The following is a 115,343-nucleotide window of genomic DNA, read 5'->3' as shown; positions in this document are numbered from 1 at the left end:
AAACTGCTTTTAGTATCCATAGTTGCTTTCATACCAGCATGTAGATAACCGTTTGGGTGAGTGTGATTGTGTACGAGTTGTTGATATCGTTTGATGAGCCTCGTATCTAGCTCCATTTTATCTATGCCATACTGGAAGATTCTATCATTCTTTTTTGCTCTTTTTAAGTTGTGTAGATACCTATGCCTTTAGCTTGTAGCAGAAGTACCACTTTGCGTGGGTTAGGCGCCATACGAGTTAAGTATAATTTTTTCATTTCAAACTCCTTTTGATTTAGTTTTATTTTTAGTAGCTATAATTTTAGTTATCCCTACTTCGTCTTTTATCATATCAAACTGAAGCAATAACACCATATCATTATTTGTTAATGGATTGTTCTTAGCACGATAAGTCCATATTAAACAAGCCAATAAAAAAGCCCCCACAACTAGAGTTATGAGAGCTTTTATAGCTTACTAAGTTTCTGGTTTAAACCTTAAACTCAAAAACCCAGCTTATTTATTTGGCTGAGGTGTGGTACGTAGGTAAGGTTTAATTTCAGTGAAGCCTTTTGGATAGTCTTTTTCTGAAATATCTTCGGTTTTGATGCTTGGTGGAATAATAACGTCATCACCATCTTTCCAATCAACTGGAGTAGCTACGTTATACTCATCTGTTAATTGTAACGCATCAATAGCACGTAGGATTTCATCAAAGTTACGGCCAACACTTGCTGGATAAGTTAAAATTAAACGTACTTTCTTTTTTGGATCGATAATAAATACGCTACGTACTGTGTGAGTAGTTGCCGCATTAGGGTGAATCATGTCATATAATTCGGCTACTTTTTTATTTTCATCGCCAATGATTGGGAAGTTTAACTCAGTACCTTGAGTTTCACCGATATCACTCGCCCATGCTTTGTGGTCTTCTACATCATCTACAGAGATACAAATTGGCTTAACACCACGCTTTTGAAACTCACCATTTAGAGCGGCAGCACGACCTAATTCAGTGGTACATACTGGAGTAAAGTCAGCTGGGTGTGAGAAGAATACTACCCAGTTGTCACCTGCCCAATCATAAAAATTAATATCACCCTCAGTAGTTGGGGCGTCAAAGTTTGGAGCATCATCACCTAAACGTAAATGTGCCATAATAAAATCCTTATTTATAATTAATTTATTTAACTTAACCACTATCATGCACAGTAGTGCTGTGCAATTGATAATATACTATCAAAATAAATATATTAAAACTATGCCATATTGTAAAGGCGTTATACCGTTTTAGCGTTTGCCTGTAACTTTTTATTTTATTAATCTGCGCTTTTATCTTATTAATCAAGTCAAAAAAAACCCGCCAGCAACCTGACGGGTTTCAGAAACAATATTAATAGACTTTATCGTCTATTTATTAATCAAGTATTTATTAATCAAGAATGCAGGGTCAAAACAGGGCTTATTTTTGAATCCACTGACGAATTTTTTCACGCTCATCAGGAGTTGCTTGTAACCAAAGCTGCATAAAGTTATCTAAAGTATCAGCTTTAGCACTATTACTAGTAGCTTCTAATGGAGCAATAGCTGTAGTTGAGCTGGTTGATGAGGAGCTGTTGACCGCAGCAATTGCTTTTTGGTTTTCTACCTGAGCATCATTACTACCAAATAAAGAAGACAATCCTGAGAACAAACCCCCTTCTTCAACAGCGCCGCTGGCCTGTGCAATAACAGTTGAGCCTTGCATAACTGCTAATGTTGGAGATTTGGCATATTTTTGGGCTTCATGATATCTCTCTGGTTGACCTGGCATCGCTAAACGATAGGTTTGATTGTCTTTCAAATCAGCAGTTACCGTCACATTACCAGAACGCAAGTAATCATGGTTATCCCCAGGCAGATCATCATACAAACGATCATATTTAGCAGTAATTACGTGCTTACCTGGCTGTAAGACAAAAGTCTGTTGTAAAGGTTGAAATAAGCTAGTGTTGTACTGCTTACCGTTTAAAACCGTTACCTTGATATTGTCATCTACTTTTAAAGTCACATCAGCATGTGCCAATGATACTGAGAATAAGCCAATACCTGCGAAAGTTAGTAGTTTGTTTAGCAAGGGCTTGTGGATTGTATCAGTCATGAGCTAGCCTTAAAGAGTATTGGAATTAAATGAGTATTAATTTTAATAAAAAAAATAAAAATATGCCGTAGCATAACCGGAAAAAATGACAATTTAAAGATTATCTGATGTTTTTTTAAAAATTCAAAGTCATATTATCGCGGTAAGGATTGCTCTCTTCTGATTTAGATAAGAAATCTTCGTGAGCTTCTTGATGAATATCCTCAAGCTCCGCCATAAGTGTCTGCTCATCAATCATAGTAATGGCCTGATTGATCACAGCCTTCGATACATGAGAGCGATTTAGGTTAGAGAATAATGGCTGTATAACATTTAAGATATCAAGCATACCGCCAATACGGTGTGGCCCTTCATTTAGCAGATGCTCGGTGATACGAGGATCAAACTGCCAACCGCGTCGACGCATTACCGACTCAAGCATGGCTTTTCTGTCTGCAATATCATGCCCCTCTGGCACTCTAAACGCTGGAGACTGAATTAATCGGGTTAATAAGTCAGGAAGCTCAAAAGGTAGCTCTGTGGCCGGTGTTTTGGCTGCAAAGATTAATTGGCCCTGACCTTCACGGCTGCGGTTGATTAAATGGAAGATGGCTTCCTGCCACACACGACTTTTACTAATGGCTTCCAAATCATCAATCGCCACCAAGTCAAAGCTTTCAAGCGAAGCCAACACCCCTACGTCTGTGTTTACAAGCTCTTTTAAAGACAGACAGATAGCAGACTTATCCATCTCTATATAAGATTCGCAAATAGCTGAAAGTAAGTGAGTCTTCCCAGTAGCAGCACTGCCATAGATATACATCTGTCCAATTAAGCCAACATGCAGTTGACGAACAGCATCGATTAAAGTCGACCAGCCCGGTCCCGAAAAATCGCTCAGGCTAGCATCTCTCCTTACTTCTAGATTTAAACTTAATTGATTTGTCATCAGGCTAGTATCTCGGCTCGACATAACTTTGTATATTTATATCACAATTTTATGAACAATAATATGACATTACCTTGCAATAAGCCAGTAAACCCTAACAAACACTCTGTTATCTGCTTACTGACTATTAGTCAACCTATACTTAATCAAACAACTTATACTGCTTTCTACCTTTATACCAATCTGTCTTTTGATAAGCAGCGTAAGCATGACGGAATAAAACATTAATAATGGCCGAAACCGGTAACGCAATCAACATGCCTACGAAGCCCATTAAGCTGGCACCCGCTAGTACAGCAAAGATAACCCACAATGGAGACAGTCCAATTTTATCACCCAATAGTAGTGGCTGTAACACATAACCCTCTACTGCTTGTCCTACCATAAAGGCACCTACGATAAGGCCTAGCTGTAACCAGTCCATACCGAATTGGAAGATACCAGCGATGATAGCGGCAATAAAACCAATCCCGAAGCCAAGATAAGGCACAAAACTGGCTATGCCTGCCACCATCCCGATAATCAGTCCAAGCTCTAATCCAATCAATTGTAACTGTACGGCATAGACCACACCCAATAAAATCATGACTAGCAGCTGACCTTTAATAAAAGCCATTAATGCTTTATCACAGTCGCGCGCAATTTCAATAATTTTGCTGGCGCTGGCAGCCGGTAAGGCTTGTTTCCAAGTTTCTAAACGCTTATCCCAGTTAAATAAGAAGTAGAAAGTTAAAATAGGTACTAGCACTACCAGACCGGTATTATTAATAACGGCAAGTCCTGAGTTCATGATATAAACTAAAAATGACTGAGCATCTGCCACATTATAGTTTTTATTAAAATAATCCATCAGGGTTTCTGAGACAATTTGTGACTCTAATGGGGGTAGATTAAAGCGACTATTGTCATTGACCCATATGCGAATATCATTGTTGTACCACTCAACTAATTTGGGTAAATATTCCCAAGCCGATTCAATTTGAATCCATAATGTAGGCAACAACCACCATAATAAAGCACCAATTCCCAAAATAATGGCGGTATAAACAATCAATATTGAAAGCCACCTAGGCATAATACGAGCCAATCGAGCAACAATAGGATTAAGAAGATAAGCCAGTATAAATGCACTTAAAAAAGGCAAAATAACAGGAATTAGCAAATATATAAGCCATAAACCAATTCCTATGGCAATAACGGCAAATAAACGCTTAAAAAAAGGGTCAATTCTTGCAACTTGCATAGACAGTATTCTCTATAATTTAAAAGCTTTAGGTAGGAAATGAGGTTATTTTTTTGAGATAAGTAATAACTTAACTGTGAAAAACAAAATAATAAATCAAAATTAACTCTATAATAATCTACAACAGCGTGATGATTAACTGAATTTTAGTCATTTTTTGTTTTTATCATCAATTAATACACGTTAAATTTTGCGAGCCTTGTGTTTTTGCGTATAATGCCACCAGAGAACTGATGTTTGCTATTCGATAGTAATCTAACTTGAGTAACCCAACTTAGCTTACTCTACCAATTTGAGCACTCAGTTTTATCTTAATCTTCTATTATTTTATTCTCACATTCGCTTATTAAGGTCTGCTGCTACCATGAGCCATCCAAATTCTAATGCATCTGCTAACTCGTCCACTCAAGACAAGCCAACTTCGCTAAGCTATAAAGACGCTGGTGTAGATATTGATGCAGGTGATGCCCTAGTTCAACGCATTAAATCTATTGCTAAATCAACCACTCGTCCTGAAGTTGTTGGTGGTCTTGGTGGATTTGGCGCCTTATGCCGTATCCCTACAGGCTATAAATCACCTCTATTAGTCTCAGGAACAGATGGCGTGGGCACCAAGCTTAAGCTAGCCCTTCAATTAGACCGTCATGATACGATCGGTATTGACTTAGTGGCTATGTGTGTTAACGATCTATTGGTATGTGGTGCTGAGCCGCTGTTCTTCTTAGATTACTATGCTACTGGCAAGTTAGATGTAGATACTGCAGCCTCAGTTGTGGCTGGTATCGGTGAAGGCTGTAAGCAGTCTAACTGTGCTTTAATCGGTGGTGAGACCGCTGAAATGCCAGGTATGTACCAAGATGAGGATTATGACTTGGCTGGCTTCTGTGTGGGCGTGGTTGAGGAGTCTGAAGTTATTACTGGTGAGAATGTCGCTGAAGGCGATGTCCTAATTGGTATCGCTTCAAGTGGTGCTCACTCAAATGGTTATTCTCTAATCCGTAAAGTGATCGAAATTAGCGGCGTAGATATTGCCAACTCTGATGAGACATTAGACGGTCAGCCTATTGCTGATGCGCTAATGGCCCCTACTAAAATCTATGTAAAATCTATCCAAGCCTTACAAAAAGCACTGGGCAATAACAAACTACATGCGATGTCACACATCACTGGGGGCGGCTTTACCGAAAACTTACCTCGCGTATTGCCAGAGAATTTAGCAGCTAAAATTGATACCCAAAGCTGGGAGATGCCTGAGTTATTCAACTGGCTGCAAAAGCACGGTAACATTGAGCAGTCTGAAATGTACCGTACTTTCAACTGCGGTGTAGGTTTCGTGGTTGTGGTTCCAGCTGAAGTAGCTGACCAAGCCGTTAGTCTCTTAAATGATGCCGGTGAGAAAGCTTTCATCTTCGGTGAAATTATCGCTCGTACTGATGATGCGGTGGTGTACTCGTAACATGACTGATTCACAAAAATTGTCGCAAAAACCGTTAAAGGTTGCTGTCTTAGTTTCAGGAAGTGGTAGCAACCTTCAAGTACTTATTGATGCCATGAACTCAGGTAGCTTGCCTATCGAGATTGTTGGTGTCATTAGTAATGTCAAAGAAGCTTATGCGGTGACTCGAGCACAGCAAGCCGGCATAGCCACAGCAGTATTTTCTCATATCACTGAAGGTGAAAATGCTGGTAAGCGTATGGGAATCAAAACCTTCGAGCGTCATGCCAGCGCTCAGCTGAATGAGTGGCAACCTGATTTGGTGGTGTTGGCAGGCTTTATGCGAGTACTTAGTGATGAATTTATTAGCGGCTCGCCTGCGCCAATGATTAATCTACACCCCTCACTGCTACCTAAGTATAAAGGGTTAGATACCCATCAGCGTGTCCTAGAATCTAGCGATATCCATCATGGCTGTAGCGTACATATCGTAACCGCTGAGCTGGATACCGGCCAAGTATTGACTCAGGCTATGCTTACTGTCGATCACAGCGAGTCTGCTGAACAGCTACAAGCCCGCGTCCAAAAGCTTGAACATCAGGTACTGCCTTGGACCGTCTTACTAATTGCTCAAGGTGTATTAAATCTTGATGCCATCAACAAGCAGAAAGCAGCAACGCTTTATCTACCACAGCTACCACTAAAGCTTTGGTTAGATAACTAATAGATAGGCTTTTAGCTAGCAGTCAGCTGCTTTAACAGTCAAAGCTCATAATGGTTAATTTAAATAATAAAAAGCCCAAGTCTTAAACTTGGGCTTTTTTATGTTATACAGTTTATAAAATAAAAATGACTTTCAAAGCAATTAAAGACTTGCAAGCTCTTCAAGTTACTCTTGGATCGCTTTTAGAATCTGTTTTTTTAAAATCAAATATTGTCGACTCTCCATGAATCCTTCGTCTTTAGGTATTTCAAATTGCTCAGTAAACTGTGCGGGAGAACCTTTTAATACATATAAGTGATTAGATAAATAAATCGCCTCATCAATGTCATGAGTAATAATTAGGCAGGTTAACTCTAAGCGTTTTTGCAGTTGACTAAACCAGTGGTACATCTCATCTTTGGTCACAAAGTCTAAAGCAGAAAAAGGCTCATCGAGTAGCATAATAGGATTATCACTCAAATAAGTGCGCAGTAAAGCTGCTCGCTGCCGTTGACCACCAGACAAGGTCTGTGGATACTGCTGTTCCAAGCCCTGAAGACCAAAGTGGGGCAACTGTGGCCTCACAATCTCTTCAATTTTTGCCTTACTATAACCCTTTAACGTTAAAGGCAGGGCAATGTTATCAAACACACTCTTGAAAGGTAATAGCAGGTCTTTTTGAAGCATATAGCCTACTGTACCCGCCTGCCCTGTGGTCTCAACCCCCTTTATCCAAACTTGCCCTGAAGTTGGCATCAATAGACCGGCTGCGATATTAAACAGAGTGGTCTTACCGACACCACTGGCGCCAACGATGCTCACCACATCATTTTTTGCCACGGCCATATTTAAATTTTCAAATATAGGCTTTTGGTCAAAGGCATGGGTAATTTCTTTTAAAACCAGTATCTTATCCATTATTGAGACAACTCACTTTTTCGGGCATTGGTCAGGACAGCGGCTATAAGCAACTCAAACACAAGTAATAGCAACTAGCTTATTAAAGATAGTCATTAGTGACACCAGCTTGAGGAGGAAGTGGTTTTTCTAACAGACCATTTTTATAGACCCAATCATAGAATCTATCCCAGCGGTCATAATCAAACTTACCCCAGTCGCCCTCTTCATCTAGATACTGAGTAGAAATGTATTTTTGGCTCGCCAACGCCAGCTCTTTATTGGTTTCAGGAGCATGCTTTATCAAGATCTCCGCACTTTCTTCAGGATTTTTTGCCGCATAAATATAACCCTGCTTCATCGCTGCTAAAGTCTTCTTTACCAACTCAGGCTTAGTTTCCAACAATTTATTATTGGTGATAATTACTGGCGCATAATAATCAAAGATTGGCTCATAGTCTCTTAAAAAAAAGAAATTGGTATCCACGTTTTTTAACTGGGCGTGAATGCCATCCCAACCATAGTAGGCAAGAATATAGTCAAACTGATTCATTCTTAACGCGGCCGTGGCGTCTGTGGCTTCGCCTGGGATTTTTACTAAGTCACCGCCCACGATATGCGCTACAGTAGCATCGTCAATAGGGTCTTCCCAAGTAGAATAACGCTTTCCACTTAAGTCTTTTGGCGACTTTGCCCCCAATGATTTTAAGCTTAATAACCCCGCTGGATTGTGCTGTAAAATGGCAGCTACAGCAGTAATGGGCACCTCTTTTGCCAATCTTGAGGTCATATTCGGCTGAAAATAAACCCCAAAATCTGCTCTATCGTTGGCCACTAGGGTTGAGGCACTGTCTTCACTTGGTTGGACGATTTTGACCGCCAAGCCTTGGTCCTTAAAGTATCCTTTTTCTTGCGCTACATAGAGACCAGTATGATTGGTATTAGGCACCCAGTCTAACGAGATAACCACTTCAGTAAGAGCCTCGTCTCCTTGCTTGGCACTATCTGCTTTTGGCTGGCAAGCGGCTAAGCTTATCACCATAATCGCCAATAACGACAGCAGCACGATGGAGTAAACAGCGCTGGTCTTAATTCGACTTGAGCTTAGAATTTCCACTATAAATCCTCTTTAAAATTGTTTTATAAAAGTTGTTTGATTAAAGGTTACTTTATAAATAGTTATGACGTAGCACTCGTCTCTCTAGCCACTTCACCAATCCGATGAGCAAAATAGTTAGGAAACTAATCAAAAAAATTACCGCAAACATGCTGTCTAAATCATAAGACTTGCGGACCCGTGTCATATATACCCCTAGCCCGTGATATCCTCCTAGCCATTCAGCAATGACTGCTGAGATGAGGGCATAGGATAAAGCCACTTTCAGACCAGTAAAAAACGACCCCATAGCTGAAGGAATCTTCAAATGGCGATACAGCTGATACTTTGAAGCTTTCATCGATTTAAAAAGGTTCAAATGCTCTCGACTTACAGACTGATAGCCATCTACCAAAGCAATGGTTATTGGAAAAAATACTGCTAAAACCACCAAAACTACTTTCGGGGTGATTCCATACCCCAACCAGATAATTAATAAAGGAGCAATGGCAATGGTGGGGATGGTTTGGTTTAATAAAATGACAGGATAAATCAGCTCTTTCATAGTCTTCGATAAATCCATAATTATCGATAACACAAAACTGATGATAAGACCTATCGCTGTTCCAATAAAAGCAGTCGCTAAAGTGTATTTAGCATGCTCCATTAGTAAGGGAAAATCTTCAATAAAGGCTTCAACAATCTGCAGGGGTGATGGTAATAAATAATCAGGAATAAACCCTAATGACACACACAGCTGCCAGAACACCAGTATTAAAATGACTAAGATATAACTTTTTATTAGACTAATAATCTGTCTACTAACTTGCGGTCGCTTTTGAACAGGGGTCATTATTGGGAGTCTCAGTAAAGCTAACAAAAAGAAAATGACTATGCATTAAACAACAATTATTAATTAAACAACAACTATTTATTAAACAATAACTATTAACTAAAGAACAACTATCAATTAAAGACAGTAACTAGTCGACTAAAGATAATCATTAGGATTCTAACAAAATAATTTGGCGATTGGCGGATTTTAAAAAGCTTTTAGCCTTTTCACTACTCATTAGATAACACTAGCGGATTACCATGAATAAAAAAGCCCTCAGCAGTTGGGTGCTGAGGGCCTTTTGATTTACTGAAAATTATAGCTATTGAGAATTAAGCAGGAGCTTTTCCTACCACGTGCAACGCTTTAACGTTAACAAACTCTTTCACGCCAAAGCCACCGTGTTCACGACCAAAGCCAGAGTTTTTCACACCACCAAATGGCAGACCGGGTTGTACTAAGCTATAACCATTGATATATACCATACCCGTATCGAAGTATTTCGTTGCTAAACGGATGGCTTTGTCTTCATCTTTTGAGAACACACCACCGCCTAAACCATAGCGGCTATCATTGGCGATACGGAAGGCATCCTCTTCATCTTTGGCACGAATTAAAGAGGCCACCGGGCCAAATAACTCATCTTTATAAGCAGGCTGGTCCTCAGTAATGTTCTCTAAAATAACTAAGGGGTGGAAAGCGCCTTGTTCAGACAAGCTTGAATCCAACTCGCTGCTATAGGCTATCTTCGCCCCTTTATCAATACTCTCTTGCATTTGCTTCTGTAGAGTATCCCGCTGCTTAGTGCTAGACATAGGGCCAACATTAGTAGATTTCTGCATTGGGTCACCTACCGTATATTCCTTAAACTTATCAATGAGTAGCTCTCGGAATTTATCGTACACAGAGTCTACAACCACAAAGCGTTTGGCGGCCACACAAGTTTCGCCATTATTATACAGTCTTGCATGAGCACAAGTTGCTGCGGCTAATTCTAAATCGGCATCCTCAAGAACGATAAAGGCATCGTTTGAACCCAGCTCCATTACGGTCTTCTTCAGAACCTTAGCTGCTTGCTGCGCCACAACAGCACCTGCTTTATCGCTGCCTGTTAAAGTAACTCCACGGACTTTATCATTTTCAATAACTTGCTCAGACTGATCATGGCTAATGATTAGCGCTCTAAATAGATCTTTTGGCAAGCCTGCCTCATGCAGAATCTTTTCAATAAGTAAGCCTGAGCCGGTCACATTAGACGCATGCTTTAATAAGATGCTGTTACCAGCCATTAAGTTAGCAATTGTATAGCGGATAACCTGATAGGCAGGATAGTTCCATGGCTGAATACCATAGATAATACCAATCGGTTGATAAGTTACGATACCCTTCTTAATCCCTTCAATCTCACGAACATCATCTGTTAAAGCCTCAATGCCGTTATCAGCGGTAAAGTCACATATACTTTTACAAAGGTCTACTTCCTGCAAACTATGCTTGTAGGTCTTACCCCGCTCTTGGGTCATTAAGCGTGCTAATTCTTCTTTATATTCGACCAACTTTTCGCCGATTGAACGAATGACTTTGGCCCTACTCTCTGGAGTCTCTTCTCTCCATTTCAAAAATGCTTGGTGAGACGCATCAATAATGCTATTAACTTCCGAATCACTCATATAGCTATATGAAGTAATTTTCTCTCCAGTGGTGGGGTTTATAGTAGTAATGTCTGACATATTGCTATCCTTAATTATTATGCTAGTTGTGTTGTATTGCGAGTGATTTTAAGATTGTGACACTTTATATTATGTGAGCTTATCTCTTATGAGTATTCACATTAATTTTTACTATTAATATTCACATTAATTTTTAGTATTAACTAGTCACTTTATTTATTCACTCTGTTTTTAATCAACAGCTCCTAGCATAACAATTAATAGGAACTTTAACTTTGTAAGGATGTAAACAACTGTCCACTATCTGTTAAAACAAGTTAACCTAACTGCCTGATATATTTAAAATAAATGGCTTATTTTATGCACCTCATCATCACTGGCTTCTTCATCAGCCACTACTTGACGCGCGACATGCATAATTAACTGACGCAGCCATCTGTGTGCCGGATGATGCTGTAATAAAGGAGACCAAGCCATAGTCAACTCAAACTCTGGGATAAAGAAAGGGGGCTCTTTTAATATAATTTTGTCATTATTGGCTTGCATCCGTGCCACTCGGGTCGGCAAAGTCGCAATCAAATCTTTGTTTGCAGCAAGCATCGCTGGCATCTGGTAGTGACGAGTGAACACACTAATCTGACGTTTTTGGCCCAGACGTTGCAGCGCCTGATCGATAGATCCTAGACCACCTGACTTATCTGGATTCACCCCAAAACCAACTCCCATGCCTGTTTTTGAGACCCAAACATGTTGTGCTTTTAAATAATTTTTTAGATTGAAGCGATTGGCATAAGGGCTTTCAGCTGACAATAAACAACTGAAAGTATCTCGCCATACCAACACTTGGTGGAAGCTTTGTGGTATCTCATTAAAGCGGTTGATGGCCAAATCCACTCTGCCCTGCTCCATATCTCTATAAGAGACATCTGATGGCGTTAAGAAGTCTAAAATAACATTGGGAGCCTCCGAACGCAGAGCCTTAACTAGTCGAGGTACTAAGGTCGCTTCGGCATAATCAGAGGTCATGATTCTAAACACACGAGAGGTGGTATAGGGTCTAAATTCTGTACGTGGCTCTAACAATTGCGAAAGCTCAGCAAGTATTTCACGCACTCGAGGCTGAAGCTCTAATGCCCGTTCTGTGGGAGTCATGCCTTCTGAGGAGCGCACCAATAACGGATCATTAAATAATTTACGTAAACGACGTAGGATGTTACTCATTGCAGGCTGAGTTATGCCCAATTGCTCGGCTGCACGAGTAACGTTTTTTTCTCGCAATAGTACATCTAAATTAACCAATAAGTTTAAATCAACCCTTTGTAAATTCATAACACTCTCTGTGATGGGTACTCCTAAGAACGCCATCTAAAAATCAATTATATTTGCAGGGTTTGCGATTAACCTCTAATAGTATTTTTTAGATTTATTATTAGAGCTGATAACCAATCAAACATAAGCAAACATAAAATAATGACTTTTATTTAGACACTTAGTAAGTAACTTTAGTGACATAAAAAGTTAGTATATTAAAAAAAGGAGTATTGAACTAAGGTGGAAAAATCGCTAATTTCTTTCTAATTAGCTGCAACCAACCTCATTCAAATACTCCATTGTTTAAGGTCTATATAGTAATTAAAAAAGGGTGGAAAACCCCCTTTAAACCTATATATTCATTATACTATAATTTAAATAAATACCCAAGATAACCTTCATAAACTAGATAAATTCAACCAATGTGGTTATAGTGTTTATCAAGTGTTAAGGGCAAGTGTTATTACACTACAATTTAAGTCAATCTCAATAAGCTTCATGGAAGATTATAAAGAAGACTTAAGAAACAAACATTTACAAAATACTCAAATTTATGCTGGAGTTATTGCTACAGTAGCTATCGCCTAGCATTTAAAAGTGAGTTAAATAAAGACTTCTTTAGTAGTTTTAGTAAAAAAACAAATAGTAGAAGTGTTTATTTCACCTAACCCATCCCAATCAAGGAGACAATTGATGTCAACTTATAAGTCAGCTATTGACCATATCCGTGAAATCAAAGCAAAACATGGCAACTGGCAGAACATCAGTGAATCTGATGCTGCACGTATGATGGTTCAAAACCGTTTCAAAACTGGTCTTGATATCGCCAAATACACTGCTGCTATCATGCGTAAAGACATGGCCGAATACGACGCTGATCATTCACAGTACACTCAGTCTCTAGGTGCATGGCATGGTTTTGTTGCTCAACAAACTATGTACGCTAAGAAAAAATACTTTGGTACTACTTCAAAAACTTACATCTACCTATCAGGTTGGATGGTTGCAGCACTTCGTTCAGAGCTAGGTCCTTTACCTGACCAATCAATGCACGAAAAAACTACAGTTCCTGCTCTTATTGAAGAAATCTACACTTTCTTACGTCAAGCAGACGCTAAAGTATTAAACGATTACTTCCGTGAGCTAAACGCTGCTAAAGAAGCTGGTCAAGATACTACTGAAATCGAAGAAAAAATCAACAACTTTGATTCACACGTTGTGCCAATCATTGCTGACATCGACGCAGGTTTCGGTAACGAAGAAGCAACTTACCTACTAACTAAAGCGATGATCGAAGCTGGTGCTTGTGCTATCCAGATCGAAAACCAAGTATCAGACGCTAAGCAGTGTGGTCACCAAGCTGGTAAAGTAACTGTACCACATGAAGACTTCATCTCTAAACTAAACGCTATCCGTTATGCGTTCTTAGAGCTTGGTGTTGACGACGGTGTTATCGTTGCTCGTACTGACTCAGAAGGTGCTTCACTAACTCAGAAAATCCCAGTATCTGAGCAACCAGGTGACTTAGCTTCTAAATACATCGACTTCATCGACGTTGAAGAAATCGACATCGCTGACGCTAAAGAAAACGATGTACTATTAAAGCGTGATGGTAAACTAGTTCGTCCAGTTCGTCTACCAAACGGTTTATACCAGTTCCGTGAAGAAACTAACATCGACCGCGTTGTACTTGACTGTGTAACTGCTCTAGAAAACGGTGCTGACCTTCTATGGATCGAAACACCTACTCCAGACGTTGAGCACATCAAAATGATGGTTGACCGTATTAAAGAGCAACGCCCAGAAGCGAAGCTTGTATACAACAACAGCCCATCGTTCAACTGGACTCTAAACTTCCGTAAGCAAGTTATCGCTAAGTGGGAAGAAGAAGGTAAAGACGTATCAGCATACGACAAGAACAACTTGATGAGTGCTGAGTATGATGGTACTGAATTAGACGCTGCTGCTGACCAAGCTGCGAAGAACTTCCAGAAAGATGCGTCACGTGAAGCGGGTGTATTCCACCACTTAATCACTCTACCTACTTACCACACTACTGCTCTTAGCGTTCACGAACTTGCTAAAGGCTACTTCGGTGAAGACGGTATGCTTGCTTATGCAGCTGGCGTACAACGTAAAGAAATCCGTGAAGGTATCTCTTGCGTTAAGCACCAAGCAATGGCCGGTTCAGACTTAGGTGATGATCACAAAGAGATCTTCTCTGGTGAAAACGCACTTAAAGCTGGCGGTGAGAAAAACACAATGAACCAGTTCTAAGACTTCTTTATAGAAGATTCTTAGCACCTCATTAAAAAAAATCGCTCTAACTTCGGTTAGGGCGATTTTTTTTAGTAGTGTTATCCTAAGTTTGCAAGTACCATGCTCAATCAAATTGAAGAACGACGTATCTCTTCCCCCTACCTATGTCATCAATCTGTCACGTTAATCCGCTTGTTATTATTCTTAACATATCCTAGGATATTCAATACCTATTATATAGCTTATATATAATCTTTCAGATTAAAAAATATTAATCACAATAAGTACTTACATCCCCCTTCTATGAGTTAAAGCTCGAGGACAGATCATGCAAGAAATTGAACTTAAGTTTTTGGTACCCGAATATAAAGTTGACTCACTTATGCGTCAGGCCAAGATAAAGTCATCAAATACTACCCAATTAGCTGCACATTACTATGATACCGCTGACAATATCCTAGCTCAGTCTGGTATGGCTCTAAGAATTCGTAAAGAAGGCGATACCTGGGTTCAAACTTTAAAGTCTAATGGAGATGGCATGGCTTCTCGCGGGGAGCAAAACAATATCCTTGACGAAAATCAAGTTAATGAAGCTATCCAAGCCGATGCTTTATATCCTGATCTCTCTGTTTATGAAGATCTAGGTATTGAAAAGATGATATTAAGTTCGAGCCAAGAACAGGTTTCTGATAAATTAAACCGCCTTTATATTACTGATATTGAACGCACCACTCGGCTTATCAGAAGTGAAACAGGGCTGGTTGAAATGGCTTATGATGAAGGCTTTGTCATTCATGGTGAAGACCCACAAATTATTAAGCCTATCTTAGAGCTAGAGTTTGAGCTTATTGAAGGCGACGTCTCATTCTTATTTGAAGTGGCTAAAACATGGGCGAAGCGTTATAACCTATGTTTATCAACGGTCACTAAAGCAGAACGAGGTGGCTTAATGCTAGCAGGTAAAGAACATGCTGACGCTACTAAAGCTGATTTGAAGAAATTAGATTTAGATAAAAAAATGAGCCAGCCTCAGTTTATACGTGCAGTCATTCATAACTGCATGCTGCAAATCCTACCTAATGTTAGCGCCATAGCTGCAGGTAGTACTGATGGTAGCCACGTGCATCAGTTGCGGGTAGGCATTAGAAGACTGCGCACTGCTTTAAAATTCTTTAACGATTTTTCCTCACAGCTAAACCCTGAATGGGGACCTATCTTAAAACAGACCTTTGGCTTATTGGGTGAATACCGCGACCATGAGCTACTCCAAGTAAGAACTCAGCCTATGTTAGAGAGCAAAGGGGCTCCTTATGTCGATTGGTCATCAGAACGTGAGTCTATTAAAATCAAACCTATTGATGCCCTTAGAGCCCCTGATTTTCAAATAACATTGCTTGAATTAATAGAATTCACAATGAGTCCTGCTAAAAAGGATAAGCCACTAAACAAAGGCAGCGCTAAAGATCAGACTATCAAAATTCTAGAATCGTTATATAAAAAGATTAGCAAAGCCAGTGAGAATTTTGCCTCATTAAACATCGAAGCACAGCACGATGTGAGAAAACGCCTAAAAAGTCTGCGTTATATCAGTGAGTATGTTAGCCCTATGTTTAAAAAGAAAAAGACCAAAGCTTTCTTAAAATACCTAGAGCCGGCTCAAGAGATCTTAGGTGAATATAATGATGATATCGTCGGTCAATATTTTTATAGATTAAAGACAGAATCTGACCCTGCAGCTTGGTTTGCTGTAGGTTATTTTACTGCCCAAGAACGTCATGCCGCTTTAGAATGTGCAGAGAGCCTAAAACTAGTAAAAGATGCTCCTAAGTTTTGGTAAAGGGCTGATTTGTTAATAAATAGACAAAAGCTTGCTGTTAGTTATTGCTAACAGCAAGCTTTTTTTTGGCAATCCTCTTTTATTAAATGCTAAAAAGTACCTTATCCGCTGTTGTCAATTAACCTGCAATAATCTCAACTGGTGTTCCCTCCTCTACCTGCTCAAATAACCACATCAACTCATCATTGCGCATCCGCACACAACCATGTGACAACGGTGTTCCCATAGGCTCTGTATCGGGAGTTCCATGAATATAAATATAACGTTGATAGGTGTCACAGCAGCCTTGGTCATTTTCTCCTTTATTGAGTCCCTCTTCACAGCCGCTTAACCAAAGAATACGACTTAAGATCCAATCTCGATTGGGGTACTGCTTATCTAGGTCCTCATCATATATCTCACCAGTCGGCACTCTACCCACAAAGACACTATTGATGGGAGTATTTGCTCCTATTTTTTCAGCAATAAAATGCTTTCCTAACGGAGTACAGCCACTGCCTTCTTGACTGCCAATCCCATTTTTTGCAGTTGAAATGGTAAATTCATGGCTGTCAAAATCCCCTTGCTCATTAGGTAGGGTTAAAGTCAGCGTCTGCTTGGCAATATTGACAACAATCTTAGGAGTCAGCTTCTCAAATATTTTTAAATTTGGCATAGCTCGGGCCTTATTATCAGATTATTAAAGATTACATTCAGAAGTATTTAGGCAACTTATGTGCAATAGACGGTTGTAACTGAAGTAAATCGCCCTTATGATAACTACAAATAATTCATAGTAGTAGGTCTTATGACAGCTCTTTTACCCACCCGCGTGTCACTTTATGATTTCCTATTTGAAGATACCTTACCAATCGATTCTATCTTTGCGGATATAGCGGGCATTTCAATACCTCAAGCTCGAGTGCTTATTGAAAATGGCATTCAAGCTATTATTAGCGGGCTTATGGCTTACAACCAACAACATGGTGGGGACGCTGTACTAAAAAAGTTATTGAGACGCAGCCAAATAAAAGAGCTGCGTAAATATAATGCTTTTAATCTAAAAAGCATGAACGCCGCCTATCAAAATGGCCATGCTATAAATGACATTCTATTTGACTCCACTGAAATACAAAAGCTGGTGTGCCAAAAGCTGGCTGATCAAACTCAAATATCAAGCGGTCAACTGCGTCTTTTATTAGGAGCTTTGAGCTTACTTTGCTTACGAGAGATTGCTATATTAGCAGATTATGCACAATTAGATGCGCAAGAGATAGATTGCTGGTTTGGATTGCAGCCCCAGTTCTTTCAGCTAGACCGTACTAATGCTAATGAGATAAATCATAGCAATAATCCTGTGCTAGATACCCACCAATTGCCTAACTTTGATAATAGTTGGCATCAAATAACTGGCTATCAGCAACCTACTGTATCCACCTCTACTCCCACAGAACAAATACCTCATTATGCCAAAGTTATTGGGCGTACCCATCAAGCTAGCTTAATTAATAATGTCTCCGCTAACAATGGTCAGATTATTGTCGATAATTTGAACAATAGCGAGGTATTAACCTTTGCCACGATACCCAACATTTGTTTGCCTTATCAGCGCTGGTTATTACAACTGGCCAAAATTTCAGACATTTATCTAAGTCGTAAACGATTAAAAGTGTCACCAGAGCCAGTACAACCGCCTTCAAGACCGTTTGTTAACTTTGGTTTTTTGGATAAAGATAGCAAGAAAAATAAGCAAAGCGTTGCTAATAAGCTAGAATCTGCTGCAGGCAATACTCCTTTTTGGAAAAATCCTGTGCTAATTCTATTGGTATTGGTTATTGGAGGATTAACCTTAATGGCCATTGGTAAATACCAATATAAAAAATCTCAAGTGATAGATACCCCAGTTCAAACCCATAAAATAAAAGCCTAACTAAGCATTAGCAACTTTTAAAGACAATAAAAAAAGCGCAAGCTATTAAGCTTGCACTCCACGTTACTTTTAGGATTAGGTTGCTAAGATAGAGGGATCACAGTTGATCAATGGCCATTTGAGTCAACACACGGCCGCGTGCGGTTCTTAGTACATAACCTTGCTGGATTAAGTAAGGCTCAATTACATCCTCTAAGGTGCCTCTGTCCTCTGCCATTGCAGCAGCAATTGCTTCTACCCCAGCAGGGCCTCCATCAAAGCGGGCATGAACCATTTCGATATAGCGTCTATCTAAATGGTCTAAACCTCGCCTATCTACCGCCAGCATATCTAAGGCACTGTCAGCGATATCACCGGTGACCATCCCATTAGACTTCACTTCAGCATAATCCCGAACTCGGCGTAACAAACGGTTGGCGATACGCGGCGTACCGCGAGAACGTCTAGCCACTTCAACCGCACCCTCAGCTGTCATTTCAACATTCATCAAGCGTGCTGAGCGACTGACGATAGTCGTCAAATCCTCAATATTATAAAACTCTAAGCGCTGAACAATACCAAATCTATCACGTAATGGAGAGGTCAATAGCCCCGCCCGTGTCGTCGCAGCCACTAAAGTAAAGGGCGGCAAATCCAGCTTAATAGAGCGCGCAGCCGGTCCTTCACCAATCATGATATCCAGTTGAAAGTCCTCCATTGCCGGATATAGGATCTCTTCAATAACTGGGCTTAAGCGATGAATCTCATCAATAAATAACACATCCCCTTCTTCGAGGTTGGTCAACATAGCGGCTAAGTCGCCAGCTCGCTCCAGTACTGGGCCTGAGGTCGAACGTAAGTTACCCCCCATTTCACGAGCAATGATATTGGCTAATGTGGTCTTTCCTAAACCAGGAGGACCAAAGATTAGAGTATGGTCCAAAGCCTCTTTTCTCCGTCGCGCCGCTTCGATGAAAACTTCCATTTGCTCACGTACAACTGGCTGACCAATATACTCTGCCAGTGTTCCTGGGCGAATATTACTATCCACCACATCATCTTGACGCTCTAAAGGATTAATTAGTCTATTTTCCATAATCTATTATAAACAACCTCATAAAATAACTAGCAGATAGCGCATCTAAATTTATCTTAAGTTTAGATTTATCAAAAACATAGGGACAAAAAAATACGCTGAAGTAGTGTTTCAAGATATCAATTATATATCATTAACACTACTTTAGCGTAAGCCTTAAAGTTAGAAAATATTTTAAGGTTTTAAATAGGCTGCAGCATGGAAGTGCTTTTTCAGAACTTCAAGGCAACGCGTAATTTTTGCAGGTTGTTGTTCACGATCTAAGGTGACCGCATATAAAACAAAGTGCGGTAATGAATACTCAGGAATTACTTCTACTAATTCGCCAGAAGCCAATTCTTTTTGAACATCAAGAGACATGACGCGTACTAAGCCATGACCTTCTTTGGCTAGAGTAGTTGCTAAGAATACGTTATTGGTCTGAATTCTAGAAGGAATTTTGACTCGATTCTTCTTACCAGTCTCAATGCTACTGAAGTCTAAGGTACTTGGATCTTTCATTAAATCAATACTGATAAGCTGATGATTAACCAAGTCTTTTGGCTTAGTAATCTTCTCATGCTGTCTTAAGTAGTGTGGTGAAGCTACTAGCATTTGCTTAACTTCAGCTAAAGGATAAGTGGCTACAGAGCTGTCTTTAATCTGTGGACTCATGCGAATAGCAATATCAGCACGCTCATCAATCATATCAATATAATGGTTATCTGCTAGGAAATGAATGCTTAAATCATCATGAGCAGACATCCAAGTAGATAAGGCTGGAAGGATAAGATTAACCCCCAATTCAGGAGTGGTTGCGATTCTCAAGCTACCAGCTAATTCATCACGTAACTGGTTAACTTTAATACGCCCTTGATCTGCGGCTGCGACCACATCTTTAGCGGACTCATAGAAGCTAGCACCCGCTTCCGTCAAACTAAGCTTTCGAGTAGATCTATGTAGCAATACTACACCTAAATCTTTCTCAAGCGATCTGATTTGTTGGCTTACAGCACTGGTGGTGATACCCAACTGCCTAGCTGCCCCACTAAACGAACCATGGCCGACAACACTGGCGAAAACCGCCATGCCTCTTAAATTGTCTAACATCATTCTTAACACCTAACATATAAAGTAAGTAGCATAGTATAACGCATTTAAACGGACAAATGTTGAGAAATTACAGACAAATGTTAAGTATTCCCATTTTTTAAGTTTACTTTTTGTGAAAACTGACTGTAGGAACATTACAGCAGTTATAAGTAAGATATAAATGACTACTCAGCGTCGGTTAAAAGCTTCAAATTGACTATCTCCCCTTTAAAATCACGGATTAGCCTTTGCATAACCGGACTTTGAGTAAGGAGCTGTTTGGCATAGTCTTTGGCTTGTACTTCCCGTACCTTCTGTCTGTTTTGTGGAAGTAGACCTTGATTATCCGAGTTAAGAGAAGTGTCGACAGCTATCGATACTTGCGCCCCGAATTGCTGACTTAAATGATTGGCTAAATGTTTGAAAATACTTTGCATATTTTTAGTATCAAAGGCAACTTTAAAGACACTTTCACCAGAGATTTCACCTGTCATAACCCCTTGTCTTGCCATAGCAAGCTGGTCATAAGCCAATGCACCAGACTCCCTAGCAGTCTGTAACCAGTAATCCCACTTCTCAGGTGTCCACTGTCCTACCAACTCTATTGGAACACACTTTAATAGTGAACGTGGATCTTCTGCTGCAAGCTGTGAATGGATTTCGCTATTCGCAGGCTGGTCAGTTGGGGGCTGATAAGAAGACTGATTTTGATTAGAATGGGTTTCACTTGTCTCTAAAAAAGTTTGTCGTTCAACCGCTATACCGTCCGATTCCGCATCTACTGACTGCATAGAGTCAGCGTTATTATACGAAACGGAAGATTGTAAATCACTTTCGCCTGTAAATAAAGCATTTAATTGATAATCAGACTCAAACTCAATATTATCAGTATTATTTTGAGTAGAATTGTCTAAATTCTGGACATTACTCTCTACCTCTATTGTTTCAGAACCAAACTTACTTAAGTCGTCTAAGCTGCTTGCGCTAGTTAAATTATTGGGGTTATCTAAGCCGCCATTGTAATCATCAGCTTGCTGCAGGCTGTTCGCATTCAAGCTATCGGTCGTTGACGGTTCAATGACTGTATCAGTAGCAACTTTAGTTTCTAGCTCGGCTTCAACGGTTGAATACGGTTCATCAGGTTCTGGGTCAACAGTACCAGTACTCATCTCATGCTCTCGGGTATCTTGTGCGGGTACTGCAGCTTGCGCCTGCTGTGGTACAGTAGCTTCATTTGTTGATGCTACGGCGGGTCGCGAATCAGAAACCGTGGGCGTAGGGACCTCATTTATAGCCAATGGCCTAAAGGCTAACAACCGCAATAAGCACATCTCTAAGGCTTGTAGCGGGGTATTGGCCAGCTTAATTTGCTCACGCCCTTGGACAACAATCTGATAGTAAAGCTGCAACACATCAGCAGTGATAATGCTGGCTAACTGCTTAATTTGCTCAGCTTGCTTATCATTGACATTTAATGCCACATTTGGCAATAGCTGTACCATAGCTATTTGATGCAATAGCTCTGCTAACCCATCAAACATACTGCCAGCATCGACCATTTGCGCCCGCATTTGTTCAATATGGGCGGAGACCGACTCTGTATCGCCTTGATAAATATCAAGCAATAGCTGCACCAAGTCTGCATTATCAATTAGCCCCAACATATCATTAACCGTTTCATCGGTTAACGACCCTTGACCGAAGGCAATGGCTTGGTCCGTCAAAGACAGAGCATCACGCACCGAACCTTTGGCAGCATTGGCCAACTGCCACAGTGCTGGCTGAGTAAATGCTATACCTTCTTGAGTCAATAAGTGGGCAATATGATCACTTAGCGCCTGCTGTGGTAAAGGACGCAGCACAAACTGCAAACAGCGACTGATAATAGTGATCGGTAACTTTTGCGGATCTGTTGTGGCTAACAAGAATTTTACGTGCGAAGGAGGCTCCTCCAGCGTTTTTAACAACGCATTAAAGCTGTGCGTAGACAGCATGTGCACTTCGTCAATTAAGTAAACTTTATAACGACCTTGGGTAGGAGCATAAGGCACATTATCAATAAGCTCTCGAGTATCCTCAACTTTGGTACGTGAAGCCGCGTCAATCTCAATAAGATCAATGAAGCGACCCTGATCAATCGCCACGCAGCTACTGCACACACCACACGGAGTACTAGTGACTCCAGTTTCACAGTTTAAGCATTTAGATAAAATACGGGCAATAGTGGTTTTACCTACCCCGCGAGTCCCGGTAAATAAGTAAGCATGGTGTAGCCTATTATGATCTATGGCGTTAATAAGTGCTTTAGACACATGGGTCTGCCCTACCAACTCATGGAAGTTTTTTGGGCGATATTTACGTGCTAAAACTTGATATTGCTGCGACATAATGGACAACCAGACCTATAATATGTAATGTAATTTAAAAACTTAAAAAAGCAAACAAATGTTTGCCAAAACAAGGGACTAAGGTTTGAGCTTATTTATGGATTCCTACTAAATATTACTACTAACTATGTATTTTATTAATACTAACTATTAGCACTAAAACACTTTTTTATTCTCAAATACTATCAGACAATACTGAGCCTGACTGATGATAAACATCCATTAGGACGGTCACATTACCCTTACCATCATCGTTAGACATATCAAATCCTAAAATAAAGTATTCTTTCATGGCTGGGTCTTGAAGTTGTGCATTAATATCAGACAGTAAGTCTTGATAATTGTGCTGTAGCCACTGCTTTGAATACTGCGCTTGTTGATCTAAACCATAGACAACGATGACATAATGATTACCAAAGTCATTATAAGAATGCTGATGGCAAATATAGCCATTGAAGCACTCTTCTCTGGATCTATTTTCGTAATCCATCATCTCTTCAATAATATTCAATCGAGTGTACATAGACTCAGCAACTAAAATCTTCACCTCTTCAAGAGGGATAATCTCTCCTGCTTCATGACGACGTTTGGTAGCTCCATTCAGCAGCTTTTGGAAAATAGTAGCATGAGACTGCAGCTTCTGAGTCAACCCTTTTAGCTGTTGAGATAACTGCGGGCTGTCATGATTAATAATGTTTGTTAACCGAGTTTCAACCTTCTCTAGCAATCCTATTTCAACCAACTTTTGTTGTACAGCTACTGCTCTTTGATAGAAATCAGGGCTATTTAAGAACTGTTTCGCCAGCTCTAGCCCCCCTTGAAAGTCATTGCGATTGACTAAATGAGCCAAGTGATAATCAAAATAACTCAATAAATCATTTGGGGTTTGCAGCAGCTGAACCAGTTGATAGAAGCTATTTAGACTAAATAACTGTAAAACCTTAGTTTTATTTTCTAAATCAACAGCAGTCTCTTCTTGAAAGAAGTCACTGCCATAGTCATGCTCTAGCTGATAGCCTGTATCTTGGTGCACTAATGTTAGCGAGGTAAGCCCAATATAATAAATATTTTGTATCTCTTGAACGTCATCTACTTCAGGCAGTTCCACACCACTCACTAGCTGCTGAAAGCGCTTATTAATATCAGTGGCGGCCTGCTGTCTTATTTCAGCAAGCATAGACTTTTCAATATTAGGACTATCAACCGTCACCATCTGTTCATGAGTCAGCACATATAATAGCTGTTTGCCTACTTTGAAAGCATAGTCAAACTTATCTTGACCGACTAAAGGATCATTGTTATTTAAATAAATTGATAAAAAGGTGTGATGGAACATAGCGTTCCAGTCAAAATTCGGTACTTGTTCTACATGTGATTTATTATTTGGCATAGACTTCGGGTAAACTCCAGTTTTTTATACAGAGCTAATAAGAGACCTAGGATTCTCTTGAGTTGGATTTGAGTGCTTAGCCGAACTGTATTTTTATAAATATGAACTGTATTTTTATAAATATGAACTGTATTTTTATAAATATGAACTGTATTTTTATAAATAATAGTATTTTAATGGTTATTACTATACCGTTTTTTTGGTTCCGATGCACATATGTTGGTGTCATTTAAAAAAATATAGGACTGCTCTCTCGGCAGTCCTATATCCTTACTTTATTGCATAAAACTTAGTATAAAGTTAAGTATTCACTTAGTGCTTCATACGCATGTGTGGGAATAAAATTACATCACGAATACTGGCCGCATCGGTAAATAACATAACTAGGCGGTCAATACCAATACCCTCACCCGCTGTTGGTGGCAATCCATAAGATAAGGCTTCAATATAATCGGCATCAAAATGCATGGCCTCATCATCGCCGGCTTCTTTTTCTGCCACTTGATTATGGAAACGTTCTGCCTGATCCGCTGGGTCATTAAGCTCACTAAAGCCATTCGCAATTTCACGACCACCAATGAACAGCTCAAAACGATCAGTGATTTCTGGGTTTTCATCATTACGGCGAGCTAGTGGCGACGTTTCAGCTGGATACTCAGTAATGAAGGTTGGTTGACGTAATTTATGCTCAGCGGTTTCTTCAAAGATAATGGTTTGTAACTTACCCACACCAAAGCCTTCTTTAACCTGCTGTTTCAAAACATTCTGTGCATAATCGGCTAAATAGTCTCTGTCGTCAATTTTACTCATATCAAAGTCTTCAGCGTACTGAGCAATCGCATCTTTCATACTTAAACGAGCAAAAGGGGCTTTAAAGCTAATGGTTTCGCCTTGATAGGTAAGCTCTGTCGTACCCAAAATATCCATCGCTAATTCATTAAACAAGCGTTCAGTTAAGTCCATCAAGTCTTTATAATCTGCATAGGCTTGATAGAACTCAATCATAGTAAATTCAGGGTTATGACGTGTTGATACCCCTTCATTACGGAAGCTACGGTTAATCTCGAACACGCGCTCAAAGCCGCCCACAACCAGACGTTTTAAATATAATTCTGGGGCAATACGCAAATACAATGGCATATCCAAAGCGTTATGATGCGTCACAAACGGACGGGCTACTGCCCCACCTGGGATAGGATGCATCATTGGCGTTTCAACTTCCATAAAACGCTCGTTTAGCATAAATTTACGGATACCGCTAACAACCTGACTACGGATCATAAAGGTGTTACGGCTATCTTCATTAGTCATTAAATCTAAATGACGGTTACGATAACGGGCTTCAGTATCCGCTAAGCCATGGAACTTGTTAGGCATAGGACGTAGAGATTTAGTTAATAAGGTAATCTCTTCGATGTGAACGTATAAGTCGCCTTTGCCCGAACGACCGATGAAACCAGATACACCAACAATATCACCCAAATCTAGTGATTTAATTAAATCAAGAGTTTCTTTATCCAACTCTTTACGAGCTACATATAACTGAATGCGGCCTGTCATGTCTTGGATAACAATAAAGGCACCACGGTTCAGCATAATGCGTCCCGCAACGTTTACTTGAGTTTTGTCGCCCTTAGCTGCTTTTTCTTCAATTTCTTCTTTAGAGATATCTTCAAACTGCTTTTGTAAATCCTCAGCATAATCAGTACGTTTGAACTGGTTGGGATAAGCCACTTTACCCGAGGCAGTAATCTCATCAAGCTTAGCTTGGCGCTGAGCGATAAGGTCATTGGTTTCATCGATTGATGGGGCTTGATCTTGATTGTTTTGATTAGACATAAGACTCTCAAATTATTTATGACAATGATTTTTATAAAACAGCTAAAGAAGATATTGCTCTAAACTTTTTAGATTTAGACCGTTACTCGCCGCTCACACTGGCCATCAAGTCGGCTTGGTGCTCACGGGTTAGAGCATCTAACAGCTCGTCTAAATCTCCCTCCATAATTGCGTCTAACTTGTATAAAGTTAGGTTAATACGGTGATCAGTTATGCGACCTTGAGGGAAGTTGTAAGTACGGATGCGCTCACTGCGATCCCCACTACCTACTAAGTTGCGACGTAAAGCATCGGCGCTATCTACTTGCTCTTGCACTTTGGCTTGCTGAATACGAGCAATTAGCATCTGCATCGCTTTGGCACGGTTTTTATGTTGGCTTCGTTCTTGTTGACACTCGGCAACCACACCCGTTGGAATGTGAGTTAGACGTACCGCAGAGTCGGTAGTGTTAACGTGCTGACCACCCGCCCCACTTGAGCGGAAAGTATCCATACGGATATCTGCAGGATTCAATTCAACCGTATCATCAATCTTAACCTCTGGCATTACAGCTACTGTACAGGCAGAAGTGTGAACACGGCCCTGGCTTTCTGTTTCAGGGACACGTTGTACTCGGTGTGCACCAGACTCAAACTTTAAGCGGCCATAAACATCATTACCCGAAACACGAGTAATGATTTCTTTGTAGCCGCCATGCTCCCCTTCGTTGGCAGACAATACTTCAATGGTCCAGCCCTGAGACGAAGCATAACGCTCATACATACGGAATAGATCGCCTGAGAATATCGCAGCTTCGTCACCGCCTGTCCCTGCACGAATCTCTAAGAAGGCAGGTACCTTATCGTTAGGATCTTTTGGTAGCATCATAACGTTAAGCTCTTCTTCCATCTTTTCGATATCAGCAGCAGCCGTTTCGATTTCTTCTTGCATCATCGCCTTCATATCAGGGTCAGCGGCTTCATTTAGCATCTCTTCGGCATCTTTTTTGTCAGTTTCAGCCTGCAAGTAACGCTGCCAAAGAGTCGTGATTTCGGTCAGATCACTGTGCTCCATAGACAGCTCGCGAAACTTGTTGTTATCACTAATGACATCGGGGTCAGAAAGCAGGGCAGTCACTTCTTCATAGCGATCTACCATCTGATCTAAGCGTTCTCTTAACGACTCTTTCATAAGTTATCTTTTCTTGAATTTGGTTATAAATGATATTAACTATTGAATGAATAGTTAATAACTAAAAATGGGAACTAATTTTTTGGTAAATTTTTGATATAAAAATAAGGTGGCTAATTATAGCAAATTTTAAGCACAATACCGAGACTAGTCTCGTCAAATATATGCCTAACCCATCAAGCAGGCTTCCCTTCAGATCATTTGCAAACCTTCACTCTGTCTAAAGGTCAAGCTGTCACTATAAGAAGCTCTGCTCAATTTATTTAAGATTAATCAGCTTAGCCCAAGAGTGGGATTAAACCTTTCTGAGCAAGACAGAGCCAATTGAGTAACCTGCGCCAAAGGAACACATCACACCCAGGTCGCCTGATTGTAGTTGGTCTTTGAAGCGATGGAATACTATAACAGGACTGGCTGAACTGGTATTGCCAAACTCATCAATCACGGTTGGCGTGATGGCTGGATCCGCGTCTTTACCAACCACACTTCGCAAGATCAAATTAATCATATTGATATTCGCTTGGTGCAACCACATCATCTTGACTTCACTGGCAGGCAAGTTATTTTCTGCTAGATGCTCACTGATAAGCTCCGAGACTTTTGGGCACACTTCGCGGAATACTTTACGACCATTTTGCAAAAATAGCTTATCAGAAGTCGGCTCTTGTAAATCTCCATACAGCTCAGCTTCAGCAGCCAAATATTCACCTTTATCCAAGAAGCCGTATTCGTTTTTGATATTGGTTGAAAACTGGGTAAATAGCTTACTGTCTATAATCTCATAGCCTTTTGGGGTGTCAGAGGCTTCAATAATAGAGGCTGTGGCAACATCCCCAAAGATAAAGTGGCTGTCACGGTTGCGCCAGTTAAGATGGGCTGTGGTAATCTCAACGTTAACCACGGCAATCTTAGTACCTAGCCCGCCTTTAATAGACCCTACTGCTTGAGCGATACCAAAAGTTGCTGCACTACACGCCACGTTCATATCATAAGCAAAGCCGCCTTCCATGCCAATGGCGTGTTGTATCTCAATAGCCAGCGCTGGATAAGGGCGTGGCAAGTTTGAGCAAGCAACGATAATGCCGTCCAGCTCTGTAGCCTCAATACCCGCTTCAGTTAAGGCTTGCTGCAAGGCATCGACACCCATTTCAGCCATCACTGACAGCTCTTCACCCAATTTACGAGCAGGAATAAGTGGGGTCATGATATTGGGATCTAAAATACCTGACTTCTCCATCACATAACGTGATTTGATACCAGAAACCTTTTCGATAAACTCAGCTGATGAAGGCTGTAATGCTTCTCGAGTACCTGCTTCGATTTCACTGGCATATTGACTATTGTAGTTGTCAACATACTGATTAAACGATTCAACAAGCTCTTCATTACTGATGCTATATGGCGGAATATATAGACCTGTCCCTGTAATATATGTTTTCATGTTGCTTCCTATTTCTCTTAGCAAATAAGGTGTTTAAAGCGGTGTAACTTTGATAGCTTTAATAATTAAATAAATAGTTAGGTTACCTCTACAGACTGTGCAACACGCACATTCTATAAACTAATACGTCTAACTCAATATGTTGCATCAATATCTTGCATAATGGTGCACAGAGTCATAATTATTTATGAATTAAATAACCCAAGTTATAAATTAAAAAACTCAAGCTATATATTATGCCTGTTTTAGCGAATTATTCCTAATTTTGAGTGTTATAAATTCTTTACCCCTACTTTCCTACAATTTTTTGCGTCTAATATTTGCGTCTGAAATAACCAACTAAACAGCATTAACTAAAATAGCCCACCAGTATTGCTGGTAGGCTATAAAATCTATCACTTGCTAAGCGAATTATCGCTAATTTTCGTTATCGAGAAGATTAAAGCGTCACTTTGTCTAAAACAAAGTCAATATCCTTATCTCCGCGACCCGATAAATTCACTAAAATGGCCTCATTCTCAGGCATATCTTTGGCAATCTTCATCGCATAGGCCACAGCATGAGAAGATTCTAAGGCTGGAATAATGCCTTCTAATCGCGACAATGCCATAAACGCATCTAGACACTCTTTGTCAGTCACGGCCTCATAAGTGGCTAAATTACTGTCACGCAAATGCGAGTGCTGAGGGCCTACTCCAGGATAGTCTAGGCCAGATGCAATCGAGTGAACTTGGGCAGGCTCGCCTTTTTCATCTAGTAGAACATAACACTTGAAACCCTGAATTTCACCTTTCACCCCTTTACTCATAGTCGCCGCATGGTTTGGGGTATCTAGGCCCTCACCTGCTGGCTCTACGCCAATCTTTTCAACGTCAGCATCAGTCATAAAGCCACTGAACATACCCATCGCATTTGAGCCACCGCCAACACAAGCCACTACTTTATTTGGTAATTTACCCGTTGCTTTTAAAAATTGCTCCCGTGCTTCATGACCAATGACCGACTGAAAATAACCCACCATCTCAGGATAAGGCGCTGGACCTACCACAGAGCCAATAGCAAACATACTATTTTCAATATCATTTAAGTAGGCATCAAAAGCACTGTCAACGGCTTCTTTTAGCGTGCCTGCCCCTTGTGATACAGGAACCAGTTTCGCACCCAAGATTTTCATGCGACTGACATTAGGGTGTTCTTTTTTTATATCTACAACCCCCATATGTATTTCACATTCTAAGCCCATTAAAGCCGCTGCTGTCGCTAGTGCTACCCCGTGCTGTCCTGCCCCAGTTTCTGCAATAACCTTTTTCTTACCTAGTTTTTTTGCCAGAAGCACTTCGCCCAAGCAGTGATTTATTTTATGTGCCCCAGTATGGTTTAAGTCTTCACGTTTAAGATAAATCTGAGCACCGCCGCAATGCTCTGACAGACGCTTAGCATGATAAATAGGACTGGGTCGACCGACATAGGTCTCGCGCAGTCGTTTCATTTCAGCAATAAAATCATCTTCTTTGATAATTTCGTGAAAACCCGCTTCAAGCTCATCCAAAGCTTTGGCCAATTCGGGATGAGTAATTTTTCCGCCAAACTCACCAAATAAGCCCTCTTTGTTAGGTAGAGTTGAGGCATGTAACCCGTAACTATTTTTAATTTCAATCATTAGCTGCACCCTGTCTTCAATAGATTTGTTTTTGCGTTCTAGTACAATGATACAGATTCTAAAATAACTTTTTTATACGGTCAAGCACTTAAGTTATAAACAAGCTCATTTATTAAATCGACCTAACCTCTTGAAAACCAACTTAATGTAACTTTGCTTATAACCAATAGGAATAACTAGTTGAGGATTAACTGTTAGACCTTTTAGCAAAAATCAGGATAATAGTACGTTTTCTTTCTGCGCGGAGTTTCTCATGCTATTACTATTGCTAGTAGTCATATTTATAGCTTTGCTATACGGATTATGGCGATATCACCGTCAGAGCGATTCACTGAGTCGTAGTGTATTTTTGGGGCTATTATTGGGGGTGGTCTACGGGCTTATCTTATCTGCCTTAAATGTCGATACTGAAAGCTTCTTACCTTGGGTGAATATCGTTGGCAATGGCTATGTAAATCTATTAAAAATGATTGCTATGCCACTAGTATTCATATCGATACTGGCAGCTATTGCCCGCCTTGAGAAAGCTTCCATGATTGGCTCAATGAGCTTTTGGATTATCAGCACCCTACTTATCACAACCGGTATTGCGGCTTTAGATGGCGCTATTATTGCCAATCTATTTCATCTAGATGCCAGCTCAATTGTCGCTGGTGAAATGGAAATTGCGCGTGGTCAAAATATTATTGAGCGTAGTGGTGATGTCGCTGACCTCACTATTCCAGGTCTGATATTAAGCTTTATTCCAACCAGTATGGGGGGCACTTTTGCTGAGCTTGCCAGTACCTCCATGATTTCGGCTGTAGTAGTCGCCAGCTTGATGGGAATTTCAGCTCTGGCTGTTAATAAAAATGACCCAGAAAAAGGGGCTATTATTATTCGTGCTATTGATGTGCTACAAACTTGGATTATGGCTTTAGTGCGCTTCATTATTCGCTTAACCCCATACGGTATCTTGGCGTTAATGATTAAAGTTATCGTCACCACAGATGCAGATGCTATTTGGCAGTTGGCGAAGTTCTTAGTGGCGTCCTATGTGGCCTTATTTATCATGCTAATTGTCCACGCCTTTATTATTATGCTAACTGGCAGATCGCCTATTGAGCACTTTAAGAAGATTGCTCCAGTATTAACTTTTGCCTTTACTTCACGCAGTTCAGCAGCGACCATTCCATTAAGTATCGATGCTCAGGTAAATAAATTAGGTATTGCCAAACCTATCGCTAACTTCTCAGCCTCATTTGGTTCAACCATTGGACAAAATGGCTGTGCAGGCGTCTACCCTGCTATGTTAGCGATGATGATTGCCCCAACTATGGGTATCGACCCGTGGTCTATCGGCTTTATCGCCTCAGTAGTTGGGGTGGCTATGATTGCTTCATTTGGGGTGGCAGGCGTTGGTGGTGGGGCAACTTTTGCCGCGATTATCGTATTATCCACCTTAGGCATGCCGTTAGAGCTGGCAGGGTTATTAATCTCTATCGAGCCTCTAATTGATATGATGCGCACGTTAGTTAACGTAAGTGGTTCTATTACCTCTGGTGTGGTGGGTAATAAAATCTTAGGGGATAAAGTTCCTCCCGAAAGCTTTGATAATACTTCGACCCAGCTTAACTAATTCAATCCATCAAAACCAAACCCTAGTAATGAAAAAGCCCTTTAAGTTATGACTTATGGGGCTTTTTATTACTTAGTAAGTTTTGTCGTTAACTCTGGCTCAAATCAATCCTAACTCTTAATCCTCTTTTTATCTATTACATTTCACAATAACAGCCAATAATTTAAAGCTCTATAATAAAACTTGATGCTAACCCTTTATTTATTTTGAAACTTAATACAGAGCATAAGATGGACCTTAATAGACTTATATTAAGTGGCTTATTGTTGGTAAGTATAACTAACCTAGCTGAGGCTGCTGCTTTTGGCAATCCTGATGGCTCTGGCGGTACAGTATATGCCCTAGGCTCCGATATTATTATTGCCTCAGATAGCAACGACTTTAAAGAACTCTACATCCCCGAATATACCAATAGTGACTGGCGTGCCAAATACCCCTCTATCCTAAAGAGTAACTCTAGTCCAAATATCCAGACTAGAAGATATTATGAGATAAAAGAAAAAAAGTGGCTACAGGCTAAGTTTTATATTTTTGAAGCAAGCTATGAGTTTGGCCCTAAGATTGAGGTACAGGTAAGCTATGACGATGGCAAACGCTCATGGCAACAGGCTTTTTTAGTAGGTTCTATCTATGCTGAACAATTGGGATATATACCCCCTGATCTGAGAAAAGCCACTCATACGATAACCATTCATAATTACTATAATGGCCTAATGGGCGGAAATAATAATATCATTATCTTTGAGAAACGAGGCGCTGAACACATAGAGAAAGGTTCGATTGAAGAGGCATTATTCCATGAAGCGACTCACAACTACTTTAATACTATGCTGTTTAAAAAAGAAAACCCTTTTTATGGACTTTGGAAACAAGCGCAATCTAAAGATAATGACTATATTTCTTACTACGCCAAGACCAATGATTTTGAAGACATTGCCGAAAGCTTTATTGCCTATTACGCAGTAAAATACAAAAAAGAACGGGCAGGTAAACTTAAAGACAAGGTGCTAACTGCCATACCCAATCGAATACTTTTCTTTGAGGGGATAAATCTGAATCTAACCCACCTACCCACTCCTCTTAATTCGATTCACAAACCTTCTCAAGCCTATCAAATCATCAGTTCTGCGGATCAAAGAGCTGTTGATATTACCAACAATGGTCTTTTAACTTTGAAACCTGCATCCACAGACAATAGTCAGCTTTGGCAATTGATTCCAAAAGCGGATAGTCAGTATGGAAGTTCCAATAGATACCACATAAGAAGTATGCAATCCAATGACTATGACTATAAATGTATAGACGTTATCAACGGTGGTAGAGATGATCAAAGTCTACATTTAACAAAATGTGGCAACTATTCTGGCCAACTTTTCTCTTTAAAACCTGTAGGTTCTCAACAATACCAGCTCATGCCCTTATGGCAAAAAAACCTAACCAAAAGCGCTGCACACCATTCACCCACTTTGAACTGTATGTCTGTTATCGATAATAAGGGTTTACAAAGACTTATTATCACCCCGTGCAACGACTCATTGGAACAATTTTTTGTACTGCGTCCCTATTGAGCAATCGTGTTATATGACAATCAAACACATCCCTGATAAAAAAAGCCAAATTATCACTAGTTGGGGCCTTCCCTCTTCTACATATGATACTTTTAATGTTGAATATAACGATCAGGGGACTTTTGCCAGTGACATATCGCCGCTTCCAATTCTTGATAACCCACATTGAGATAATCTGCTAGACCAATGGCATGATCATCGAGCTTAGCATCGTCTAACATACCAAATAACAGCTTAGCACCACGCTTAGGTCCGCTAGCTTCAGCAATGTAGCAGCTGTCGGGCTCTACATCTGCTAACCCCATTTTTCCTAACAAGCATAAATACTCAAAAGTAGACAAGCGTCCAAAGCGATAAACATTTTTGCGGATTAAAGCATATAAAGTCTGAAAATACGTTGTCTTATCTATGGTTGGCGGCTCAGGGCAAAACAATGCTTGGTGGCCACCCTGCTTATTAATAAAATCAATGTAACTGCTAAACGTTATGGGCAAATGGCTTAACGATTCATAAGCACGATGATGACCAAATTTTGGTTTCGGATCACTAAGCGCTAAACTCGAGGACAGTTGCTCTAATAGCGCCGTACGCTGATCAAAAGATTTATTGACTTGTTGCCAAGTCAATGCTGTGTTTAAGTTTAAACCTACTCCCCCATATAGCTTTCGCATAAATGCCCAATCAGTTTGTTCACTATCATTGGTATATATCAATAAAAAACTTAGCCAACAAGCCTCATCATAATCTTTATCTTTAAGATAAATAATGGCTTTTATTGGATTAAATTCTTCTGACTTAGGATCACAACACTGCTCCCTTATATTACTTTCTAGAAGGGCTTTAATGGCAGCTTCCTGTTCAATACTATCAATAAGCTGTAACGCAAGTACTTCATAGGTAATAGCGGGTAAATTATCATTCAGGTTGTTTGACTGTAGATAACGGCGTATATCATCGGCAGTTTGGATTGAAGGATCACTAGTACTTGTAGATTCCATATGAGGTAAGTCTCAGCTTTTATATTGTATTAAGTTTTAGATATAGTTCATTGTTGTGTTTAACAACCGGCAACTTATATAAACCATTGATAATTTTTCTTTTATTAAATAAACACTAAGAAAAACCACTAAAAACGAAATGTCATAAAGCTTAGATTATACTGACACTAATATTGATAGAATGGCATGTGCAAGCCAACCCTATATTGATGAATGATTAACCAGTTTGAAGAATGTTATTAATAATGAACTTAATCTAGATAAATATCTTTATAGGATTGCAAAGTCAATGGCAACTGTGGCTATGATGCATTTCGGTAGTAGTCAGGCTAATTTTCCTCACCTATGGTGTCATATTCCTGCTTGTCTTTATTTGGGTAGTGGTAAGGATGATACATCGGTCATTTTAGAGATGGTTGGAGAATGTCTGGTTGATAGTTTTAATCATTAAACTACAAAGTATCTCCATGTATATAGTGGCTGATATTTAAAATATCAGAGTCAATTTGCTGAATTACTTTAAGTCTTGCATTTTTCGTCTCTTTATAAATTTTTGAATATTCTTTTGCTTCATATATTTCTAAATTTCGTATGTCCTTTTGATCAGATGCAAATTCACTATTAACTTTTATTTCATCTTCTAAATCGTATATTTTATTTACTATTTCAGATTTAAAACTATTAACTTCTTGAAGAAGGCTTGGTGTTATGTATAAAGCATTATTATCTATGTGAGATATAATTTTTTGAAATTTTTTGAAAATTAGAAAGTCCCTGTTATCAACCCCTTTGAAATCGATTTGATAAATATCATAAGCTACTGGGGTTTCATAATCTAACTTAAGACCAATAAGCTCTTTGTAAGTCTTAACTTTCATCTCAAACAATCGTTGGTAGGTTTCCTGCGAAATTCGATGAAAATGTTCATTCTTAGCTAATAGCTTTTCATGATCTTGCTCTAGAAGTTTAATGCGCTTTTCAAGTTCAGTTGTATGTTCACGTGCTTGAGTGTCTATGGAAGCTTGGTCTTTACGGGCAATACGTTCAATATAAACTTTACCGATAAAACCTGCTAATCCAATTAATAATGTATTGCCTGCAAGCGTACCTAAAAGCTGTTGCCAGAAATCACTCATAATCTATCCCTTCTATAATATGTTTTATTATAAACGAAGGCGCTTAAACTTGCGATTTAAGCGCCTTTGATGTGTAGATGCGGTAATGGTAGTGATGTATCGTTGAAAGTGTTTATAAAAGTTTATAAATGGGTTTAATCCCCTTCTAAGAGCCTTGTCTTCGGTTCTCCTTCATCTAAATAAAACTCATATACATCATTTGAAGAAGTATCCGCATATGAATAGTTAACTATGAATATTGCCCATTCAAGTTTTTTAATAATTAGTTGCTTGTATTCGGCTGGGCTTTTCTTTTTGTCACTGAGGTCTATCAACTTAAAAGTTATATATATTCTGTTTTTTCATTCACTTTTTTCACGAATGAATCTGTATAAGTACCACCTCTAAGTTCAAGTTTAGGATAAGTATTGATAGAAAGGTCTGAATCAGATTGTAAAACTTGAACGGATTTAACAATACAGTCCGCCTTGTGGTTTGCCAAGATGACACGGAAAAAGTCAGGTAGCTCTTTTGTAGTCAGATATTGATCTTTTATAGGGTCATAGCGGCCCTCTTCCTTAATAAAGAGTTGATAGTCTATAACCTCAAATAGTGGCTGTTTAGCCCCTTTTTCTTCTAAGTAATATTGAAACTGCTTAGCTGTTATGTCTAACTGCTTTTTTAAGGCTTCAGACTGTTCTTTTAGTGCTACCTCCGACCCTTGCTGAGCTTGTACGGAATGTTTTAATTCTTCAACTTGAGTTTCTAGTGCCTGACGTTGGAGGGTAAGTTCCTTGCGCTGTAACTTTAACTCGCTACTTTGAATAGCATAACTGGCTAAAAACCAGACCCAAGCTATGGGTGCAAAGATACCTGATAAAAAAGCGCCTATATCGGCCATACCATTGACTTCTGAATAATGTAGGTGTGCATAGAAGGCACCCATAATTAACATTATAATTGTAAATAAGCCTGCAAAAAATACGACTAAATTGTTTTTTATAAATTTCATCCTCGCCGTCCGTTTATCTCTATCTATTTGATTGAGGTTTGTAACACCAAAACACCCCTTGATTCAGTTAATAATATGACACCTGCTGAATACAAACAGGTGGCTTAATTAATCCACGATGATTTTGTGTTAAAAATTGGGTGTTTACAGGTTTTCCATCATTAAAAGCTTGGTCGTATGGCGTTACCCTCCACTCAACATACTTTTTGGATAATAGCTACTCATTTTGCCATTGAACCTCATGCAACAATAAATGGCCGGCGTTTTAGTTTGTATTAAGTCTAAAGGCTTGTATTACTACCATAATTTAAGATTTTAATTTAATGCTATAAGTTTCTAACTCTCAATACCGCCCCACCCTGCATCAGGATAACGCTCGCCTGCAATATTTTGTGGATCAAAAAGACTATCCAATGTTTTAATTTGTTTCGTTGTCAGTTTAACATCGGTAGCTTTAGCGTTTTCGATAAGATATTTTTCACGCCGAGTTCCAGCAATAGGAATTATATGAGGATACTTATTTAACATCCAGGCAAGACAAAGCTGAGCATTGCTATAGCCCCACGCTTGGGCCAACTGACTGAATTGATCAACTATTTTTTGATTTTGGATAATAGCTTCACCCTGCAATCTGGGTAATGCCTGACGAAAGTCGCCTTCCTCTAAGTTTGCAGTATTTAAATTCCCTGTAAGAAACGAACGTCCAAGAGGACTATAGGCCACAAAGTTAATGCCTAGCTCTAAGCAAGTTTCAAGCAGACCTTCTTCAGGTTCACGTGACCATAACGAATATTCACTCTGTACTGCAGTGATAGGGTGAATGGCATGTGCTTGACGCAAAGTTTCACTATTAACTTCAGATAGCCCTATTCCCCGAACTTTACCTTTAGCGACCAAATCACTCAAACTATGCATCATATCCTCAATAGGGGTTCCATGATCACGGCGATGACAATAATACAGATCAATATATTCAGTACCTAATCGCTTTAGTGAGTCATTACAAGCCTGCTGAATGTATTCAGGACTATTATCTAGTCGACGCTCGTACTCTCCTTTATTACGGACAATACCAAACTTAGTCGCTATCACTATCTTTTGGCGATTGGATTTATGACTGGCTAAAAATTGCCCTAGTAATGTTTCATTATGACCTAAGCCATAGGTATCCGCTGTGTCAAAAAAATTAACACCTATTTCAAATGCTTTATCTAACAGCAGTAAAGATTGACTGTCGTCACTCGCTCCATAAAATTCACTCATACCCATACAGCCAAGCCCAATCGCTGAAACTGGCAGATTGATTTGTTGCAGTAGTCGCTGTTGCATAATAGTCCCATTTTTTCATGGCAATTTTAATTTAGTTAGATAATTTAGTTAGATTGGGGCTTATTCCTTTATAACTTCTCTATAACTACTTAATGCATTCATACAGGCTGGCACGCCTGCGTATACCGCCATTTGAATAACTATCTCTAGCAACTCTGACGGGGTTACACCCACGTTTAATGCAGCACGCATATGTAATTTGAGCTGTGGTTGTGCATGACCTAAGGTAATCAGGGAAGCGACAGTAATCATTTCACGAGATTTTAAGTCCAGTCCGGGTCGTCCAATTACCGATCCAAATGCATAATCAGTAATTAAAGCAGGTAAATCAGGATCTAGCTCTGCTAGACTGTTAGTCACCCTATCGGCCATACCCTCTTGTAACTGGTTCATAATATATTTGCCATGTTCAGTTATCGCACTGTTTGTCATAACTTCCTACCTTATTAATATTGTCTTAACAACTTACAGCAGTTTATTGCATGCATCATGGACATAACAGACGACAAAAAAGTAGTTACTGTGCAATAATGCACAATAACTTTGATAGTTAGTAATACTAGGCCTTTCGACCTATAAAATTGCTCATTATTAGAGATTAATAAAAAGAAGACAGAAAAAAGGAAAATTGAACAATGGACTGGGATGATTTGTCATATTTTATTTTGTTGGTACAACAACAAACTTTAACCGCTTGTGCTGAAAAATTAGACGTTCAACACAGTACGGTATCTCGGAGAATTGCGCGTCTTGAAAAATCACTATCCTTGAAGCTATTTAATCGTTTGGGTAAACGCTATAGCTTGACGCAAGAGGGAGAGCAGCTTTATGTTCAAGCTATAGAAATACAAAAAGAGATGTTAACCTTCGAACGCATGGCAATTAATCAGAACACCATGCAAGGTAAAGTGGTGGTATCAGCACCGCCGGTATTAGCAAATGAACTATTAATCAAAGCATTACCTGCCTTTCGTCAGCAGTATCCTGATATTGTGATACATCTTCGAGGCGATCTACATATCAGGACTTGCATAGGAAAGAAGCTGATATTGCCCTACGCTTGCAACGCCCTACTGAAGAAGACTTATTGATTCGGACACTAGCACATATACGTTATGGCTTTTTTGCCCATAAAGAATATTTTGAGAGTACACCTACCAATCTATGGCAATTGATTGAGTTTCAAGCCAATCAAAGGATAATGAACTGGACAAATAGACTGGTAAATGAGCATGACTATCATATAGTGCTAAGTAGCAATGACTTTTATGTGACTTATAGCAGTGTGTGTGAAAAGTTGGGTATTGCTGTACTCCCCTTTTTCTTAGCTAATAAAGACTCAGACTTGTTACCGGTTAACCCTATAACCAAAACTATAATGACTGCAAACGATATTGAGAATGCAGAAAAGGATTATCTAACCGACAATAACTTTATTAATGATGATTTATTCAGTAAAGATAAAGGGGTTGAGAAAGCTATTCCTTTAATTCATTCAAAGCCCTTATATTTGGTAATGCACCCAGACATTCGCCGTTCAGCAAGAGTCAGAGTGGTGGCTGAATGGTTGGGGGCTATATTTTAAGCTCTACCATATAATGTATTCAAAATTTTATTAAACTTGCTCACATACAACCTAAATCAAACAGCAAATAAAGTTAAAGGTAGACTAACTTTCATTAGCCTACCCTTCAAAAATATTATTTGTCTGCTTATCTATCGCCGTGCATTCACCTTCTCCCACATGTTATTAAGGCGCTTCTGCGACACCGCTTGACGGGTCTTCATCGGCTGAGCAAACAGCTGAATACGAAACTCCTCAACCAGCCAGCGATAGTCACTGATGGTCTCGTCATCGGCTCGTCCTGCCAAGCGCTCCATATGCACATCAAGCTCGTATACTGCATCAAGGTCACCGTCAAGGTTGTGTTCCAGACGCTCAAGACGAATCTCTAACGCTTCAAGATAGCGAGGATACTGCTGCCAGTGCTCATAATCCATGCGATAAACGAAGTCTGATAAATGCAGATCGTCAAGCTGATCCTCAATATCATCAATAGACTCGCCAAATATTTCACGATCCAACATCAACATGCTACGGCGAATACGTTGCCAACGCGTATAAACCTCTTTTAGCAACTTAAGGACAGTCTGACCTTCGAGCAAGAACTGACCGAGCACAGCTTTTGAGGTTTGTTCAAACTCAGTATCATCTAACGGTAACTGCTTGACGAGCCTATAGGCGACATCATCAGCATTATCTGACAACTCTTCATTGTGGTCTTTAAACTTCGGTGCATGGACTTCTAATGAGGCATCAAGAGTCGCATCTACAATGATGGTTTTCAGCTTCTCCATATCACCCAGTGGGGCAAAAGCAAGCTTGAAAGCTTTGTCTATTTGACTGGTAAGCTGTTTTTGCTTGGCACCCAATTGCAGCTTAATAAGAGTCAACACCCCTTTACGGTGCGCTTTAAGTGCTGCAGTGACATCGGTAAACTGGTGAATGGTAACTGCCTCACCTGCTTCATCCGCGACCAAAGCAGAGAACTCCTTCATCACAATACCCGCACTGTGACGATTTTTGCTAAATCTAAAATGCTCAGGGAAGTGTGTATGCACCCCTTGCGAATCACTGCCTGTCGAGACTGCTTGACTGGTCTCACTGGCGTGGCGCTGTTGTAAAGCCTTTAAATCACGCCCTTTTTCGATAACCCGCTTTTTGTCATCAACCACACAGATTTGTGGCTGTAGATAGCGATCAATCGCTGCAGGATTAAAGTCACTAGGCTCAACCCCAGTCACACCACGGCGATGTAAGGACTGACACAGCTGTTTTAGCAGGCCAACTTGATGGTTTTTTTGTAGCTCATCATAAAGGCTATCGGCAGTATCTGGAATGGGCACAATCTTACGACGAATGTCTTTTGGTAATGACTTTAATAGCTGTAATACCAACTCATAACGCCACCCAGGTACGCCCCATAATAGCTCAACAGAGTCTAACTGCGGTAAAGCCGCTAGTGGTACACGGATAGTCACTCCATCATCTTCACTGGCAGGGTCAAAGACATACTTAAGTGGCAGCTTTAAGTCGCCTAGCTGCCATACTTCAGGGAACTCGCCTGTGGTTGGTGCCGCTTCTTTCAGTACATCTTCATCGGTGAAGAACAAGAACTTAGGGTCTTCTTTTTCAACTTCCGCTCGCCAGTCTTCAAAGGCTTTACGACTGGCAATATGCTCAGGGATTTTACGCTCATAAAACTGATACAGGTCTTCTTCATCGACCAACAAATCCCGGCGACGCAGCTTGTCTTCAATACGCTCTACGTCAGCGATTTTCTCCATGTTGTGCTGTAAAAATGGTGCTTGGCGACCTAGATTACCAGTGACCAGACCATCACGGAGAAATATTTCACGTGACTCTTCTAAGTTAATCTGCTCATAGTTAGTCAGCTGCTTAGCAACGACAATTAGCCCAAATAAACTGATTTGAGCATAGGCACGGACGCGCCCTGTCTTCTTCGACCAATGTGGCTCGAAGTAGTGATATTTCAGTAAATCACCACCTGCAGACACAATCCACTCTGGCTCAATCTTAGCCACAGTACGCATAAATACTTGCGACGTCTCTACTATCTCAAATGCCATCACCCAAGGTGGTGACTGTTTAAAGACCGTACTGGCTGGGAAAATCTTCGCTTTTTGCTGACGAGCAGCTAAGTACTCCCCGCGTTGATCGGTCTTATGAGCAATAACCGATAACAGCCCGGTCAACAAGGCACGGTGAAGATTGGCATACTTAACCGCACGCTGCTCCTGATCAATTTCGCCATTATCTTTATCAACAATTAGATCACTGGCAACACTTTTAGCCACTTTAACGGCTTGATTGGCTTTACCTTTATTTTTGCCGTTTTGTGATTCAGGTTTGTTTTTACGCTCGGTACCAGAGTCGGTCAATAACTTAAGATCAGTGACCATCTGCTCAAGCTGACGGTAGGTCTTCTCCCACTCACGTAAGCGAGGGAAGCTCAAGTAATGTTTTTTAGCAAATGACTTGCGCTGACTGTTACTCAGTTTATTGCTACCACCACCATATAAGGCGTTCCACAAACTTAAATAAAATAAAAAATCCGAGTCTTCTTGGCGGAAGATGGCGTGTTTTTGGTCCGCTTGAGCCCGCTTTTCTGCAGGACGCTCACGGGGATCTTGCACGGCCAAAGCTGCAACGATAATCAGCATCTCTAGCATACAATCAAAGTCGCTACCGGCCACCAACATACGTGCCAGCCTTGGGTCAATCGGCATACGTGCCATTTTTTGACCAATACGGGTCAGTTTAACTTCGTTTAAAGTTTGTTTCGATAGTGGCTTATTACTGTCCGGGTTTTTGGGTGTAATTGCCCCTAGCTCATCAAGTAATTTACGCCCATCTTTCACCAAACGGCTATCTGGCGGCTCAATAAAGTCAAAGTTCTCAACCGTGCCCAGGCGGAGGCTCGCCATTTGCAAGATAACAGACGCTAAGTTAGTACGTAGAATCTCAGGCTCAGTGTATTCTGGACGACTTTCAAAATCTTCTTCTGAATATAGTCGAATACAAACACCAGGAGCAACACGACCACAACGGCCTTTACGTTGGTTGGCCGCCGCTTGCGAAATGGCTTCAATGGGTAAACGCTGCACCCGTGAGCGGTAGGAATAGCGTGAAATACGGGCAAAACCTAGGTCAATTACATAGCGGATACCAGGAACGGTTAGCGCCGTCTCTGCAACGTTAGTGGCAATAACAATACGTCTGCCACGACCTGAGGGCTGAAAAATTCGCTGCTGTTCAGCATAAGTCTGACGCGCAAACAGAGGCAACACTTCGGTATGACGTGGCCCATGCGCAATCAATACCTCTTGCATCTCTCTAATTTCAGCCTCAGTTGCGGCAAATACTAAGATATCTGCATGCTCAGGGTGACCTTTGGCAGTAGCATCTTCAAAGCACTCTTCTACCGCTGCTACTAAAGCACGTGGTAAATTGTCTTCAAAATCATCAAAGCTGTCATCATCAGAACTGGACACCGGTGTATCTGTTAAAGGACGATATCGAACCTCAACTGGATAACCTCGACCCTCTACATCGATAACCGGTGCAGGCACCATACGCTTTTTGGCTTTATCATACTGGGCAAAATACTCACTGAATCGGCCGGTATCTAGGGTTGCCGAGGTAATGATAACCTTTAAATCTGGACGCTTAGGTAGCAGCTGCTTTAGGTAGCCCATGATAAAGTCAATATTTAGACTACGCTCATGCGCTTCATCGATAATGATTGTATCATAACGGGTTAAAAATCGATCATGTCCCAGCTCCGCTAGCAAAATACCATCGGTCATCAACTTGACCACAGACTTCGCCGTACCCTGCTCATTAAAGCGGATCTTAAAGCTGACCGTCTCCCCTAGTGGCTCACCTAATTCTTCAGCAATACGGTTTGCCACACTTCGTGCTGCCAATCGTCTAGGCTGAGTGTGACCAATTTGACCGGTAATACCACGCCCCGCCAACATTGCAAGCTTCGGTAGTTGCGTGGTTTTACCCGATCCAGTTTCACCCGCCACAATAATAACCTGATGGTCACGAATCGCTTCAATAATATCTTCGCTACGTTTACTGACTGGCAATTCTTCATTTAACGTTTCTGCCAAATTAGCAGGAATACTTTCAACGCGCTCTTGAACCGCTTGCTGCGATCGTGACTTAATTTTGTCAAAGGTAGCTTGTTTTTCCGCCAAAGCTTTGGGATTGGTGTTTTTTGCAGGACGGCTTAGCTCACGTTGTAACCGGCTTAAAAAATGACGGTCCTTGGCCAATACTGGCAACTCGCCGATTTGTTTTGCCGTTTGCAGATCATTGGAGGCATTGACAGCAACTTCGGATGCTGTATGAATGTCATTACTGTCTTTTGTCATATATATTTTGGCTTTATTAGCGATATTATAGTTAAGGAATATTATAAATAAGGAATATTATAAATAAGGGGTATTATAAATTAAGTGGGCTCTAACTGCCGTAACCACAGTCAGCATTGTCATCAAAGACAAAAACCCGTTCAATCAGGATTTTAATAGGAATTTGATGAGAGACTAACCAATAAGGGCCACGAATTCTAGCTTAGGCTATTTATTATAGCGAAATAAGTGACCCTGCATTAGAGGTTTATGAGGGTTTACAAGCAGTTATCAAGTTTGGAAGATATAACTAAACTCGAATAACTGCATATTTCGTTGTTTAGAAGTTAGCTTAAAAGCCTATAAGTCCAATGCTTTGAGCTTTTTGATACTGAGATAGCCAACATAGGCCTTATCCTCGACTGGTTCATTATCTTCATATAGGGGCTCTATAATTAGCCTGCCTGCGTCAATCAAGCCTGATACATTATAGATTTCATCGAAATCTACACACAGTTTATCATCAATGTGTGAGGCACCATTAAAAGGAGTCTCTTTATCACTGTAACTGAAGTCTTTATAAAACCTTGTCTTTCGGGCATAGGCCTTAGCAGCCGACTCTGTAGGCGCAACGACCAATAACTTATGATGAAATTCTTCAATACTACCCTGCTGGTAACCGCCTAAATTAATAAAATATAACTTAGATGGTTCATGCTGCTGTGCTTCTTCTTGAGTGTAGTCACTTAGACCATCGGCTCTCCAAGATATTTTATAATACCTCCCGTCTACACCGATTACCTGAGTTACCACTTGGTACGAATCAATGTGCCACTTATTTTTAACCTCTGGCCAATGACTATTTATGGCGGGAATAAGAGCGCCTAAACTATCACCCACCCCAAAAAAAATATCGTGTTGCTCGATTAGACGCCCTTTTGGACGAGCACCTAGTTGCACCATAAATAACGTTGGCATATCGCATCCTATATAAAAGCCTAAATAAAATATTGTCCGGTCTATTTTGACTGCTGTAAGAACTGTTTTACGACAGCTACAGTGGCTTTAGGGTCCTCTTCGTGAGGCACATGACCTAGATTATCAAATATAACCAATTGACTGTTTGGTATGGCCTCCTTAAATTTATAAGCGCTATCTAGAGGAATTAAATCATCTTTTGCTCCCCAAAGGATGAGAGTTGGCTGTTTTATATTGCCGATTTGCGCTACCTCATTTTCAGCGAATGACTCACGCATGCGCTGGGTTAAGGCTTTACGGTTGCCCTCGCGTCTGGTTAACTCATAATATCTATTAACCAGATCATCACTCACTTTAGAGTCATCAGCATAAACGCTCTCGACACTTTTGCGCACCAAGCTCTTGGGCAACACTTTTGCTACTAATGGGTCCAAAACGGGGTACTGCGCCAGTTTAAAACCTATTGGAATATGTCTCGGTATAAACGGGAACCCCGATGCGTCCACTAAAATCAGACGATTGATTCTATCAGGATGTCGCAATGTGGTTAGCCAAGCAATCCCGCCACCTAGCGAGTTGCCCGCAATCGTTGCTTCACCAATTTTCATTTGGTCCATTACACCTATAACTGTATTGACATAATTATCCATCGTGTAGCGTTTGTTAGAATTGGTATAAGGTCCGGTTAGACCAAAGGCGGGCAAGTCCATACGCACCACACAATATTCTTTATCAAGCTCTGACACCCAGCCATTCCAAGTGTGTAGGCTGGCAGATGTACCATGAATTAGTACAATATTTTCAGGCTTACTGTTCTCTTTACCGGTCTTGGCCTGTGCCTGGCATAAGTCAGACTGCGCCACATGAACTTTCAATCCCTCTAAATCCACGTAAGAGCTGGTGGGCAATTCCCAATGTTGTAGCTGAGCTGGTGCTAAATCTGGCTTCCATACGCAGCCGGTTACTAAAGCCATTGAAGCTGCTAGCATTACAGCCTTCGTCAGAATTTTGACTATTGAGTGACTTGCTTTATAAACAACTGACTTCTTATTCATTGATAACCTATCCTTGGTTTATTAATGCTTAAACGGTTTATTAATGGTTAAACATTGTTACTTTTAGCAGTTTCTAACTACTTAGCTTTTAACTCAATAATGTAACTTAGAACTTAGCCCTTATTGTTTAGAATTCTGAGCAATAACTCCATAAAAAAAAGCGACCTAAAGGTCGCTCTTATCAAATACAGCTTAAAAACAACTAACTATCAGACCATTATATTGCCTTACTTACTATTTACATAATAGGCTTTAAGCGGAGCTTTTATAACAACCTGACTGATGATAAACGCACTTAAAATTTTAAACGCTTATCTTGTTCAATTTTGTTCATCACTTCTGGTAGCTTATCACCAAGCGCCGTCAATGCAGATTTAGTAGCGGTACTTACCATACCCGACACTGCCGAATGTGCCGCATTTGCCAAGCCTAACTTCTCTACCAAAGTAGGCTTTTGACGCGACAGTAATGCGTACGCTTGATAATCTTCCATTTGCTTCAGTAGATAAGCATCTGAAGTACTAAGCTCGTCTACCAAGTTTAATTTCAGCGCGTCTTCTCCATACCAATGATCGCCATTGGCCACTTTTGATAGGTCAAGCTGAGGACGATAAGTAGTGACAAAATGCTTAAACAACTGATGAGTTTGTTCAAGCTCCTCTTTGTATTTAGTGCGGTCTTCGTCATCATTTTCACCGAACATCGTCACAGTACGCTTATACTCACCAGCGGTGAACATTTCATAGTCGATGTCGTGTTTTTTTAGCCATTTATTGAAGTTTGGCATTTGTGATACCACCCCAATAGAGCCAACGACTGCAAAAGGCGCTGCCAAAATCTTATCGGCAACACAGGCCATCATATAGCCGCCACTGGCTGCAATTTTGTCAACACAGATGGTAAGCGTCAGTCCTGCTTCTTTTAGGCGTACCAATTGCGCTGCTGCTAAACCATAGCTATGTACCATGCCGCCACCAGACTCTAGGCGTACGACCACTTCATCTTCTTTGTTCGCGGTGCTAATAATGGTGCTAATTTCCTCACGCAAATGTTTTACTGCAGAGGCTTTGATATCTCCATCAAAATCTAACACAAAGACTCTTTTCTCTTTTTTCTTTGATTTGGCCTTGTCTTTTAATTTCTGTTTCGCTTTTTTGGCCAGTGCTTTCTGAAATTGCTTTACCGCATTTTTATCTTCTGTCGCCTCAATTAAACTTTTGCGACGTTGGTCTTGGCTTTTATTTAGATGAATGACTTTTAGTTCAACAGGATTTTTAGCAGGATGAAACAACATAGACTTTCCTTAATAGATAAAACTACAATAGGTAAAACAACTCAAAAACAGGATTGATATAATAACGGTATATCGGCACTATATTTTTATAATATTGTTATTAATATGCGTTTGCATTTGAACATTTCAAGGGTGCTTGGTTGTAACAAACGCCAAGATTAGGCATAATGAGCGTTTGATAAAAATTCTTATTGAGATAACCTTCTTAATTTTATAATTATTCTTTTTGATAACTGATAGGTAGTGGACAGTTTATGAAGCGTACCGAGTATTGTGGGGCAGTAACCGAAGCGTTGCTAGAGCAAACCATCACTGTAAAAGGATGGATTCACCGTCGCCGTGACCACGGTGGTGTAATCTTCTTAGATATGCGTGACCGTGAAGGTATCCTACAGGTTGTAATTGACCCAGATACACCAGAGGCTTTTGCAACGGCTGATGCAGCCCGTCCTGAGTATGTATTACAAATCACTGGGCGTGTGCGTAAGCGTTACGAAGGTACTGAAAACCCAAACATGACCAGTGGTCAGGTAGAGCTATTAGCCAAAGAAATTGAAGTATTGGCTAAATCAGAAACACCTCCATTCCCTCTTAATGACGAAAATACCACGGTAAACGAAGACTTACGTCTTAAATACCGTTATTTAGATATGCGTCGCCCGCAAATGCTAGAGCGTATGGTATTCCGTGCTAAAGCCACTTCTACTATTCGTCGTTATTTAGATGACCATGGCTTCTTAGACGTTGAAACTCCAATCCTAACTCGTGCTACTCCAGAAGGTGCTCGTGACTATCTTGTACCCTCACGTACGCGTCCAGGCAACTTCTTCGCTCTTCCGCAGTCACCACAGCTATTCAAACAATTGCTAATGGTGTCAGGCTTTGATCGCTATTATCAAATCGCTAAGTGCTTCCGTGATGAGGACTTACGTGCTGACCGTCAGCCAGAATTCACTCAGGTGGACATCGAAACTTCTTTCTTAACTGAAGAAGAAATCATGAGCATCAATGAAGGGTTAATCCAAAACCTATTCAAAACTATGCTTGATGTAGACTTAGGTGAATTCCCTCGCATGACTTATGCAGATGCGATGCGTGACTATGCTTCAGATAAGCCAGACTTACGTATTCCACTTAAGTTAGTCGACGTAGCTGACTTAATGCAAGGCGTTGAGTTCAAAGTATTCGCCGGCCCCGCTAACGATCCTAAAGGTCGCGTGGCAGCATTACGTGTACCAAATGGTGGCTCACTAACGCGTAAACAGATTGATGAATACACCAAATATGTAGGCATCTATGGCGCTCGTGGTCTGGCCTACATCAAAGTGAATGATATCACTAATATCAATAATGGTGTGGATAAAGAGTCTGGCTTACAGTCACCAATTATCAAAAACATGAGCGACGACGTATTGGTAAGTCTGATTGAACGTACTGGCGCTCAAGACGGCGACATTATCTTCTTTGGTGCTGATAAAGCGAAGATTGTTAATGATGCCATGGGTGCATTACGTGTCAAGATTGGTCTAGACATGAACATGGAAACCTGTGAGTGGGCTCCACTATGGGTAGTTGACTTCCCAATGTTTGAGGAAACCGATGATGGTAAGTGGACCTCTATGCACCACCCGTTCACTATGCCTAAAGGTTCAGTTGAAGAGTTAAAAAATAGCCCAGAAACTGCGCTATCTATCGCTTATGATATGGTATTAAACGGCACTGAAATCGGTGGTGGTAGTTTACGTATCAACACGGTAGAGATGCAGCGTGCGGTATTTGATGCTCTAGGTATCTCTGAAGAAGAAGCCAATGAGAAATTCAGCTTCTTACTAGACGCGCTTAAGTTTGGTGCGCCTCCGCACGGTGGCTTGGCATTCGGTCTAGATCGCTTAATCATGTTGATGGTTGGCGCAAGCTCAATCCGTGACGTGATTGCTTTCCCGAAAACCAAAACAGCTGACTGTCCATTAACACAGGCTCCTGCGGAAGTAGATAGTCGTCAGCTTCGTGAATTGGGCATCCGTGTTCGTGAAAAAGCTCAAGCTGAATCAAAAGAGTAATTTATCATTAATTAACACTACTCTTTTAAACTATTTACTGAGTTCAAATCAGTGAGTTTTACTTGTAAGGCGATAATGGCTAAATTAATAACAACCAGTATCGCCTTACTTTTGGGTGTTTTAATATGAATCCATTTAATGTTTTTAAATACGTGCCATTGTCCGTTATGCGGGCCATGGCACTTTTTGTAGTGGCCGTTGCCAAATACATACCGAATTTGACCATCAAAGAAGTCACTATGGTTAATTTGCGTTTGGTTTACCCTGAGCTGAGCGATAAACAAAGACGCAAATTTAAAAGCACCATACTACGCAATCAAGCACTTAGCACTGTTGAGTCTATTAAATGTTGGGCAATGCCACCTGAATGGAGCATTGAACAGATTGATAATGTATTCGATAAGGAGATACTTGAAGAGGCTTTAGCTAACCCAAATGGTATGCTGGCCATTGTGCCACATCTTGGTACATGGGAAATGATGAATGCCTGGCTAAATCAATTTGGCTCCCCTACTATCTTATACAAACCAGTCAAAGGAAAATTAAGCAATGACTTCGTTTTACAAGGTCGGCAGCGTTTAAACGCCACTTTAGTACCTACAGATGCCAGTGGGGTTAAAGCTCTATTTAAAACCTTAAAATCTGGTGGATTTAGTATTATCTTACCTGATCATGTCCCTCGGCCCTCAGGGGGCGTTACCGTCCCATTTTTTGGGATAGAAACTCTAAGTAGTACCTTAGCGCCTAAACTTGCTAGCAAAACAAAATGCGCTCTCGTGGGTCTTACCTGCTTGCGTAACAAAGATAATAGATTTGATATTTATTGTACAAAGCTTGATAATCCTGAGCTTTATTCGAAAGACCTTATGGTATCGACCAAGGCATTAAATCAAGCAATGGAAAATATGATAAAAGCGAGTTCTGAACATTATATGTGGAGCTATAAACGTTTTAAACGTATCCCTACTATTGATAACCCTTATAATGCCACCGAAGAACAATTACAAAGTTATATAAACAACTATATAATATCGAAATAAAATCACTAAAATAAAAGTCACTATTACTTAAGTTAAGTGCGAGTATAAAATGATTAGCAACTCTGATTTACCAAATCGCTCAACTCCAAGTCATAACGTTGAAGACTCCGAAAATAAGCGTTATGTTATCTGTATGAAATGGGGCACCAAATATGGTCCAGAGTATGTCAATCGCTTATATAATATGGTTAAGCGCAATCTAACTCTAGACTTTGAAATGGTATGCTTAACCGATGATGAGACTGGCATTGATCCTAATGTTCGCTGCTACCCTATTCCTGAACTTAATTTGCCCGATGGTTTGCCTGAGCGTGGTTGGAAGAAGCTAACTACTTTCAAACCTGAGCTATACGATTTAAAGGGCACTGCCTTATTTTTAGACATTGATATTGTCATCGTCGATAACATTGATGCTTTTTTTGAATACGAAGCAGAACATGAAGACAGCGTAATTATTATTCGTGATTGGAAAAAGCCGTGGCGTATGATTGGCAATAGCTCAGTATATCGTTTCAAGGTCGGTCAAAACACTTATCCTAATTTATTAAGTAACTTCGAACATAATTTTTCAACCATACGCAACGAAGTTCGCCATGAGCAAGCTTATTTATCCAATTATTTACGTAAGCACCATCATTTAGAATATTGGGATAAATCTTGGTGTGTTAGCTTTAAATACCAGTGCATGGCGCCTATTCCCTTTAACTTTATTAAATCGCCTAGCTTACCTGAAGGTGCTAAGATTATTATTTTTCATGGCGAGATTAATCCACCTGATGCCATTAAAGGTGGTGGCGGTAAATGGTACCGTCATGTTAAACCGAGTCCTTGGTTAAAACAGTATTGGCAGTAGCTAAACCAAACTAAATTAATTTAGACCGTTATTCTATCCATATTAAAACTGACATCACAAAGACTTGGTTATGCTGACTCCTAAGTACATCGATATAAAAACTTCAAATGGCAGTTATTCTATCAAAACCTTTGATAAGCAAAACGTATCACAAAGCCTCAAAGGCTTGTCAGTAAATATCTTTGCTTCTGGGCCTTCTATCACCAAAGTGAAATTTGAAGATGATTTATTGAGTGGTCCGAGTATATTCGTTAATGGTAGTCTTACCCTTACTGCAGAGCATGATTTCACCAATATTGTGGCTTATGTGATAAGTGATGAAAGATTTATCAAACACAATTCCGAGATTCTAGAGCATTTTTATGCTGGCCAGCCTTTATACATCACCAAACCAGTGATCGAAGCGATTGCCATAAAATTACCTCATATTATTGAAAAATATCAGCACTGTATTACTATCATTTACCCAGTAGATAGACCAATAGTCTCTACTAATAAGGTTGGTTTTCTTAATTCTCTACCTTTAGTCAAGAAGATAGGCAATAAAAAACTATCATTAGCTGACTTTAAAGACCATCCCGACTTCGTCATTGATACTTCAAGTTATTCTAAACCTATAGGGGTTTCTTTAAATATTGAGCGAGGGTTTGTTGAAGCTGGTACTGTCGCTTTCGTGGCAGCCCAACTAGCCTATACATTAGATGCCAATCAAATCAACTTATATGGTATAGATTTAATAAACAGTAACCAACCTAGATTTTATGAAAAACAGGACAACGCTGCGCCCTGTAAACTTGATAAAGCGATAACAGATCGTATTGTACCTTCCTTTGATTTATTGGGTAAAGTTTATGGAATACATGGAACACAAGTTAACAATAAATCAAATATTTCCAAGTTTTTATTTAAAAATATCTAGTCTTTTTTTAAATAATAGATACTATTAATACGTAATCATAATACGTAATCAAATTTCATTAGAGTAAAATTATGCAACGCAATAAAACTAAATTAGAAAAGCTACTATCGTTTAATCGTTATAGAAAGAGAAAAGGTGCCTCAGAGCATGCACCTGAAACAGAATTTGTTGATTTTGAAAAAATGAAATCCAAGTTAATTGATGGTGAAGAAATTGAAAAATATGAATCTGAAGCTTTTTCTGATTTAGATAAGCATATGGATCATCTGAAATTATCTTTCCAGGGTAAACCAGAACTGCTTTTTTATCATGCTAAACTAATTGTAATGATACGTCGTGAATATAAAGTAAAGAAGCATTATAAGGCATTCGAAGAACTTTGGAATAAAGAGCATGAGTTTTTACTTAGTAATCTAAACTTACGTTGGATTATTTCAGCATGTGATACGTTCATCGATTATAGCGATGATGATGCTTTGAGTGGAATATGCCTTGCAATTGTAATGTTAGTTAACACTGTAAATATGTATGAAAGTGAGCGTCATTTTTGGGATACGGATAAACTCACAAATGTAAACTATAAAGAAAATAAAATTCCTGAAAATGCTCTTCATTTATTATTATTTGATGGATTAGAAGGTATCTTACCTGAACGAGGCGACACTTTACGTAACATGCGGTGGCGCATGGATAGTATGGGCAAAAAAAGTAAACTTGGAGGATCTATACTATCTGAAGTATTCTATCGCCTAAACAACAATTACAGTGTTTACTCAAGATTCAAACCCTTGCATCAGAAACAAAGGACTCAATGGTGGGATTAATTTTCTATTAATAGCTAGATTTTGTTAATATGTTTTATGAATTCAATATATCGATTTGCTATATTAACTGGCTCTAAATTATAGGGCGATTGTGTATTAAACTTTTGTGGTTCCTGTATAGCTTCAATTAATTTGCATGTCATAGCATCAATATCGTTTATAGGTGTGAGATTGGTTTTAGGAAGTAGCTCTCTAGGACCATATGGACAATCAGTGCTTATTACAGGAACTTTCAAAATCTGTCCTTCAGCAATTACATAACCAAAACCTTCAAAGTTTGAAGTTAATACCATCAAGCTTGCATTAGCAATTAAAGGATAAGGATTTTTTATAAAACCAGCAAATTTAACCTTATCTTCAATACCTAGTTCATTAACTAATTTTTTAATTTTTTCTTCAAGCTTACCTTTTCCTACTAATACTAAAGGTAACTTCATATCTGTTTTAGCAAAAGCTCTTATGAGTAACTCATGATTTTTCACTATGTCAAACGATCCAACGTGGATGATAAACTGTTTTGGCTCGATACTTAACTTTTTAAAATCGAAAAATTCATAGCTTTCTGAAATAATCTTCTCACTGTCACAAGGATTGAAGATAGTTACAGTAGGTGTAATATCTCCGATTGTATCTATCAAATCTAATCTAGCACCTTCACTGACTGAACTACAAGGATGTTTACCATAAACTTCTTTTAAATGCTCAAGTGTTTTTCTTGGACTAGAATGGATCTTTTTTTCAAACTGTTTTGATAAAGCTGTATGTAATATGTTTACAATATTGGGTAACCTACTATAGCTCATGATCCAATTAATCTTATACAGATTAGCTAATACTAAGCTTGGTACACCTACATTAGTTAAAATATAGCGATCTATATCTTTTGCAAATGCTTTATATTTAGTAGATCTATTCAATTTTAATTTATATTTCAAACTACTGTAATTAAGAACATGCAAATTAATTCCTTCATCAATAGGTATTTCTATAGTATTGTCAAGCATAACAATATGTACATGCCAACCAAGTTGCAAAAAGCCTGAAGCTAAAGTAGAAACGGAACGTTCAGCGCCTCGGCCTTCTAATGACTTTACTATAAGTACTACATTAAAATTTTCTGATTGATTTACAATACTTGTCATTCTTTTACCCATTTAGAATTTACAAATCGTTTATAGTAAATATTCACTTTACATATAAGTTGAAGATACTTTATGTTAGAACTTTTAGAGCAAATGATTTTAAATTTTTAGAAGCGATATTTAATCATTATACATTCATAAATTCTAAGTATTGTCTTGCTATATTTTCAGGTAGTAACTCTTCATTGAAATTTGATTTATAATTTTCAGGATTTTGCATTAAGTCCTCAATTTTTTTTGATAGTGAGTCGATATCATTAGTTGGTGTCAAACATTTCTCTGGTAATATTTCTCTAGGACCAGAAGGACAATCTGTACTAATAGTAGGTATTTCCAACACCTGAGCTTCCACCAACACTCTACCAAGACCTTCATAGTGTGAAGATAAAACTAATCCTTTAGCATTTTTTATAAATGGAAAGGGATTGGATTTAAAACCCATAAACAATACCTTATCTTCTATACCTAACTCGTAAGCTAACTTTTTAATTTCTTCTAGCAATTTCCCTTTACCAATTAGCATAAGTGAGTATTTTTTACTCGTTTTTGCATATGCTTTAAGTAAATCATCATGCGCTTTTACTTTATAAAAAGAGCCCACATGGATAATATATTCAGATTCTTTAGGTATAAACTTATCAGCAAGTAATTTGATTGAATCTCTATCAAATGCATTGTAAATGGTTCTGATATCAGTAACATCACCAAAATATTTTCTGAAATCCTCTTCAACACCCTTACTCACACAAATACATGGATGTTTTGAATATATACGTTGATAAAACATTATTGTATTATAGTCTCTATGACCAGGCGTCAACCAAGGCTTTAACGTTTGAGAATTAATATCCATATTGTTAGCATATGAGAAAGTACTATGAATAACATAAGCCAAATTTTTTATCTGACTATAAGACATAATTAAATCACTTTGATTTAAATTAGATATAGCCAGAGTCACATCGCCTATATTCTTTTGAATGTATTTATCGACTTTCTTAGCGAAGACTTGGTAACGTATTTTTTTAGGAAGTATACGATATTTTTGAATATCAATTAGATGGGTATGCACCCTTGAATCAACAACTAATTCCACTTTATCGTAAAAGTATAGGACATGCACCTTGAACCCTAACTTTAACATACCTTTGGCCAAATTTAAGCAGGCTACTTCTCCTCCGCTTGCAGCTAATGAATCTATTATTATGAGGATATTTTTTACTGACATTTTATTTTCGCCTTAATCGAAAAATCAAAACCTAAATAATTTTATATTATTATAGTAACATTTGACTACTACCTTCCCATAGACTATTAAAATCTGAGCGAGTTTACTTATGCCTCTTAACTCTTTATTTTCTGCTATAAACCATATTCCTAGCTTAAAGCAACGTTATTCAGGGATTGCAACCATTTTTGCTTTGCATAGAGTAGCTGAATACGAAGCTGATTCAGTAAATAATAGTTTGAATGTATCACCAGAATTTTTAGATAATTTTATAATATCGCTTAAAGCTAAAGGCTATAGTTTTATAAGTATTAATGATCTTTATGAGATTTTGGTTAATAAACAGGATGCATCAGATAAAATAGTTTTTACTTTGGATGATGGGTATTTAGACAATTATACGACTGCTTATCCAATATTTAAAAAACATAATGTTCCTTTCACAGTATATATTACTACTAGTTTCCCAGATAAATCAGCCATATTATGGTGGTATATTATTGAACGCTTAGTAAATACCCATACTGAAATTCGACTTAATAATCATGAACTCATATATTGTAGAAGTAAATCAGAACGTAAAGAAGCTTTTAGTAATATACGAGAGAAAATATTAAATCTTGATCAAAACAATCTAGAAGAAGGTCTGAATAATATGTTTCAATATTATGAAATAGATTGGTATGAAGATGTTAATAATCTTGCTATGAGTTGGGACGATATTATTAATATGAACAAAGACCCGCTTACTACAATTGGCGGTCATACAATGCATCACCCAGTTACAAGCAAACTATCTAATGAAAAGTTGTATGAGGAAATTACACTGGCTCACAAAATAATTGAAGAACATTTAGGCGCTCCAGTTGAACACTTCGCATATCCTTATGGACGAAAAAAGCATGCTAGTATTAGGGAATTCGAATTAATTAAATCTTTAAATCTAAAAACAGCAGTGACTACACGTAAAGGTAATATTTTCCCAGAACATAGTGAATATTTATCTTGTTTACCAAGACGTATGTTATCTGAAAATTACCCTTATTATAAAATGATTAAGCCATCAAAGGTACGTATAGCAACTGATTAAATATTAGTTAGCAAATATTCAGTTAATAATATTGCTACCTATGACTGATAAGTTTTGGCCCTTATTATTATAATTACGTTTATTCTTTCCAATTTTCTCTGACCCATTCAACTGGTAATATGAAATGACGCAGATGACGTAATGGATGTTTTAAATTTTTTGGATCTTTAATCTCTTTTAAATGCTCTATAGCATTGTCAGCAGATTGAGGGGAGTATTGACCATTTATTGCATTCTCAGGATATAACCCGCCTGGGAAAATGACTATACGAGCTCCTTTAGGGATTTTAGGAGGTATAAAATAATTTAGCGGGAAAGGCTGGCGGCACTTACGTCTAAAGTGAGCCACCCATTGCTTCGGAAAGATCTTGACACCACCTGGGACGTTGCGGGTGACAAAACGCTGTTCAAAGCGATATTTATCTGCAATGCCTTGTGGGTCAGCTTTAAATTTTTCTTGTAAAGACACCAGCGAGCCGACCTGAAATCTAAAGCATGAGGTCTGACCAAGTTTTTCTAAAGGATTGCTTGGGTTATAGGACAAGATAACATCTTCTGGCTCACCATATTCGAAGAACGGATCTAAGCTATCTACGATAACGACATCTAAGTCCAAAAACAGCACTGTACCTGTAAGATCACCTAGTTTTTCACCCCAAAGTCGAGATTTAGGCCATTTCCCTAAGGTATTGGTTGGCATAGTCACATCTAAAGGTGGCAGCTCTTGGCATTCAATCTCTGGACGAACGCCTGTCGTATCGTCTGTAAAGCACACAAATCTAAAAGGTGGGGTTATATTGCGCGATACCATGCCATAAAGCTTATTGGCATAATGAGCCCCATATTTAGTTCCCCATTTGATACAAATGATTTGCTTTATTGGTTGTGACTCAGATGTCGAGTTTTGATTCGCCATAAATAACCCTTGCCTTAAAATTGGATAAATAATATTGGTATTATTTTAGCACAAAAAAAGCCGAACACTCAGTGCCCGGCTATGTTTATAAACAAGTTACTAGATTAATCCACAAAGCTCAACCAATGCAGGTAATTCTCATTACGGCCATGCACTACATCGAAATACAAGCTCTGTAACTTCTTAGTTAGTTCACCACGCCCGCCATTACCGATAGTACGGTCATCATACTCGCGGATTGGGGTAACTTCAGCCGCAGTACCCGTCATAAACACTTCATCTGCCAAGTAGAACTCATCACGAGTGATACGGCGCTCAACTACTTTAATACCCAAGTCTTCAGCGAACTGAATAATAGTACGACGGGTGATACCATCAAGAGCACCACCACCTAAATCAGGTGTATGTAGCTCTCCATTCTTAACTAAAAACAAGTTCTCACCTGAGCCTTGACACACATAACCCTGAGGATCCATTAAGATAGCTTCGTCATAGCCACTCCGTGTTACTTCTTGGTTGGCCATAATTGAAACTGGGTAGTTGCTGGCCGCTTTTGCTTTGCACATGGTCACGTTGGTCATGTGGTGCGTGTATGACGAGGTCTTAACCCGAATTCCTTTTTGGATACCCTCTTCACCCAAATAAGCACCCCACTTCCAGGCGGCAACCATGGCATTAATACTATTGCCGCGAGAAGACAAACCTAACTTTTCAGCCCCTACCCAGATAAGTGGACGCAGATAGGCTGAATCAAAGCCGTTTTGTTTAATCACATCTTTTTGAGCTTGATCCAAAGTTGCCTTATCATAGGGCACATTTAGCTGAAATATCTTGGCTGAACCCAATAGACGCTCAGTATGATCATCTAATCTAAAAATAGCAGTTCTACCGTCCTCTGTTTGATATGCTCGGAGGCCTTCAAAGACTGCCATGCCATAGTGCAAGCTGTGCGTTAGTACATGTACTTTAGCATCAGGCTGATCAATCATCTCGCCATTAAACCAAAGTTTGCCTTCTGTCGTTGCCATACTCATAATATTTATTCTCTTTAAAGCAGTTGTAGCCAAAATAGATGGACCATTTTAGTATATCACTGTGCCTTAAATTGACCATCAATTTATAGTTTTGTCAGGCATTTGATTTGGTTATATACCCTTGATGAGGCTACACCACAATCTCATTCCACTTGGATATCACGTACTCTCGGGTCTGATCCCAGTGCGAGGATTCTACTACGATAGACTCATTAGCTAAGGCAATTTGGTGCATAGCAGCCCTTAGCAGTAGATAAGATTTAGTAAGCCCTTCACAGGTTTCAGCTTCCCAGACTCCAGCTTCCGCTAAGCTTTCAAAGATTCTGACATTATCACTCCACTTTGTCAGTTCAGGATGGTCATGAGCGTGGGCCAAGACGGCATACTGTGCCATAAACTCGATATCGACAATACCGCCTGCGTCTTGCTTAAGATCAAATTTACCCTCTTGCTGGGCTTGCTGATTACTGCCTAAATGGTCTTTCATTTTTGAGCGCATCTCAATGACATTTTGTTTTAAGTCATTAATGTCTCTTTTTCGAGTTAATACCTGATTTCGGATATGGTTAAAGGCACTCATGACTCGTTTATCACCACAGATAGCACGAGCACGCACTAAAGCTTGATGCTCCCACACCCAGGCTTTTTCTAACTGATATCTCTCAAAGGAGCGGCTAGAAACCACCATCATGCCAGCATTACCTGAGGGGCGCAGTCGCATATCAATCTCATAAGCACGGCCATCACGGGTCTGAGTGTTTAGATAAGTCATAAGCTTTTGGGCCAAGCGCGCAGTAAACTTCATACCACTAACTGGCTTAGCCCCTGTGGTCATCGCCTGCTCATTAATTTGATGAATGAATACCAAATCAAGATCGGAGGTATAAGACATCTCAATACCCCCAAGCTTGCCATATCCAATAATGGCAAAGCCGTTATGGGCCTCATTCACTGATTCCCCTTGCTGATTAATCGGGTAGCCATGACGCTTGACCAATTCTGAAAATGCACGCTCTAAAGTAAACTCAAGCACTACCTCAGCGATATCTGTCAGCGAATCTGACACTTTCATAATGGGCCGCTCAGCCAAAACATCGCTGGCTGCCACTGCCAATACCTGGGTATTTTTGAACAGGCGAAGTACGTTCAGCAGCATTTCCTCATCATCAGGCTCTACCCGCAATAGTCGCTGACGTAGAATATCAGCAAGCTCTTCTTTATCTGGTAAGTGACGGTAACGCTGCTGTAAAAATGAATCTAGCAGTACTGGATAGCGAGTTAGCTCGCCTGCAATCCAAGGACTGGCTGATAACATGGGAATTAAACTGACTGTAGCATTGGGGTTTTCGGCCAACATAACCAAATAGATAGAGCGGCGACAAATAGCTTCTACCAAATCCAACAGTCGCGGGAATGCCACATTAGCCAAACCCTGCGTCTTTTCATGTTCTAGTAGCGCATGTACCAATACTGGATAAGCATCATCGAGACGCCCTCTAGCCTCCTGTGAGAGATTAGCCACCATCTTGCTGTTCCAAAACTGCTCGAGCTTGGCTTTATTCTCTTCATTTAGTACGCTATCCAGACTTTCCACCTCTGCATCACTGGCTACAGTGACATCTTTTGGAATCTGACGCTCTGTGACCATTCGATCGAAGGGTATATTGACGTTTTGACGGTGCTCATCTAAGCGCTGTAAAAAGGCTGGCCAATCCTTGAAGCCTAAGGTCACTGCCAAATTATTCTGATACTCGGCACTGTTCGGTAGGCGCTGTGTCTGCTGATCATGTATCGCTTGAATACCATGCTCTACTCTGCGTAGGAATCGATAAGCGTCTGCTAGCTGCTGATGAGTTGTATCATCAATAAAGTCAAACTCATTGAGCGCTTGCATCGCTTTTAAGCAGGACTTGACCTCAAGCTGCGGATGACGGCCACCATAGATAAGCTGAAAGGCTTGCACCACAAATTCAATATCTCGAATGCCCCCAGCGCCCAGTTTGATATTATCCAAATCCTCACGCTGTGCCACTTGATTTTGAATCAATGATTTCATTTCACGTAAGGCAGCAAAGGCACTGTAATCTACGTAATATCTAAAGACAAAGGGTCTGACAATGTCTTCAAGCTCATCTGCGAATCTCTGATCCACTTCATTGACGATACGCGCCTTTAACCAAGCAAACCTCTCCCAAGCACGCCCATGAGCAGAAAAGTACTTTTCTAATGCTGACTGATGAATGACTAAGTCACTGCCCTCACCCCAAGGTCTTAGGCGCATATCGACTCGGAACACAAAACCTTCTGCGGTACAGGTATCCAAAATCTTGATAATGCTTTGACCCAAACGGATCATAAAGCGCTTGTTATCGATGCATTTAGTACCGTTCGATTTGTCTCCATCGGTTTCACCCCGAGCGCGGTGCACGAAAATTAGATCAATATCACTGGATAAGTTCAGCTCTTGCGCCCCAAGCTTACCCATAGCAAATATCGCCATATCGTCATACTGACGCTGTCCTTTTTCATCGATATACGTCGGTCTACCGTAGCGCGCAACCAATTGCTCCCAAGCATACTCTTTAGCGAAAATAAGACAATTATCGGCAAAGTTAGACAACTCGCTAATCAGTTGCTCAAGTGGAATAACACCCAAAGCATCCTGCCATATCCAGCGCAGCATAAGCAGCTCACGCAGTCGGCGCAGGCCTCTCATTACCCCCGCTTCATCTGCCCGCTCAAGCTCTCCCTCTAGACCATCATCTAAAGTGTAATCATCAATCAGATCACAAATCTGTTGCCGAGTTAGTACCTCCCCTAAGGGATAGCTGGTTAAGAAGTTTTGACAAATGGTGGGTTTGCTCTCCCAGATTTGATAAGCAAAGGGACTGGCTATTTTTAGCTTTTGTATGTGCTCTGCCGTTATCTGGTTGGCTGTCAGGGGGGAGTGATCTGGAGTCAGCGAATTATTAAAGCTATGTTCAGAGGGCATGATAGGGCACGGCTCCTTAAAAGTACTAGTATGCTATAAGCCTACCACATTACAAGCCGTTAGAAGGTGACTGTTCATATTAAATTTATATATGCTGATAGCAACAAAAGTGGTATCTAATTCACTCTATTTCAGCGTAATATATAGGGTTATCTACGATAGGCCAGGCCAGTTACTCTGCACCAACTGATAGATATTAGGAGCCCATAGCGATAAACCATAACCGATAGCACCGCCAACCAACACATCGGTAGGATAATGTAGTCCCAATACCATGCGTGACAAAGCAACTAACAACGCAAAGGGCAGCATAATAGGTAACAGCTCAGGAAAGTAGCTACCTAGGGTTGCAGTAAATAACACCGCTTGTAGAGTGTGACCTGAGGGAAAACTAAAGACATCGAGTGGGCGCTCTCCTAGCACAATTACCTGATGTACCTGATACGGTCTAGGGCGTACCGTTTTTACCTTCAACACTTTATAGATGGCCAAACCTAAGCAACTAATTAAAATGACCGTTGTTAGAGGCACCACTGCCTCCCAGCCTTCGGTCATAAAAGCCCCTAGCATCATGGCATACCAAAACCAGCCGTCCCCTAACCTACTGATTATCTTAAAAAAAGTTGCAATAGCATAATTGGTAGAATAACGATTGATATGAATACAAAGACTGGTATCCCAAGAAACAAATTGATTCACATAGACCGCTAAAGCTCGGTTGCGGGACATAAAGGTAAATATAGGGCTAGGCACAACCTCAGAGTTCAACTTAGTGACCGACAATTGCCTCGACTTATCTGTTTTCAAGACTTATCTCCCTTATCTAGTAGCTTAATTGAATCAGGCAGGGTGCTATACCTGACTGTGCTCATAAAACTATATCCCAACCTCATTTGATTCTGTCTCTGGCAGTTATGCAAACAACCATAGACAGTATAACTTATTGATATTATTATAGTTTACACTTACCATGACCTTAGGGTTTGCCTTTGAACTTTATACTAGGCTAAATACTGTACTAATTTATACTTTGCTCACTCCATTACGCTTTTATTACTAATAACCCCTAGGTAATTAATGTGACAGTTCGCTGTGATGAATCGCATCATAAAACATAGTTAGCATCTGATCTGCTGGACGCTGCCATGAAAATCCAGCCACGCTTTTAGCAGCCTCTGCTCCTTGCTCTTTAAGTACCTGCATTTTGGGTAGGTTAGCCACCTTCTCCACAAATTCTTTTTTATCTCCAAAGCTAACCAGCACGCCACTTCTTTCAGTTACTAACATACCAGCGGCGGCATCGTCAAACGCATATACCGGCAATCCACTAGCCATTGCCTCGACCACCACATTACCAAAAGTCTCTACTTGACTGGCGAAGACGAAAACATCAGCACTGGCATAATGCTCTGATAACGACTGTCCTGTCTTAGCTCCAGCAAAAATGATGTCTTCTTTATTACCTGCTGCCAGTGATTCTAGGCGTTCTTTGTCAGGTCCATCCCCTACTATCACTAATTTAACAACCCGTTGCAATTGTTCTCGTTGCAAAACCTTAAAGCTTTCAATAACCAAATCCACTCCTTTTTCAGGAGACAAGCGACTGACCATAAGCAATACTGTGTGATGACTATGGGCTCCCCATTCAGCTCTTAGTTTCTCGCTACGGTGAGTAGCATTAAAGCGCTCTAAGTCTACACCTCTACCCACTTCATACAGACGTTTGAAGCCTAATGAATTTAAATCGTTGAAAGTCTTTTGGCTAGGAACACAAGTGGCCTGTGATGCATTATGAAACCATTTAAAATACGCCATCATAGGTCGAGCTAATATACCTAATCCAAAGTGACGACTAAAGTCATGGAACTGAGTATGATAGCCAGTTGTCACTGGTATATTTAAAGATTTTGCTGCCCACAAAGCGGCGAACCCCAGAGGCCCTTCTGTAGCAATATGCACCACATCAGGCTGTAGCTGCTGAAACTTCTTCTTGATCTTAAAGTATTCTGGCGCCCCAAACTGTAACTCTTTATACTTGGGTATCGACATCCCTTTTACTTGAAGATCATGCTTGATATGCTGCATCACCTTCAGGTAGGATTCTGAGTTATTAGATTGGGTAGAGTTGGGTGATTTAATAGGCATTTCGGCAGCATAGACAGTTGAGCTATGGCTAGGCTTAGGTCGCAATAAGCTGATTTGGTGGCCTTTTAGATTAAGCTGGTGCATCAGTTGCCCCAGACTCATTGCCACCCCATTAACCTCTGGTAGCCAAGTTTCAGTCACCAATAAAATATGCAGCCGCTTTGCTTGCCTGACTTGTATATCTGGGTAGTGTATATTCCCAATGACTCCAATATTTGGCATACCCTGGCCATCACTGAAACTTTGCTTTAGCATAATATCTCCTGCCTACTCTTTGTACCTATTTGTACCTACCAATTTGTACCTATCTATTTTTTAGCTACCGATTTCACCTACTGGTTAACTCACCTTACACCCTAAAGCAAAGAGTTGACATTTTTATGGCGTTTTAATCACATTTTTGTGACAGTCGCCCTTTAACAGCTACTAATTGCTACCCTGGTGCAAAATACGGCATAGCTTTAATGGTGTATAATTGGCGTTGTTAATTATCCACAACGCTTATAAATTCATTTAGATTGATACCCTTATGACGACTGCAAATACGCTACTATTGATTCATGTCGACCCAAGCCAAAGCATTGCTTGGCATGCCTACCGCTATGCCAAAGCTTTTTTGGAGAATTGTTCAAGCGGTGATGAATCATCTCGCGCTAAACTAAATATTTTCTTTTATGGAGAAGCTGCTAATACAGGCAACGCTTTACGTTGGCAAACTGCAGACCGAGCAAACCTCACTCAGCTGTGGAGTCAGTTAAGCCAAGAGCATCAATTAATACTGCCTGTTTGCGTTAGCACTGCGTTGACACGCGGCATAACCGATGAAGATAACGCTAAGCGTCATAAGTTAGAGGGGAATAATTTGGCAATAGGATTTGAGCTAGTGGGTCTAGGCGAGCTTGCAGAGCAGCTATCAGCGGCACAAAAAGTAATTACTTTTTAGCAAAAGAACATTTAGTTTGATAATAAAAACAACTCTAATATTTACACTCTAATATTTAAAACCTAAACCCAGATATTTAAAAATAAAAAGGATACGCTGTGTCTATACTCATTCGTTTAACCACAGGGACAGAGCTTGCGACGTATGAAGGCTGCGCTTTGGCGTTAACCCTAGCAAGCTTTGGCCAACAAGTTCAACTGATGCTTGGCAGCTCGGTCTTTGGTATCTTAATACAGCCTGAGAGCCGACTGCATGGCATGATTAAATCTTTAGATTTGTACGATATCCCGCCCGCCTGGCTTCCAGATGATGTCTTTAGTAGTTGGATATTTGGTATGGTACCTGAAGAGCTATCCGCCCAGATAGATTTCATACCAGAAGATTTTGATTCTAATCAATTTGAGCAAGTGTTTTCTTTTTAAGCGCAATTACTTCATAAAACCTAACACCTTCATACGACCTGATTTATACCCTCTAATTTATACCACCTGACACTTTATAAGACCCAACAAGAGCCAAGCTATGTCCACTTTATTTCAACTACATGCCCCGATGAATACTCTAAAAGCTATGGTCCGAGAAATGGCACCGCTTTGGCATTCCGGAGACAGTATCTTGCTATTAGCAGAGACTGTCGCCGCTCTACCCTGGCTAAAAACGTATATTGATGACATCAATTATGATGATGAGCTACTATCGCAAATCACTGATATTGACACTATTTACATATTAAACGATGACCTTGCTCAGCTAAACGAACAAGCCCGAGCAAACTTAGACTTAAGCCAAGTCAGTGTCATAAATGATATGCAGTGGGTTCATCTGACCCAGAGTGTTGACAGAGTGATTACTTTAAATTCTTTAAGTTAACTGACTCTCAACTTCAACCGACTCCCTTACTTCTTTTTTATGATTTTGTATCAATTCGAGTGACCAATGAGCCCATCTTCTACTTTTGATAGCAATAACACTCCCGATAACACCCACGCAGCCAATACTGAGCTTAATAAAGATTTAGCAAGTCAAGGTTTGGCATTAGAGCTGGATGAAGAAGGCCATTTACTGGATCATACGTTGTGGACTCCTGAGGTGGCACAGCAGTTGGCCGACACATTGGCCGTTACATTAACTGACGAACACTATCGCATTTTGCAGCAAGTGCGTGCATTCCATGCAGAATTTAATCACCCACCCTCTACCCGGCCTTTGATTAAATATCTGATGAAAACATTACCTGAGATGCAAATTAGCAATCAATTACTACAACAAATGTTTAACACCGGGTTGGTCGCCCGCCATGTTAATCGCATCGCAGGCTTACCAAAGCCACCAAATTGCCTGTAAACTGTTTATTGTAAGCTGAACTACAAGTTATAGTTCGTTAGTTAGCTATTTGGGGTCGTAAGGTGTTAATTCGGTATAACCGGTACTGCGGCCCTCATCTCCAAAGAACCCTTGCTGACGCCAAACTTCATACAAGCAAATGCTGATACTATTGGCTAGATTCAAGCTACGTGAATCAGGCAGCATGGGCAGCCTTAGCCAGTTTTCGGCGCCTATATCTGCACGGATATCATCGGCCAGTCCGGCTGTCTCAGATCCGAAAACCAAAGCAATGTCTTGCGGCGTCCCATCAGGCTGGTTTGAGCTAAAATCATAATCATAAAAAGGCTGGCTTAGCTTAGTGGTTAGCGCCACCATACGCTCACAACCCGCTTCTTTTAGCGCCTCTTTTGCCGCCTGCCAATTTTTATGCACCTTCATCTTAGCGTACTCGTGATAATCGAGACCCGCCCGGCGTAACTTCTTGTCTTCTAGGTCAAAACCTAAAGGTTCAACCAAATGTAATTGTGCTCCTGTATTTGCACATACGCGAATGGCACTGCCTGTATTATTTGGAATTCTAGGATGCACAAGTACAATGTGAATTGTCATAAGATTTCGCCCTTAATCAAAGTGTCTGAAATTTCAATGAATTTAGATTTCAAATTTACAATTCTATGACAGTTTTAGCCAAATTACACACATTAATATGTTGTCGCCTCCCTTCCAATTAATATATTATGTAATTAAGGATAACACTTATGTTTCTAAGACTTTTTAATTGAACTTAAACAGCTAAACCTCAGTTCTTTAACAAGTTTTACATTAGCTTAAGCTTAAAAACATGACTTTATCCTTATCACTTAGTGATAAATATTTAACATTTTATTTATATTTTTTGGTTTATATTAAGGACTCAATATGAAAAAGCTAGCTTTCGCATCTTTAACTGCATTAATCGTATTATCTGGTTGCAACACTTTCAAAGGCTTCGGTCAAGACGTTTCTAAAGCAGGTGAAGGCGTTTCAAAAACTGCTGATAAAGTAGAACAAAAAATCTAATAGTTTTTGACTTAGGTTTTTATACACCCAAAGTTAAAAGGCTTGGAGTTTAAAACCAGGTTGGTTTGAAAGATGCCAGTTTTAAATTTCATGCTACACGGGGTGTATAAATAAGAGCTCACTTTTGTGGGCTCTTATTTTTTTAGGTCAATATTTTGTAAGCAATAACCACCTTTTTTCTGAGTAATAACAACGCTCTTGTTAACCAAAACAGCCCTAAAATGGCTTTTTATCTGTGCCAAATGTTAATTTGGAATATTCTCATAACTTGGCATTCAACTAAAAGTTGTTATAATCAGCATGAAACTTAAAACTATTACAATTCAACGCTCTTTATGAGCTCATAACGGAGAAAAAAATGGCAGATTTTAACGTAATTTTAGATGCAGGTGATGTTGACGGCGGCGAGATTAACGTTGTAGTTGAAATTCCAACGGGCAGTAACCACAAAATCGAATGGAACCGTGAGCTGGCTGTATTTGAATTAGACCGCGTAGAGCCTGCTATTTTCGCTAAGCCATGTAACTATGGTTTCATCCCACAAACACTTGATGAAGATGGCGATGAGTTAGACGCTCTAATCATTACCGAACAGCCATTAACCACTGGTATCTTCCTAAAAGCGAAAGTTATCGGTGTGATGAAATTCGTTGATGACGGCGAAGTAGATGACAAAATAGTAGTAGTGCCAGCTGATGACCGTAACAACGGCAATGCTTACAATAGCTTAGAAGACCTACCAAAACGTCTTATCGAACAAATCGAGTTCCATTTCAGCCACTATAAAGACCTGAAAAAAGCAGGCACTACAGTTGTTGAATCATGGGGTGATGTAGCGGAAGCTAAAGAAGTTATCAAAGAAGCCATCCAGCGCTGGAAAGATAAATAATTTATAAAGCCCTTGGCTATATCAATAGCCAGTTAAGCTGATCAAAAAAAGCACTTTGAGTCCTATTGCAAAGTGCTTTTTTTATGCGTTAAATTTCACTACAGTTTTGCGATATAATTGGTCTGTATTACTAGTTTACGACCGTTACTTTATCCTCCCTACTTGCCAATGCTTCAATGAGACTGACTATGTACGATAAAAAAATATCCGATAAGAATATGTCCAATAAATTGCCAAAACACATTGCCCAAATGGTCGAAAAAAACAACTTAGTGTTGGCCATAAAGTCATTATCTGAAGAGCAAAATATTAGCATGAGCGAGGCCAAAGACTTAATTGATGATTATGAGCAGAGCTTAAAACAACAACAAAGCCAAAAAGTTGCCGCCATTAGTCATAAACAACAAAAGAAACAAAGCATCAAGCCGCACAGACAGCCCATTAAAGACAACCCCGAACTGCAAGCTCTAAATAATGGCTTGGACAATCGTCTAAACTCAATGGGTTATAAACCGCCTATGGTCCCTTACTGGGTCAAGCGTGTCTTTGTCATTTTGTTAGTTATCACTATTTTAAGTCTTTTATTTTGGCGATTAATGCCTCAATGACACAGCTTACCTTGAGTTTGATTAACCGCTTTATTGGGACTGATTTTTAAACTGCTCATAGCCTATCAAGCGTTTTTGCTCATTGTCACTAAATAACTTTTGCTCCAAAGCTACTATCTGTTGCTGTTTCTTAGAAGGTGAAGCATTAGAGGCTATGATCTGTTGCTTTTGTTGTTGATAGCTTTCAAAACGGCGGTCAAAATCTTGAGTCTGCTTATCTAATTCTGCCAGTCTATGTGCCGCCTCTATTCCTACCAGTTCGGTACGCATCTCAAGCAATTGTTGCTCATCAGCGCCTCTTTTTTTCATCTGTTCGGTTCGGCTCATAAGCTGCTGCAAATTAGCCTGTTGCTCAGCTTGCTTTTTGGTCAAAGAATCCGGTAAATTTTGCAGATATCTTTGTTTGGCCTGTTGTTTTTCAGCATTAGATAATGACTTATCTTGAGCTATTTTTAACATCTGCTTGTTGTAAGCTTGCAACTGATCCTCTGTCCTAAAAAAAGCCGCTTCGACCTTAGGATTGAACAGTTGACTTCTAAGCGCTCTTACTTGTTGTTGCTGCTTTTCTATGTCCTCTATATTCAGCTCGCCTTGCTCCACTTTTTTTAACGCTTCATTGAAATTGGTAGGCTTATTAAACTGGATTTGAATGGCATTAACTTGCTTTAGATAGGTTTGGTATTGATAATACAGATTGATGGCTTCATTGGCGGCAGGCTGCGGCGTAGTATTTAAAATATAGGCTTCCACCCGAGCATCAATGGTCTCACTATCCTCCTCTCCTAAGGCAGAAAGAAAGTAATCATACAAGCGCCTTAGCCCTCGAGTAGCCACCAACTGTGCTTTATCATTGATGATAATCTCGCCATCTACCTCAGTGCCTTGTAATGAGCGAGGCAAATTCTCCACCCCGGTTATAAATTTATCAGGGCTATAAGGCAAGTCTTGTATTGAATACTCAGAGTCCTGTATCAATTCACGAGTCTCTATAGTCTCAGAGACAGAGGTTTCAGACTTAGTATTGGTGAGCTGTTTATTAGCATTAAGCTTCACCATCAGCACTAACAGAGCCAATACTGCCAACATAATTAGCCCAGCCAGCAATAGCCAAAACCCTTTACGATTCGGCTTATTTGTCATCTTTACTCTCTCTCATTCGATTGTCTACCTAAAGACCTTCATTTTTTAAACGATTGACTTGACTGCGATAAACCGATACCGGATTCACCTCTCCCCAGCCAACCAGTCCCAAAAACTGATTGACTGAGTCTAAATGATTCATCTTATAATCATCACGAATGACATAACCCAACCGACTGGAGCAAGCAGATACCAAACCATCGTTAGGGTCATCTTTACCAAAAGTAAGGCCCGTTAATGCCAAGATATAATCACTTGGGTCTAAACCATTGGTAATGGTACCTACTCCTGAAAATGAGTAATAAGGAATGCCATTGACCACGTATTCCTGCGGTGGCTGTCCACAGTACTCACTGGGCATAGCTGCCGGGTACTTCGGGTTATAATACTCAGCCATATAGTCGCTGGTCAGACCGGTCACTGCTCGTAATGAATCTTGCTGCTGTAGCTGCTTTAGACTGATGCCAGAGCCCACATCCATAAACTTACCAAAAAACTTATGGTAAGAAATAAGCGCCCTACCTAACAAATTATACTCGCCCTCAGGATAGCCGGATCTTGCACTGCTTTCAGTAATTATCCTTAGTACCCAGTCTGCCATTTTTGAGCCTTGCTCTGGGCTTGCCACGGCAGTGACTGAAGCCACATGCTCAGGCGCTACCGCTGCGACGTAGCGAATGTCTATCCCGCCCAAGCTGTGTCCAATCAGGTTCACTTTCTGTTTACCCGTCACTGCTGCTATGGTTTGCACTTGCTGTAGTAGCTGCTCACCTCGAAATTCAGCATCATGGATGGCAGAAGTTTTGGTGACATAGACCTCAGTGCCTCCTTGCATCAAAGCTTGGGGGATGCCATTAAAATAGTTCAATATACCAAACAGAGTATTAAACCCACCTAATCCGTGAACCAATACTACTGGATACTGGGTAGCAGTCGAGTCATCTTTTGGCTTAACGCTAGAGATTAACTGACAGCCATTAGGGTTGGAGCAATTGTAATACTCAGCGGCCACAGCAGGCTGCATCAGGCCCAAAAAGCTTGCTAGGCCCAAGCTTGCAGCTACCCAGAGATTGGCCACACGCTTAGTTGGCCTGTGCTGTCCTCTATGATAGCCTGCAGTATGTCGATAGCCTGTAGTATATCGATAATTAAGTAAGCCCACAGTATTTACAGCACCTTAGTTAGCCACTGCCCAATGGCCTTAATTTGCGGTAGGCAAACTTGGTGTGCCATAGGGTACGTATTAAACTCCACTTGATAGCCTTGATTGGTTAGACTCTCATTTGCCATCTGACCCAGTGCTACCGGCACCACAGGATCTTGGGTGCCATGGTCAATCCTGATTGGCAAATCTTTATTGATAGCGGTATATGTTGATGGCTCATCAATGGCCAAATAGGTGGATAGAGCCATTAAGCCTGCCAGACGTTGCGGGTAAGTTAGCGCCACTTGATAGGCTATTGCTCCGCCTTGTGAGAAGCCAGCGATAACGATATTTTCTGGATTAACGCCGCGTTCAATCTCACGCTGTATCAGATCTGTAATGGCCTGTGCAGACTTCTGAATTTGCTCCACATCTACCTTACGATTCAAGCTTATCTCCAAAATATCGTACCAAGCTGGCATTACCATTCCGCCATTTATGGTGACTGGGATTTGCGGCGCATGTGGAAAAACAAAGCGCACTGCCATCTCAGAGCTCAGTCCTAGCTCAGGCACTACCGGTTCAAAATCATGGCCATTAGCCCCTAACCCATGTAGCCAAATTACTGACTTATCAATGGTTTTGTTTGAAGGGTTGTGCTCTACGGTTACACACTCTAAATACTGCGTCATAATTATCCTTTACTGTTTGTTATCTATGTCTTGTTATTGAAAATCAATTGAAAAAACAGATTTCATAAAACTGTCAATTATTTCAGTTACTTTACAGGCTAAAGTTATCTCTTAGTTGCCAATATTAACACACCCATTTAAAAGGAAGCTTGAATGTCATTTTATAACAATAAAGCTATTAATAACTTGGATGTCCGCTGTAATAACAATAACTATAATGCACCTGCTGTTAAAAACAAAATAATACTAGCTACGGGTCTATGTTTTGGCCTATCCAGTCTATTATTATCAGGGTGTAGTAATGTTTTGGCCGAGTCTAATCAGAACTCTATGGCTTCAAGCAGCTCCCAGTCAACTAACAATCCTTCAGCTAAGCCAAAGACAATAGTAGGCTATAGCTATGGTAGCCGTCCACTATACTTAATAGATGATATGGACAATAGCCCCCTAAAAACACAGTTAAAATCGTGTGAAGGTCAAACTGCTACCAAGTCTGATTTCTCAATCTCTCACCGCGGCGCCCCTTTGCAGTACCCTGAGCACACCTATGATAGTTACCTGGCTGCTGCTCGTATGGGGGCTGGCATCTTGGAGTGTGATGTGGCGTTTACCAAAGATAAGCAGCTGGTTTGTCGTCATGCCCAAAACGACTTACACACCACAACCAATATTCTAGCAACACCTTTGGCAAAAAAATGCAGCACCCCACCAAAATTTGACGCTAAAGGTCAATTAACCAATGCCGACAAAATCGAGTGTCGCACCTCAGACATTACTTTAAATGAGTTCAAATCCCTACGCGGAAAAATGGATGCGGCCGATACCAAGGCCAAAACCCTTGAGCAATATATGAACGCGACTGCCCCTTGGCGCACTGACTTATATAGCCAAAATGGCAAACTAGTGAGCTTGGATGAGCATATTAAATTAACTGAGAGTCTGGGCCTAAAACACACCCCTGAGCTTAAAACCCCTGCTGAAAAAATGCCTTTTGGCAACTACACTCAAGATCAGTATCGCAAACAGCTTGTCGATACCTATAAAAAAGCGGGCGTGCCAGCAGACAAAGTCTTTGCTCAGTCATTTGATATTGAAGACATTAAGTATTGGCTAAAAAACAATCCGGACTTCGCAAAAAATGCAGTGTATTTAATAGACGATAGCAATGAGACAGCACAAGGCAAGACTTTTGATAAAAATGACCCAACAACTTGGAAGCATTCAATGCAACAGTTAAAAGCCATGGGTATCAATATCATTGCTCCGGCCACATGGCTGTTGGTCACTAGTGATGGTAAAGGCCAGATGATGCCTTCTGAATACGCCAAAGAGGCAAACAAGGCGGGCCTGAAAATAATTACTTGGTCTATCGAGCGCTCAGGTCCTTTAGCAAATGGTGGCGGCTGGTACTACACTGGTCTAGAGGATGCTATAAATAATGATGGCGACTTAATGAGCTTTATTGACGTCTTAGCACAAGAGGTAGGCGTTATGGGTATTTTCTCTGATTGGCCTGCCACCGTTACTTATTATGCTAACTGTAAAGGCCTATAGACAACCAAAGACTATTTAATATAAAAAGCTATTTAATATAAAAAGCTGGGTAATATAATAGCCATATACTCGAAGCTCTATTATAGTCAAAGCTACCTATTGTAAGTATTGATCAAAGCTTTAGTCTAAAATACTTTAGGCTAAAGCTTTTTAGGTTAAACTTAGCTCAACTATGCCATTAACAGAGGGCCAAATACTGATGTTCATTGATTTCACAACCCTGATTCATTCCATTCCCATTTGGCATCTTGCTTGCTTATTTATACTAGGTACCTTAGCCTTCATTATCTCCACAATTTCCGGAGGTGGTGGGGCGCTGATTTTAATTCCGGCTACGTCAGCTTTAATTGGCGCGCCTGCCACTCCCCCCGTCATTAATCTAGGTACTTTCATCTCTCGCCCCTCGCGTATGATTATGTTTTGGCACGACATCGATTGGGGCCTTATCAAATACTATGTTCCCAGCGCTGTCATTGGTACTTGGCTAGCTGGGCTTCTATTTAGTAAACTTAATGCGCAGTGGATACAGCTATTGGTCGGCGTATTTTTGGTTTCAACGATTTTTCAATATAAATTTGGCAAAATAGACAAAACCTTTAACATGCCCAAATCAGGGTTTATACCGTTAGGATTTATTGTTGCATTCGTCAGTACTTTAGTAGGTGGGTTAGGCCCCGTACTCAACCCATTTTATATGAATTCTGGGCTAACAAAAGAGGACTTAATTGCTACCAAAACCGCTAACTCCTTCTTTGTCGGTATCGCACAGATTGGCAGTTACGCTTTTTTTGGAGTATTGACCGCTAAGCTTTGGGTTTATGGCTTAGTGTTAGGACTGGGAGCTATACTCGGCAACTACATAGGCAAGCAGTTTTTGGCAGGCATGACGGTAAAGCAATTTCGACTGTTGTTATTGATACTTATGGTGGTTAGTGGCGCTTATATGATTTATGACAACATAACTGTGTTTTTTTAACTTTGATGTAAAACCTAACAACCTGTAATATAAAATCCAACAGCCTATTGCCTACATTCATTAATTTTCCATAGTCTGACCATCTGAAACACATCTCTTTTTAGGCTAGCTGTGCTAGCATTAGCAGTGCATTTTGATAGCATATTATTTACTTTACGACAGCCGTTTAGTTAATTAACTGTATTTGGCTGCTTGTATTAAGTTAACTGTATTTAGTTAATTACCTTTAGCTGTCAACCAACCCGTGTATTTTCATTATTGTATCTTGCTTGTTCTATCCTGCTTGTTCTATAAATTGGTATCCCTCATGACTGCCTCGCAAAACGCATTAGCTTCCAACTCACCCGTCCCTCACATCTTAATTGTTGAAGATGATCCGGCCATTGCCACATCACTTAGAGTGACCTTCAAACGTGAAGGCTGGCAAGTGACTTGGCTAGATAATGCCAGTAGTGTTATCCCCACTTTAAAGAGTTTTAATGATCAAAACCAATTGGTTTCAGGTATTGTACTGGATGTAGGTCTGCCCGATGGGGATGGCCTAAATCTATGTCAAGACATTCGTCATAGCGATAGTATTGGCTCTTTAAAACAGCTGCCTATCGTATTTTTGACTGCCCGAAGTGATGAAGTGGATAGAATCTTGGGCTTAGAGATGGGCGGTGATGACTACTGTCCTAAACCCTTCAGTCCTCGCGAATTAGTGGCTCGATTAAAGGCCATTTGGCGCCGAGAGCAATTAACCGCATCTAGTGTAGACAGCCAAACACTAGATTCTAATGAGATGACAGAGCCGCAATTTTTCGAGCTTGAATCTGGAACCTGGCGTTATGAGCCTATGACCTACACCTTATATTGGAATGATAATAAATTAGAGCTAAGTAATACTGAGCGCAAGTTGCTTTTGGCCTTACTGGCAAATCCTGAACGCGTTTTTAGCCGAGAACAGCTGTTAAATTCAATCAGTGACTATCCTGATCATCGTTTGGCACGTACCATTGACAGTCACGTCAAATCCATTCGTAAGCAGTTGGCTCAAGTGAGTGACCAACAAGACTTAGAAATTATTCATACCCATCGCGGCTTAGGCTATGGACTTTGTGCTTCATGAGTGACCCCAAAGACAGCGACCAAAAACCGCCTGTAAATTCCAATAACTGGTACGCTAAGCTGCACCCTATCGGTAGAGAGGTTCCGCCTATCGTGCCAGACACCAAGCCCAAAAAAATCCTAAATCTAAGTCTATTTTTTAGAATTTGGATTGCGGTGGGTGTCATCGTCATCATCTCAGGCATTGTGGTATTCAATCAGCTATTTAACTATGTACGCCCTATCACTCAGCAAGTTATTGAAGACACCTTAGTTGACACCTCAAAGCTATTAGCTGCCAGCCTACAATCTGCCGTTGAATCGGGAGAGATTTATGACAAGCACTATCAAGCTATGTTGGATAAGGCTTTTTTAGCACCTGAAACCGCAGCTAGTAATGAAGCAGCGCCTAATAATACAGCGCAGCAATCTAAACAGAAGCCATCTAAACAACAGTCTGAGCAGCCATCTAATACGCAGCACCCTAAAGATAATGATTGGTTAGACTCCTCATTGTCGACTGACTCGTGGTATCACGAAAAGACTCACAGCAGCTTCCGGGTTTACATCACCGATAAACATGGAATGGTTATCTATGACTCACTTCCCAAAGACAGCAGTAGTACCAAGGAATTTGTAGAAAAAAATGCGGAAGGTGAAGACTATTCAAGCTGGAACGATGTCAATCTAACCTTGCAAGGTAAATATGGCGCCAGAACCACACGTACTGACCCAGAGGACTCTACCTCCTCCATCATGTACGTAGCTCAGCCCATTTATAGTTCAGCAGATAATCAACAAATCATTGGAGTGGTTAGTATCGGCAAGCCTACGGCTACTATCTTGCCGTATCTTAATGCCACCCGTCAGCGCATGCTAACTGCCTCACTAATCATCAGTATTCTAACTTTATTTATGGCAGGGCTTATTGCCTGGTGGCTGCGTCAAAGCACTTTATTAGTGACAAAATATACTCAGTCTTTAGCACAAGATACCAAAAAGCCTTATTTTTATTTAGGCAAAGAGCTTAATGAGCTAAGTGACACTATTGAAAGCATGAAGCACCGTTTAGAAAACCGGGCTTACGTCACCGATTATGTGCACACCCTTACTCATGAGTTAAAAAGTCCCTTAACCGCTATTAGAGCCAGTGGTGAGCTGCTTGAAGAGACCGACTTGGACAGTGAAGATCGGCTAATGTTGAGTCAAACCATTACTGAGCAAAGCATCAAACTACAGTCTTTAATTGATAGGCTGTTATTACTGGCCAAAATTGAGCAGCCGACGTTTAAGCTTACCATGCAGCCCATTAATCCAGATGCTTTGATAAAAACGTTAATCTCAGGTAGTGAGATGCAGCGTCAAAACCAACATGTTCAAATTGACTATCAGTGCCAAATTGCTGACCCTGAGACTAAGTTTATACTGGCCGATGAGTTTTGGATTACCCAAGCCCTGCAAAACGTATTAGACAATGCCTTATACTTTGCCAAAAGCAAAGTTATTGTCCATCTAGGCCTGCAAAGCTTTAATAAGATTAACTATATTCAGCTATCTATCATCAATAATGGCGACTTAATTCCTGAGTATGCTTTAGAAAAAGTCTTCGATCGTTATTTTAGTTTATCGCATCAATACCATAGACAGCCTAGTGGTAATATCAATGCAGAAGGCAATACCATTCAACCTGCCAATAATCCGCAACCGCAAACACAAGCAAAAAAAGGCACAGGCTTAGGGCTTACCCTAGTCAAGCAAGTTATTGAGCGTCATGGGGGCATGGTTACTATTCACAATCTGCAATCCTTTCCAACTGAGTCCAGTGAAATAGCTTCTGATGAAATTGCCTCTGGTAAAATTGAAAGCACTGCAGTTGAGCTAACCCTTTATTTACCGGTAACGTCAGTTAATCCTTAGACAGTCAAACCCTTACCACATACAGTAAAGATTATTGGGTCTTCTCCAGAATCTTATGAGTCAGCTTCTGTACCGGTTGACCAATGATTAATACAATAATGAAAGCGGCTGGCAAAGCTATCTTCCAAGCATTAAAAAAATTACTAAAAAAACTATCTGACCAGCCCAAATTGATAAAAGTAATGAACATTGTCATTATGCCAGACAATAGTGTAGCCATTATTGCCGTATTAACTAAGCGAAATTTAAAACCCATGTTTAACCTCTTATTGTTATTAACTATTATTGGCTAAATAAGTCCTATTTTTGACTTTCTGTTATTATTATATATAAATATATATTATTTTATAATTAATAATACAAATAACTGAAATTCACTTTAAGTAAGTGAAGAGTTTTTTAACACTATTTCTCTGAGTTACCTATAGAGCCTAGGTTACAGCCACTTAGGATTTGATAAGCCTAAATATTAGCCAAAAAAAAGCTGCCAGAGATATCTGACAGCTCTTTTTTGAATCTAGTATTTAATATAACTTAGTATTAAATCTAGACAATAAACTTATTAAACTATTAAGTTATTGAACTATTAAAGCATTAAACCAAGCTATTTACGGCTTCTATCAAGGCTTCTTCAGTGATACCAAACTCTTTAAACAGATCAGCTGCTGGTGCAGACTCACCGTAAGTGGTCATACCAATAACTTTACCGTCTAGACCCACGAACTTGTACCAGTAATCTACGTGAGCTGCTTCTACCGCTACACGGGCACGGATGTTTGATGGCAATACTGACTCACGGTAGTCGCTGTCCTGAGCGGTGAATACTTCAGCACATGGCATCGATACCACACGAACGCCCACGCCCTGCTCGCTTAATGTGTTGTAGGCATTCATAGCTAAGCCCACTTCAGAACCCGTAGCAATGATGATCGCTTGTAGCTCAGACTTCTCTTTGGCTAAGACATAACCGCCTTTCGCGATATTAGCTACTTGCTCGCTATCACGCTGCTGGTGCGGTAAGTTTTGACGACTAAAGATAAGAGCCGATGGGTTGTTCTTAGCTTTTAAAGCTTCAGTCCAAGCTGTCGCTGACTCAGTGGTGTCACAAGGACGCCATGTGTGCAGATTTGGTGTGGTGCGTAAGCTGGTTAACTGCTCAACAGGTTGGTGCGTAGGGCCATCTTCACCCAGACCAATAGAGTCGTGAGTATAGACATGGATAACACGCTGTTTCATTAACGCGCCCATACGTACCGCATTACGAGCATATTCCATAAACATCAAGAATGTAGCTACGTAAGGGATAAAGCCGCCGTGGATAGCAATACCATTGGCAATAGCCGTCATACCAAATTCACGGACACCATAGTAGATGTAGTTACCATCAGCGTCTTTCTCAATACCTTTTGCGTCTTTAAATAGCGTTAGGTTTGAGCCTGCTAAGTCTGCTGAACCGCCCATAAGCTCTGGTAATAAAGGCTGGAAGGTATTGATAGCATTAAAGCTGGCTTTACGGCTGGCTACCTCTTCCCCTTGCTCTTGGCACTGCTGAATATAAGCTTGTGCTTGCTGCTCAAAGTCAGCTGGTAGCTCACCTTCTAAACGACGTAATAGCTCTGCGGCAAGCTCTGGATAGGCTTTTTTGTAAGCTTCAAAGTCAGCTTGCCAGTTTTTCTCTAAGGCCTCACCTTTGGCTCTCGCATCCCACGCTTCATAGATTTCATCTGCCAATTCAAATGGCGCATGTTTCCAAGCCAACTCATTACGAGTTAAAGCAATCTCATCATCACCTAATGGTGCACCATGACTTGAGGCTTTACCTTGCTTGTTCGGGCTACCTACACCAATGATGGTCTTACAAATGATCAAACTTGGCTTGCTGGTTTCGGCAATGGCTTCTTCAGTAGCTTGAGTAATGGCATCGGCATCATGGCCATCTACTTTAAGTACTTGCCAGCCATAGCTTTCAAAGCGTTTTTCAGTATCGTCAGTAAACCAACCTTCTACATCACCATCGATAGAGATACCATTGTCATCATAGAAGAATACCAATTTACCAAGACCTAAAGTGCCTGCTAAAGAAGCTACTTCGTGGCTGATACCTTCCATCAAGCAGCCATCACCTAAGAAAGCGTAGGTGTGGTGATCGATGATATTGTGGCCTTCACGGTTAAACTGCGCCGCTAAGGTTTTCTCAGCAATAGCGAATCCTACTGCGTTTGCAATACCCTGACCCAAAGGACCTGTGGTGGTTTCAACACCTGGAGTATAGCCAAGCTCTGGGTGACCAGGCGTTTTTGAATGCAATTGACGGAAGCTCTTTAAGTCATCAATGCTAACGTCATAGCCAGTTAGATGAAGTAATGAGTAAATCAGCATTGAGCCATGACCGTTAGATAACACAAAACGGTCACGGTTATGCCAGTTTGGATTTGAGGGGTTATGCTTTAAAAATTTACGCCACAATACTTCGGCAATATCAGCCATACCCATTGGTGCGCCTGGGTGCCCTGAGTTGGCTTTTTGTACCGCATCAAAAGAAAGCACACGAATGGCGTTAGCTAGTTTGCGCTCAGATATAGGTGTTGACATAAAAAATCCTAGGTTTTGGTAGTCAGTTAAAACTAAATAAGTTGTTGCCAGGTTAACTAGATAAGCTACAAGCAAGTCACTTACAGCTTATCCTCGATAAAATATTAAAAGATAAGGTTAAGGGTTAACTAGACAGTAATGGTTTCTGCCCCGCCCATAAATGGACGTAATACCTCAGGGATAGTGATACTACCATCAGCATTTTGATGGTTTTCCATGATGGCTAGTAAGGTACGACCCACAGCCAAACCTGAGCCATTTAAAGTATGCACAAGCTCTGTCTTCTTACCATCTTTGACTCGAGTGCCCATGCGACGTGCTTGGAAATCACCACAGTTTGAGCAGCTTGAGATTTCACGATAAGTATCTTGGCTAGGTACCCACACTTCAATATCGTAAGTGCGTAGCGCACTAAAGCCCATATCACCAGTACACAGCTTAACTACACGGTAAGGCAGCTCTAACTGCTGTAAAATGTATTCGGCTTGAGCAGTCATTTGCTCTAAAAGCTCATCAGATTGATCAGCAGTAGCAATGTTTACCATTTCTACTTTTTCAAACTGATGTTGACGAATCAGCCCGCGGGTATCGCGGCCATGTGAGCCTGCTTCACTTCTAAAGCAGGGAGTATGGGCAGTCAATTTCAAGGGTAGTTGGCTGGCTTCCAAACGTTCACCACGAACTAGGTTAGTCATGGGCACCTCAGCGGTTGGAATTAAATAAAAGCCCATACCTTCATTATTAGTGTGGTTGGTTAATTTAAATAAATCTTCTTCAAATTTAGGCAGCTGACCCGTACCCTTTAAGCTATCAGAGTTAACAATGTAAGGCACATAACACTCGGTATAGCCATATTTTACAGTATGGGTATTGAGCATGAATTGAATCAAAGCTCTATGTAATTGAGCCAACTGACCTGTTAATACATTAAAGCGACTACCCGTTAGTTTGGCTGCAGCAGCAAAGTCTAATTGACCTAAGCCTTCACCTACATCAGTATGATCTTTGATTTCAAAATCGAATTGACGTGGTGTGCCCCATTTACGTACTTCAAGGTTGTCTTCTTCTGACTCACCTTCTGGAACATCATCGGCTGGGATATTTGGAATTTGTAATGCCGCTTCATTGATTTTATCTTGTAGTGCTTTTAAGTCTTCTTCCGCCTTTTTGATATCACCGCTTATCGACTGCATCTCAGCCAGTAATTCACTAGCATCTTCGCCATTTTTCTTTAGAGCACCGACTTGTTTGGCACCGGCATTACGCTTAGCCTGTAAATCTTCGGTTAATACCTGAAGTGACTTACGCTGTGATTCCATTTGCTGCCAAAAATCCACATCCAGCTCATAACCTCTTTTGGCAAGCTTCTGCTTTAATTCGGTCAAATCTTGGCGTAATAACTTAGGATCAATCATGCGACACCTTTTATTAGAGTATTAGTATTAGAGTATTAAAAATTAGAATATTAAAATATGAAATAGTAGAGACTTAATTTGAACAGATAATAGGTTTAAATAAATAACAATTTAGCCGATAACCAGACTAGGTATTCTTGAAAATAGGCATTCATTTCAATTAGTAATCAATAGCAAATCTTAGCCACAAAGTTAAGCGTAACTTACTGCCGTTTTTATCATAAATATAGATTGCGGTTATCTATGAAACAGCCCAAAAGCTGAATGCCTAAATAATGTCACCTATGATACCAAGACCAAGCATTTTTGACCACGTCAAAACAGCTATATACTCCCAAAATCTTTATAAAATTATACAATTTTCTAATCTATTTGCTTCAAATAACTATTTTTTAGGGTCAATTTGTTTCAACCCGCCAACCTACGTTTGCAAATAATCAAGCAGAGCCTAAAATTCGACAGTCCACATTGAGTTTTGAAGTTTCAATTAGCCCCAGTTTTCGGTAAGATAGCAACACTATCTCAATTATCTCAATGACATCGTACTTTTACCAAAACCATGTCATTTTAATTTTACTTTTTGTTCAATTAACTTCCTATTCGAGTAATTATATGGCTCTTTACCCTTACACCCTTCAACCCGTTGATATTAATTTAACTGTAGAAGAGTTTCACCAAGCACAATTTGAGTTATTTGAAAAAACCAATCCCTCTTTTGGCCTAAAAAACATTAAGATGAAAGAATGGATCATTATGGCCATTGTGGTAGCAGTGTCTATCGCGGGGCTTATATATGTCAAAGGCTACTCAACCTTTATCTTTTATTTGATGCTAATTTTGGTGGTGGTGTATTTGTTGGTGCGTACCATTGGCATGAAGTGGTATGTACAAAGAGAGTTTGAAAAGCAGATGGCTGAGCAGGAAATGCCTGATGAGATGAAACAGCTCAAGCTTGGGGTACAAAAACATGGGTTAATCATGGCAATGCCTTCACCAAACGCTGGTATTCAGCAAAACAAAGCCATGCGCGGTATGCAAGTGCGAGGCTCAGCCACCCAGCAAGCGGTTATTCCTTGGACTGCAGTAAAAAGCTGGGAAGAAACGGACGACTATATTTTTATGCTGTTTGAAATGCAAGGTCAGCAAGGTAGCCAAATTATCCCAAAACGCCTACAAGCGCAAAAGTTCCCTATTGACACAGTGCGCACCCATTTACAAGAAGTGGTCCCTATTAAAGGGTTACAGCCACAAGCTATTAGCCAATAATATTCGACAAATATTTGTTCAATAGCATTTGGCTAGTGACAAGCTTTACTGCTGTGTCACAACAATTAAATATTCTTCTAGTAAAATGACCCTGCTTGGGTCATTTTTTTTGGCTTAAATTGTAAGCAGTCTTTCTCCTACTCACTCAACGACCAAGCTATTTATTTTACTCAACGACAAAGCTGTTTATTCGCAAAGAAATCTAGCCACCACTGTAAGTAAAAGTTAATAAATTTACAAAACCTATCATAAATATTAAATCTTTATATTTAACTAATCACACTTTATTTGCTACTATAATAGTTACTAAAAGCAAGGGGTGAAGCCCGATAACTCCCCAAATAAAAACATAAACTACAAAAGGATAATTATTATGACAACTAATCAAATCGGTTTAGAAAAAAAAGACATGTCAGCAGTAATCGAAAAACTAAATGATCTGCTTTCAAGCTATCATATTTTTTATATTAACGTACGTGGCTATCACTGGAACGTAAAAGGTGAGCACTTCTTCTCACTACACCAGCAGTTTGAAGAGCTATACACCAATCTTCAAGTGCAAATCGATGAAATTGCAGAGCGTGTTCTAACCCTAGGCGGTACTCCATTACATGCTTATAGTGACTTTGCTCAGCACAGCAGCTTAAAAGAAGATAAAAATGTGTTTGCAGGTACAGACTGTGTACGCGGCGTGGTTTCTGGCTTACAAACACTTATTGAAGAGCAACGTAAAGTTTCTGCTGTGGCAGAGGAAGCAGAAGACCAAGGTACTGCTGACCTAGTGGATGATTATGTCCAAGAACAAGAAAAACTAATTTGGATGTATAACGCTTTCCTAGGCTAATTGTTTAGACACCTTGTTTAGATAACTTATTAGACAACTTGTATATAAAATCATCCATTTAACTTAGCCATAAAAAATCCCCCGTATAGTTGCGGGGGATTTTTTTGTGTCACTCTTGTGTAGATACTTTTAGAGCTTATAGCAGGAAAAAATAAGCCCAGCAAGCGACCACTAATGACGACACGATATTCAACACCATACCTACTCGCACCATCTCAGACTGTTTAATCAGACCCGTACCAAAGACGATAGCGTTTGGCGGTGTGGCCACAGGCAACATGAAGGCACAAGAAGCACCGATACCGATAATCATTACTAATACTTCAGTAGGTAGACCCATTTGCTCTGCAATTGCCACGAAAACAGGCACTAATAACGCTGCTGAAGCTGTATTTGACGCAAACTCTGTTAAGAAGATAATAAAGGCAGCAACCGCTAACATGACTAAGAACAAAGGGGTTGTCATCAATGCGTTGGCGACAGTTTCACCCATAACTAATGAGGCACCTGAAGACTTAAGCACATTAGACAGAGCGATACCACCCCCGAATAACATGAGCACGCCCCAGTCGGTGTTGTCTGAAACTTGTTTCCATGACACTAAGCCTAAGCTTACAACGGCAACCGCAGCACATAGTGCAATAATGGAATCAATATCACTAATTTCTAGTATCTCACCTAGTTTATTACCAAATATCCACGATAAAGCTGTTAGTATGAATACGATGATGGTAATTATTCTTGGTGTGGTCCAAGGAATCTCAGGCTGATCAATACTACTAATACGCACATTCAGGTTTGGTTTTAACACCAGATACATCGCACCTAATAACAGTGGCGTCAACACAAAAGTTAGCGGTAGACCAAACTTCATCCAATCCACAAATGAGATATCTAAAGCTTTAGCAGCAATAGCATTTGGGGGAGAACCGACGATAGTTCCTAGCCCGCCCAAACTCGCAGAATAGGCGATACCTAATAGTACAAACACAAAGGTACCACGATCCTTTTGACGATCAACTTGTGACAACATACCAATTGCCAAGGGTAACATCATTGCTGCTGTCGCGGTATTTGAGATCCACATTGAAAGCATGGCTGTAGCAAAGAATATCAAGACTACTGCGTTACCAAGTTTACCCCCTGATAATGAGATAAGCTTTAACGCAATTTTTTTATCAAGTTGCTGCACATGCAGAGCGGCCGCTAACGCAAAGCCGCCAAAGAACAGGTAAATAGTTGGGTTAGCAAAGCTCGATAAGGCTGACTTAGTATCAAACTCAGGAATACCAATCGCCACCCCTATAATCATCACCAATATTGCAGTAATCGTTACATGCAATGCTTCAGTTAACCATAGCGTACCAATAAATACTAACATTGATAGGCCTTTATTAACGTTGGTCTCAAACGGTAAAACATTAAAAATAATTAAGCTGATTATGGCTGCAATAGCAGTAATAATTAGCCCTTTCCCTGTGCCTTTAGGAAAAGTATCGGTGAATAAGTACTCATTACCATCATGAGGAAGATGGCTGTCTAAATTTTTATTTGCACCCGTAGGTGGCGTCTGATTGTATTCTGACATACAACACCCTTATTAAAAAACGACTCACTGTCACTGTGAAAAACACCGTAAAAGTTAACGGGATATTTCCTATAATACCAACTCATTGTAAATTTGTTATATTAAAAAGTCACTAAACACTTCTAAAAAGTTAATTTATTAAGGTATTGTATAAAAATTTATAACTCATTAATATGAGGCTCTAAAAGTCAAAAGCTGTTAATTTGGCTTATACTAACCTTCTTATGGTTCTCTTTGCCTTCATCGAAATTGTACAAGCACCTTATAACACTGCTAAGTGATGAACTAAAAAATCAGGAAATCATGTGACTACTCAATTAAAAGATACCCCTGTAACACAGGGCAATCATACTGACTGGGCAGAAGGATTCAAAAAAAGCCTTCCGGTAGCAATGGGCTATCTTCCTGCAGGTATAGCTTTTGGTGTTCTGGCCCAAGTAGCAGGAATTCCAGTGTGGGCGACGGTTATGCTAAGCATTGTGCTATATGCTGGGGCTGCCCAATATGCTTGCATTCCCATGCTCAGCGCGGGCTTACCGATTGGTACTATAGCCACCAATATCGCCGCTATCAATTTACGTCACATTTTTTATGGTATGCCGTTACTACAGTCTTTACCTGATAACAAGTTAGCCAAAACCTACTGTTTATTTGCGCTGACTGACGAGACCTTCTCAGTAATGACCAGCTTGCCTGCTGAGTCAAGAAAGGCTTTAATATTACCCATAAGCTTCTTTAATCAAATGTGGTGGGTAATAGCAGGTGCTATAGGTGTACTAATAGGAGGCACTCTGAATGAATTAATACCGCATTTAGATTTTGCTTTGGTGTGCCTATTTGCTATCTTGGCTTACGAGCAATTTCAAAGCGTTAAGCGGTATTTTCCTATTGGCATTGCCATTGTGTCTTTGATTATTGCCTCTTTATTTACCAGCAACTGGGTATTATTAATGGCAATTAGTATTTGTATGCTCCTTATTTTAGCCCGTGGCTATTGGATACAACGCGATATGAAAGGAGTGAATAGTGACCAGTAGTTATCTTATCCTCGCAACATTCGCTATGGCTGGCGTCACTTTTATTACTCGCGCCCTCCCCGCTTTAATTCCAAGAAGGCTACTAGATACGCCATGGCTGCACCGACTCAATGAAAGTCTGCCTTTATCAGTAATGGTGCTGCTCATTTTGACCAGTTTATCGTATCAAGACCTATCTACCACAACCGGTCTGCACAGTAGTGAGTTGCATTTATTACTAGCACAGATTGGAGCATTATTAGTGACCTTCCTTGCTTATCATTTTAGCCGCCAACTGCTGGTCAGTATGATTGCCGGGATTGCTTCCTTAAATGGCTTCTTATGGCTACTCAACAACTTCTTAGGTTAACTTTCTTAAACTTACAGGCTAGGTTGACCTGTTAAATTTTTTCCTCCGTATCAACCTAAAAAAGGTTATAAAATTACTATAGTTTCTAGTAACTTATAACCTTTATTTGTGCAAGCTATCAAAAGTATTCAATCGACTTAATTTTTACGATATCTATGCTATTGTATTAGGCTTAAAACCCATAACCTTGATAATAGGAATAAAACAAGTATGAATTCATCCACTAGAAATGAGCATGATTTACTTGGTGATCGTGATATCCCTTCTGAAGCATATTATGGTATTCAAACCCTGCGCGCCTATGAGAACTTCAATATAAGTAAAGTACGCCTCCATCAATTCTCTCCATTCATTCGAGCATTTGCTACTGTTAAAAAAGCTGCAGCCATTGCTAACCATAAAGTTGGTGTCCTAGAAGAAAAAAGAAAAGACGCTATTGTGGCAGCTTGTGATGACTTAATTGCCGACAAGTTACACGATCAGTTTATTATCGATATGTTTCAAGGTGGTGCCGGTACTTCTACCAACATGAACGTCAACGAAGTTATCGCTAACCGTGCCTTAGAAATTATGGGTCATGAAAAAGGTGAGTATCAGTATTTACACCCTAACAACCATGTCAATTTATCTCAATCAACCAACGACTCTTATCCTACAGCGCTAAAACTGGCTTTAGACTTCTACTGCGAGCGTCTACTTAGCAAAATGGACGTATTAATTGATAGTTTCTTAAATAAAAAAGAAGAGCTAGGCGATCGATTAAAAATGGGCCGTACTCACCTACAAGATGCGGTGCCTATGACGGCAGGACAAGAGTTCAACGCTTTTGCTACCATGATCAAGGCGGAGAAAAAGCGCATTGAACAGGTACGTGAACTTCTTTATGAAATTAATATGGGTGCCACAGCCATTGGTACCGGTATCAATGCCCCAAGCAGCTATCCTGAAACTTGTGCCGAAGTGTTACGAGAGCTAACTGGTAAGCCTTATTACACCTCTGATGACCTAATTCAAGCCACTCAGGACACCAGTGTCTATGTTGCTTTATCAGGTAACTTGCGCCTATTGGCCACTCGTTTATCAAAAATTGCCAACGATATCCGTTTACAATCTTCAGGTCCTCGTGCAGGTTTAGGTCAATATCGCATTCCACAAATGCAACCAGGCAGCTCTATTATGCCAGGTAAAGTAAACCCCGTTATCCCAGAAGTGGTGAACCAAGCTTGTTTCCACATTATGGGTATTGACCATACCATCGCTATGGCCTCTGAAGCAGGTCAGTTACAGTTAAACGTGTTTGAGCCGGTGATGGCATTCAACCTCTTCACGGGCCTTGTAATGTTAAGCAATATCTGTGAAACCTTTGCCACACGTTGTATCGACGGTATCGAGATGAATGAAGACTATTGCCGCGAGCAAGTGTTAAGCAACATTGGTCTGGTAACTGCCTTGAACCCACATCTTGGCTATGAAGTCTCTACCCGTATTGCCAAAAAAGCCCAAGAAAGTGGGGGTAGTATCTATAATATCGTTTTAGAGGAGAAGCTATTGGATCAAGAAACGCTAGATCAAATCATCTCTCCTGAGAATATGGTTTATCCTCTTTTTAAGCGTAAGGCTTAAAAGGTATAAAAAAGAGGCGACTTAACAAATACAGTTCAGATAAACTATAAGTTACTAAACCTCTATTTTTTAAGTAGCCCATTTTTCCCATTCAAGGATCAATCCATGAAAAAACTATTAGCTGTTTCAGCTCTGATGACCTCGCTTGCCCTATCAGGTTGTGCTACTACAGGAACCGGTACCGATGCAGGCAATGCTGTAGGTACTGCCACCAATATGGGCATGAACATTTTCAAAACAGCAGTAGATGCTCAGTGCCGTAGCGAACTTGAAAAACAAAATGCTTGGCGTATTGCTCGTGTGGCAATGAACTCTGAGCAAGAAGAAGCGGTCAAGACTAAGATTTGTGGCTGTGTTAGCGAACAAGCTCCTCAGCAAGTAACGGTTGTCGATATCACCAATGCTGCCATAGACCCTCAGTACCGTGCACAGCTGGTAACTAAAGTGGTTGCCAAATCACTTCAGACTTGTTATGCCAGCTTTACTAAGTAGTCTAAAAAATAAAAAAAAGAGGGCGCCAGTTAAATGGCCCCTCTTTTTTTATACCTATAATCTTTTAATCATCATTACGTAGCTCATTAAACAGCTTGTAAAACAAGCAATCACTAAGCCACCGTTAAGCAATTAACTCTGCCTGTTTTTGCTGTAGCATAAATCTATGCTGAACCTCTTCATTGGCTAAATTATAATCAGAGAGCTGCTGATGCAAATTAACCACATCGCCCATAATTAATAAAGCGGGTGTCGGTAACTTTGCCATTAATTGCTTAGCTGCAATGTCAGCAAGCGTGCCCATTAAAACCTGTTGTGTCGGCAGACTGGCATGGCTTACCACCGCAAAAGGAGTATCCCCCGCTCGGCCCGCTCGTATTAACCCCTCAGTTAACCCCGCTAAGCGATTCAATCCCATATACAACACTACGGTTTGCGTCGGGTCCAACATTTCACTGAAGTCCTCAGTGGGACAATTGGTCTTTTTAATGGCAGTTACGAACTTGACCGATTGAGCACAGTGACGATGTGTTAATGGAATTGAGCTACTACTGGCCGCAGCGCTGGCTGCAGTGATGCCTGGAATAGACTCAAAATATACACCGTTTTCTACGACAGTTTGTAATTCTTCCCCACCTCTACCAAAAATAAAAGGGTCTCCGCCTTTTAGACGCACCACGCATTTGCCGGCTTGAGCATGGGTCACCAACAGTTGGTTAATCTGCTCTTGTGGTAGCGCATGGTTATCACAGCGTTTGCCGACGAAAATTTTGGTTGCTTGTTGCGAGCACATATCTAGGATATCTTCGGAAACCAAGCTGTCATAAAGCACAACATCCGCCTGTTGCATTATCCGATAAGCTTTTAGAGTAAGCAGCTCAGGATCACCAGACCCAGCGCCCACCAGATACACCACCCCTTTTTTGGCTTGTTTTACCTCATCTTCCGCTTTAATTATGGGTAATTTATGGCCATAGTCATAAGGGGTTAAAGGTAGCTTTGAGCGACCCTTTATTACCTGTGCAGAATTTAGGGTCGGAATATCAAAATGGGTCATGCTTGGTGTGCTCCTGGCATCATGTATTTTAGCAACCGGCTGATTTAACTGTTGTTTCACTCAGTTCTAAACCGTGCTGATAACCAATACGTTGCAAATGACATGCCAGCGTTACTCTTTATCTTAATCTTTATCTTAAGTTCGAGCTAAGCAATGCCTACCATTTAAGCCACCTCTACTGTTTTATCGGAACGACATTTCTTAATAAGCTCATTAATTTGACCCACACAAGAGCCACAGTTGGTGCCTGCCTGACATAATTTACCAACGCTAATGGCATCGTCACATCCGTCAGAGATAATGGCATTAATAATGGTATTTTCACCCACACCCATGCAAGCACAAACTAACGGGCCTGGATCAACATAGCCATTAGCGGGTTTACCGGCCAATAGCCACTTCACAGAAGGTACGTCACTTAAATCAGCAAAGCAGCTATTCAGCCAATGTATACTAGGCAACTGCTCCGATTGCGGTGCAATATACACCGCCAGCATTAGCTGCTCTTCAAGTTGAGGAGAAGACGATGCCAATTCTATGGTGACAGGTTGACGAACGACATAGCGCAATTGCTGAGCGGCTTCATAAATCATAATGCTGGTGTCTAGTTCAGCCAATTCACTATTTAATCTATCAGAGCTATGAGGATTATCTGGGCTAGCCGGGTTATCTAGGTTATCCAATTTATCTGAGCTATATAAGTTTTCTGTATTAGAGCGCTGAGGTGTGTTCACAACCGAAGCGACAAACTGCTGCCAGAATTCGGCAGTCAACCAAGCGTCGCTCATCTGCTCAGTGCCAGTGGCTAAATTAATCAAGATACTGTCTTGCTGGCGACTGATACTCCATATTAAATTAGGCACTGATACTTCTGCCTGTAATTGATCAGAGGTCAATTCTGTGAGTTGACGCAACTGCACCAAGGCAGCATCTAGCCAGTCAGGATGCACCAAAATACGGCCAACTGATTTTATAGGCAATGCCTGAACTACTATGGCCGAATTTTTTAATTCAGGTTGTGCCGATATAGGGTCAACTTTAGTGGGAATAAGCGTCCCCACTCGGGCCAAGCTGGCAAAGGCATCACTCCAGTGCATCGGCATAAAGCTATCGCCTAGACGCATGTCTTCGCTAACCTCCACTTGAGCCACTACCGTTGAGCACTCTGTTGCTTGAGTGGTGTCTGCTTTAATCGAAACAAAATCATTATTATCAACCCCTAATACCTTTGCATCCTGAGGATGTAAGCTCAATGTCGGTACGCTCTGTTGTTGATTCAACTTTGGTGCTAAAGCAGTCCGGGTCATGGTATGCCATTGGTCACGCAGTCTACCGGTAATTAAGCGTAGCTTTAAACCGTCATCAACATTCTGGGTTAAACCTAGGTCTAGGTTATTTTGTTTAGTTTGTTTAGTTTGTTTTTCAGCCTTAGACTTTGTTTTATTATTATTGATAGGGCTAAATCTATTCACATCACCAGCTTGCTGTGGCGGGGTAATGGCAACTAGCTTAGGCTTAGCATGCTTAAAATCTGGGGCAATGACATTAATATGTTGGCCACCCCATTGTAGAGGGCTCATAGAGTCGTAAGGTTGATTGTGTTTTTTCAGTTCAGCCATTAAGTCTAACTGTCTTGGATATTTGCTGTTTTCATGACTGGTTAATGCGGCATGCTCTAAGAAAATTTCACTAGGTTCAGTATAATCAAACCCTTTAAATCCCATACGTTTTGCCACTTGTGAGAAAATCCACCAATCTGGCTTTGAGTCGCCTACGCCTGTTACAAGACTACGCTGACGAGATATTCGACGTTCAGAATTGGTTACTGTGCCTGACTTCTCACTCCAAGATTGCGCTGGTAAGACAATATCAGCACAGCGTAAGGTATCACTATCTTTAGAGCATTCAGAGACGATTACCAAATCACAGGCTGCTAAGGCTTGGCGAAACTTATCTGCTTCAGGTAGGCTCACCACAGGATTGGTAGCCACAATCCAAATTGCTTTTACTTTTCCATCAAGGATGGCATCTGCCACATCGCAAGCCTTAACCCCTACCTTAGGCGCTATAGGTTGTGGTGATTGCCAAAACTCACCCACTGACTGACGATGCTCTTTAATATCTAACTGTAAATGGCCAGCCAGTAGATTTGCCAATGCCCCTACTTCACGCCCGCCCATAGCATTGGGTTGACCCGTTAATGAAAAAGGACCTGCGCCTTTTTTACCAACGCGGCCTGTCAGCAGATGGCTATTGATAATAGCATTCACTTTATCAGTGCCACTACTAGACTGATTAACCCCCATACTAAACGCCGTTACCGTCTTGTCGTTGGCAGCGACCAATTGATAAAACTGTTCAATCTGTTCAGCATCTAACTGAGTGGCTTTAGCAACCGACTCTATGTCCCATGAATCAGCAGCAGTCACTACCAACTCTACGCCATCACACTGGGAGGCATATTCAGTATCGGTGCAGCCATGCTCCTCTAAGTATTTAAGCAAACCATTATATAAGTGGGTATCGGTACCAGGCGCAAGGGGTAAATGCAAATCGGCAAACTCGCAGGAATCAGTCTGTCTCGGATCAATAACGATTAATTTTTTATTAGGATTGTCCTGTTTGGCTTGCAAAAATCGACCAAACAAAATGGGATGACACCACGCCATACTAGAGCCGACTAGCACCAATAAGTCACAGGCTTCAAAATCGGTATAACTACCAGGTACTAAATCAGCACCAAAAGCTCTTTTATGACCGGCAACCGCAGACGACATACACAGGCGAGAATTTGAATCAATATTATTACTGCCGATAAAGCCTTTCATCAGCTTATTGGCCACGTAATAATCTTCAGTCAGTAGTTGGCCGGACACGTAGAACATCACACTTTCTGGCCCATGTTCTGAAATAGTAGCGCTTAAGCGACTGGCCACATCGTCCAAAACAGTATCCCAATCTGAGTCTTGCTGATTAAGACTATTAGCCGACGGCTTAAGCGGCACTGATTGAGAGTTTTGAGCCGCTTGAGTTGCTCGAGCTAATGGTAGAGATAACATGGTGGCTTTTTTGTTTTGATAATAAGGCTGAGTTAACCGGCGCTCAGTCCCTAAAGTCTCAGCCAGATTACTACCTTTAGAGCACAGCTTACCAAAATTGGCAGGATGCTCTGGATCACCTTTTACACTCACCTGTCCTGTCGTATTATCTACAGTCGCCAATACCCCACAGCCCACACCGCAATAAGGACAGGTGGTGCGTACCGTCCGTATCGCCTCAAACTCTGAGTGAGAGACGGAAGCATCGCTAGGCAAAGTTAAAGTAGCTATGCTGTCTAGGCTATTAAAATTTGCTTTGGCTTTAGACTGGCTGGCTTGACTGTTTTTGATAATATTCTCGCTATTTGGTAGTGATATCTACTGGTAGAACGCTTATAAAACTAAATCTTATGTACACTATTCGTTGTATTTACTGCCTACATTAAAGGCATCTTGGTCTGGTTAAGCTACTTCATCATCATTTGGTTGATTGTCGGCTTTAATCACCGACTTGGGTTTCTCATTAGGCGCTGTCGCAGGATGGATCACTGAATCAGCGTTTATACTTTCTTTATCTTCAGCTTGCTGATCCAATAATGACTGGCAATAAGCAGCCCCAAAGATCAGAGCTTCTTTAAATTCAGAGACATCAATTTTTTCATTAATCAGCTGACTGTAGAAGTTGCCATCACTAGTCTCTCCATACAACACAGCTCCTATCAACCGATTGTCTTTTAGGTACAGACAATGATATTGATCGCTATTCAGCTGACGATAAACAATTTGTTCAATAGAAGCTAATTCTGACTCATCAAACTCAATTTTTCCTGATGAAAAGACGGCGATTCCAGATACTTTAAGCTTTAGTGATAAAGGTGTGCTAACGAAAGGTGGCCACTTTGATTTTGACTCTTGCTGAGTCAGTACGGCGACGAGAGTATCAACATGCTGATTGACTGAGGACACCATGCCAAAAAGCTCTTCATTAATTTCTATACACTCGCCTATGGCATAGACATTTTGACAACTGCTATGCATATATTCATCTACCACAATGCCTCGATTGACCTCAATACCACTGTCAGCAGCCAGTTGGGTATTGGGTATAATGCCTACAGCCATGACAATAAAATCAGCGGGTAGCGTTCTACCATCTTTGAGGCTTAATCCCGTCACTTCATTATTAGCATTAATTTCGATACCCGTGGTCATCGCCGAAACCTCCAAACCCACTTCTCTACGAGCAAGCTCTTGTTGCAGCATTAATGCCGCAGGCAAGTCCAACTGGCGATTGAGTACAAAATCATCGACATGTATCACGGTCATGGTCGCTCCCTGTGATGACAACGCACAAGCCGCTTCTAAACCCAATACCCCGCCGCCAATCACCAATCCTGTTTTACCCTGCTTAGCATAGTCAGTAAGTGTATTCACATCAGCGACGTCTCGAAAGACATGCACCCCTTTGGCCTCATGATTGGTAAAAGGAATGACTCGAGCAGTTGACCCTGTTGCGATAACCAGCTTGCCATAGTCAAGCATCTGGCCATTATCCAAGGTCAGCGTTTGATTATCGGTATCTATATGGTCGACCTCTACGCCTGCCAATACGGTTATGCCCAAGCGTTCATAGTCACTCGTGTCATATAAATAAGTCTCCTCAAACGAGGTCTCGCCTGCTAAGACTGGGGATAACATAATACGGTTATAGCCCACTTCCGACTCTTTACTAATCAAAGTAATCTTAGGACTTTCGGCTGTAGTCTGTTGATGCCAAATAGTGGCCAACTGAATCGCCAAACGACTGCCTGCCATCCCTGCCCCAACAATGACTACCTCATTTGACAAGTCGCTTAACGAGCTGCCTAATGATGGTGCATTAAATTGGTCTGCTAGAGATTGCGACTGTGCGATGGTGCTGGCGTTGACTGGAGCTGGCATGAGAGACCTTAGCCACTGAGGCGGCGATTGAGATAATCATTACCAATTATTTTTCTCAACCTGCTCAGTTATCTGGCTCAAACGTGCTCCATAAACTAGCTGGTGGGTAGAAACTTAATCAGTAATAAAACAATAATTACACTCTGTACCAAGCAAATGCCGTGCCATACCAACAAAGGATTTCTTTTAATCAGCGGTTCTGGGTCGGATAAAGAAGCACTATGATCTGGATTAAAATCTTGTAAAAACTCTCCAATCGCTTGATGACGAACGTTGGTATTACGATGAAGAGCACGCAGCAAGGCTTGCTGACTGGTGGCTGGGACTTGTTTTTGATTCAGTAAACGCGAGGGTACGACCAAAGCATCGGAGGCAGACATGAGCATTTGTGAGGTAAATGGCCGGCTACCCGTGAGTAACTCAAAGCCTATGACTGCAATCGAAAATAAATCAGAGTGCACCCCTTTAGGCGCATCCGTGTAGTATTCTGGTGCAGCGTAATGCAGATCGCCAACTGGTGGCCGAGTATTGTCTTTTAGGATAGAGGATGCCACTGAGCCAAAATCAATCAGTTTTACCGCTCCTGATTTGGTTAATAATAAGTTCTCTGGCTTAATGTCCTGATGCAATAGATAATTGCGGTGCATTACCCGCACTGCCATCCCAATTTTGGTCAATAAATCATGAGTTTGCCACACATCGCAAGGACCATTCCGATCCATAAAAGCGCGTAGACTCTCGCCTTCTATATACTCGGTAAGGTGGTACAAATAGGTTGAGCTAGCAGGGACGGGGTAATAGCGTAATAAACCCGACTCACCCAGTGCGGAGCCCCCCATTGACTCGGTAGGGTCGATTTGATTATAAGCGGGCTCACCTGCCCGCCTGTGTCTTGATAGACTTAATCCAATTTTGCGTTCTTTCAAAAAGCTACGCAGATACTCTCCATCCTCGACTGTTCTTAGGCTGGGCGACTTTAGGACATACTCGTGTCCTGCACTGTCTTCCACCAAATACACTTCACTACGCGCCGTCCGAGCAATAATAGCTTTTACTTCAAAGCCATCAATACTGTCATTGACCTGTAGCCCTGTGGGCAGCTTATATTTTACTGGTACATTACTGTTATTATTGCCCTTTGGGAGCAGGCTGCTGTCCTGACTTGGCTCATCAACACTCATTGAGCTATCTATGTTCTTTAAGCTGAGTGTGCCATTATCTTTATCTTTATCTTTATCTTTATCTTTATCTTTATCTTTATCTTTATCTTTATCTTTATCTTTATCTTTATCTTTATCTTTATCTTTATCTTTATCTTTATCTTTTCGAGTATTCTTTAGCTTAATGCTTGAGGAAAGACCCATACCAAGCATAATAATAGTTAGATTATCATTACTGCCCTCCTCATAGGCATGGCGACAGAATTGCTCACTCAAGTCCCATTTTTTAAGAAGGTTCCAATTGGGAGTATTTTCTAATTGGGTGGCAGCTGCACTAAATTCAAACTGCATGTCAACAGGATTAAGGTGCTCATAAACGCCATCGGTCATTAGGGCTAAATATTCGTTTTGGTGCAGGGTAAACACTGTTTGCTGTAAATCGACGCTAGTATCTGCCCCTAGAGCTGCCGATAATGCCCCTTTATCTTGCCCATGATGGATACGATGGTCTTCACTGAGCACCGTAGTTCTATCTACGCTCAAGCGGTAAATGCGCGAATCGCCAGTATGAAATAGATAAACCCTATCACCAATGCACAGCACACCAGATAACGTTGACAATAAAGGGGCAACCCGCTCATAAGACTGCGAAAAGTACATTGCGTCATTCGCTTTAATGACTGCTGACTTGATAATGCCTGCCACACTCTCATCATCAAAAATGGCTTTGAAACTTTGCTCATCAAATTGTCGGGCTTCTACCACAGCTTGACGCTGTAAACGAAACAAGCCTTTAATAACATGCTCGGTCACAGTCTCAACCGCCAATCTACTCGCCTGTTTGGGAAACTGGCAGGCACTTACCCCATCGGCCAGCACAGCCAATACCGGAAGCTGCTCTGGCTTTATGATTGCATTTTTTTGTCGAGCACTACCGCTGCTATCATCCAAATAATCTAGCAAACAGGTTGTGATGCATAGACTGTCTTGATTCTCAGACTTACGTCCTGCCATGGTGTGAAAATCAAACCACCATCCTTTACCTCGCGCTGTATTTTCGATATTTCTCAAATCATTCCTGTTGTACTATTTAGTGAGTTGGTTTTATACAGCTGTTTTACTTATAAAACATTTGAGGCGTAGAGCTTTTATTTATCAAAGCCTTACACCTCATGAGTACTTTTTTGACAAACTTATTTTGACAGTTGGTTGCAACAACTTAGGTCACACTAATTTCAGCAAAACTGCCATCTGGCATCTCTTCTACAATGACACCTGAAGGTTCTTTTAATAAAAATAAAGCTAAGAAACCGATCACTGCAGTAGCGGCAATAACCATAAAGAACACTTGGTAAGATACTAAGCTTAGAACCGTTAAATAAACCACAGAGCCTACATTGCCATAAGCACCGGTCATGCCAGCGAACTGACCGGTCATACTGCGTTTAATCAAGGGAATAACCGCAAATACTGCGCCCTCACCTGCTTGCACAAAGAATGAACAAAACATGGTAATAAGTAATGCGAGAGCGATCGGCCAAGTAGAGTCAACCAGTCCCATTAAGAAGTAACCAATGGCCAGACCGGCTGTCAAAATAAGTAGCGTGCTTTTACGACCAAAACGATCACTTAACCAACCACCACCTGGACGAGACATTAAGTTCATAAAGGCATACGAGGATGCTAATAGACCAGCAGCAACCACAGACACTTCAAAAGTCTCTAGATAAAAAAGCGGTAACATTGACACTACGGCCAACTCAGAACCAAAAGTAGCAAAATATAAAATATTTAATACGCCGACTTGTTTGAAATCATAGCGCTGTGCTTCTGGTACTTCTGTAGTGAATACTTCTTTATTAAAACGATAGCTACTCACAAATTCATAAACATACAGTAGCGCTAAGCCAATATAGATAAAGTTTACCGCTGTCTGACTCAACAAACTAACACCAGCGGGTGATAGCTTCCAAGCCAGTAAGGCCAAGGCTAAATACATGGGAAGTTTAAATACCATCATTAACCAGAAATCGCTTTTAGAGGTTACGCCCATCGCACCAGACTTCTTAGGTTTAAAATAAGTTGAGCCCTTGGGTGTGTCGCGAACAAATTTATAAAACAAAATGCTGTATAGAGCCATAACGACGCCTGAGGTCGCACAAGCATAGCGCCAGCCTTCATCACCGCCAAACCACGCTGCAAAACCAATCGCTATGGTCGGTAATAACATAGCTGCAGCTGCTGAACCAAAGTTACCCCAACCACCATAGATACCTTCGGCCGCCCCTAATTCGTTCGCCGGGAACCAATCACTAATTAGACGAATACCTACTACGAAGCCTGCCCCAACGAAACCTAAAATGAAGCGTGATAAAGCTAAAGTGGTATAGTCTTGGGCAAATGCGAACGTAAAACAGGGAATTGCCCCTAGCGCCAAAATACAGGTATAAACTAACCGCGGTCCAAATTTATCGGTTAACATGCCGATAATAACGCGTGCAGGAATAGTTAGAGCCACGTTTAAAATAAGTAAGGTTTTGACTTGCTGTTTGGTTAAATCTAGAGTTTCTCCAATCGCAGAAAGAAAAGGAGCATGGTTAAACCAAACAAAGAAGGTAAGGAAAAATGCCATCCAACCTAAGTGTAGGATTTTATTTTTACCAGCAAAGGACAGGACATTGAGCTTTTCTTTTGTGGGTGGTACGGGGGTTGCAGACGACATACTTGCTTCCTTTAATAAAATAAATTGTCTGTGTCTCCAAATAAAAACAGACTTATTTACACTAAGTTAAACCTTAAAATATAAGAAAAATAAAATATAACTTAATGTTTACTTAATAAGGTCGTTGCAAGCTACGTGCCATGTATTTGTTATTTCGATAAATTTTATAGTTAACTATTTATTTCATCGTTAACTTTTTAGAGTAAATTTAGTACTTTGCCCTCAAATAGTCCTTATATGACCATTTAATTTTATTAAGCACCAAATTAACGCTTGTTATAAAAGAATATTCAATCCCCTAGCAAGCCATCACTTCCTTTTATAAAAGAAATTCAGGACGTTTAATGATGCCTAATAAAAAAAATACAAACATTTATCAAGAATGCCTATTAGCTATATAAGCTCATTGACTGCCCTTTCCTATAGGGCTGGGTTAACTTATTTCTGCGTTGTTGTTCGATCAAACCTATCCTTTTTACTTATCGTTCTTTAAAAAGAATCCTTTAGAAGCAATATGTGATGCTTGGCATGATTATTGAATGTATTACGGTAGGCACTAAGTAGTCAGCGCTTTTAAAGGGTCCTCCCCTAGCCTGCTACCTGACACCCATCTAAAGGAATAATCATGAGTAAGGCAGATATGAATAAAACGAACAGCAAAGAAAAAGCCAATTTAATAGTGGTTGGTAACGGCATGGTTGGTCATCATTTTGTAGAGAAAGCAATTGAACTTGGCTTAAATGAAAAGTATGACATTCATGTCTTTGCTGAAGAAGACCGCCCCGCTTATGACCGTGTTTATTTATCGAGCTACTTTGAGCACAAAGATGCTAGCAAACTAAACTTGGTGGACATGGCTCATTACGACGCTACAGGTATCAAGCTACATCTTAATAAACGAATTGTTGATATTGATAGTGACAGTCGCAGCATTACGGTGGAAGGCGGAGAAAGTATTTCCTACGAGAAACTAGTATTGGCCACGGGCTCCTATCCTTTCGTCCCACCTATCGAAGGTGGCAATCATTCACATTGCCATGTGTACCGTACTATCGCCGACTTAGATGACATTCTTACCACGGCAAACAAGCCCAACGTTAAAAAGGGCGTGGTTGTCGGCGGTGGTCTGTTGGGTTTAGAGGCCGCAAAAGCTTTGGTTACTTTAGGCCTCGAGACTTATGTGGTTGAATTTGCGCCTCAGCTTATGGGGGTTCAGCTAGACCCGGCTGGCGGTGAGATTTTAAAGAAAAAAATCGAAGCATTAGGTGTAACCGTACTGACTGGAAAAAACACTCAAGAAATTATTCATAATCGCAGTGTGTCACTCAATCATGATATTCATCAAAAAGACAGTCAAGATGAGTTGGCCCTCGATAAAGAAACTTTCTTAACTATGAAGTTCACTGACGATACAGAGCTTGATACAGATCTTATCTTGTTTAGTGCCGGCATCCGTCCGCAAGATGCAATAATGAAGAACAATCCTGATTGCGGCGTTACCTTAGGAGGCCGCGGTGGTATTTTGATCAATGATTTTTGCCAGACCAATAATGAAGATATTTATGCCATTGGTGAGTGTGCGGTTTGGGACAATAAAATCTTTGGCCTAGTAGCGCCGGGTTACACCATGGCCAGTATCTGTGCCGCTCAAATAGCCGGTGATACTGAGCAAACTTTTACCGGTGCTGATATGAGCACCAAGCTTAAACTTATGGGCGTCGATGTGGGTAGTATCGGTGATGCTCACGGCAAAACTGAAGGCAGTTTAAGTTATGTTTATCAGAATCCTAACGAAGGAATTTATAAAAAGCTGGTCACCAGTAGTGACAATAAAAAGCTATTGGGCGCTGTTATGGTCGGTGATACCGAAGACTACAATAATTTATTGCAGTTGTTTTTAAATGATATTGACTTGCCTGCTCATCCCGAAAGCCTAATATTACCCAATGTTGAAAAGCCCTCTATGGGCGTTGATAACCTTCCCGATACTGCTACCATCTGTTCTTGCTTCAATGTCACCAAAGGCGCTATTTGTGGCGCGGTCAATGAAGGTGCTTATTCAATTGCTGACGTTAAAAGCTGTACTAAGGCCGGTACCGGCTGTGGTGGCTGTGCCCCAATGGTGAAAGATGTGTTGGCTTATCAGCTTACCGAGCTTGGTTTTGAGGTCAATAATGATCTGTGTGAGCATTTCGCTTATTCGCGACAAGAGCTTTATAGTTTAGTAAGGGTACAAGGTATCAGAACCTTTGATGAACTATTAACCGAGCATGGTAGCGGCCGTGGTTGTGAGATATGTAAGCCTGCCGTGGCCTCTATCTTATCTTCATGTTGGAACGATTATGTGCTAAAAACAGAGCTTGCCCCACTTCAGGAAACCAACGATTATTACTTAGGCAATATCCAAAAAGATGGCACCTATTCAGTTGTACCTCGTGTGGCAGGTGGTGAAATTACTGCTGATAAACTTATTGTATTGGGTCAGGTCGCCAAAGACTTTAATCTTTATACCAAGATAACCGGCGGGCAGCGTGTGGACTTATTTGGGGCACGATTAGAGCAGCTGCCAGACATTTGGGAGCGTTTGGTCGAAGCAGGTTTTGAAACTGGTCATGCTTATGGTAAATCTCTACGTACTGTAAAATCGTGTGTGGGTAATAACTGGTGTCGCTACGGCGTAGACGACAGCATGGGTCTTGCCATTAGACTTGAAGACCGTTACAAAGGCGTGCGCTCACCACACAAAATTAAGATGGGGGTCTCAGGTTGTACCCGTGAATGCGCTGAAGCTCAGTCGAAAGACTTTGGTATTATCGCAACCGAAAATGGTTGGAACCTTTATGTAGCTGGTAACGGCGGTATGGTACCTCGTCATGGCGAACTATTTGCTACTGATTTAGATACCGACACCCTCGTTAAGTATATCGACCGTATTACCATGTTTTATATTAAAACCGCGGATAAATTGCAGCGCACCTCAAAATGGCGTGAAAGCCTAGACGGTGGCCTTGATTATCTAAAACAGGTCATTATTGACGACAGCTTAGGTATTGTCCAAGAGCTAGAAGACCAAATGCAATTGTTGGTTGATAATTATGTCTGCGAGTGGAAAGAAACCATCTCTGACAAAGAGAAGCTAAAACGTTTTCGTCATTTTGTTAATAGCGAGCTGGCCGATGATAACGTGGTATTTGTGACCGAACGTGATCAAATCCGTCCTGCTACTGACACCGAAAAACAGGTATTAGAATCGGTCGTTTAGCATATCCATTACCCACTTTATTAATACATATTGAAGGATTACCTTATGACTGCTCAATTGATTTGCAAACTTAATGATATCATCCCAGAAGGGGGTGTTTGTGCCCTGATAGAGGGTAAACAAGTTGCTGTTTTCCGTACCAAAGACGACCAATTATTCGCCATTGATAACTTTGACCCATTTAGTAATGCGAGTGTGTTATCGCGTGGACTGATAGGTGGTACTGTTATTAAAACTGACTTAGAGGATGGTAGCGTTAAAGAGCAAGAGGTTATCTATATCGCCTCCCCTATCTACAAGCAGCGATTTGACCTAGCCACGGGTCAATGTTTAGATGATGACTCGGTTAAACTAGATTGCTATGATGTGAGCTTACAGGGCGATCAAGTTATGATCAGCCTAAAAGATGCAATAGCAGCCTAAGCCATTTATTAAAGCAATTAAAAAACACACTACCTAATAAAAAAGCACTCAAGAACTATCTTGAGTGCCTTTTAGCTATCTTAGGTGATTATTGTGGTTGAACTTAGTAATTAATTGATCTTATCAGTTTTGGACTTGGCTTATGGGAACAATACGCTCGTGCTGACCGTTACCTAATAATGATTGGCTGCCTATCCCTTCTGGATTTATTTCAAGATAAGCGGTCATCTGAGCCACTATCTCTTGATCTCCTTCAGATAAGATACGCTGTTTAATCGCTTCAACTGGCGGTACAGGTAAGTTTTTTAGTAAAGACAATAGCTGACTGCCTTGCCCTTTGGTAACCACTAACTCAATTAGCTGGCGAGCATCAACTGGCAAATCCGCCGTTGACTGCGCCAAGAGTGCCAAATGATAAGCGCCATACGTGTCTTCATCCATCATTATACGTTGCTCAATGGCTTTATAAGTCTCGCTAGTCGCTCCGCCAGCCACACTTAGTAAGTGGATACACTTAAGAGAAGAATGCGCCTCATTGTCGGCAATAGCTTTGATTTTTTCTGATTGCTCTTCTAATAATTTTCGTTTTTGTACTAACTTGTCATCTGTAGTCATGTGTTATTCCTATATTTTCTAAAAGCGGGCTGATGCTAGAGCTATCGCTTAAACCTATTAAAGTCATTTAAAGCTATTAAAACAACAGCCCGTCTTTAGCGTATGCCCAAAGCATACCTATTGAATAGTTTTTTTACTTAACCGGTATATGGCGATTGTTATGGATTTATAAAGCGCTGACATACAAAAACATAACACGTCAGCTAAGCGCCACATTACTACCAAAAAAGCCCCAGATACTCTCTGAGGCTCTTTTATTATTTAACTTAATTTTTAGTACTATTGTTTTTAGTGCAATATTTTTAGCACAATTTTAACAATTAAGCTGGGCTGTGCTCTTCAACCAAAGGCTTAAGCTCACCAGATTGATACATCTCAAGGATAATATCAGAACCACCCATTAACTCACCATTAATCCATAATTGTGGGAAAGTTGGCCAGTTTGCAATCTTCGGCAGTGTCGCACGAATTTCAGGGTTTTCTAAGATATTAACGAAAGCAAATGGACGACCAATTTGAGTCAATACTTCAATAGCTCTTGCAGAGAAACCACACTGTGGGAATTGCGGCGTGCCTTTCATATAAAGAAGTACTGGGTTTTCTTTAATTTGGTTGCGGATTAGGGTTTCGATATCTTGATTTTGATCTGTCATAATAAATCCTTATTAGAAGACACGTATAAAACTTCAGTAATAGAAGTAAGGAGGATAAAAGTAACGTTAAATTGTTAATGGGGATAGTAACAAAAAATGCAACAAAAATGCATGTTCAACACAGATTATTGTTTACTCACGAGAACCACAGCACTGCATAATATACCTTCTTGACGACCGGTAAAGCCTAACTTCTCAGTGGTAGTCGCTTTTACACTGATGTTTTGCACATCAGTGGCTAGGTCTTGAGCAATATTGGTGCGCATTGCTAAATTATGCTTGGCTAATTTTGGACGTTCACAAGCCACAGTAATATCGGCATTAACCAGTTTGTAGCCTTTTTGCTGAATTAAATCATAGACATGACGCAATAGAACTCGTGAATCTAGACCTTCATTAGCATCATCTGTATCGGGGAAGTGTTGGCCAATATCACCCAAAGCCAACGCTCCCAGCAAAGCATCAGCTAGAGCATGTAATACCACATCACCATCAGAATGCGCCAACAAGCTATGGGTATGCTCAATCTGCACCCCTGCCAATGTCACAAATTGCGGAGCCGCGCTATCTTGATTTGCGCTCTCTGATGACTTGTCATAAAAGGCATGTACGTCGATACCTTGTCCAATTCTTATCATTATTTGCCTATCAGTGTTATAATTTAGCCAAATTTTAGCATAGTTTCTAATAATATGACGATATCTGCCTCTTTTGACAATAACCCTTACGATTTACCTGCACTGCGCCTAAGTGATGTGCCTAATCCTGAACAGACACGAGTGATCGTAGGTATGTCGGGTGGTGTGGACTCTTCAGTATCTGCAGTACTACTCCAAAAAGCAGGCTTCCAGGTGGAAGGCTTGTTTATGAAAAACTGGGAAGAAGATGACGGCACCGAGTACTGTACGGCTATGGAAGATTTAGCCGATGCTCAAGCTGTGTGTGATAAATTAGGAATTACCCTACACACTGCAAACTTCGCTATGGAATACTGGGACCGAGTATTCGAGCACTTCTTAGCCGAATACCAAGCCGGCCGTACCCCAAACCCAGACATTCTGTGTAATAAAGAAATCAAATTTAAAGCCTTCTTAGATTACGCCTCTGATCCCAAGTTTGGGCTTGGTGCAGATTACATTGCGACCGGTCACTATACCCGCCGCAGTATCAATTACACGCGTGAAGATGGCACTGCAGTAGCTCGACTATTACGTGGCCTAGATAACAATAAAGACCAAAGTTATTTCTTACACGCAGTGGGCGGAGATAAAATAGCCAAGACTTTATTCCCAGTGGGTGAATTAGAAAAACCAGAAGTACGCAGAATTGCCGAAGAATATGAATTGGCCACTGCTAAGAAAAAAGACTCTACCGGCATTTGCTTCATTGGCGAGCGCCGCTTCAAAGATTTCTTACAACAATACTTGCCGGCCAAACCTGGCAATATTGTGACCGATGATGGCATTACCATTGGCAAACATGACGGCTTAATGTATTACACCCTAGGTCAGCGTGGTGGCATCGGTATTGGCGGCGTAAAAGACCGTCCTGAAGAACCGTGGTTTGTACTAAAAAAAGACTTAGCCAACAACGAGCTAATCGTCGGCCAAGGTCATGATCACCCTATGTTACTGAGCCAAAGCTTAATAGCCTATAAATTAGATTGGGTTGAGCGTGTGGCCCCCAAAGCCCTGTTTAGTGAACAAGGCTTAAAATGTGTGGCCAAGACCCGCTATCGTCAGCCGGATCAAAGTTGTACGGTCTTTGCAGATTCTGAAGAGGGTAGCCGAGTTAAAGTTGTATTTGATGAGCCTCAGCGCGCAGTTACCCCGGGTCAATCTGCGGTGTTTTATGTCGGTGAAGTTTGTTTGGGTGGCGGTGTGATTGAATCGTTTGAGTAATTTATCACTATTTTCTTAGGTTACTGAATGCCTTTGTGTTTCATGATCATGCTTGTGTTACTTTAAAAAGCTTAATATTTCTTATAGACATGGGCTTGTTATGGACAAAGGTATGACGTTTCTTCTGATGTTAGCTTTTATATGGCTTGCTATTTTATTTTGCTTGATTGCAGCTATTCGTTCGTTCTCTAATAAATTGAAGCCAGACTATTCAAAGAATAGACTTATTTTTTTATATGCTATTGCTGTGGCTTACTTAATTGGCTCTTTATTTTTATGGTATATATTCATTAGTGCTATATTCGATGCAGCTGCTTCGGTATAAAGCTAATTTATCAGACTTAACAAGTCACTTATCATAATTACTTGCTATAATTATACGCCATTAAACCTAAGAGCTGAGCTCATTTTGATTTATCTGTTATTTATAGAATTTTGCTGTTAATAACTACAGCCTTGTGTTATTTGTCGTTTTTAAACTGCGTTTTTATTACTCTTTTTCATTAACCCACTGAGTTGAAGGATATTTATGTCTGCCTCATTATCTGCGTTAACTGCCCTATCTCCTATCGACGGTCGCTATGCTAGCAAAGCGGATTCACTTCGTGAGCATTTGTCTGAGTTTGGTCTGATTAAAGCCCGTGTTACCGTTGAAATTCGTTGGTTGCAAGCTTTAGCTGACAATGATGCTATCACTGAATTGGCAAAATTTGATGCCGAAACCAATGACTTCTTAAATGCTATCGTTGATAACTTTAGTGAAGCTGATGCTCAAGCGATCAAAGACATTGAAAAAACCACCAACCATGATGTTAAAGCGGTTGAGTATTTTATCAAAGATAAATTCCGTGGTAATGCTAAATTAGAAGACAGTCTAGAGTTCATTCACTTTGCCTGTACTTCTGAAGACATCAACAACCTATCTTATGCGTTAATGCTTAAAGACAGTCGTGAAATTGTTGTTGCTAAGCTACAAGAAGTGACTGACTCAATTGTAGCCCTTGCCAAAGAGCATGCTAAACAGCCAATGCTATCTCGCACTCATGGTCAGACCGCTAGCCCAACTACTTTGGGTAAAGAGATGGCCAACGTAGCTTACCGCTTAGCCCGTCAGATTAAGCAAATTAATGAAGTGGAACTGTTGGGCAAAATCAATGGTGCCGTGGGTAACTACAACGCTCACTTATCAGCCTACCCTGAAGTAGACTGGACCGCTCATGCTCAAAGCTTCATTACACAGCGTTTAGGCTTAGTATTCAACCCTTATACCACTCAGATTGAGCCACATGATTATATCGCCGAGCTATTTGATGCGGTTCGTCGTTTCAACACAGTATTGATTGATTATAACCGTGATATCTGGCAGTACATTAGCTTAGGCTATTTTAAGCAAAAGCTAAAAGAAGGTGAAGTTGGCTCATCAACCATGCCGCATAAAGTTAACCCAATCGACTTTGAAAACTCTGAGGGTAACTTAGGTGTAGCAAACGCTATGTTGGCTCATTTAGGCGAAAAATTGCCTATCTCACGTATGCAGCGTGACCTATCTGACTCAACTGTTTTACGTAATATTGGTGTGGGCCTTGCGCAAAGTATGATTGCTTATGACGCCTGCCTAAAAGGTATTGGTAAATTAGAAGTCAACCCAGAAAGACTAGACAGTGATCTTGATAATGCTCAAGAAGTTCTGGCTGAACCAATTCAAACCGTTATGCGCCGCTACCGCGTTGAAAACCCATATGAAAAACTAAAAGCTCTAACCCGTGGTCAAGCCATGACTCGCGAAAAAATGCTTGAGTTTGTTAATGGTAACGAATTAGATGCAGTTCCAGAAGCGGATAAAAAGCGCCTACTTGAGCTAACGCCTGCTACTTACATTGGTAATGCTGATGAGCAAGCTTTGGCAATTGAAGAATGGATTGCTAAGCTATAGTTTTATAGCCTATAGCCAAATTACTGTTAAATTATAGCGGCCCTTTCAATGACTCATACAGAACAAGGAAGTTCAACGCATAGTACCAATAACAGTGATAGCAATACTAGCAGTGAGCATCATAATAAAGGCTTTACAGGTTATAACTCAATAGTTATAGCTTGCCTGATAATTGTTAGCATTGCTATGCTGCTAGCCAGTATCAATCCTTTAAGTTGGAATGATTATTTGCTGCACCAGTTAGGTACTGTAGTTTTTATGGCTATGGTCTGGGCATGCTATCGATATCTTGCCAGCACAACGACCTCGTTTGTGCTGGCAAGTTTGTTTATAGTGATACATATCATAGGTGCTAGATACCTATACTCTTATGTTCCCTATAATGAATGGACCCAGAATCTGTTTGGCATTAATTTAAATGAGGTGTTTGGTTGGCAGCGGAATATGTATGATAGGCTGGTTCACTTTTGTTATGGCCTACTATTACTGCCGTTAATGAAAGATGTTTTTCATTACTTAATGCCTACTCTATCTTTGAAGACCATTTTATTACTGGTGCTGCAATTTAACTTAGCCACCAGTGCTCTATATGAGTTATTTGAATGGATATTGGGAGTTACCTTATCGCCTGAATCTGCTGAAGCCTATAATGGTCAACAAGGTGATATTTGGGATGCACAAAAAGACATTCTATTGGCATTCATTGGCGCATTGATTGGTTCAAGCTTAATCTATTTGAAGCAGATTGGCTTAAACGACAAAAAAGCCGTCTATTCAAACGGCCCTAAATTATAATAACACTGGATTATAGTAACTCTGAGTTATAGCAACTAACCATAAATCTTAGCTAGTACAGTTGATTGTTAGTCTTTTTTATCATCCTTATCATCATCACCACCAGGTATAATGGCTTTACCCACGGCCACAGTGCCTTTAACTACCCCTTTGGTAGTTTTATAGGCCACTTTAACTGGCACCGTAACCAACTTGTGTACGCAACCTTGTATCATGATACTGCTAATGATAATGGTTAATAGCGTTAATTTTTTCATAACTATCCTAGAATTTATATAAACTCGTTTAAGCAACGATGATAAAGCATTAAAATAGCATACTAAAGCTAGATTTAATATTATTTCCCTACTCTAACCTTAACAACAATATAAATAGCTGACCGTCTAAATGGTCAACAAAAATGAATTAACCACCTTGGATTACTTATGACACCCGTTAATTTTTGTTTACCTAATACCCTTACCCCCGAACAATTCTTAGCTGAATATTGGCAAAAAAAGCCACTACTTATCAAACAAGGGTTGCCGCAATTAAAAGGTATGTTTGAACCGGAAGATATCTTAGGTCTAAGTCTGGATGAAGCCGCCACCTCTCGTCTTATCACCCAAAATAAAACTGAAACTGGCGAGCAGTGGCAGTTGCAACAAAGCCCGCTAACAGAAGAGATGTTCGCTGATTTGCCTGAGCAGTGGACGGTATTGGTACAAAACCTAGAACAATGGTCGCCTGAACTAGGGCAGCTGTGGAATGCCTTTAACTTTATTCCGCAGTGGCAACGAGATGACATTATGGTGTCCTATGCTCCGAACGGAGGCTCGGTGGGCAAGCATTATGATGAGTATGATGTGTTTTTAGCACAAGGCTTCGGCCACAGACGTTGGCAACTTGGCAAATATTGCAACGAGAACACCGAATTTATTGAAAATCAGCCCATTCGTATCTTTGATGACATGGGAGAGATAATTTTTGATGAAGTATTGGAGCCAGGCGATGTGCTGTATGTACCTCCTAAACTGTCGCATTATGGTGTGGCCCAAGATGATTGCTTAACCTTCTCTTTTGGCTTTAGACGTCCAAATTTAATGCAAGTGTTAGACAGCTTGGTCGATGCCGCAACTACTGAGCCTTCACTCTTCACGCCACTGTTATTAGATCAACCCTTACAAACTCCTGGGAAGCTAAATCAAAACAGTATTTCACAGATAAAGCAGCAATTACTTGAGCTACTACAATCTGACAAAGGTGAACAACTGGTTGCAGAAGCTGTCAGTGAGGTGGTCAGTAAACGCCAGTATGAGCTTTTAGTGCCAGAAGATAGCCTAGATGAAGAAGAGTTACAGCAAGCCTTATCAGAGAGCGCGGTAATTAGAACCGATTATAGCAGCCGCCTAATTTACACTGAGCTTGATGATCAGCTAATAGTGTACGCCAACGGTCAACCTTTAGAGGATATTAGTGATTCTGAAGCAAGGCTATTAAAGCGCCTGGCAGATGCGGATAGCCTAACTTATGAGGATTTTTTGGCAGCCAAATTATCCATTGAAACTGTTATGAGCTGGCTTGAAAACAGCTGGGTTTGGTTAGACTTTGACTCAGAGCTTGAGTCAGACTTTGGATCAGAGCTTGAAAGTTAAGCGCTATATTTACATTAGCGACATATTTTAGGGGTTATTCAGGACTTATTAACTTCATCTCTTTATTAGTTTACATTTGTACACACACTTTACTTGATTTGGTTTTATAATGAAATTGTGTGTAATCAATAATGCACTTTGTTATTGGGTTATGGTTCTAATAAGTTATTAGACTATTTTTACAATAACAGCTGAAGTGCTCTAATAAGGAGAATCACCATGGCAGATGATAATACAGTAAATAAGACTACGAAAATGGCCCGTAATGATATTAATCAGGATCATTTAGACAAAAAGGATCAGCAACGTACCAATGATTGCGCCTTAGACATGATGCAAGGTATGCACGAGCATGAAGAACATGACTCTAATGATCAAGATAGCAAATAATTCGGCAACTATTAAATATATATAAAGATAAATAAAGACGCTTTAAAAGCGTCTTTTTTATTATATTTAAATTGCCATTATACGTATTTGCAAAGAAAGAATGGCGATGAGCTGACTTATTGCTCTTCATCTAGATGCAGCAATTGCTCACTAATCCCTACTGTATTAAACCCTGCATCAACAAATAAGATTTCACCGGTAATGCCTGAAGCCCAAGGCGATAACAAGAATAAAGCCGCATTACCCACCTCCATTTGGTCTACGTTACGCTGTAGAGGTGCAATCTTAGCATTCACATCTAACACTCTACGAAATGACTTAATGCCACTGGCCGCTAAGGTACGAATTGGACCTGCAGAAATAGCATTGACTCTGATACCTTCACCGCCCAATGAGGTCGCTAAATAACGAACGCTGGCTTCTAGACTCGCTTTGGCCATACCCATCACATTATAGTTCGGGATAACGGCAGTGCTGCCTTGGTAGGTCAGAGTCAATAAAGAGCCTTGACGTTTTGCCAATAATTCACGTGAAGCACGTGCCAAAGCCACAAAGCTATAAGCCGAAATATCATGAGCAATGGCACTACCTTCTCTGCTTGTGACTTCAGTAAAGTCACCATTTAGCTCTTCAGCAGGGGCAAATCCAATAGCATGTACCACCCCATCAATTCCCTCTGGCCAATGCTCGGCAACCGCTGCGAAGCAAGTTTCAATCTCTGCATCAGAAGCCACATCACAAGGCAGAATCATATCCGCTGCAAACTGCTCAGCAGCCATCTCCACCCGCTTTTTCATCTTGTCATTGGGGTAAGTTAAAATCAATGATGCCCCTTCTCTGTGCAATGCTTCTGCGATTGCCCAAGCAATAGATAGCTTGCTGGCAATACCAGTTACCACAAAACGTTTACCTTGTAATAATTTCACAAACCACTCCCTTATTTTAATTTTCAATTGGTTTAGCCCAAATCTTTTTGAGGGGCATTTATTTAAATTCAATGTCAAAAATAGAATAATAATACAAAACTCAAGAGTTAGAGGGCATTATGAGTTTTTTTTGTGCCAAACTGAGAAATACTCAGCTATTTTTTGACAAAGACCTTTACAATTTATTTGTAGCCGTTAAGCTATAACATTCTTTTAATTTGCTACTAATAACTATGTGTGATTCTAATTCAAACGCTTCAATTTCAAATCTAGATCCTAGGCTTCCTAGTCCTGATCTGTACGCTAAACTTATTGCTTCTACTGGTGAGGACTTAAACCGTCCAGGCTTAGTTGATACGCCCACTCGTGCCGCAAAAGCATTTGGTTATTTAACTCAAGGCTATCATCAAACCCTAGAAGAAGTCACCAATAATGCTGTATTCCCAACCGACAACCCTGAACTGGTTCTTATTCACAATATTGAGTTCTACTCTCTATGTGAACACCACTTATTACCGTTCTATGGCGTGGCTCATGTTGGATATTTACCAGACGGCAAGGTCATCGGTCTGTCTAAAGTTGCCCGTATCATCGATATGTATGCCCGCCGTTTACAAATTCAAGAGAATTTAAGCAAACAAATTGCCGATGCTATCATGGAAGTTACTAACTGTCGTGGCGTCGCTGTGGTAATGGACGCCTCTCATATGTGTATGATGATGCGTGGGGTCAACAAACAACTGTCTAGCACTCGTACCACGGCTATGCTTGGTGACTTTAAGACAGACATTCAGGCCCGTAATGAGTTTCTTGCGGCGGTTCCTGCCTCAAAAATTTAACTGTACCAGCCCTTAATTTGTTAGATTAATACAATCTACTCAATCTAACTAAATCAACCAAAGTCCTTACTTCGCACACTCGTATCGATAAGCAGTTTTGAATACGGGTGCTGCGGAGCTTTGAACAGGGCCTCGCTTGTAGCAAACTCCACACACTCCCCCGCTTTAAGCACCATTATATTATGGCACAAAGCTTGTACCACATTTAAATCATGGCTAATAAAAATATAGCTAATCTTATACTGCTGCTGAATGTCTCGCAGTAACTGTACCACATCAACTTGGGTACTACTGTCCAAGGCTGAGGTAGGCTCATCTAAAATAATGACCTTGGGCCGCATAATCAGCGCTCTAGCCAAAGCCACCCTTTGACGTTGTCCCCCAGATAACTCATGCGGATAACGATAAGCAAAGCTGTGCGGCAGGTTTACTGTGCCGAGCACTTCTAAAACTGCCTGCTCTCGCTGCGACCTGCTCTCTCCTCTTATCAACAGCCCTTCTTCGACGATTTGCATCACATTAAATCTAGGGTTGATGCTTGCAAACGGATCTTGAAACACCATTTGAATGTCGGAGCGAAATTGACGTAACTGTTTTCTGCTTAGGCTATTTATATCTACTTTATCAATAATAATGTCACCGCTTACTTTGGCTTGTTGCCCCAACAATCGGCCAAGAGCCAAAGCAATGGTAGTTTTGCCTGAACCCGACTCTCCGACAATCCCTAGTGAGGTACCTTGATTGAGATCAAAACTTAATTCTTTGACTGCCGGCATCCACTCACTTACCCCGCCCAGTAGTGATTTTTTTTGGGGAAAAGCAACAGAGAGCTGTTTTACTGCAACAACTGGAGAGCTGTCATCACTGACGTTAATCTTAAGCGGAGAACCAAAATTCTGACTGATTAACAATTTAGTATATGCCGTCTGCGGGTTATTAAATAGTGTGTGGCTGTCTCCGCGCTCAATTACTCTCCCTTGTTGCATGACAATTATTTTATCGCTATAGCGGCGTACTAAGTTTAGATCATGACTGATTAGCAACATTGCCATACCATGCTGCTGCTTCAAGCGATTCAATAACTCTAAGATTTCATGTTGAAGGCTAACGTCTAATGCTGTGGTAGGTTCATCAGCAATAAGTACTTCTGGGTCTTGTGCCAGTGCCATGGCAATCATCACCCGTTGGCGCTGACCACCTGATAGCTCATGCGGATAGCGATTTAGCTTAGACTCAGGGTCTTTGATATTGACGTCACTTAATAACTCAATAATACGCGGCTTAATTTTAGACTTTGGCGTGCCAGCTATGCGTAAACTTTCAGCAATTTGCTTGCCTACAGTGTGCAAGGGGTTCAGTGCCGTCATAGGCTCTTGAAACACCATCGCAATTTTTGTACCGCGCACCGCTTTCAGCTGTTTGTCACGTACGACCTGCCTCTTCATTGAGTGATTTGGGCTTTGGTTAATAGGCAGCAAGCCCAATGACTGTAACTCGACCTGACCCTCTACTCGCAAGTCCTGTGGCAATAAACCCAGTAATGCTAAGCTAGATAACGACTTACCTGACCCCGACTCACCGACAATAGCCAGCGTTTCACCCCGATGTATCTGATAAGACAATTGCTGAACCAACACCTCATGAGCGCTATAAATACTGAGACCATCGACCGTTAAAACTGGGACTGATGATACCCTTGAAGAGCAAGCTACATTCTCAACTTGGGTATTATTTAACGTATCAAGCATAGGTTCACTCTCAAATGAATGGCTTAGAGTTAATGTAACTCAATTTAGCACAGAAACCTAGTCGCACTTAGGTAGTGTGACTAAATTAGGCCCCTTCTCTAAGCTTTTGAGAAGACAAAAACTTATCAACGACTTTGTACTGTCCTGCCGTAGTCTCTTCACTATACATGGCTTGTCGAAAAGCGTTTGAATCTTCGATACCGGACGTGTACCACGCAATGTGTTTGCGTGAGATACGGCATCCTGAGTACTCACCATAAAAAGCATACAGCTCTTCAAGATGTGTTAGCACAATCTCTCGCAGCTCATCAATAGTTGGCTCTGGCAACCTTTCCCCTGTTTGCAAATAATGGGCGATATCCCGGAATAGCCAAGGCTGACCTTGGGCAGCTCGACCAATCATAATTGCATCACAGCCAGTTTGCTCATACACTTCGATAGCCTTCTCTGGACTGTCGATGTCGCCATTGGCAATCACTGGAATGTTGACCATTTCTTTAACTTCACGAATTAAATCGTAACGCGCTTTTCCGCCATACTTATCTTCACGAGTACGTCCATGAATGGCGATAGCAGCAATGCCCGCCTCTTCTGCTCTTTTGGCTACTCGTAAGATATTTTCTTGACCATTCTCATAACCCAAACGGGTTTTTAAGGTAACAGGGGCATCGACAGCGGCCACCGTAGCATCAAGCAATCTAGCCACCAACTCTTCGTCTTTCAGCAAGGCTGAGCCTGCCAGCTTACGACATACTTTTTTTGCCGGGCAGCCCATATTGATATCAATAATTTGCGCCCCGTTATTAACCTGATACTGGGCAGCTTCAGCGATTTTATCCACGTCAGCACCTGCAATTTGAGCTGAGATTGGCGCAATCTCTCCCTCAAAGTTAGCTCGGAATAATGACTTTTTATGCGCATATAAGGTGGCATCTGCGGTCATCATTTCGCTGACAGCATGACCTGCCCCAAACGACTTACATAAGCGTCGAAACGGATTGTCTGTTACCCCAGCCATTGGAGCTACCATCAGTCGGTTTTGAATTTCCAATCCACCGATATAAAGTGGCTGTAGCAAAGGATGTGTATTATTTTCGGTAATAAAAGTCATTTTTAGGCCATTTACTAGCTTAGAAGAATGAGAGTGTGTCACGTAACTGAATATATCCAGTCATTTAAAGATTTAATATTCTCATAAAAAAGAGCTTGCCCTATTTAAGAGCAAGCTCGTATTGTAAAGACTCAGCGTTAAAACTCAAGTTTTAAAAGGTTAATCAGACTATTTGTCAAACTCGCTGCTAGACTCAACAACCAGTCCTTCATCATGCATCTCCATGCGCCACGGTAAGCTGTCAGGCGAAACATTCAAGAAGTGCAGATATTTTTCAAACTGATCAATAATATCATTAATCACTGCATCTGATTGATAACCATATAAGTCATAAGTTAGGCCCCCGCGGCGTAGATAAACCTCAGCACGATAATGATGCAGTTGACCTACATGAGCACCGCTTTGTTGATAATAATCTGGAATATCGTGCTCGGCCAGTCGCACCTCATAAGTAAAGTCTACTTCTTCTCCACGCTGTAATTGCAAGATGGCTCGATTATTTACCTCATCGAATTCCGCCTTGGCTTGCCAGCCAGAATCTATAAACTTATCGGCTACTTGATGCATTGCTACTTCTACCACCTCTCGAATGTAGCTTAATACCTCATCGCGTGTCGGCTGCTTAGTTAGATAATCAATACGCTCGCGCCAAGCACTGGGAGTTAATAAATGCGGCGGTAAGCGATTATCCTGCTCCAAGCTGTCAGTACGATGCTCTTCAATAATCAATGCTCGCCACATACCTCCCATCGAGATGAGCAAAATAATGGCAAATGGCAGGGCACTAACAATAGCAACGGTTTGCAAGGCAGTTAAACCGCCAGCCAATAGTAATACTGATGCAACCACACCCTGAATAACTACCCAAAATGTCCGCTGCCATGCAGGCATAGGTATCTACACAAATTTACTAGCGGCATCAGCGAATTCACGCAGTTTGTCAGGGGGATAATGATTTACCAGTTCGGTAAAATTAAGCCACTGGAACAATCCTGCCATCACAGCAGGTGCGGTTATTGGTTTGCTGCGTTTCATTTGCCGACCTGAGAGGCGCACTAAAAACAAAGCAAACTCTTGTGACTGTTTATCAGATGCTTGCATAATACGCCACACGAGCGTACAAGCCTGAGAGGCAATCAACAACCGCTTAAAATAAGCGTCTCCACTTTGCTGTAACCAGGACTCTAGCTGAAGTCCTGCACTTTTAAGCAATTTAAAATA

At 40.6% G+C, this 115,343-nt stretch carries 95 protein-coding genes and 2 pseudogenes (1 of these 97 running past the window's edge); 40 read left to right on the top strand and 57 right to left on the bottom strand.

All coding sequences use genetic code 11. The features are described 5' to 3' along the window. The 5 genes and pseudogenes from G561_RS15150 to G561_RS0105120 all read right to left on the bottom strand — a co-directional run. A pseudogene (locus G561_RS15150) lies at positions 1-116 on the bottom strand (transposase) (its annotated part extends 131 nt beyond the left edge of the window); the annotation flags it as partial. A gap of 378 nt (positions 117-494) precedes the next feature. Then, on the bottom strand, positions 495-1,136 hold the full coding sequence (locus G561_RS0105135; RefSeq protein WP_028858595.1) for a peroxiredoxin: 642 nt from the start codon (positions 1,134-1,136) through the stop codon (positions 495-497). 304 nt (positions 1,137-1,440) lie between these two features. Then, the gene (locus G561_RS0105130) at positions 1,441-2,118 is read right to left on the bottom strand and encodes a DUF2057 family protein (RefSeq protein ID WP_037031701.1); all 678 of its coding nucleotides are present in this window, start codon (positions 2,116-2,118) and stop codon (positions 1,441-1,443) included. Positions 2,119-2,233: 115 nt separating this feature from the next. Next, positions 2,234-3,046, bottom strand: coding sequence for a DnaA regulatory inactivator Hda (hda, locus tag G561_RS0105125; protein WP_028858593.1), 813 nt, complete (start codon positions 3,044-3,046; stop codon positions 2,234-2,236). A gap of 142 nt (positions 3,047-3,188) precedes the next feature. Then, the gene (locus tag G561_RS0105120) at positions 3,189-4,289 is read right to left on the bottom strand and encodes an AI-2E family transporter (RefSeq protein WP_028858592.1); all 1,101 of its coding nucleotides are present in this window, start codon (positions 4,287-4,289) and stop codon (positions 3,189-3,191) included. 364 nt (positions 4,290-4,653) lie between these two features. Between G561_RS0105120 and purM the strand changes: the two genes are divergently transcribed. Then, entirely contained in the window at positions 4,654-5,745 is a 1,092-nt protein-coding gene (purM, locus tag G561_RS0105115) for a phosphoribosylformylglycinamidine cyclo-ligase (RefSeq protein WP_028858591.1), read from the top strand. Between the two features lies 1 nt (position 5,746). Then, a complete protein-coding gene (gene purN / locus G561_RS0105110) occupies positions 5,747-6,448 on the top strand; it encodes a phosphoribosylglycinamide formyltransferase (protein WP_167667698.1) in 702 nt (233 codons plus the stop codon). Positions 6,449-6,613: 165 nt separating this feature from the next. Here purN and G561_RS0105105 read toward each other — a convergent pair whose 3' ends face one another. From G561_RS0105105 to G561_RS0105085, 5 genes are all read right to left on the bottom strand, one after another. After that, positions 6,614-7,345 (bottom strand): ABC transporter ATP-binding protein, encoded by a 732-nt coding sequence (locus tag G561_RS0105105; protein ID WP_028858589.1) that lies wholly within the window; start codon positions 7,343-7,345, stop codon positions 6,614-6,616. A gap of 82 nt (positions 7,346-7,427) precedes the next feature. Next, positions 7,428-8,366 (bottom strand): ABC transporter substrate-binding protein, encoded by a 939-nt coding sequence (locus G561_RS0105100; protein WP_051584382.1) that lies wholly within the window; start codon positions 8,364-8,366, stop codon positions 7,428-7,430. Positions 8,367-8,493: 127 nt separating this feature from the next. Then, positions 8,494-9,273 (bottom strand): ABC transporter permease, encoded by a 780-nt coding sequence (locus G561_RS0105095; protein WP_051584375.1) that lies wholly within the window; start codon positions 9,271-9,273, stop codon positions 8,494-8,496. A 314-nt stretch (positions 9,274-9,587) separates the two neighbouring features. Next, positions 9,588-10,985 carry an NAD-dependent succinate-semialdehyde dehydrogenase gene (locus tag G561_RS0105090; RefSeq protein ID WP_028858586.1) on the bottom strand — a complete coding sequence of 466 codons (1,398 nt, stop codon included), beginning with the start codon at positions 10,983-10,985 and terminating at the stop codon, positions 9,588-9,590. Between the two features lie 279 nt (positions 10,986-11,264). After that, positions 11,265-12,254: a LysR family transcriptional regulator gene (locus G561_RS0105085; RefSeq protein ID WP_028858585.1), complete on the bottom strand. Its 990-nt coding sequence runs from the start codon at positions 12,252-12,254 to the stop codon at positions 11,265-11,267. A gap of 675 nt (positions 12,255-12,929) precedes the next feature. Here G561_RS0105085 and G561_RS0105075 point away from each other — a divergent pair. Both G561_RS0105075 and G561_RS0105070 read left to right on the top strand, forming a co-directional pair. After that, positions 12,930-14,513, top strand: coding sequence for an isocitrate lyase (locus tag G561_RS0105075; protein ID WP_028858584.1), 1,584 nt, complete (start codon positions 12,930-12,932; stop codon positions 14,511-14,513). Between the two features lie 310 nt (positions 14,514-14,823). Then, positions 14,824-16,332, top strand: a complete 1,509-nt coding sequence (locus G561_RS0105070) for a CYTH and CHAD domain-containing protein (protein WP_028858583.1) — start codon at positions 14,824-14,826, stop codon at positions 16,330-16,332. A gap of 118 nt (positions 16,333-16,450) precedes the next feature. Here the strand turns inward: G561_RS0105070 and G561_RS0105065 are convergent, their stop codons facing one another. After that, entirely contained in the window at positions 16,451-16,987 is a 537-nt protein-coding gene (locus G561_RS0105065; RefSeq protein WP_037031698.1) for a L,D-transpeptidase, read from the bottom strand. A 132-nt stretch (positions 16,988-17,119) separates the two neighbouring features. Between G561_RS0105065 and G561_RS0105060 the strand changes: the two genes are divergently transcribed. Further along, complete coding sequence (locus G561_RS0105060; protein ID WP_028858581.1) at positions 17,120-18,241, top strand: hypothetical protein; 1,122 nt, start codon at positions 17,120-17,122, stop codon at positions 18,239-18,241. A gap of 97 nt (positions 18,242-18,338) precedes the next feature. Here the strand turns inward: G561_RS0105060 and ruvB are convergent, their stop codons facing one another. The 8 genes from ruvB to trpB form a co-directional block, all read right to left on the bottom strand. Next, on the bottom strand, positions 18,339-19,316 hold the full coding sequence (ruvB, locus tag G561_RS0105055; RefSeq protein ID WP_028858580.1) for a Holliday junction branch migration DNA helicase RuvB: 978 nt from the start codon (positions 19,314-19,316) through the stop codon (positions 18,339-18,341). 174 nt (positions 19,317-19,490) lie between these two features. Beyond that, on the bottom strand, positions 19,491-20,405 hold the full coding sequence (locus tag G561_RS0105050) for a LysR family transcriptional regulator (RefSeq protein WP_028858579.1): 915 nt from the start codon (positions 20,403-20,405) through the stop codon (positions 19,491-19,493). A 167-nt stretch (positions 20,406-20,572) separates the two neighbouring features. Continuing rightward, complete coding sequence (gene dnaX / locus G561_RS0105045; RefSeq protein WP_028858578.1) at positions 20,573-22,774, bottom strand: DNA polymerase III subunit gamma/tau; 2,202 nt, start codon at positions 22,772-22,774, stop codon at positions 20,573-20,575. 175 nt (positions 22,775-22,949) lie between these two features. Further along, a complete protein-coding gene (locus G561_RS0105040; protein WP_227674036.1) occupies positions 22,950-24,164 on the bottom strand; it encodes a hypothetical protein in 1,215 nt (404 codons plus the stop codon). Positions 24,165-24,476: 312 nt separating this feature from the next. Next, complete coding sequence (lysS, locus tag G561_RS0105030) at positions 24,477-26,003, bottom strand: lysine--tRNA ligase (RefSeq protein ID WP_028858576.1); 1,527 nt, start codon at positions 26,001-26,003, stop codon at positions 24,477-24,479. An 82-nt stretch (positions 26,004-26,085) separates the two neighbouring features. Further along, positions 26,086-27,174: a peptide chain release factor 1 gene (gene prfA, locus G561_RS0105025; RefSeq protein ID WP_028858575.1), complete on the bottom strand. Its 1,089-nt coding sequence runs from the start codon at positions 27,172-27,174 to the stop codon at positions 26,086-26,088. A 295-nt stretch (positions 27,175-27,469) separates the two neighbouring features. Beyond that, positions 27,470-28,615: a beta-ketoacyl-ACP synthase III gene (locus G561_RS0105020; protein WP_028858574.1), complete on the bottom strand. Its 1,146-nt coding sequence runs from the start codon at positions 28,613-28,615 to the stop codon at positions 27,470-27,472. 439 nt (positions 28,616-29,054) lie between these two features. Then, on the bottom strand, positions 29,055-30,275 hold the full coding sequence (gene trpB / locus G561_RS0105015) for a tryptophan synthase subunit beta (protein WP_028858573.1): 1,221 nt from the start codon (positions 30,273-30,275) through the stop codon (positions 29,055-29,057). Between the two features lie 253 nt (positions 30,276-30,528). Between trpB and G561_RS0105010 the strand changes: the two genes are divergently transcribed. Together G561_RS0105010 and G561_RS0105005 are read left to right on the top strand one after the other, a co-directional pair. Next, complete coding sequence (locus G561_RS0105010) at positions 30,529-31,893, top strand: cation:dicarboxylate symporter family transporter (RefSeq protein WP_028858572.1); 1,365 nt, start codon at positions 30,529-30,531, stop codon at positions 31,891-31,893. 230 nt (positions 31,894-32,123) lie between these two features. Beyond that, complete coding sequence (locus G561_RS0105005; protein ID WP_028858571.1) at positions 32,124-33,461, top strand: RICIN domain-containing protein; 1,338 nt, start codon at positions 32,124-32,126, stop codon at positions 33,459-33,461. A gap of 92 nt (positions 33,462-33,553) precedes the next feature. Here G561_RS0105005 and G561_RS0105000 read toward each other — a convergent pair whose 3' ends face one another. The 5 genes from G561_RS0105000 to G561_RS0104975 all read right to left on the bottom strand — a co-directional run bounded on the left by G561_RS0105000 (position 33,554) and on the right by G561_RS0104975 (position 38,347). Next, positions 33,554-34,459: an alpha-glutamyl/putrescinyl thymine pyrophosphorylase clade 3 protein gene (locus tag G561_RS0105000; RefSeq protein WP_028858570.1), complete on the bottom strand. Its 906-nt coding sequence runs from the start codon at positions 34,457-34,459 to the stop codon at positions 33,554-33,556. Between the two features lie 452 nt (positions 34,460-34,911). Then, on the bottom strand, positions 34,912-35,595 hold the full coding sequence (locus G561_RS0104990; RefSeq protein WP_028858569.1) for a hypothetical protein: 684 nt from the start codon (positions 35,593-35,595) through the stop codon (positions 34,912-34,914). A gap of 322 nt (positions 35,596-35,917) precedes the next feature. Further along, positions 35,918-36,586: an MreC domain-containing protein gene (locus tag G561_RS14005; protein ID WP_037031697.1), complete on the bottom strand. Its 669-nt coding sequence runs from the start codon at positions 36,584-36,586 to the stop codon at positions 35,918-35,920. A 336-nt stretch (positions 36,587-36,922) separates the two neighbouring features. Further along, entirely contained in the window at positions 36,923-37,915 is a 993-nt protein-coding gene (locus G561_RS0104980) for an aldo/keto reductase (RefSeq protein WP_028858568.1), read from the bottom strand. A gap of 60 nt (positions 37,916-37,975) precedes the next feature. Continuing rightward, positions 37,976-38,347, bottom strand: a complete 372-nt coding sequence (locus tag G561_RS0104975; protein WP_037031695.1) for a carboxymuconolactone decarboxylase family protein — start codon at positions 38,345-38,347, stop codon at positions 37,976-37,978. Between the two features lie 203 nt (positions 38,348-38,550). Here G561_RS0104975 and G561_RS14000 point away from each other — a divergent pair, with 203 nt between their 5' ends. Together G561_RS14000 and G561_RS13995 are read left to right on the top strand one after the other, a co-directional pair. Further along, entirely contained in the window at positions 38,551-39,006 is a 456-nt protein-coding gene (locus G561_RS14000) for a LysR family transcriptional regulator (RefSeq protein ID WP_037031693.1), read from the top strand. Then, positions 38,943-39,500, top strand: coding sequence for a type 2 periplasmic-binding domain-containing protein (locus tag G561_RS13995; RefSeq protein WP_115342968.1), 558 nt, complete (start codon positions 38,943-38,945; stop codon positions 39,498-39,500). The genes G561_RS14000 and G561_RS13995 overlap by 64 nt, the downstream gene beginning before the upstream one ends. Before the next feature lie 131 nt (positions 39,501-39,631). On the opposite strand, the gene hrpA is transcribed toward G561_RS13995, so the two are convergent. From hrpA to sohB, 4 genes are all read right to left on the bottom strand, one after another. Beyond that, complete coding sequence (gene hrpA / locus G561_RS0104965) at positions 39,632-43,882, bottom strand: ATP-dependent RNA helicase HrpA (RefSeq protein ID WP_227674035.1); 4,251 nt, start codon at positions 43,880-43,882, stop codon at positions 39,632-39,634. Between the two features lie 339 nt (positions 43,883-44,221). After that, complete coding sequence (locus G561_RS0104960) at positions 44,222-44,839, bottom strand: DUF1543 domain-containing protein (protein WP_028858565.1); 618 nt, start codon at positions 44,837-44,839, stop codon at positions 44,222-44,224. Positions 44,840-44,880: 41 nt separating this feature from the next. Beyond that, on the bottom strand, positions 44,881-45,894 hold the full coding sequence (locus G561_RS0104955; RefSeq protein ID WP_028858564.1) for an alpha/beta fold hydrolase: 1,014 nt from the start codon (positions 45,892-45,894) through the stop codon (positions 44,881-44,883). Positions 45,895-46,189: 295 nt separating this feature from the next. Continuing rightward, on the bottom strand, positions 46,190-47,188 hold the full coding sequence (gene sohB / locus G561_RS0104950) for a protease SohB (protein WP_028858563.1): 999 nt from the start codon (positions 47,186-47,188) through the stop codon (positions 46,190-46,192). 254 nt (positions 47,189-47,442) lie between these two features. On the opposite strand from sohB, the gene aspS reads away from it, so the two are divergent. The 5 genes from aspS to G561_RS0104925 all read left to right on the top strand — a co-directional run bounded on the left by aspS (position 47,443) and on the right by G561_RS0104925 (position 52,884). Next, positions 47,443-49,248 (top strand): aspartate--tRNA ligase, encoded by a 1,806-nt coding sequence (gene aspS / locus G561_RS0104945; RefSeq protein WP_028858562.1) that lies wholly within the window; start codon positions 47,443-47,445, stop codon positions 49,246-49,248. A 125-nt stretch (positions 49,249-49,373) separates the two neighbouring features. Beyond that, complete coding sequence (locus tag G561_RS0104940) at positions 49,374-50,288, top strand: lysophospholipid acyltransferase family protein (RefSeq protein WP_028858561.1); 915 nt, start codon at positions 49,374-49,376, stop codon at positions 50,286-50,288. Between the two features lie 133 nt (positions 50,289-50,421). Next, positions 50,422-51,141 carry a hypothetical protein gene (locus G561_RS0104935; protein ID WP_037031722.1) on the top strand — a complete coding sequence of 240 codons (720 nt, stop codon included), beginning with the start codon at positions 50,422-50,424 and terminating at the stop codon, positions 51,139-51,141. 70 nt (positions 51,142-51,211) lie between these two features. Next, positions 51,212-52,060, top strand: a complete 849-nt coding sequence (locus G561_RS0104930) for a hypothetical protein (protein ID WP_028858559.1) — start codon at positions 51,212-51,214, stop codon at positions 52,058-52,060. 71 nt (positions 52,061-52,131) lie between these two features. After that, on the top strand, positions 52,132-52,884 hold the full coding sequence (locus G561_RS0104925; RefSeq protein ID WP_037031688.1) for a hypothetical protein: 753 nt from the start codon (positions 52,132-52,134) through the stop codon (positions 52,882-52,884). Between the two features lie 14 nt (positions 52,885-52,898). On the opposite strand, the gene G561_RS0104920 is transcribed toward G561_RS0104925, so the two are convergent. Continuing rightward, positions 52,899-54,026, bottom strand: coding sequence for a glycosyltransferase (locus tag G561_RS0104920; protein WP_051584374.1), 1,128 nt, complete (start codon positions 54,024-54,026; stop codon positions 52,899-52,901). A gap of 127 nt (positions 54,027-54,153) precedes the next feature. Beyond that, positions 54,154-55,254 (bottom strand): glycosyltransferase, encoded by a 1,101-nt coding sequence (locus tag G561_RS0104915; protein ID WP_028858556.1) that lies wholly within the window; start codon positions 55,252-55,254, stop codon positions 54,154-54,156. Positions 55,255-55,363: 109 nt separating this feature from the next. Between G561_RS0104915 and G561_RS0104910 the strand changes: the two genes are divergently transcribed. After that, entirely contained in the window at positions 55,364-56,344 is a 981-nt protein-coding gene (locus G561_RS0104910; protein ID WP_028858555.1) for a polysaccharide deacetylase family protein, read from the top strand. A 79-nt stretch (positions 56,345-56,423) separates the two neighbouring features. Here the strand turns inward: G561_RS0104910 and G561_RS0104905 are convergent, their stop codons facing one another. The 5 genes from G561_RS0104905 to G561_RS13990 form a co-directional block, all read right to left on the bottom strand. Continuing rightward, the gene (locus tag G561_RS0104905; RefSeq protein ID WP_028858554.1) at positions 56,424-57,260 is read right to left on the bottom strand and encodes a hypothetical protein; all 837 of its coding nucleotides are present in this window, start codon (positions 57,258-57,260) and stop codon (positions 56,424-56,426) included. Positions 57,261-57,364: 104 nt separating this feature from the next. Continuing rightward, on the bottom strand, positions 57,365-58,294 hold the full coding sequence (locus G561_RS0104900; protein ID WP_028858553.1) for a branched-chain amino acid transaminase: 930 nt from the start codon (positions 58,292-58,294) through the stop codon (positions 57,365-57,367). Between the two features lie 130 nt (positions 58,295-58,424). Beyond that, positions 58,425-61,286 carry a bifunctional [glutamate--ammonia ligase]-adenylyl-L-tyrosine phosphorylase/[glutamate--ammonia-ligase] adenylyltransferase gene (gene glnE, locus G561_RS0104895; RefSeq protein ID WP_028858552.1) on the bottom strand — a complete coding sequence of 954 codons (2,862 nt, stop codon included), beginning with the start codon at positions 61,284-61,286 and terminating at the stop codon, positions 58,425-58,427. A gap of 153 nt (positions 61,287-61,439) precedes the next feature. Continuing rightward, a complete protein-coding gene (locus G561_RS0104890; protein WP_227674034.1) occupies positions 61,440-62,093 on the bottom strand; it encodes a phosphatase PAP2 family protein in 654 nt (217 codons plus the stop codon). Between the two features lie 267 nt (positions 62,094-62,360). Further along, complete coding sequence (locus G561_RS13990) at positions 62,361-63,686, bottom strand: glycosyltransferase family 4 protein (RefSeq protein WP_081794374.1); 1,326 nt, start codon at positions 63,684-63,686, stop codon at positions 62,361-62,363. 274 nt (positions 63,687-63,960) lie between these two features. Between G561_RS13990 and tusD the strand changes: the two genes are divergently transcribed. The 4 genes from tusD (at position 63,961) to G561_RS0104865 (ending at position 65,718) form a co-directional block, all read left to right on the top strand. Beyond that, positions 63,961-64,374, top strand: coding sequence for a sulfurtransferase complex subunit TusD (gene tusD, locus G561_RS0104880; RefSeq protein ID WP_028858550.1), 414 nt, complete (start codon positions 63,961-63,963; stop codon positions 64,372-64,374). A 98-nt stretch (positions 64,375-64,472) separates the two neighbouring features. Continuing rightward, entirely contained in the window at positions 64,473-64,796 is a 324-nt protein-coding gene (locus G561_RS0104875; protein ID WP_028858549.1) for a hypothetical protein, read from the top strand. A 100-nt stretch (positions 64,797-64,896) separates the two neighbouring features. Then, positions 64,897-65,244 (top strand): hypothetical protein, encoded by a 348-nt coding sequence (locus tag G561_RS0104870; RefSeq protein ID WP_028858548.1) that lies wholly within the window; start codon positions 64,897-64,899, stop codon positions 65,242-65,244. Between the two features lie 159 nt (positions 65,245-65,403). Next, positions 65,404-65,718: a TusE/DsrC/DsvC family sulfur relay protein gene (locus tag G561_RS0104865; RefSeq protein ID WP_028858547.1), complete on the top strand. Its 315-nt coding sequence runs from the start codon at positions 65,404-65,406 to the stop codon at positions 65,716-65,718. Between the two features lie 45 nt (positions 65,719-65,763). Here the strand turns inward: G561_RS0104865 and G561_RS0104860 are convergent, their stop codons facing one another. Continuing rightward, positions 65,764-66,309 carry a tRNA (cytidine(34)-2'-O)-methyltransferase gene (locus tag G561_RS0104860; RefSeq protein ID WP_028858546.1) on the bottom strand — a complete coding sequence of 182 codons (546 nt, stop codon included), beginning with the start codon at positions 66,307-66,309 and terminating at the stop codon, positions 65,764-65,766. A 309-nt stretch (positions 66,310-66,618) separates the two neighbouring features. On the opposite strand from G561_RS0104860, the gene G561_RS0104855 reads away from it, so the two are divergent. The 3 genes from G561_RS0104855 (at position 66,619) to G561_RS0104845 (ending at position 68,256) form a co-directional block, all read left to right on the top strand. After that, positions 66,619-66,759, top strand: coding sequence for an entericidin A/B family lipoprotein (locus tag G561_RS0104855; RefSeq protein WP_028858545.1), 141 nt, complete (start codon positions 66,619-66,621; stop codon positions 66,757-66,759). Positions 66,760-67,117: 358 nt separating this feature from the next. Beyond that, entirely contained in the window at positions 67,118-67,648 is a 531-nt protein-coding gene (locus G561_RS0104850; RefSeq protein ID WP_028858544.1) for an inorganic diphosphatase, read from the top strand. Positions 67,649-67,836: 188 nt separating this feature from the next. Continuing rightward, complete coding sequence (locus tag G561_RS0104845; protein WP_028858543.1) at positions 67,837-68,256, top strand: hypothetical protein; 420 nt, start codon at positions 67,837-67,839, stop codon at positions 68,254-68,256. Between the two features lie 30 nt (positions 68,257-68,286). Here the strand turns inward: G561_RS0104845 and G561_RS0104840 are convergent, their stop codons facing one another. The 3 genes from G561_RS0104840 to G561_RS0104830 all read right to left on the bottom strand — a co-directional run bounded on the left by G561_RS0104840 (position 68,287) and on the right by G561_RS0104830 (position 71,232). Continuing rightward, complete coding sequence (locus G561_RS0104840; protein WP_028858542.1) at positions 68,287-69,396, bottom strand: lipase secretion chaperone; 1,110 nt, start codon at positions 69,394-69,396, stop codon at positions 68,287-68,289. Between the two features lie 28 nt (positions 69,397-69,424). Beyond that, a complete protein-coding gene (locus G561_RS13985; protein WP_227674086.1) occupies positions 69,425-70,447 on the bottom strand; it encodes an esterase/lipase family protein in 1,023 nt (340 codons plus the stop codon). 116 nt (positions 70,448-70,563) lie between these two features. Beyond that, positions 70,564-71,232 (bottom strand): alpha/beta hydrolase, encoded by a 669-nt coding sequence (locus tag G561_RS0104830; protein ID WP_028858541.1) that lies wholly within the window; start codon positions 71,230-71,232, stop codon positions 70,564-70,566. 153 nt (positions 71,233-71,385) lie between these two features. Here G561_RS0104830 and G561_RS0104825 point away from each other — a divergent pair, with 153 nt between their 5' ends. The 4 genes from G561_RS0104825 (at position 71,386) to creC (ending at position 76,768) form a co-directional block, all read left to right on the top strand. Beyond that, the gene (locus G561_RS0104825) at positions 71,386-72,786 is read left to right on the top strand and encodes a glycerophosphodiester phosphodiesterase family protein (RefSeq protein WP_028858540.1); all 1,401 of its coding nucleotides are present in this window, start codon (positions 71,386-71,388) and stop codon (positions 72,784-72,786) included. Positions 72,787-72,958: 172 nt separating this feature from the next. Beyond that, a complete protein-coding gene (locus tag G561_RS0104820; protein WP_167667697.1) occupies positions 72,959-73,762 on the top strand; it encodes a sulfite exporter TauE/SafE family protein in 804 nt (267 codons plus the stop codon). 307 nt (positions 73,763-74,069) lie between these two features. Then, complete coding sequence (locus G561_RS0104815; RefSeq protein ID WP_051584373.1) at positions 74,070-74,873, top strand: response regulator transcription factor; 804 nt, start codon at positions 74,070-74,072, stop codon at positions 74,871-74,873. Continuing rightward, entirely contained in the window at positions 74,870-76,768 is a 1,899-nt protein-coding gene (gene creC, locus G561_RS0104810; RefSeq protein WP_028858537.1) for a two-component system sensor histidine kinase CreC, read from the top strand. Before G561_RS0104815 ends, creC begins: the two co-directional genes overlap by 4 nt. A gap of 31 nt (positions 76,769-76,799) precedes the next feature. On the opposite strand, the gene G561_RS15710 is transcribed toward creC, so the two are convergent. From G561_RS15710 to serS, 3 genes are all read right to left on the bottom strand, one after another. After that, positions 76,800-77,024: a DUF2798 domain-containing protein gene (locus tag G561_RS15710; protein WP_081794373.1), complete on the bottom strand. Its 225-nt coding sequence runs from the start codon at positions 77,022-77,024 to the stop codon at positions 76,800-76,802. A gap of 338 nt (positions 77,025-77,362) precedes the next feature. Then, a complete protein-coding gene (tkt, locus tag G561_RS0104800) occupies positions 77,363-79,360 on the bottom strand; it encodes a transketolase (protein WP_028858535.1) in 1,998 nt (665 codons plus the stop codon). A 128-nt stretch (positions 79,361-79,488) separates the two neighbouring features. Then, the gene (gene serS / locus G561_RS0104795) at positions 79,489-80,775 is read right to left on the bottom strand and encodes a serine--tRNA ligase (protein ID WP_028858534.1); all 1,287 of its coding nucleotides are present in this window, start codon (positions 80,773-80,775) and stop codon (positions 79,489-79,491) included. A gap of 612 nt (positions 80,776-81,387) precedes the next feature. Between serS and G561_RS0104790 the strand changes: the two genes are divergently transcribed. Both G561_RS0104790 and G561_RS0104785 read left to right on the top strand, forming a co-directional pair. Then, a complete protein-coding gene (locus G561_RS0104790; RefSeq protein WP_028858533.1) occupies positions 81,388-82,041 on the top strand; it encodes a YcxB family protein in 654 nt (217 codons plus the stop codon). A 373-nt stretch (positions 82,042-82,414) separates the two neighbouring features. Then, the gene (locus tag G561_RS0104785; RefSeq protein WP_028858532.1) at positions 82,415-82,885 is read left to right on the top strand and encodes a Dps family protein; all 471 of its coding nucleotides are present in this window, start codon (positions 82,415-82,417) and stop codon (positions 82,883-82,885) included. A 136-nt stretch (positions 82,886-83,021) separates the two neighbouring features. On the opposite strand, the gene G561_RS0104780 is transcribed toward G561_RS0104785, so the two are convergent. After that, on the bottom strand, positions 83,022-84,473 hold the full coding sequence (locus G561_RS0104780; protein WP_028858531.1) for an SLC13 family permease: 1,452 nt from the start codon (positions 84,471-84,473) through the stop codon (positions 83,022-83,024). A gap of 392 nt (positions 84,474-84,865) precedes the next feature. Between G561_RS0104780 and G561_RS13980 the strand changes: the two genes are divergently transcribed. The 4 genes from G561_RS13980 (at position 84,866) to G561_RS0104760 (ending at position 87,974) form a co-directional block, all read left to right on the top strand. Further along, complete coding sequence (locus tag G561_RS13980; protein ID WP_037031713.1) at positions 84,866-85,510, top strand: AzlC family ABC transporter permease; 645 nt, start codon at positions 84,866-84,868, stop codon at positions 85,508-85,510. Continuing rightward, positions 85,500-85,859 carry an AzlD domain-containing protein gene (locus G561_RS0104770; RefSeq protein ID WP_028858530.1) on the top strand — a complete coding sequence of 120 codons (360 nt, stop codon included), beginning with the start codon at positions 85,500-85,502 and terminating at the stop codon, positions 85,857-85,859. Before G561_RS13980 ends, G561_RS0104770 begins: the two co-directional genes overlap by 11 nt. 210 nt (positions 85,860-86,069) lie before the next feature. Next, on the top strand, positions 86,070-87,482 hold the full coding sequence (locus G561_RS0104765; protein WP_028858529.1) for an aspartate ammonia-lyase: 1,413 nt from the start codon (positions 86,070-86,072) through the stop codon (positions 87,480-87,482). A 105-nt stretch (positions 87,483-87,587) separates the two neighbouring features. Further along, on the top strand, positions 87,588-87,974 hold the full coding sequence (locus tag G561_RS0104760) for a hypothetical protein (RefSeq protein WP_028858528.1): 387 nt from the start codon (positions 87,588-87,590) through the stop codon (positions 87,972-87,974). Positions 87,975-88,098: 124 nt separating this feature from the next. Here G561_RS0104760 and cobA read toward each other — a convergent pair whose 3' ends face one another. From cobA to G561_RS0104735, 5 genes are all read right to left on the bottom strand, one after another. Further along, positions 88,099-89,031 carry a uroporphyrinogen-III C-methyltransferase gene (gene cobA / locus G561_RS0104755; RefSeq protein ID WP_028858527.1) on the bottom strand — a complete coding sequence of 311 codons (933 nt, stop codon included), beginning with the start codon at positions 89,029-89,031 and terminating at the stop codon, positions 88,099-88,101. 164 nt (positions 89,032-89,195) lie between these two features. Continuing rightward, positions 89,196-92,345, bottom strand: coding sequence for a nitrate reductase (locus tag G561_RS0104750; protein WP_227674033.1), 3,150 nt, complete (start codon positions 92,343-92,345; stop codon positions 89,196-89,198). Between the two features lie 186 nt (positions 92,346-92,531). After that, on the bottom strand, positions 92,532-94,010 hold the full coding sequence (locus G561_RS0104745; protein WP_028858525.1) for an NAD(P)/FAD-dependent oxidoreductase: 1,479 nt from the start codon (positions 94,008-94,010) through the stop codon (positions 92,532-92,534). Positions 94,011-94,105: 95 nt separating this feature from the next. Further along, positions 94,106-96,184 (bottom strand): bifunctional protein-serine/threonine kinase/phosphatase, encoded by a 2,079-nt coding sequence (locus G561_RS13975; RefSeq protein WP_051584370.1) that lies wholly within the window; start codon positions 96,182-96,184, stop codon positions 94,106-94,108. Positions 96,185-96,389: 205 nt separating this feature from the next. Beyond that, positions 96,390-97,892, bottom strand: coding sequence for a NarK family nitrate/nitrite MFS transporter (locus G561_RS0104735; RefSeq protein ID WP_028858524.1), 1,503 nt, complete (start codon positions 97,890-97,892; stop codon positions 96,390-96,392). A gap of 625 nt (positions 97,893-98,517) precedes the next feature. On the opposite strand from G561_RS0104735, the gene nirB reads away from it, so the two are divergent. Both nirB and nirD read left to right on the top strand, forming a co-directional pair. Then, positions 98,518-101,154: a nitrite reductase large subunit NirB gene (gene nirB / locus G561_RS0104730; RefSeq protein WP_028858523.1), complete on the top strand. Its 2,637-nt coding sequence runs from the start codon at positions 98,518-98,520 to the stop codon at positions 101,152-101,154. Between the two features lie 45 nt (positions 101,155-101,199). Next, a complete protein-coding gene (nirD, locus tag G561_RS0104725) occupies positions 101,200-101,577 on the top strand; it encodes a nitrite reductase small subunit NirD (RefSeq protein ID WP_028858522.1) in 378 nt (125 codons plus the stop codon). 123 nt (positions 101,578-101,700) lie between these two features. On the opposite strand, the gene G561_RS0104720 is transcribed toward nirD, so the two are convergent. The 3 genes from G561_RS0104720 to ispF form a co-directional block, all read right to left on the bottom strand. Beyond that, the gene (locus G561_RS0104720; RefSeq protein ID WP_028858521.1) at positions 101,701-102,192 is read right to left on the bottom strand and encodes a hypothetical protein; all 492 of its coding nucleotides are present in this window, start codon (positions 102,190-102,192) and stop codon (positions 101,701-101,703) included. A 320-nt stretch (positions 102,193-102,512) separates the two neighbouring features. Continuing rightward, positions 102,513-102,845 (bottom strand): Grx4 family monothiol glutaredoxin, encoded by a 333-nt coding sequence (gene grxD / locus G561_RS0104715; RefSeq protein ID WP_028858520.1) that lies wholly within the window; start codon positions 102,843-102,845, stop codon positions 102,513-102,515. A 125-nt stretch (positions 102,846-102,970) separates the two neighbouring features. Further along, on the bottom strand, positions 102,971-103,483 hold the full coding sequence (gene ispF, locus G561_RS0104710) for a 2-C-methyl-D-erythritol 2,4-cyclodiphosphate synthase (RefSeq protein WP_028858519.1): 513 nt from the start codon (positions 103,481-103,483) through the stop codon (positions 102,971-102,973). A gap of 54 nt (positions 103,484-103,537) precedes the next feature. On the opposite strand from ispF, the gene mnmA reads away from it, so the two are divergent. From mnmA to G561_RS13970, 3 genes are all read left to right on the top strand, one after another. Continuing rightward, entirely contained in the window at positions 103,538-104,746 is a 1,209-nt protein-coding gene (mnmA, locus tag G561_RS0104705; RefSeq protein WP_037031684.1) for a tRNA 2-thiouridine(34) synthase MnmA, read from the top strand. A gap of 529 nt (positions 104,747-105,275) precedes the next feature. Then, positions 105,276-106,679, top strand: coding sequence for an adenylosuccinate lyase (gene purB / locus G561_RS0104695; protein ID WP_028858516.1), 1,404 nt, complete (start codon positions 105,276-105,278; stop codon positions 106,677-106,679). A gap of 48 nt (positions 106,680-106,727) precedes the next feature. Continuing rightward, positions 106,728-107,474 (top strand): DUF2238 domain-containing protein, encoded by a 747-nt coding sequence (locus G561_RS13970; RefSeq protein WP_201586187.1) that lies wholly within the window; start codon positions 106,728-106,730, stop codon positions 107,472-107,474. Between the two features lie 68 nt (positions 107,475-107,542). On the opposite strand, the gene G561_RS0104685 is transcribed toward G561_RS13970, so the two are convergent. Next, complete coding sequence (locus G561_RS0104685; RefSeq protein ID WP_028858515.1) at positions 107,543-107,731, bottom strand: NF038104 family lipoprotein; 189 nt, start codon at positions 107,729-107,731, stop codon at positions 107,543-107,545. A 168-nt stretch (positions 107,732-107,899) separates the two neighbouring features. On the opposite strand from G561_RS0104685, the gene G561_RS0104680 reads away from it, so the two are divergent. Both G561_RS0104680 and G561_RS15525 read left to right on the top strand, forming a co-directional pair. Further along, on the top strand, positions 107,900-109,108 hold the full coding sequence (locus G561_RS0104680) for a cupin domain-containing protein (protein ID WP_028858514.1): 1,209 nt from the start codon (positions 107,900-107,902) through the stop codon (positions 109,106-109,108). A 219-nt stretch (positions 109,109-109,327) separates the two neighbouring features. Further along, the gene (locus G561_RS15525; RefSeq protein ID WP_167667696.1) at positions 109,328-109,498 is read left to right on the top strand and encodes a hypothetical protein; all 171 of its coding nucleotides are present in this window, start codon (positions 109,328-109,330) and stop codon (positions 109,496-109,498) included. A gap of 116 nt (positions 109,499-109,614) precedes the next feature. Here the strand turns inward: G561_RS15525 and G561_RS0104670 are convergent, their stop codons facing one another. Further along, positions 109,615-110,424 (bottom strand): enoyl-ACP reductase FabI, encoded by an 810-nt coding sequence (locus G561_RS0104670; protein WP_028858513.1) that lies wholly within the window; start codon positions 110,422-110,424, stop codon positions 109,615-109,617. A gap of 233 nt (positions 110,425-110,657) precedes the next feature. Between G561_RS0104670 and folE the strand changes: the two genes are divergently transcribed. Beyond that, positions 110,658-111,263, top strand: a complete 606-nt coding sequence (gene folE / locus G561_RS0104665; RefSeq protein ID WP_028858512.1) for a GTP cyclohydrolase I FolE — start codon at positions 110,658-110,660, stop codon at positions 111,261-111,263. Between the two features lie 53 nt (positions 111,264-111,316). Here folE and G561_RS0104660 read toward each other — a convergent pair whose 3' ends face one another. The 4 genes and pseudogenes from G561_RS0104660 to G561_RS13960 form a co-directional block, all read right to left on the bottom strand. After that, the gene (locus G561_RS0104660) at positions 111,317-113,011 is read right to left on the bottom strand and encodes a dipeptide ABC transporter ATP-binding protein (protein ID WP_028858511.1); all 1,695 of its coding nucleotides are present in this window, start codon (positions 113,009-113,011) and stop codon (positions 111,317-111,319) included. Between the two features lie 85 nt (positions 113,012-113,096). Then, positions 113,097-114,122: a tRNA dihydrouridine synthase DusB gene (gene dusB / locus G561_RS13965; protein WP_051584369.1), complete on the bottom strand. Its 1,026-nt coding sequence runs from the start codon at positions 114,120-114,122 to the stop codon at positions 113,097-113,099. A 168-nt stretch (positions 114,123-114,290) separates the two neighbouring features. Continuing rightward, positions 114,291-115,013 carry a BCCT family transporter gene (locus G561_RS0104650; RefSeq protein ID WP_028858510.1) on the bottom strand — a complete coding sequence of 241 codons (723 nt, stop codon included), beginning with the start codon at positions 115,011-115,013 and terminating at the stop codon, positions 114,291-114,293. A gap of 6 nt (positions 115,014-115,019) precedes the next feature. Continuing rightward, positions 115,020-115,343: pseudogene (locus G561_RS13960) on the bottom strand (transposase); the annotation flags it as partial.

The organism is Psychrobacter phenylpyruvicus DSM 7000 = NBRC 102152 (assembly GCF_000685805.1).
Lineage (GTDB): Bacteria > Pseudomonadota > Gammaproteobacteria > Pseudomonadales > Moraxellaceae > Psychrobacter > Psychrobacter phenylpyruvicus.
The sequence above is the reverse complement of the archived record's forward strand: the minus strand, read 5'-3'. Positions and strand labels throughout refer to the sequence as shown.

Excerpts from the sequence above, each read along its gene's own strand:
- G561_RS0105060 (WP_028858581.1), top strand. The coding sequence starts at position 17,120 with ATGACAGCTCTTTTACCCACCCGCGTGTCACTTTATGATTTCCTATTT.
- nirB (WP_028858523.1), top strand. The coding sequence starts at position 98,518 with ATGAGTAAGGCAGATATGAATAAAACGAACAGCAAAGAAAAAGCCAAT.
- G561_RS0104790 (WP_028858533.1), top strand. The coding sequence starts at position 81,388 with ATGGCTCTTTACCCTTACACCCTTCAACCCGTTGATATTAATTTAACT.
- G561_RS0104900 (WP_028858553.1), bottom strand. The coding sequence starts at position 58,294 with ATGAGTATGGCAACGACAGAAGGCAAACTTTGGTTTAATGGCGAGATG.
- G561_RS0105000 (WP_028858570.1), bottom strand. The coding sequence starts at position 34,459 with ATGGAATCTACAAGTACTAGTGATCCTTCAATCCAAACTGCCGATGAT.
- cobA (WP_028858527.1), bottom strand. The coding sequence starts at position 89,031 with ATGACCCATTTTGATATTCCGACCCTAAATTCTGCACAGGTAATAAAG.
- sohB (WP_028858563.1), bottom strand. The coding sequence starts at position 47,188 with ATGTTGTTTCATCCTGCTAAAAATCCTGTTGAACTAAAAGTCATTCAT.
- G561_RS0104940 (WP_028858561.1), top strand. The coding sequence starts at position 49,374 with ATGAATCCATTTAATGTTTTTAAATACGTGCCATTGTCCGTTATGCGG.
- purN (WP_167667698.1), top strand. The coding sequence starts at position 5,747 with ATGACTGATTCACAAAAATTGTCGCAAAAACCGTTAAAGGTTGCTGTC.
- G561_RS14000 (WP_037031693.1), top strand. The coding sequence starts at position 38,551 with ATGGACTGGGATGATTTGTCATATTTTATTTTGTTGGTACAACAACAA.
- serS (WP_028858534.1), bottom strand. The coding sequence starts at position 80,775 with ATGATTGATCCTAAGTTATTACGCCAAGATTTGACCGAATTAAAGCAG.
- tusD (WP_028858550.1), top strand. The coding sequence starts at position 63,961 with ATGACGACTGCAAATACGCTACTATTGATTCATGTCGACCCAAGCCAA.
- G561_RS0105095 (WP_051584375.1), bottom strand. The coding sequence starts at position 9,273 with ATGACCCCTGTTCAAAAGCGACCGCAAGTTAGTAGACAGATTATTAGT.
- trpB (WP_028858573.1), bottom strand. The coding sequence starts at position 30,275 with ATGATTGAAATTAAAAATAGTTACGGGTTACATGCCTCAACTCTACCT.
- G561_RS0104660 (WP_028858511.1), bottom strand. The coding sequence starts at position 113,011 with ATGCTTGATACGTTAAATAATACCCAAGTTGAGAATGTAGCTTGCTCT.
- G561_RS0104850 (WP_028858544.1), top strand. The coding sequence starts at position 67,118 with ATGGCAGATTTTAACGTAATTTTAGATGCAGGTGATGTTGACGGCGGC.
- glnE (WP_028858552.1), bottom strand. The coding sequence starts at position 61,286 with ATGCCCTCTGAACATAGCTTTAATAATTCGCTGACTCCAGATCACTCC.
- G561_RS0105135 (WP_028858595.1), bottom strand. The coding sequence starts at position 1,136 with ATGGCACATTTACGTTTAGGTGATGATGCTCCAAACTTTGACGCCCCA.
- tkt (WP_028858535.1), bottom strand. The coding sequence starts at position 79,360 with ATGTCAACACCTATATCTGAGCGCAAACTAGCTAACGCCATTCGTGTG.
- prfA (WP_028858575.1), bottom strand. The coding sequence starts at position 27,174 with ATGAAAGAGTCGTTAAGAGAACGCTTAGATCAGATGGTAGATCGCTAT.
- grxD (WP_028858520.1), bottom strand. The coding sequence starts at position 102,845 with ATGACAGATCAAAATCAAGATATCGAAACCCTAATCCGCAACCAAATT.
- dusB (WP_051584369.1), bottom strand. The coding sequence starts at position 114,122 with ATGACTTTTATTACCGAAAATAATACACATCCTTTGCTACAGCCACTT.
- G561_RS0105100 (WP_051584382.1), bottom strand. The coding sequence starts at position 8,366 with ATGGTGATAAGCTTAGCCGCTTGCCAGCCAAAAGCAGATAGTGCCAAG.
- G561_RS0104870 (WP_028858548.1), top strand. The coding sequence starts at position 64,897 with ATGTCCACTTTATTTCAACTACATGCCCCGATGAATACTCTAAAAGCT.
- G561_RS0105085 (WP_028858585.1), bottom strand. The coding sequence starts at position 12,254 with ATGAATTTACAAAGGGTTGATTTAAACTTATTGGTTAATTTAGATGTA.
- G561_RS13990 (WP_081794374.1), bottom strand. The coding sequence starts at position 63,686 with ATGCTAAAGCAAAGTTTCAGTGATGGCCAGGGTATGCCAAATATTGGA.
- G561_RS0104975 (WP_037031695.1), bottom strand. The coding sequence starts at position 38,347 with ATGACAAACAGTGCGATAACTGAACATGGCAAATATATTATGAACCAG.
- G561_RS0105130 (WP_037031701.1), bottom strand. The coding sequence starts at position 2,118 with ATGACTGATACAATCCACAAGCCCTTGCTAAACAAACTACTAACTTTC.
- creC (WP_028858537.1), top strand. The coding sequence starts at position 74,870 with ATGAGTGACCCCAAAGACAGCGACCAAAAACCGCCTGTAAATTCCAAT.
- lysS (WP_028858576.1), bottom strand. The coding sequence starts at position 26,003 with ATGTCTAATCAAAACAATCAAGATCAAGCCCCATCAATCGATGAAACC.
- G561_RS13980 (WP_037031713.1), top strand. The coding sequence starts at position 84,866 with ATGGGCTATCTTCCTGCAGGTATAGCTTTTGGTGTTCTGGCCCAAGTA.
- G561_RS0104785 (WP_028858532.1), top strand. The coding sequence starts at position 82,415 with ATGACAACTAATCAAATCGGTTTAGAAAAAAAAGACATGTCAGCAGTA.
- G561_RS0104845 (WP_028858543.1), top strand. The coding sequence starts at position 67,837 with ATGTACGATAAAAAAATATCCGATAAGAATATGTCCAATAAATTGCCA.
- G561_RS0105075 (WP_028858584.1), top strand. The coding sequence starts at position 12,930 with ATGTCAACTTATAAGTCAGCTATTGACCATATCCGTGAAATCAAAGCA.
- G561_RS0105070 (WP_028858583.1), top strand. The coding sequence starts at position 14,824 with ATGCAAGAAATTGAACTTAAGTTTTTGGTACCCGAATATAAAGTTGAC.
- G561_RS0104760 (WP_028858528.1), top strand. The coding sequence starts at position 87,588 with ATGAAAAAACTATTAGCTGTTTCAGCTCTGATGACCTCGCTTGCCCTA.
- G561_RS0105090 (WP_028858586.1), bottom strand. The coding sequence starts at position 10,985 with ATGTCAGACATTACTACTATAAACCCCACCACTGGAGAGAAAATTACT.
- G561_RS0104855 (WP_028858545.1), top strand. The coding sequence starts at position 66,619 with ATGAAAAAGCTAGCTTTCGCATCTTTAACTGCATTAATCGTATTATCT.
- G561_RS0104955 (WP_028858564.1), bottom strand. The coding sequence starts at position 45,894 with ATGAATAAGAAGTCAGTTGTTTATAAAGCAAGTCACTCAATAGTCAAA.
- nirD (WP_028858522.1), top strand. The coding sequence starts at position 101,200 with ATGACTGCTCAATTGATTTGCAAACTTAATGATATCATCCCAGAAGGG.
- G561_RS0104685 (WP_028858515.1), bottom strand. The coding sequence starts at position 107,731 with ATGAAAAAATTAACGCTATTAACCATTATCATTAGCAGTATCATGATA.
- G561_RS0104680 (WP_028858514.1), top strand. The coding sequence starts at position 107,900 with ATGACACCCGTTAATTTTTGTTTACCTAATACCCTTACCCCCGAACAA.
- ispF (WP_028858519.1), bottom strand. The coding sequence starts at position 103,483 with ATGATAAGAATTGGACAAGGTATCGACGTACATGCCTTTTATGACAAG.
- G561_RS0105005 (WP_028858571.1), top strand. The coding sequence starts at position 32,124 with ATGGACCTTAATAGACTTATATTAAGTGGCTTATTGTTGGTAAGTATA.
- G561_RS0104745 (WP_028858525.1), bottom strand. The coding sequence starts at position 94,010 with ATGCCAGCTCCAGTCAACGCCAGCACCATCGCACAGTCGCAATCTCTA.
- G561_RS13970 (WP_201586187.1), top strand. The coding sequence starts at position 106,728 with ATGACTCATACAGAACAAGGAAGTTCAACGCATAGTACCAATAACAGT.
- G561_RS0105120 (WP_028858592.1), bottom strand. The coding sequence starts at position 4,289 with ATGCAAGTTGCAAGAATTGACCCTTTTTTTAAGCGTTTATTTGCCGTT.
- G561_RS0104925 (WP_037031688.1), top strand. The coding sequence starts at position 52,132 with ATGCAACGCAATAAAACTAAATTAGAAAAGCTACTATCGTTTAATCGT.
- G561_RS0104920 (WP_051584374.1), bottom strand. The coding sequence starts at position 54,026 with ATGACAAGTATTGTAAATCAATCAGAAAATTTTAATGTAGTACTTATA.
- ruvB (WP_028858580.1), bottom strand. The coding sequence starts at position 19,316 with ATGGAAAATAGACTAATTAATCCTTTAGAGCGTCAAGATGATGTGGTG.
- G561_RS0104720 (WP_028858521.1), bottom strand. The coding sequence starts at position 102,192 with ATGACTACAGATGACAAGTTAGTACAAAAACGAAAATTATTAGAAGAG.
- G561_RS0104960 (WP_028858565.1), bottom strand. The coding sequence starts at position 44,839 with ATGCCAACGTTATTTATGGTGCAACTAGGTGCTCGTCCAAAAGGGCGT.
- hrpA (WP_227674035.1), bottom strand. The coding sequence starts at position 43,882 with ATGACAAAAGACAGTAATGACATTCATACAGCATCCGAAGTTGCTGTC.
- G561_RS0104820 (WP_167667697.1), top strand. The coding sequence starts at position 72,959 with ATGCCATTAACAGAGGGCCAAATACTGATGTTCATTGATTTCACAACC.
- G561_RS13975 (WP_051584370.1), bottom strand. The coding sequence starts at position 96,184 with ATGGCAGGACGTAAGTCTGAGAATCAAGACAGTCTATGCATCACAACC.
- G561_RS0104915 (WP_028858556.1), bottom strand. The coding sequence starts at position 55,254 with ATGTCAGTAAAAAATATCCTCATAATAATAGATTCATTAGCTGCAAGC.
- G561_RS15525 (WP_167667696.1), top strand. The coding sequence starts at position 109,328 with ATGGCAGATGATAATACAGTAAATAAGACTACGAAAATGGCCCGTAAT.
- G561_RS0104650 (WP_028858510.1), bottom strand. The coding sequence starts at position 115,013 with ATGCCTGCATGGCAGCGGACATTTTGGGTAGTTATTCAGGGTGTGGTT.
- G561_RS0104910 (WP_028858555.1), top strand. The coding sequence starts at position 55,364 with ATGCCTCTTAACTCTTTATTTTCTGCTATAAACCATATTCCTAGCTTA.
- G561_RS0104830 (WP_028858541.1), bottom strand. The coding sequence starts at position 71,232 with ATGACGCAGTATTTAGAGTGTGTAACCGTAGAGCACAACCCTTCAAAC.
- G561_RS0104980 (WP_028858568.1), bottom strand. The coding sequence starts at position 37,915 with ATGCAACAGCGACTACTGCAACAAATCAATCTGCCAGTTTCAGCGATT.
- purM (WP_028858591.1), top strand. The coding sequence starts at position 4,654 with ATGAGCCATCCAAATTCTAATGCATCTGCTAACTCGTCCACTCAAGAC.
- mnmA (WP_037031684.1), top strand. The coding sequence starts at position 103,538 with ATGACGATATCTGCCTCTTTTGACAATAACCCTTACGATTTACCTGCA.
- G561_RS15710 (WP_081794373.1), bottom strand. The coding sequence starts at position 77,024 with ATGGGTTTTAAATTTCGCTTAGTTAATACGGCAATAATGGCTACACTA.
- G561_RS0104990 (WP_028858569.1), bottom strand. The coding sequence starts at position 35,595 with ATGAGTGATTTCTGGCAACAGCTTTTAGGTACGCTTGCAGGCAATACA.
- G561_RS0105065 (WP_037031698.1), bottom strand. The coding sequence starts at position 16,987 with ATGCCAAATTTAAAAATATTTGAGAAGCTGACTCCTAAGATTGTTGTC.
- G561_RS0105020 (WP_028858574.1), bottom strand. The coding sequence starts at position 28,615 with ATGAAAACATATATTACAGGGACAGGTCTATATATTCCGCCATATAGC.
- G561_RS0104905 (WP_028858554.1), bottom strand. The coding sequence starts at position 57,260 with ATGGCGAATCAAAACTCGACATCTGAGTCACAACCAATAAAGCAAATC.
- G561_RS0105010 (WP_028858572.1), top strand. The coding sequence starts at position 30,529 with ATGCTATTACTATTGCTAGTAGTCATATTTATAGCTTTGCTATACGGA.
- G561_RS0105105 (WP_028858589.1), bottom strand. The coding sequence starts at position 7,345 with ATGGATAAGATACTGGTTTTAAAAGAAATTACCCATGCCTTTGACCAA.
- G561_RS0105040 (WP_227674036.1), bottom strand. The coding sequence starts at position 24,164 with ATGCCAAATAATAAATCACATGTAGAACAAGTACCGAATTTTGACTGG.
- folE (WP_028858512.1), top strand. The coding sequence starts at position 110,658 with ATGTGTGATTCTAATTCAAACGCTTCAATTTCAAATCTAGATCCTAGG.
- G561_RS0104735 (WP_028858524.1), bottom strand. The coding sequence starts at position 97,892 with ATGTCGTCTGCAACCCCCGTACCACCCACAAAAGAAAAGCTCAATGTC.
- G561_RS14005 (WP_037031697.1), bottom strand. The coding sequence starts at position 36,586 with ATGAAATTTATAAAAAACAATTTAGTCGTATTTTTTGCAGGCTTATTT.
- G561_RS0104765 (WP_028858529.1), top strand. The coding sequence starts at position 86,070 with ATGAATTCATCCACTAGAAATGAGCATGATTTACTTGGTGATCGTGAT.
- hda (WP_028858593.1), bottom strand. The coding sequence starts at position 3,046 with ATGACAAATCAATTAAGTTTAAATCTAGAAGTAAGGAGAGATGCTAGC.
- purB (WP_028858516.1), top strand. The coding sequence starts at position 105,276 with ATGTCTGCCTCATTATCTGCGTTAACTGCCCTATCTCCTATCGACGGT.
- G561_RS0104815 (WP_051584373.1), top strand. The coding sequence starts at position 74,070 with ATGACTGCCTCGCAAAACGCATTAGCTTCCAACTCACCCGTCCCTCAC.
- G561_RS0104930 (WP_028858559.1), top strand. The coding sequence starts at position 51,212 with ATGCTGACTCCTAAGTACATCGATATAAAAACTTCAAATGGCAGTTAT.
- G561_RS0104780 (WP_028858531.1), bottom strand. The coding sequence starts at position 84,473 with ATGTCAGAATACAATCAGACGCCACCTACGGGTGCAAATAAAAATTTA.
- dnaX (WP_028858578.1), bottom strand. The coding sequence starts at position 22,774 with ATGTCGCAGCAATATCAAGTTTTAGCACGTAAATATCGCCCAAAAAAC.
- aspS (WP_028858562.1), top strand. The coding sequence starts at position 47,443 with ATGAAGCGTACCGAGTATTGTGGGGCAGTAACCGAAGCGTTGCTAGAG.
- G561_RS0105050 (WP_028858579.1), bottom strand. The coding sequence starts at position 20,405 with ATGTTAGACAATTTAAGAGGCATGGCGGTTTTCGCCAGTGTTGTCGGC.
- G561_RS0104860 (WP_028858546.1), bottom strand. The coding sequence starts at position 66,309 with ATGACAATTCACATTGTACTTGTGCATCCTAGAATTCCAAATAATACA.
- G561_RS0104840 (WP_028858542.1), bottom strand. The coding sequence starts at position 69,396 with ATGACAAATAAGCCGAATCGTAAAGGGTTTTGGCTATTGCTGGCTGGG.
- G561_RS0104935 (WP_037031722.1), top strand. The coding sequence starts at position 50,422 with ATGAAATGGGGCACCAAATATGGTCCAGAGTATGTCAATCGCTTATAT.
- G561_RS0104825 (WP_028858540.1), top strand. The coding sequence starts at position 71,386 with ATGTCATTTTATAACAATAAAGCTATTAATAACTTGGATGTCCGCTGT.